General features: G+C 57.0%; 113 protein-coding genes, 1 tRNA gene and 1 pseudogene (1 of these 115 running past the window's edge). 73 read left to right on the plus strand and 42 right to left on the minus strand.

The features are described from left to right. The 4 genes from MHN28_RS04725 to MHN28_RS04740 form a co-directional block, all read left to right on the plus strand. Positions 1-594 carry the 3' portion of a PepSY domain-containing protein gene (locus MHN28_RS04725; protein ID WP_239336524.1) on the plus strand. Its footprint begins 51 nt before the window's first position, so only the last 594 of its 645 coding nucleotides appear in the window; its start codon lies beyond the left edge, outside the window; the stop codon is at positions 592-594. 38 nt (positions 595-632) lie between these two features. Next, a complete protein-coding gene (locus tag MHN28_RS04730) occupies positions 633-1,292 on the plus strand; it encodes a response regulator transcription factor (RefSeq protein WP_239336526.1) in 660 nt (219 codons plus the stop codon). Then, entirely contained in the window at positions 1,292-2,620 is a 1,329-nt protein-coding gene (locus MHN28_RS04735) for a HAMP domain-containing sensor histidine kinase (RefSeq protein WP_239336528.1), read from the plus strand. The genes MHN28_RS04730 and MHN28_RS04735 overlap by 1 nt, the downstream gene beginning before the upstream one ends. A 566-nt stretch (positions 2,621-3,186) precedes the next feature. Then, entirely contained in the window at positions 3,187-4,221 is a 1,035-nt protein-coding gene (locus MHN28_RS04740) for an IS110 family transposase (protein ID WP_239336531.1), read from the plus strand. 399 nt (positions 4,222-4,620) lie between these two features. Here the strand turns inward: MHN28_RS04740 and MHN28_RS04745 are convergent, their stop codons facing one another. Continuing rightward, on the minus strand, positions 4,621-5,649 hold the full coding sequence (locus MHN28_RS04745; RefSeq protein ID WP_239336532.1) for a LacI family DNA-binding transcriptional regulator: 1,029 nt from the start codon (positions 5,647-5,649) through the stop codon (positions 4,621-4,623). Between the two features lie 105 nt (positions 5,650-5,754). On the opposite strand from MHN28_RS04745, the gene MHN28_RS04750 reads away from it, so the two are divergent. The 4 genes from MHN28_RS04750 (at position 5,755) to MHN28_RS04765 (ending at position 11,736) form a co-directional block, all read left to right on the plus strand. Beyond that, complete coding sequence (locus MHN28_RS04750) at positions 5,755-8,082, plus strand: DUF1989 domain-containing protein (protein WP_239336533.1); 2,328 nt, start codon at positions 5,755-5,757, stop codon at positions 8,080-8,082. Between the two features lie 36 nt (positions 8,083-8,118). Beyond that, positions 8,119-9,090 carry a glycine betaine ABC transporter substrate-binding protein gene (locus MHN28_RS04755; RefSeq protein ID WP_239336534.1) on the plus strand — a complete coding sequence of 324 codons (972 nt, stop codon included), beginning with the start codon at positions 8,119-8,121 and terminating at the stop codon, positions 9,088-9,090. Between the two features lie 68 nt (positions 9,091-9,158). After that, positions 9,159-10,208, plus strand: a complete 1,050-nt coding sequence (locus tag MHN28_RS04760) for a glycine betaine/L-proline ABC transporter ATP-binding protein (protein ID WP_239336536.1) — start codon at positions 9,159-9,161, stop codon at positions 10,206-10,208. A 10-nt stretch (positions 10,209-10,218) separates the two neighbouring features. Beyond that, complete coding sequence (locus tag MHN28_RS04765) at positions 10,219-11,736, plus strand: proline/glycine betaine ABC transporter permease (protein ID WP_239336544.1); 1,518 nt, start codon at positions 10,219-10,221, stop codon at positions 11,734-11,736. Positions 11,737-11,862: 126 nt separating this feature from the next. Here MHN28_RS04765 and MHN28_RS04770 read toward each other — a convergent pair whose 3' ends face one another. The 4 genes from MHN28_RS04770 to MHN28_RS04780 are packed head-to-tail and all read right to left on the minus strand — an operon-like array spanning position 11,863 to position 14,007. Beyond that, on the minus strand, positions 11,863-13,059 hold the full coding sequence (locus MHN28_RS04770) for a site-specific DNA-methyltransferase (RefSeq protein WP_239336545.1): 1,197 nt from the start codon (positions 13,057-13,059) through the stop codon (positions 11,863-11,865). An 18-nt stretch (positions 13,060-13,077) separates the two neighbouring features. Beyond that, entirely contained in the window at positions 13,078-13,206 is a 129-nt protein-coding gene (locus tag MHN28_RS24795) for a hypothetical protein (protein WP_255732044.1), read from the minus strand. A gap of 40 nt (positions 13,207-13,246) precedes the next feature. Further along, positions 13,247-13,588 carry a hypothetical protein gene (locus MHN28_RS04775; protein WP_239336546.1) on the minus strand — a complete coding sequence of 114 codons (342 nt, stop codon included), beginning with the start codon at positions 13,586-13,588 and terminating at the stop codon, positions 13,247-13,249. Beyond that, complete coding sequence (locus MHN28_RS04780) at positions 13,585-14,007, minus strand: helix-turn-helix domain-containing protein (RefSeq protein WP_239336547.1); 423 nt, start codon at positions 14,005-14,007, stop codon at positions 13,585-13,587. Before MHN28_RS04780 ends, MHN28_RS04775 begins: the two co-directional genes overlap by 4 nt. A gap of 121 nt (positions 14,008-14,128) precedes the next feature. On the opposite strand from MHN28_RS04780, the gene MHN28_RS04785 reads away from it, so the two are divergent. Both MHN28_RS04785 and MHN28_RS04790 read left to right on the plus strand, forming a co-directional pair. After that, positions 14,129-14,341, plus strand: a complete 213-nt coding sequence (locus MHN28_RS04785) for an excisionase family DNA-binding protein (RefSeq protein ID WP_239336550.1) — start codon at positions 14,129-14,131, stop codon at positions 14,339-14,341. 212 nt (positions 14,342-14,553) lie between these two features. Continuing rightward, positions 14,554-15,618 carry a tyrosine-type recombinase/integrase gene (locus MHN28_RS04790; RefSeq protein ID WP_239336553.1) on the plus strand — a complete coding sequence of 355 codons (1,065 nt, stop codon included), beginning with the start codon at positions 14,554-14,556 and terminating at the stop codon, positions 15,616-15,618. 30 nt (positions 15,619-15,648) lie between these two features. On the opposite strand, the gene MHN28_RS04795 is transcribed toward MHN28_RS04790, so the two are convergent. Continuing rightward, positions 15,649-15,722, minus strand: a tRNA-Cys gene (locus MHN28_RS04795). A 227-nt stretch (positions 15,723-15,949) separates the two neighbouring features. On the opposite strand from MHN28_RS04795, the gene MHN28_RS04800 reads away from it, so the two are divergent. From MHN28_RS04800 to MHN28_RS04810, 3 genes are all read left to right on the plus strand, one after another. Continuing rightward, positions 15,950-16,603 carry a protein-L-isoaspartate O-methyltransferase gene (locus MHN28_RS04800; protein ID WP_239336556.1) on the plus strand — a complete coding sequence of 218 codons (654 nt, stop codon included), beginning with the start codon at positions 15,950-15,952 and terminating at the stop codon, positions 16,601-16,603. 95 nt (positions 16,604-16,698) lie between these two features. After that, positions 16,699-18,117, plus strand: coding sequence for a TolC family outer membrane protein (locus MHN28_RS04805; protein WP_239336559.1), 1,419 nt, complete (start codon positions 16,699-16,701; stop codon positions 18,115-18,117). 74 nt (positions 18,118-18,191) lie between these two features. Beyond that, a complete protein-coding gene (locus MHN28_RS04810; protein WP_239336561.1) occupies positions 18,192-18,959 on the plus strand; it encodes a hypothetical protein in 768 nt (255 codons plus the stop codon). 3 nt (positions 18,960-18,962) lie between these two features. On the opposite strand, the gene MHN28_RS04815 is transcribed toward MHN28_RS04810, so the two are convergent. After that, entirely contained in the window at positions 18,963-20,420 is a 1,458-nt protein-coding gene (locus MHN28_RS04815) for a cobyric acid synthase (RefSeq protein ID WP_239336564.1), read from the minus strand. Between the two features lie 60 nt (positions 20,421-20,480). Between MHN28_RS04815 and MHN28_RS04820 the strand changes: the two genes are divergently transcribed. Continuing rightward, positions 20,481-21,050, plus strand: coding sequence for a cobalamin biosynthesis protein CobQ (locus MHN28_RS04820; RefSeq protein ID WP_239336566.1), 570 nt, complete (start codon positions 20,481-20,483; stop codon positions 21,048-21,050). A 68-nt stretch (positions 21,051-21,118) separates the two neighbouring features. Here MHN28_RS04820 and MHN28_RS04825 read toward each other — a convergent pair whose 3' ends face one another. Beyond that, a complete protein-coding gene (locus MHN28_RS04825) occupies positions 21,119-21,439 on the minus strand; it encodes a DUF6280 family protein (protein ID WP_008757056.1) in 321 nt (106 codons plus the stop codon). Positions 21,440-21,657: 218 nt separating this feature from the next. Here MHN28_RS04825 and efp point away from each other — a divergent pair, with 218 nt between their 5' ends. Then, positions 21,658-22,221 (plus strand): elongation factor P, encoded by a 564-nt coding sequence (gene efp / locus MHN28_RS04830; RefSeq protein WP_239336569.1) that lies wholly within the window; start codon positions 21,658-21,660, stop codon positions 22,219-22,221. A gap of 59 nt (positions 22,222-22,280) precedes the next feature. On the opposite strand, the gene MHN28_RS04835 is transcribed toward efp, so the two are convergent. After that, the gene (locus MHN28_RS04835) at positions 22,281-23,225 is read right to left on the minus strand and encodes an ABC transporter transmembrane domain-containing protein (protein ID WP_239336572.1); all 945 of its coding nucleotides are present in this window, start codon (positions 23,223-23,225) and stop codon (positions 22,281-22,283) included. A gap of 106 nt (positions 23,226-23,331) precedes the next feature. Then, a complete protein-coding gene (locus MHN28_RS04840) occupies positions 23,332-24,069 on the minus strand; it encodes a folate-binding protein YgfZ (RefSeq protein WP_239336575.1) in 738 nt (245 codons plus the stop codon). A 74-nt stretch (positions 24,070-24,143) separates the two neighbouring features. Here MHN28_RS04840 and MHN28_RS04845 point away from each other — a divergent pair, with 74 nt between their 5' ends. Beyond that, on the plus strand, positions 24,144-24,818 hold the full coding sequence (locus MHN28_RS04845) for a TIGR04283 family arsenosugar biosynthesis glycosyltransferase (RefSeq protein ID WP_239336577.1): 675 nt from the start codon (positions 24,144-24,146) through the stop codon (positions 24,816-24,818). A 10-nt stretch (positions 24,819-24,828) separates the two neighbouring features. Here MHN28_RS04845 and MHN28_RS04850 read toward each other — a convergent pair. Beyond that, positions 24,829-25,581: pseudogene (locus MHN28_RS04850) on the minus strand (hypothetical protein); the annotation flags it as partial. Positions 25,582-25,658: 77 nt separating this feature from the next. Beyond that, entirely contained in the window at positions 25,659-26,528 is an 870-nt protein-coding gene (locus tag MHN28_RS04855) for a MurR/RpiR family transcriptional regulator (RefSeq protein ID WP_370645654.1), read from the minus strand. 133 nt (positions 26,529-26,661) lie between these two features. Between MHN28_RS04855 and MHN28_RS04860 the strand changes: the two genes are divergently transcribed. From MHN28_RS04860 to MHN28_RS04905, 10 genes are all read left to right on the plus strand, one after another. Continuing rightward, entirely contained in the window at positions 26,662-27,438 is a 777-nt protein-coding gene (locus tag MHN28_RS04860) for an N-formylglutamate amidohydrolase (RefSeq protein ID WP_239336583.1), read from the plus strand. Further along, entirely contained in the window at positions 27,435-28,019 is a 585-nt protein-coding gene (locus tag MHN28_RS04865; protein ID WP_239336586.1) for a TRAP transporter small permease subunit, read from the plus strand. The genes MHN28_RS04860 and MHN28_RS04865 overlap by 4 nt, the downstream gene beginning before the upstream one ends. Beyond that, positions 28,016-29,335, plus strand: a complete 1,320-nt coding sequence (locus MHN28_RS04870) for a TRAP transporter large permease subunit (protein WP_239336597.1) — start codon at positions 28,016-28,018, stop codon at positions 29,333-29,335. The genes MHN28_RS04865 and MHN28_RS04870 overlap by 4 nt, the downstream gene beginning before the upstream one ends. Positions 29,336-29,386: 51 nt before the next feature. After that, positions 29,387-30,421: a TRAP transporter substrate-binding protein gene (locus MHN28_RS04875; RefSeq protein ID WP_170417601.1), complete on the plus strand. Its 1,035-nt coding sequence runs from the start codon at positions 29,387-29,389 to the stop codon at positions 30,419-30,421. 146 nt (positions 30,422-30,567) lie between these two features. Continuing rightward, a complete protein-coding gene (locus MHN28_RS04880; RefSeq protein ID WP_239336600.1) occupies positions 30,568-32,253 on the plus strand; it encodes a Na/Pi cotransporter family protein in 1,686 nt (561 codons plus the stop codon). A 50-nt stretch (positions 32,254-32,303) separates the two neighbouring features. Continuing rightward, complete coding sequence (locus MHN28_RS04885; RefSeq protein ID WP_239336603.1) at positions 32,304-33,665, plus strand: glutamine synthetase family protein; 1,362 nt, start codon at positions 32,304-32,306, stop codon at positions 33,663-33,665. Positions 33,666-33,760: 95 nt separating this feature from the next. Next, positions 33,761-35,143, plus strand: coding sequence for an aldehyde dehydrogenase family protein (locus tag MHN28_RS04890; RefSeq protein WP_239336606.1), 1,383 nt, complete (start codon positions 33,761-33,763; stop codon positions 35,141-35,143). 68 nt (positions 35,144-35,211) lie between these two features. Next, positions 35,212-36,357 carry an iron-containing alcohol dehydrogenase gene (locus MHN28_RS04895; protein ID WP_239336609.1) on the plus strand — a complete coding sequence of 382 codons (1,146 nt, stop codon included), beginning with the start codon at positions 35,212-35,214 and terminating at the stop codon, positions 36,355-36,357. A 74-nt stretch (positions 36,358-36,431) separates the two neighbouring features. Beyond that, a complete protein-coding gene (locus MHN28_RS04900) occupies positions 36,432-37,271 on the plus strand; it encodes a DMT family transporter (protein ID WP_239336611.1) in 840 nt (279 codons plus the stop codon). A 68-nt stretch (positions 37,272-37,339) separates the two neighbouring features. Then, positions 37,340-38,110, plus strand: coding sequence for an alpha/beta hydrolase (locus MHN28_RS04905; protein ID WP_239336615.1), 771 nt, complete (start codon positions 37,340-37,342; stop codon positions 38,108-38,110). Positions 38,111-38,128: 18 nt separating this feature from the next. On the opposite strand, the gene MHN28_RS04910 is transcribed toward MHN28_RS04905, so the two are convergent. Beyond that, entirely contained in the window at positions 38,129-38,410 is a 282-nt protein-coding gene (locus MHN28_RS04910) for a hypothetical protein (RefSeq protein ID WP_239336618.1), read from the minus strand. A 406-nt stretch (positions 38,411-38,816) separates the two neighbouring features. On the opposite strand from MHN28_RS04910, the gene MHN28_RS04915 reads away from it, so the two are divergent. After that, on the plus strand, positions 38,817-39,677 hold the full coding sequence (locus MHN28_RS04915) for a M15 family metallopeptidase (RefSeq protein WP_239336621.1): 861 nt from the start codon (positions 38,817-38,819) through the stop codon (positions 39,675-39,677). Between the two features lie 12 nt (positions 39,678-39,689). On the opposite strand, the gene parE is transcribed toward MHN28_RS04915, so the two are convergent. Then, positions 39,690-41,648, minus strand: a complete 1,959-nt coding sequence (parE, locus tag MHN28_RS04920) for a DNA topoisomerase IV subunit B (RefSeq protein WP_239336624.1) — start codon at positions 41,646-41,648, stop codon at positions 39,690-39,692. Between the two features lie 122 nt (positions 41,649-41,770). After that, on the minus strand, positions 41,771-42,637 hold the full coding sequence (locus tag MHN28_RS04925) for a 5'-methylthioadenosine/S-adenosylhomocysteine nucleosidase (RefSeq protein ID WP_239336648.1): 867 nt from the start codon (positions 42,635-42,637) through the stop codon (positions 41,771-41,773). Between the two features lie 167 nt (positions 42,638-42,804). Between MHN28_RS04925 and MHN28_RS04930 the strand changes: the two genes are divergently transcribed. Further along, positions 42,805-43,413: a carboxymuconolactone decarboxylase family protein gene (locus tag MHN28_RS04930; protein WP_239336650.1), complete on the plus strand. Its 609-nt coding sequence runs from the start codon at positions 42,805-42,807 to the stop codon at positions 43,411-43,413. 5 nt (positions 43,414-43,418) lie between these two features. Here the strand turns inward: MHN28_RS04930 and MHN28_RS04935 are convergent, their stop codons facing one another. Further along, positions 43,419-44,294: an alpha/beta fold hydrolase gene (locus MHN28_RS04935; RefSeq protein WP_239336658.1), complete on the minus strand. Its 876-nt coding sequence runs from the start codon at positions 44,292-44,294 to the stop codon at positions 43,419-43,421. Positions 44,295-44,420: 126 nt separating this feature from the next. Here MHN28_RS04935 and ppk2 point away from each other — a divergent pair, with 126 nt between their 5' ends. Both ppk2 and MHN28_RS04945 read left to right on the plus strand, forming a co-directional pair. Beyond that, complete coding sequence (ppk2, locus tag MHN28_RS04940) at positions 44,421-45,344, plus strand: polyphosphate kinase 2 (RefSeq protein WP_239336661.1); 924 nt, start codon at positions 44,421-44,423, stop codon at positions 45,342-45,344. 112 nt (positions 45,345-45,456) lie between these two features. Next, positions 45,457-46,821: an MATE family efflux transporter gene (locus MHN28_RS04945; protein ID WP_239336852.1), complete on the plus strand. Its 1,365-nt coding sequence runs from the start codon at positions 45,457-45,459 to the stop codon at positions 46,819-46,821. Positions 46,822-46,832: 11 nt separating this feature from the next. On the opposite strand, the gene MHN28_RS04950 is transcribed toward MHN28_RS04945, so the two are convergent. Together MHN28_RS04950 and MHN28_RS04955 are read right to left on the minus strand one after the other, a co-directional pair. Further along, positions 46,833-47,234 (minus strand): hypothetical protein, encoded by a 402-nt coding sequence (locus MHN28_RS04950; protein ID WP_239336664.1) that lies wholly within the window; start codon positions 47,232-47,234, stop codon positions 46,833-46,835. A gap of 12 nt (positions 47,235-47,246) precedes the next feature. Further along, positions 47,247-48,449, minus strand: a complete 1,203-nt coding sequence (locus MHN28_RS04955) for a pyridoxal phosphate-dependent aminotransferase (protein ID WP_239336666.1) — start codon at positions 48,447-48,449, stop codon at positions 47,247-47,249. Between the two features lie 91 nt (positions 48,450-48,540). On the opposite strand from MHN28_RS04955, the gene MHN28_RS04960 reads away from it, so the two are divergent. The 3 genes from MHN28_RS04960 to MHN28_RS04970 all read left to right on the plus strand — a co-directional run bounded on the left by MHN28_RS04960 (position 48,541) and on the right by MHN28_RS04970 (position 49,763). Further along, positions 48,541-48,933: a helix-turn-helix domain-containing protein gene (locus MHN28_RS04960; protein WP_239336668.1), complete on the plus strand. Its 393-nt coding sequence runs from the start codon at positions 48,541-48,543 to the stop codon at positions 48,931-48,933. Further along, positions 48,930-49,187, plus strand: coding sequence for a succinate dehydrogenase assembly factor 2 (locus tag MHN28_RS04965; protein ID WP_239336670.1), 258 nt, complete (start codon positions 48,930-48,932; stop codon positions 49,185-49,187). Before MHN28_RS04960 ends, MHN28_RS04965 begins: the two co-directional genes overlap by 4 nt. 78 nt (positions 49,188-49,265) lie before the next feature. After that, entirely contained in the window at positions 49,266-49,763 is a 498-nt protein-coding gene (locus MHN28_RS04970; RefSeq protein ID WP_239336674.1) for a MarR family winged helix-turn-helix transcriptional regulator, read from the plus strand. Positions 49,764-49,775: 12 nt separating this feature from the next. On the opposite strand, the gene MHN28_RS04975 is transcribed toward MHN28_RS04970, so the two are convergent. From MHN28_RS04975 to MHN28_RS04985, 3 genes are read right to left on the minus strand one after another with little or no spacing between them, the layout of a single operon-like run. Next, entirely contained in the window at positions 49,776-50,483 is a 708-nt protein-coding gene (locus tag MHN28_RS04975) for a DUF1194 domain-containing protein (protein ID WP_239336677.1), read from the minus strand. Next, positions 50,480-51,184 carry a DUF1194 domain-containing protein gene (locus MHN28_RS04980; protein ID WP_239336680.1) on the minus strand — a complete coding sequence of 235 codons (705 nt, stop codon included), beginning with the start codon at positions 51,182-51,184 and terminating at the stop codon, positions 50,480-50,482. Before MHN28_RS04980 ends, MHN28_RS04975 begins: the two co-directional genes overlap by 4 nt. Beyond that, entirely contained in the window at positions 51,181-51,609 is a 429-nt protein-coding gene (locus MHN28_RS04985) for a VOC family protein (RefSeq protein ID WP_239336682.1), read from the minus strand. The genes MHN28_RS04980 and MHN28_RS04985 overlap by 4 nt, the downstream gene beginning before the upstream one ends. Before the next feature lie 175 nt (positions 51,610-51,784). On the opposite strand from MHN28_RS04985, the gene thyX reads away from it, so the two are divergent. Together thyX and MHN28_RS04995 are read left to right on the plus strand one after the other, a co-directional pair. Next, positions 51,785-52,696 (plus strand): FAD-dependent thymidylate synthase, encoded by a 912-nt coding sequence (gene thyX / locus MHN28_RS04990; protein ID WP_239336684.1) that lies wholly within the window; start codon positions 51,785-51,787, stop codon positions 52,694-52,696. A 59-nt stretch (positions 52,697-52,755) separates the two neighbouring features. Then, on the plus strand, positions 52,756-53,067 hold the full coding sequence (locus MHN28_RS04995; RefSeq protein ID WP_239336686.1) for a hypothetical protein: 312 nt from the start codon (positions 52,756-52,758) through the stop codon (positions 53,065-53,067). Positions 53,068-53,147: 80 nt separating this feature from the next. Here MHN28_RS04995 and MHN28_RS05000 read toward each other — a convergent pair whose 3' ends face one another. Next, complete coding sequence (locus MHN28_RS05000) at positions 53,148-53,354, minus strand: cold-shock protein (protein WP_138839651.1); 207 nt, start codon at positions 53,352-53,354, stop codon at positions 53,148-53,150. 216 nt (positions 53,355-53,570) lie between these two features. Here MHN28_RS05000 and MHN28_RS05005 point away from each other — a divergent pair, with 216 nt between their 5' ends. Beyond that, positions 53,571-53,888: an ArsC/Spx/MgsR family protein gene (locus tag MHN28_RS05005; RefSeq protein WP_239336854.1), complete on the plus strand. Its 318-nt coding sequence runs from the start codon at positions 53,571-53,573 to the stop codon at positions 53,886-53,888. A gap of 39 nt (positions 53,889-53,927) precedes the next feature. Next, on the plus strand, positions 53,928-54,296 hold the full coding sequence (locus MHN28_RS05010; protein WP_239336688.1) for a hypothetical protein: 369 nt from the start codon (positions 53,928-53,930) through the stop codon (positions 54,294-54,296). Between the two features lies 1 nt (position 54,297). Here the strand turns inward: MHN28_RS05010 and MHN28_RS05015 are convergent, their stop codons facing one another. The 5 genes from MHN28_RS05015 to thrS form a co-directional block, all read right to left on the minus strand. Then, complete coding sequence (locus MHN28_RS05015) at positions 54,298-54,816, minus strand: DoxX family protein (protein WP_239336690.1); 519 nt, start codon at positions 54,814-54,816, stop codon at positions 54,298-54,300. Beyond that, positions 54,813-55,574, minus strand: a complete 762-nt coding sequence (locus MHN28_RS05020; RefSeq protein ID WP_239336693.1) for a DNA-binding domain-containing protein — start codon at positions 55,572-55,574, stop codon at positions 54,813-54,815. Before MHN28_RS05020 ends, MHN28_RS05015 begins: the two co-directional genes overlap by 4 nt. Next, positions 55,571-56,428, minus strand: coding sequence for a DUF692 family multinuclear iron-containing protein (locus MHN28_RS05025; RefSeq protein WP_239336695.1), 858 nt, complete (start codon positions 56,426-56,428; stop codon positions 55,571-55,573). The genes MHN28_RS05020 and MHN28_RS05025 overlap by 4 nt, the downstream gene beginning before the upstream one ends. Before the next feature lie 70 nt (positions 56,429-56,498). Further along, positions 56,499-56,786, minus strand: coding sequence for a DUF2282 domain-containing protein (locus MHN28_RS05030; RefSeq protein ID WP_239336697.1), 288 nt, complete (start codon positions 56,784-56,786; stop codon positions 56,499-56,501). A 222-nt stretch (positions 56,787-57,008) separates the two neighbouring features. Further along, positions 57,009-58,967: a threonine--tRNA ligase gene (gene thrS / locus MHN28_RS05035; RefSeq protein WP_239336699.1), complete on the minus strand. Its 1,959-nt coding sequence runs from the start codon at positions 58,965-58,967 to the stop codon at positions 57,009-57,011. Positions 58,968-59,161: 194 nt separating this feature from the next. On the opposite strand from thrS, the gene MHN28_RS05040 reads away from it, so the two are divergent. From MHN28_RS05040 to MHN28_RS05060, 5 genes are all read left to right on the plus strand, one after another. After that, entirely contained in the window at positions 59,162-59,911 is a 750-nt protein-coding gene (locus MHN28_RS05040) for an alpha/beta fold hydrolase (RefSeq protein ID WP_239336855.1), read from the plus strand. After that, positions 59,908-60,903 carry a carboxylesterase gene (locus tag MHN28_RS05045; protein ID WP_255732058.1) on the plus strand — a complete coding sequence of 332 codons (996 nt, stop codon included), beginning with the start codon at positions 59,908-59,910 and terminating at the stop codon, positions 60,901-60,903. The genes MHN28_RS05040 and MHN28_RS05045 overlap by 4 nt, the downstream gene beginning before the upstream one ends. Beyond that, positions 60,903-61,331 carry a VOC family protein gene (locus tag MHN28_RS05050; protein ID WP_239336857.1) on the plus strand — a complete coding sequence of 143 codons (429 nt, stop codon included), beginning with the start codon at positions 60,903-60,905 and terminating at the stop codon, positions 61,329-61,331. Before MHN28_RS05045 ends, MHN28_RS05050 begins: the two co-directional genes overlap by 1 nt. Before the next feature lie 17 nt (positions 61,332-61,348). After that, positions 61,349-61,963, plus strand: a complete 615-nt coding sequence (locus MHN28_RS05055) for a hypothetical protein (protein ID WP_239336858.1) — start codon at positions 61,349-61,351, stop codon at positions 61,961-61,963. Positions 61,964-62,047: 84 nt separating this feature from the next. Further along, entirely contained in the window at positions 62,048-62,764 is a 717-nt protein-coding gene (locus tag MHN28_RS05060; RefSeq protein WP_239336702.1) for an alpha/beta fold hydrolase, read from the plus strand. Here the strand turns inward: MHN28_RS05060 and MHN28_RS05065 are convergent. Both MHN28_RS05065 and phaZ read right to left on the minus strand, forming a co-directional pair. Further along, positions 62,755-63,339, minus strand: coding sequence for a DUF6151 family protein (locus tag MHN28_RS05065; RefSeq protein ID WP_239336705.1), 585 nt, complete (start codon positions 63,337-63,339; stop codon positions 62,755-62,757). The genes MHN28_RS05060 and MHN28_RS05065 overlap by 10 nt on opposite strands. Before the next feature lie 5 nt (positions 63,340-63,344). Further along, a complete protein-coding gene (gene phaZ, locus MHN28_RS05070) occupies positions 63,345-64,616 on the minus strand; it encodes a polyhydroxyalkanoate depolymerase (RefSeq protein WP_239336708.1) in 1,272 nt (423 codons plus the stop codon). A 110-nt stretch (positions 64,617-64,726) separates the two neighbouring features. Between phaZ and MHN28_RS05075 the strand changes: the two genes are divergently transcribed. The 4 genes from MHN28_RS05075 (at position 64,727) to MHN28_RS05090 (ending at position 68,566) form a co-directional block, all read left to right on the plus strand. Next, entirely contained in the window at positions 64,727-66,529 is a 1,803-nt protein-coding gene (locus MHN28_RS05075; protein ID WP_239336711.1) for an alpha/beta hydrolase, read from the plus strand. Positions 66,530-66,660: 131 nt separating this feature from the next. After that, positions 66,661-67,107, plus strand: coding sequence for a phasin family protein (locus tag MHN28_RS05080; RefSeq protein ID WP_239336714.1), 447 nt, complete (start codon positions 66,661-66,663; stop codon positions 67,105-67,107). A gap of 135 nt (positions 67,108-67,242) precedes the next feature. Further along, positions 67,243-67,797 (plus strand): polyhydroxyalkanoate synthesis repressor PhaR, encoded by a 555-nt coding sequence (phaR, locus tag MHN28_RS05085; RefSeq protein WP_239336717.1) that lies wholly within the window; start codon positions 67,243-67,245, stop codon positions 67,795-67,797. A 10-nt stretch (positions 67,798-67,807) separates the two neighbouring features. Then, positions 67,808-68,566 (plus strand): serine protease, encoded by a 759-nt coding sequence (locus MHN28_RS05090; protein WP_239336719.1) that lies wholly within the window; start codon positions 67,808-67,810, stop codon positions 68,564-68,566. Between the two features lie 3 nt (positions 68,567-68,569). Here the strand turns inward: MHN28_RS05090 and MHN28_RS05095 are convergent, their stop codons facing one another. From MHN28_RS05095 to MHN28_RS05125, 7 genes are all read right to left on the minus strand, one after another. Then, the gene (locus tag MHN28_RS05095) at positions 68,570-69,784 is read right to left on the minus strand and encodes a DegT/DnrJ/EryC1/StrS aminotransferase family protein (RefSeq protein WP_239336721.1); all 1,215 of its coding nucleotides are present in this window, start codon (positions 69,782-69,784) and stop codon (positions 68,570-68,572) included. Between the two features lie 114 nt (positions 69,785-69,898). After that, positions 69,899-71,203, minus strand: coding sequence for an FAD-binding oxidoreductase (locus MHN28_RS05100; protein ID WP_239336724.1), 1,305 nt, complete (start codon positions 71,201-71,203; stop codon positions 69,899-69,901). 8 nt (positions 71,204-71,211) lie between these two features. Next, the gene (locus MHN28_RS05105; protein ID WP_239336726.1) at positions 71,212-72,570 is read right to left on the minus strand and encodes a glutamine synthetase family protein; all 1,359 of its coding nucleotides are present in this window, start codon (positions 72,568-72,570) and stop codon (positions 71,212-71,214) included. Continuing rightward, positions 72,570-73,250, minus strand: a complete 681-nt coding sequence (locus MHN28_RS05110; protein ID WP_239336728.1) for a type 1 glutamine amidotransferase — start codon at positions 73,248-73,250, stop codon at positions 72,570-72,572. Before MHN28_RS05110 ends, MHN28_RS05105 begins: the two co-directional genes overlap by 1 nt. 59 nt (positions 73,251-73,309) lie before the next feature. After that, the gene (locus tag MHN28_RS05115) at positions 73,310-74,629 is read right to left on the minus strand and encodes a glutamine synthetase family protein (protein ID WP_239336730.1); all 1,320 of its coding nucleotides are present in this window, start codon (positions 74,627-74,629) and stop codon (positions 73,310-73,312) included. A 130-nt stretch (positions 74,630-74,759) separates the two neighbouring features. After that, positions 74,760-76,946, minus strand: a complete 2,187-nt coding sequence (locus MHN28_RS05120) for a xanthine dehydrogenase family protein molybdopterin-binding subunit (RefSeq protein WP_239336732.1) — start codon at positions 76,944-76,946, stop codon at positions 74,760-74,762. A gap of 3 nt (positions 76,947-76,949) precedes the next feature. Continuing rightward, the gene (locus tag MHN28_RS05125; protein WP_239336734.1) at positions 76,950-77,414 is read right to left on the minus strand and encodes a (2Fe-2S)-binding protein; all 465 of its coding nucleotides are present in this window, start codon (positions 77,412-77,414) and stop codon (positions 76,950-76,952) included. A 139-nt stretch (positions 77,415-77,553) separates the two neighbouring features. Here MHN28_RS05125 and MHN28_RS05130 point away from each other — a divergent pair, with 139 nt between their 5' ends. Further along, positions 77,554-78,156, plus strand: coding sequence for a TetR/AcrR family transcriptional regulator (locus tag MHN28_RS05130; RefSeq protein ID WP_239336737.1), 603 nt, complete (start codon positions 77,554-77,556; stop codon positions 78,154-78,156). 53 nt (positions 78,157-78,209) lie between these two features. Here MHN28_RS05130 and MHN28_RS05135 read toward each other — a convergent pair whose 3' ends face one another. Genes MHN28_RS05135 through MHN28_RS05150 form a run of 4 tightly spaced genes read right to left on the minus strand, consistent with a single transcriptional unit; the run spans position 78,210 to position 82,008 of the window. After that, positions 78,210-78,998, minus strand: a complete 789-nt coding sequence (locus MHN28_RS05135; RefSeq protein WP_239336740.1) for a heme ABC transporter ATP-binding protein — start codon at positions 78,996-78,998, stop codon at positions 78,210-78,212. 3 nt (positions 78,999-79,001) lie between these two features. Then, positions 79,002-80,078, minus strand: coding sequence for an iron ABC transporter permease (locus MHN28_RS05140; RefSeq protein WP_239336743.1), 1,077 nt, complete (start codon positions 80,076-80,078; stop codon positions 79,002-79,004). Further along, on the minus strand, positions 80,075-80,953 hold the full coding sequence (locus MHN28_RS05145; RefSeq protein WP_239336747.1) for a hemin ABC transporter substrate-binding protein: 879 nt from the start codon (positions 80,951-80,953) through the stop codon (positions 80,075-80,077). Before MHN28_RS05145 ends, MHN28_RS05140 begins: the two co-directional genes overlap by 4 nt. Further along, complete coding sequence (locus tag MHN28_RS05150) at positions 80,953-82,008, minus strand: hemin-degrading factor (RefSeq protein WP_239336859.1); 1,056 nt, start codon at positions 82,006-82,008, stop codon at positions 80,953-80,955. Before MHN28_RS05150 ends, MHN28_RS05145 begins: the two co-directional genes overlap by 1 nt. A gap of 233 nt (positions 82,009-82,241) precedes the next feature. On the opposite strand from MHN28_RS05150, the gene MHN28_RS05155 reads away from it, so the two are divergent. From MHN28_RS05155 to MHN28_RS05180, 6 genes are read left to right on the plus strand one after another with little or no spacing between them, the layout of a single operon-like run. Then, positions 82,242-84,272, plus strand: a complete 2,031-nt coding sequence (locus MHN28_RS05155) for a TonB-dependent receptor domain-containing protein (protein WP_239336750.1) — start codon at positions 82,242-82,244, stop codon at positions 84,270-84,272. Between the two features lie 50 nt (positions 84,273-84,322). Next, positions 84,323-84,739, plus strand: a complete 417-nt coding sequence (locus MHN28_RS05160; RefSeq protein WP_239336753.1) for a hypothetical protein — start codon at positions 84,323-84,325, stop codon at positions 84,737-84,739. 4 nt (positions 84,740-84,743) lie between these two features. Beyond that, complete coding sequence (locus tag MHN28_RS05165) at positions 84,744-85,412, plus strand: MotA/TolQ/ExbB proton channel family protein (RefSeq protein ID WP_239336756.1); 669 nt, start codon at positions 84,744-84,746, stop codon at positions 85,410-85,412. After that, positions 85,402-85,773, plus strand: a complete 372-nt coding sequence (locus MHN28_RS05170; RefSeq protein ID WP_239336758.1) for a biopolymer transporter ExbD — start codon at positions 85,402-85,404, stop codon at positions 85,771-85,773. The genes MHN28_RS05165 and MHN28_RS05170 overlap by 11 nt, the downstream gene beginning before the upstream one ends. Beyond that, positions 85,770-86,165 carry a biopolymer transporter ExbD gene (locus MHN28_RS05175; RefSeq protein ID WP_239336761.1) on the plus strand — a complete coding sequence of 132 codons (396 nt, stop codon included), beginning with the start codon at positions 85,770-85,772 and terminating at the stop codon, positions 86,163-86,165. The genes MHN28_RS05170 and MHN28_RS05175 overlap by 4 nt, the downstream gene beginning before the upstream one ends. Beyond that, complete coding sequence (locus MHN28_RS05180) at positions 86,162-86,986, plus strand: TonB family protein (RefSeq protein ID WP_239336763.1); 825 nt, start codon at positions 86,162-86,164, stop codon at positions 86,984-86,986. The genes MHN28_RS05175 and MHN28_RS05180 overlap by 4 nt, the downstream gene beginning before the upstream one ends. Positions 86,987-87,101: 115 nt before the next feature. Here MHN28_RS05180 and MHN28_RS05185 read toward each other — a convergent pair whose 3' ends face one another. Then, the gene (locus MHN28_RS05185) at positions 87,102-87,782 is read right to left on the minus strand and encodes a GntR family transcriptional regulator (RefSeq protein ID WP_239336765.1); all 681 of its coding nucleotides are present in this window, start codon (positions 87,780-87,782) and stop codon (positions 87,102-87,104) included. Between the two features lie 351 nt (positions 87,783-88,133). Between MHN28_RS05185 and MHN28_RS05190 the strand changes: the two genes are divergently transcribed. The 19 genes from MHN28_RS05190 to MHN28_RS05280 all read left to right on the plus strand — a co-directional run bounded on the left by MHN28_RS05190 (position 88,134) and on the right by MHN28_RS05280 (position 110,846). Beyond that, positions 88,134-89,093: a TAXI family TRAP transporter solute-binding subunit gene (locus MHN28_RS05190; RefSeq protein WP_239336860.1), complete on the plus strand. Its 960-nt coding sequence runs from the start codon at positions 88,134-88,136 to the stop codon at positions 89,091-89,093. 72 nt (positions 89,094-89,165) lie between these two features. Next, complete coding sequence (locus MHN28_RS05195) at positions 89,166-90,107, plus strand: D-amino acid aminotransferase (RefSeq protein ID WP_239336767.1); 942 nt, start codon at positions 89,166-89,168, stop codon at positions 90,105-90,107. Between the two features lie 4 nt (positions 90,108-90,111). Beyond that, on the plus strand, positions 90,112-90,969 hold the full coding sequence (gene proC / locus MHN28_RS05200; protein WP_239336770.1) for a pyrroline-5-carboxylate reductase: 858 nt from the start codon (positions 90,112-90,114) through the stop codon (positions 90,967-90,969). Positions 90,970-92,159: 1,190 nt separating this feature from the next. Beyond that, entirely contained in the window at positions 92,160-93,176 is a 1,017-nt protein-coding gene (locus MHN28_RS05205; protein WP_239336772.1) for a substrate-binding domain-containing protein, read from the plus strand. 105 nt (positions 93,177-93,281) lie between these two features. Continuing rightward, positions 93,282-94,796 (plus strand): sugar ABC transporter ATP-binding protein, encoded by a 1,515-nt coding sequence (locus MHN28_RS05210; protein WP_239336774.1) that lies wholly within the window; start codon positions 93,282-93,284, stop codon positions 94,794-94,796. Positions 94,797-94,810: 14 nt separating this feature from the next. Further along, a complete protein-coding gene (locus MHN28_RS05215; RefSeq protein ID WP_239336777.1) occupies positions 94,811-95,806 on the plus strand; it encodes an ABC transporter permease in 996 nt (331 codons plus the stop codon). Continuing rightward, complete coding sequence (locus tag MHN28_RS05220; RefSeq protein ID WP_239336780.1) at positions 95,806-96,786, plus strand: sugar-binding transcriptional regulator; 981 nt, start codon at positions 95,806-95,808, stop codon at positions 96,784-96,786. The genes MHN28_RS05215 and MHN28_RS05220 overlap by 1 nt, the downstream gene beginning before the upstream one ends. Then, positions 96,776-97,771 carry an aldo/keto reductase gene (locus MHN28_RS05225; protein WP_239336783.1) on the plus strand — a complete coding sequence of 332 codons (996 nt, stop codon included), beginning with the start codon at positions 96,776-96,778 and terminating at the stop codon, positions 97,769-97,771. The genes MHN28_RS05220 and MHN28_RS05225 overlap by 11 nt, the downstream gene beginning before the upstream one ends. Before the next feature lie 31 nt (positions 97,772-97,802). Further along, entirely contained in the window at positions 97,803-99,524 is a 1,722-nt protein-coding gene (locus MHN28_RS05230; protein ID WP_239336785.1) for a glycerol-3-phosphate dehydrogenase/oxidase, read from the plus strand. Further along, a complete protein-coding gene (locus MHN28_RS05235) occupies positions 99,515-100,357 on the plus strand; it encodes a class I fructose-bisphosphate aldolase (protein WP_239336787.1) in 843 nt (280 codons plus the stop codon). Before MHN28_RS05230 ends, MHN28_RS05235 begins: the two co-directional genes overlap by 10 nt. Continuing rightward, positions 100,311-101,861 (plus strand): FGGY-family carbohydrate kinase, encoded by a 1,551-nt coding sequence (locus tag MHN28_RS05240; RefSeq protein ID WP_239336789.1) that lies wholly within the window; start codon positions 100,311-100,313, stop codon positions 101,859-101,861. Before MHN28_RS05235 ends, MHN28_RS05240 begins: the two co-directional genes overlap by 47 nt. Positions 101,862-101,866: 5 nt before the next feature. Then, positions 101,867-102,877, plus strand: a complete 1,011-nt coding sequence (locus tag MHN28_RS05245) for a zinc-binding alcohol dehydrogenase family protein (protein WP_239336791.1) — start codon at positions 101,867-101,869, stop codon at positions 102,875-102,877. A gap of 19 nt (positions 102,878-102,896) precedes the next feature. Continuing rightward, the gene (locus tag MHN28_RS05250) at positions 102,897-104,510 is read left to right on the plus strand and encodes a GMC family oxidoreductase (protein ID WP_239336793.1); all 1,614 of its coding nucleotides are present in this window, start codon (positions 102,897-102,899) and stop codon (positions 104,508-104,510) included. Positions 104,511-104,513: 3 nt separating this feature from the next. Then, positions 104,514-104,798: a putative quinol monooxygenase gene (locus MHN28_RS05255; RefSeq protein ID WP_239336795.1), complete on the plus strand. Its 285-nt coding sequence runs from the start codon at positions 104,514-104,516 to the stop codon at positions 104,796-104,798. Positions 104,799-105,154: 356 nt separating this feature from the next. Then, positions 105,155-106,171 (plus strand): substrate-binding domain-containing protein, encoded by a 1,017-nt coding sequence (locus MHN28_RS05260; RefSeq protein ID WP_239336797.1) that lies wholly within the window; start codon positions 105,155-105,157, stop codon positions 106,169-106,171. Positions 106,172-106,316: 145 nt separating this feature from the next. Further along, positions 106,317-107,837, plus strand: a complete 1,521-nt coding sequence (locus MHN28_RS05265; protein ID WP_239336799.1) for a sugar ABC transporter ATP-binding protein — start codon at positions 106,317-106,319, stop codon at positions 107,835-107,837. After that, positions 107,834-108,865, plus strand: coding sequence for an ABC transporter permease (locus tag MHN28_RS05270; RefSeq protein WP_239336801.1), 1,032 nt, complete (start codon positions 107,834-107,836; stop codon positions 108,863-108,865). The genes MHN28_RS05265 and MHN28_RS05270 overlap by 4 nt, the downstream gene beginning before the upstream one ends. After that, positions 108,862-109,884 carry an ABC transporter permease gene (locus MHN28_RS05275; protein ID WP_239336804.1) on the plus strand — a complete coding sequence of 341 codons (1,023 nt, stop codon included), beginning with the start codon at positions 108,862-108,864 and terminating at the stop codon, positions 109,882-109,884. The genes MHN28_RS05270 and MHN28_RS05275 overlap by 4 nt, the downstream gene beginning before the upstream one ends. Next, a complete protein-coding gene (locus MHN28_RS05280; protein ID WP_239336807.1) occupies positions 109,881-110,846 on the plus strand; it encodes a sugar-binding transcriptional regulator in 966 nt (321 codons plus the stop codon). The genes MHN28_RS05275 and MHN28_RS05280 overlap by 4 nt, the downstream gene beginning before the upstream one ends. Before the next feature lie 679 nt (positions 110,847-111,525). Here MHN28_RS05280 and MHN28_RS05285 read toward each other — a convergent pair. Further along, positions 111,526-111,969, minus strand: coding sequence for a hypothetical protein (locus MHN28_RS05285; protein WP_239336809.1), 444 nt, complete (start codon positions 111,967-111,969; stop codon positions 111,526-111,528). A 218-nt stretch (positions 111,970-112,187) separates the two neighbouring features. On the opposite strand from MHN28_RS05285, the gene MHN28_RS24960 reads away from it, so the two are divergent. Beyond that, positions 112,188-112,475, plus strand: coding sequence for a type I restriction enzyme endonuclease domain-containing protein (locus tag MHN28_RS24960; protein ID WP_370645655.1), 288 nt, complete (start codon positions 112,188-112,190; stop codon positions 112,473-112,475). Positions 112,476-112,542: the final 67 nt, after the last annotated feature.

Below are 112,542 nucleotides of genomic sequence, written 5' to 3' on the forward strand. Positions count from 1 at the left end.
TTTGGCGAAGCGACCGCCCAGACACGTGAGCTCAAGCAAGGTGAGCTGCGCAAGGCGACCCTGACTGGCGGCGCGATCCGATTGAAACGGGTGATCAAAGGGGTCGAGAAAGCCTATGGTGGCACTCCGGTCGATGCGCGGGCGTTTCAGGCTGATCAAATTTACTATCGCATTCTTGTCAAAAAGCCTGATGGAAAAATTGTCAGTGTCATTGTGAATGCCCAGACCGGTACAGTCGTTTCCAATCGATCCAGTGTTGGGCGCCAAATATCGAAAGCAGCCCGTTCGAACCCCGCCAGCGCCAGCAACAGCCGCAACACCAACAGCAACCGTGGTGCTTCTGCGAGCCGTGGAAACAACGGCAACAGCGGTGGCAATGCTGGTGGAAACGGCAACGGTGGCGGCAACGGCAACGGCGGCGGTAATGGCAACGGCAACGGCGGCGGTAATGGCAACGGCGGCGGCAATGGCAATGGAGGTGGAAATGGTGGTGGAAACGGCGGTGGTGATAGCGGTGGTAATGGTGGCGGAAACAGCGGTGGTAACGGTGGCGGCAATTCTGGCGGGAACGGCAAAGGCAACGGCAAAAAATAGGGCTTAAACCAAAGCTGTTGTGACTGTAGTTTTTGAATATGAGAGTACTTCTGGCCGAAGATGAGCCGCAGCTATGCGAGCAGATCAAGAAACTACTAAGTGCAGAGGGCCGCGTGGTGGACGTGGCTAGCAATGGAACTGACGCCCTGCACTTGGGCGCGACCGAACCTTACGACATGATCATCCTCGACATCGGGCTACCAGAACGCGACGGTATATCAGTCCTGCGTGAATGGCGAAGCGCGGGCGTCAAGACACCTGTGTTGATCCTGACGGCCCGCGATGGGTGGAGCGAGCGTGTGGATGGCCTTGATGCAGGCGCCGATGACTACATGACCAAGCCGTTTCACATGCCCGAGTTGGCGGCACGTGTGCGCGCAATCCTGCGCAGACAAAGCGGTCAGTTGAACCCGGTTATCGAGATGGGGGACGTCACTCTTGATACGCGAAACGGGCGTGTCAGTGTAGGCGGTATTCCTGTTGATCTGACCGCGCAAGAAATCGCAGTTCTGACATACCTTGCCCACAACATGGGACGCATGGTGTCTCGCACCGAGTTGTCGGAACACATCTACGAATACGACGGTGACCGGGACTCGAACACCATTGCTGTTTTCATAACCCGGCTGCGTAAAAAACTGGGCTCTGACCTCATCACTACGGTCAGAGGGCGCGGCTATATGATCGATACAGCCTGATGCTATCGCTGCGCCAACGCGCATTGCTTGGCGGCCTCGCGACCGGTGCGCTTTCTGTCGGTGTCGGAACGCTGGTTGTGTTTTCCTACATCAATACACGCGTTCTGGAGCAGTTCGACGAGACGCTGCGCGACCGGCATACGCAGCTCATTGTTGGCCTGAGTGCGACTACGGATGACCCAGAAGCATTGCGTGACCTGATGTTCGACCCGGCCTATGGCACGCCGTACTCAGGCAGATACTGGCAGGTAACAGATAGCGGCGGCGCTGCATTTACATCTGCCTCACTTTTTGACGAAACAATTTCCGAGCCTGCGCGCGTGAGGGAAGAGGCAGTCGTCTGGAACACATCCGGTCCGGACAATGAGGCCGTTCGCGGTGTCTATCAGAAAATCACGTTCGAAGACGGGACCGAGTGGGGCGTGACGGTCGCTGAAAGCAGATTTGAACTGATCAGCGAACGCCGGGCCGCCCAAAACAACTTGCTTCCGGTTTTTGGGTTGGTCGGCTTAATCGGAGTTGCTGGCTCGCTGTTATTGATGTCTGCAATCATCGGCCCCCTCAGGAAACTGCGGGCAGATGTGGCGCATCGTTGGGACAAGGATGACGATCTGAAGCCGGAAGACTATCCGGAAGAGGTTTCGCCGCTTGTTGAGGATCTCAATCAATTGCTGCACAGAAATCGCGAGATTGTATCTGGTTCTCGACGGCAAGCGGCGGATCTGGCGCACGCGCTCAAAACGCCGACAGCAATACTTCGAAACGAACTCGCAACCTTGTTGGATAAAGGGGCAGACACCGAACCTGCTGACGAGGCGCTGAACAGGATTGACGCTCAGTTGAAGCGGTCTCTGGCGCGCATGCGGGCGTCAAACACCGCTGAACTTACGCACTCACGAACTGATCTCACAATTTCCGTCAACAGGCTGTCCAGATTGTTTTCGATCATGGCAGAGCGCGAAGGAAAATCTCTGACGACAGATTGCGAGGGTGGCCTAAGGGTCCGAATGGACACCCAGGATATTGAAGAAGTGATTGGAAACCTCCTCGACAACGCCCTCAAGTGGTGTCGAACAACAGCACACATCGCCGCAAAGCGTGTTGAGGGCGGCATTGAGATTTGCATTGAGGATGACGGGTCGGGAATTCCGGAAGATGCGCGTGAAGAGCTGCTTCGATCTGGAGGTCGGCTGGACACCTCTGTCAGCGGCACGGGATTGGGTTTGGCCATTTCTGTTGATCTGCTGAACGCTTATGGCAGCAAGCTGAAACTCGGGACATCAGCGAACCTTGGAGGCTTGGCCTGTCATTTGCTGTTGTCAGCATAAATTTGACCGCATCTGGTTAAGAAACGGTCATTGAGCGCAAGTATTGAAGGGCGGCGTTTTTTACGCGTCGTGATGCTCAGATGTTGTGGCGCCGAAGATACATTTTGAATTCTGGCGAGGTTAGCACGGATGAACGACTGCTTCGGTGAAATTCTCTGCGCCGCCGAAAAGACCCCGCCGCACGTGCAAGTGATTGCTGCATGAGCTATGGCGGTGTCAGAAATAGGCGGGTCTGTCCGCGTCTCACCAGTTGATGCGGCAGGCAGCGAATGGTGCTGTTTTCTTGAACCGGCCACTCATGGTCGACGCGGCGAAGGTGTCGGGCGAGCCCGACTCGGTCATTGTTATTTCGTGCTGCACGCGCACGCAACGGATAATTCGCTGCATTGGCATCCACGCCGACGCTACCACGCCGCGGAAAAACCGGCCATTCATTTCCGGCGCAGCGATCACGGAGGCTCGAATTCACAAGTCGCGGTACAAAGCATGAGTAATCGGGCTGGCCTGATGGATGGGTTGGGTTCTCGATAGAGTTGCAGTGATTGCTGCAATCTTAGGAGAACGAGATGGATTACTTTGCTGGTTTGGATGTTTCACTTCGGTCTGTTGCCGTTTGTGTGATTGATGCAAATGGCCGGACGGCTTTTCAGCGTTTGGTTACGTGTGAGATCGAAGACATCAGCGGATGTCTTGCAGACTTCACGGCTTGTGATCTTCGGATCGGGTTCGAAGCTGGCGCGATGAGCCAGCATCTGTTCTTCGGCCTGCAGGCGAATGGTTTCGACGTTGTCGGCATGGAAGCGCGGCAAGTGAATGCCGCACTTTCGGCCATGGGCAACAAGACCGACAAGACAGATGCACGGGGGATCGCCAACATACTTCGTTCTGGCTGGTTCAACCCTGTCCATGTGAAGAGCCGAGAGGCACATGCCATCCGTGCGCTACTGAGCAGTCGAAAGGCAGTTCAGCAAAAGTGCATTGATCTGGCAAATGAGATGCGCGGGTTGTTCCGGATCTTTGGGTTGCGCCTGCCATCTCGTATCGATCAGGCGTCTTTTGATGAGAGGGTGCGTTCCATCATCGAAGCGGACCCAAACCTGTCTCATGCCTTATTGCCGCTGTTGGACGCTCGCGCGGCGCTCTTTGCCACATACCGGGAGCTTGATCGACGCCTCAAGCAAGCGGCCAGCCGTGATGAGACCTGTCTGCGCTTCATGGCAATCCCCGGAGTCGGGCCGATTGCAGCCCTGACTTTCAAGGCGGCAGTGGATGGCCCCAAACGCTTCACCAGTTCAAGGACCGTCGCCGCGCACTTTGGTCTGACACCGAGGCGCTACCAGTCAGGGGAGATGGACAACCCTGGCCGTATCTCGAAAGCAGGCGACGCCGATGTTCGATCCGCGCTCTACGCAGCGGCGAACGCGATGATGATGCGATCCGTCGCCAGCTCTGAAATCAAGAGCTGGGGTCTTCGGGTGATGCGCCGAAAAGGCCGCCGCAAAGCGGTCGTTGCCGTTGCCCGAAAGCTTGCTGTCGTTATGCACCGCGTGTGGGCAGACAATACCGAGTTCCGTCAGAGACCGTTGGAGGGCGCCGTATGAAACTGAACCTTCGAGCATCAATGACGGGATCGTCCCTCACCGGACGAGGCCTGCGGATGACGCCGAAAATGGCTGCTGCGCCATCCAAAGCGCGAGACTAAGCTGGGCGCTCCGCGACCGATCCGGCACATGCATGCAGCGGTCCAATCGAACCGCACCAAAAATGACTGCGAAGAGAAGCTTGACCCGGATGAGAGACCCGATCCCAAAGGACGGAAACAAAACGATGAAATGAACTTGACCCAAACGCCCGATTAGAGAAGCTGCCTTTCGCGTTATCCGCCGCAGTGTCCGCAGCCAGACCATTCTAGCCGTTCGCCCGTACGCCAACTAGCCTCTGTCGCTCTATCAAAGAGAGCGGAATGCCCTCCTTCGCCGCATCAGGTTCAATGGTCAGATTTACTCATTGAGAACTGCGTTTCGAATAGTTGAGCTTCTTTCGATCAGCTTAGCTTCAAGTCTTTCCGGTTGCGGTCTTTCTTGCGCAGAAATCCAGCGTGCCAACGCGATGGCTGCCCTTTCACCCATTCGGGAAACAGGGAGATGAACCGTTGTTAAAGACGGTACGGCAACGGCAGAGCTCGGCAGATCGTCCAAGCCCATCAACGAAACGTCCTCCGGAATACTTACTCCTTTGGACTGAAGGCCAAACAAAACTCCTAGAGCGACAACGTCCGAAAGGCATAGGATAGCGTCCGGTTTGCTTGAATTGCTTTCAATTCGCGCGGCGGCATCGGCGCCCCCGCGAAGACTGATCTCTGTCTCGAAGGTCGTTAGCTCACCTTCCCAACTTAATGAGTGCAGCCCGGATAGTCGGGCCTGTGTCCGATCATTATTGTGAATGGGGCCGTGCACCACGGCAATCCGCCGATGCCCGAGTTCAATAAGGTGCCGCAAAGCCAATTTCGCCGCGGCTTCATTGTCGTAACCGATCGTCGGCAACGGATTGGAATTGTCAAAGTAGGACGTGATAATCGTCGGCATCATTGTGCGTTCGATCAGTTCGTAAAACTCAGGACTGTGGGAGGCGCCGGTGATAATTAGCCCTTCTGCTCCTATGTCCACCAAACCTTTTGCTTTCGCGGCCTCGATATCAGGATCAGAGTCCGTTGTAGCCACGACCAGTGACAACCCATCGTCGGATAGCTTTCTCTCGAGTGCCGCAAGAAACCGGGCGAAAATCGCATTGTCCAAAGTAGGAATCAACGCGCCGACGAACCGGGTGCGACCAGAATTGATTGCCCTCGCGGCAGCGCTTGGAACGAATCGAAGTTCAGCAATTGCCTTTTGAACTTTTTCCAGAGTGTCCTTTTTGACCACTCCCGGTTCATTCAGCACCCGAGATACCGTTGCGACTGATACGCCCGCAGCTTTTGCGACATCCCTGAGATTTGAGCGTTTTTTCGGCGCTTGGGCTTTTTGTGTCACCTGATCTTGTGTCCGTATTCTGGGTTCCTCAGGAAAGAGTTGACATATGTAACTAGTTTCATCAACCTTTGTAACTAGTTTCATAACCGAGAATCTAACAACACCATGTATGGTTCGTCAGTCCTGCACGAGTTCACGAATTCCGGGTTTAACAGCCCGGGGCGCAGATTTCCGGGCTTCCCAAAAGTCTCTGGTACACGATCTCATATTCTGGCCCCGCGCGAAGCAAGCCGTGTGACAATGAACTCGGGCGACCTGCTTTCTATGGATGGGGTCACGCCAGCGTTGCCTCTGGAGCTTGTGGCTTTTTCGGATGCAGGGACCTGCAACCTTGCAAGCTTAGGGCTAAAGGCGAATGGGACAGTCAATCAGGCTGAGTTTAGTAACGATCAATTCAAAGGCTGGATCAGTTCGCAAGGCGGGGATCCTGGGCTACCGGTTTCAAGCTATGAATTGGTGACCGAGGCGGATCCCGTGATTTTTCGCGCGACCCAACCAGTGACGGTATGGTTGATAAGGCCGGCATCGATTGACGGCTTGATCGAAGGAAATGGTGCAGGTTGTGTTACGATCCTGCATAAACATGCAGCTGCGGATGAACCTCTATTACCACCGTTATTGGGGGATGCTCGGGACGAGTTTACAATTCCGCGTGGTACCGGGTTCGGCTATGAACTGAAAGCTGGCGAGTTTGTTCAAATCATAGATGTCGAAGGGCAGCAGTGTTCGGATTTTATGGCCCTTCGTTCCGATGGGTTAGATCGCGGAAACGAATGGATGATCGACTCGACCGCCACCCGGTCGATGGTACGTCGAGCCTATCCGGGCCCCGGACTCCTGGACAAGTTTTATGATCGGGAGATGCGCCCGCTCCTGAACGTGGTGCAGGATACATGTGGACGTCACGACACGTTCGGCCTGGCCTGCACTGCCAGAGGTTATGAAGAGCGCGGCTTTCCCGGTCATGTGAACTGTTCCGACAACATGTCGAACGTGCTGGCGCCTTATGGTGTTGCGCGTCGATCGGCCTGGCCTGCTATCAATTTCTTCTGGAATACGTGGATCGACCCGGCGACGCACCATATCCTGACCGAGGAATCCTATTCCCGCCCTGGTGACTATGTCGCCATGCGCGCAATGGAAGATCTGGTATGCGTCTCGACCGCATGCCCGGACGACATAGATCCAATAAATGGCTGGAATCCGACGGATATTCACGTGCGCATCTATCGCCCGGAAACGCCTATCCGGCGTGCTGTTGCCTACCGTGAAAAGGAAGATGCTCCCATGTCAATTAGTCAGGAGTCCGCATTTCATGACCGTCTCGCCCCCTTGACCCAACATTTCGCTCCGGCCCGCGATCTGTGGGCGCCAGTCAGCTTCCCTGCCCACGGCACGTTGGGTGAATACTGGGCATGCCGCGAGGCGGTGACGGTACAGGACATGAGCGGGTTGCGCAAATACGACATCGTCGGGCCGGATGCCGAAAAACTTCTACAGCAGGCAACGACACGAAACGTGGCTAAACTGCCGGTCTGGCGCGGGTCTTACACCATCATGTGTGACGAAAGTGGGTCGGTCATCGACGATGGTACACTGTTCAGGCTTGCGCCCGAGATCTTTCGCTGGTGCTGCGGATCCGAGGAAAGCGGTCGTACGTTGCAGGCACTGGCGACAGAACTGGACATGCAGGTTCGGGTGCACGCACTGCGGAACGCGATGCCGAACCTTGCCATTCAGGGGCCGAAATCGCGCGAGTTGCTACGCAAGATTGCCTTTACGCAGCCTCATGTGCCGTCTCTGGATAATCTCAAGTGGTTCGGTGTCACGATCGCTCGCCTGCATGGCCGGGAAGGGGCTCCTTTCATGTTGTCACGCTCGGGCTACACCGGCGAGTTAGGCTATGAAATATTCTGCTCCAATTCCGACGCGGTGGCGATTTGGGACGCGGTGATGGAAGCGGGTGAGGAGTTCGGGATCACACCTATGGGCTCTGCTGCGCTGGATATTGTCCGGATCGAGGCCGGGTTGGCCGCAGCAAATGCAGAGTTTGCGCCGGATGTCGATGCGTTCGAGGCCGGTCTGGGGTTCGCTGTTGATATGAACAAGACCAGTTTCACAGGCAAAGGCGCGCTTGAGCGAAACGCGCGAGACCCGCGCCGCGTGCTCAAAGGGTTGTTGATCGGGTGCGATGACGTGCCTGCCCATGGCACTCCGGTATTTGCCGGCGAGCGGCAGGTGGGCGTGGTCACTTCGGCCACCCGCTCACCAATGCTGGAACAGGCGGTCGCCATGGCGCGGCTGTCGGTCGAACACGCCGAGAACGGCACCCATCTGGAAATTGGGCAACTCGACGGGCGGATGAAACGCCTGGGGGCAACCGTCTCGGACATTCCATTCATAGACCCGCAGCGCAAGCGGGCGCGCGCCTGACGGCGCAGGCAACACCACGTAACGGGAGAGAAAGATATGAAGAAACTGGCAACATTGACCGCAACGTTCGCGTTGGCCGTGGGGGCCACAACGGTGATGGCACAGGAGAAGGTTATGGTAGGCGAGCCCAGTTGGCCCGGTGCCAAGATTATGAGCCGTGTGATCGGTCAGGTCATCGAAACCCGCCTCGGTGGCGAGGTAGGCTATGCGCCGGGTGCCAACGCCGTGATTTTTGCCGCGATGGACGGTGGGCGTGGTGACATTGATGTGCATCCGGATGTCTGGCTGCCAAACCAGTCCTCGTTCACCGATGAGTATGTCGATCAGAAGGGCACCGTGGCGCTTTCGTCCGGCAGTTACGAGGGCCGCGCGGGGATTTGTGTTCCGAACTACATGGTCGAAGATCACAACATCAAATCGATTTACGATCTGGCCACTCCGATAGCGCAGGAACTGTTCGACTCCGATGGCGATGGCATGGGCGAAGTTTGGGTCGGTGCATCTGGCTGGGCTTCGACCAACACCTTCAAGGTGCGGGTGCGTGATTATGGTATTGAGACCTTCCTGACGCCCACCACCGAGGACGAGACGGTTTTCTATTCGCGTCTCAAGGATCAGATTGATCAGCAAAAAGGTGCCGCGTTTTATTGTTATGCGCCGCATTACGTGCACGCGTTGTATGACGTGACCATTCTGGAAGAACCCGAACACGACGCCGCAACCTACAAGATGGTGCAACCGGATCAGGATGCGGATTGGTACAACAATTCGCATGTTAGCACCGGCGAGCCTGTCAAAACCGTGACTGTTGCGCATTCCAAGTCACTGGAACAGCGCAATCCGGCTGCTGCGTCTTTCCTGAGCAACATCAATATGAATGCCGATCAGCTCAGCGCTCTGACTTATGAAGTCGTCGTCAAAGGTCGCGAGACGGATGAGGTCGTGGCCGAATGGATCGCCGCCAATGACGAGACGGTCGACGGCTGGCTTGGTTTGAAGACCAACTGATACCAAAGCGCCCCCGGCCCGATCTTGCCGGGGGCGCAATCTGCAAGCTCAACCAAAGTGGGGCCAGTATGACGGCGGATATCGCAATTGATGCACGTGGCGTTTGGAAGGTGTTCGGGGCACGAGCGCAAGACGCATTGAAAGCCATTCACAGCGAAGGGCTGAGCAAGGCCGAAGTGCTGGACCGGTTCAATTGCGTTGTTGGTGTTGCCGACGCCAGCTTTGAGATTGAACGCGGTGAATTGTTCTGTGTCATGGGCCTGTCCGGCTCGGGCAAATCGACACTGGTCCGCCATGTGAACCGCCTGTTGGAACCAACTGACGGCCACATCTATCTGGACGGCGATGATGTCATGGGCCTCAACGACGACGGTTTGCGCGATCTGCGCAATCGTCGCGTTGCCATGGTTTTCCAAAACTTCGGCCTGCTGCCTCACCGAACCGTGCGCGACAACGTCGCCATGCCCCTGGAAATCCGGGGCACCGGCAAGGCGCGTCGGTGGGAAGAGGCCGACCGGGTTCTGGAACTGGTAGAACTGAACGGCTGGGAAGACAAATACGCGCATGAGCTGTCCGGGGGTATGCAGCAGCGTGTCGGTCTTGCCCGGGCCATCGCCGCGGACCCGGAGATCCTGCTGATGGACGAGCCGTTCTCGGCCCTTGATCCGCTGATCCGCAAGCAATTGCAGGATCAGTTCATGGAGTTGAGCCACAAGCTCAACAAAACAACAATGTTCATTACCCATGATCTTGATGAGGCCATTCGTATCGGCCATCGCATCGCGATCATGAAAGACGGTCGCATCGTGCAGATTGGCACTCCGGAGGAAATCATCCTGAACCCCGCCGATGACTATGTCGCAGACTTCGTTGCCGGAATTTCCAAGCTCAACATGATCTTCGCCCATGCGGTGATGAAGCCGGTGGATGAGTTCGAGGCACATCACGGTGAAATCCCGGATGACGCAAAAGAGGCGCATCCCAATATGGACCTGTCCGACCTGATGAACCTCTGCGTCGATGGGCATGGCGTGGTCGCGGTCACGCAAGACGGCAAGACCGTGGGTGTGATCAACCGCGCGGGACTCATCCGCGCCATTCAGGACAGCCAGGCATAAGGGAACGGTTATGAAACACGTTGACGCACAACAGGTCAAACCTGAAACCGCCGACCGTTTGGAAGGCCTGATCGGGGAATTCGTAGGTCAGAGTCAAGCTTATTATCAGAAAGCTTTTGCCTACATGATGCAGGCTCCGGGGTACCGGTTCACACTGAACAAGGCTGCAGCAATCCTCGGACCAATCTGGTTCGGTGCACGCGGGCTCTGGTCCTGGTTTCTGGGATTTTTGGTCCTCGAGACACTGGCATACATACAGATCGGTTTAGGGCTTTTCGGCGATCTGGGGCGTGAATTCCGTGAACGAGCCGCCCAGATTGAGCAAACGCTGGACCTACGCCGTCAGCAGATAGAAGCAGCGGAACAGTCCGGAGCGGCTTCCCTCGATTCACTGAAACGAGCGGCAGAGTCGCTGGAGGGCGCTTTGGCCGGGGCGCAGGAAGCTGCCCGAAGCGCGGACTCTACAGGCATCACGTATTTGGCAGTGGGAATAGTCCTGTTGCTGGCGGTGAAGTTTCTTTCGGCATCGTTGGCCAACTGGACTCTGGAAGGTCAGTTCGCACGTTGGCGGTCGGATACCAGCGTGGCGCATGGTTGGTCTGTTATACGGATGATCGTCGCCTCCGTTCTGACCGTGGTGGTCGTCGTACTTTCCGCAATCAAGTTTGCGCAACCTGACGCGCTGGCCGTTCTGAAGACCTTTCCGACCAATCGGGACTGGCGATTGAACGTCGGCGACGGAGTGCAGGCCGTTTTTGAATGGACCAAGACTGCGGGACGCGGGTTCTTTGACGGATTAACCTACGGAATGCGTACCCTGTTGGACTGGATCGAAGTGGTGTTGGTCGATACCCCCTGGCCCGTGGTTGCGCTGGTGATCATCATGCTGGCCTTTCTGTCCGCTGGCCCACGCGTGGCGATTTTCACCGGTGCGGCGCTGGCCTATCTGGGCCTGCTGGATTTCTGGGAAAAGGCGATGACCACCATCGCCTTGCTTGGGGCCGCCGCGCTGATCTCGATCACGTTGGGTATTCCGCTTGGTATTTACTGCGCGCGCCGTCCGCGTGCATTTGCCATCGTGCGACCAATTCTGGACTTCATGCAGTCGATGCCGTCATTCGTGTATCTAATTCCGGTGGTCGCTTTCATTGGGTCCGGCAAACCTGCCGGTGTGGTGGCGACTATGATCTTCGGCAGCCCACCGGTGATCCGCTTTACGGTACTGGGTCTTCAGCAGGTGCCTGAGACGGTGCGTGAGGCCGCAATGGCCTTTGGCGCAACGCCGCGCTACCTGCTTTGGCGTGTCGATCTTCCACTGGCACACAAGACTATTATGGCTGGAGTAAACCAGACCATTCTGATGTCTCTGGCCATGGTTGTTGTAGCGTCATTGATCGGTGCCAAAGGATTGGGTGAAGACGTCCTGGAAGCGCTGCAATACGCGGCGGCAGGGCAAGGTATCCTGGCTGGCCTCGCGATCCTTTTCTGCGCACTTATCTTGGACCGTATCGTAGCGGGAAAGAAGTGAACTTGGATGCACGGTAACATTGGTTAGGTCGGCCTGCGATCTGTAATCTGATGGTTCAGCGTTTACGGAAGGCGGCCGCGCCGGCCATTCAACCAAAGATTTTGTGTTTCCACAGCCCAATTGTCCTTAAAGGGAAAATGCTGAAGTTGTGGTCCAATGTCGGCTTAGACATGCTGAAACGCGGCGGCGGTTGAAATAGAAAGGCCGTCTTTGGGCTGTTCTCAACTCTGACGACAGGACGCTCACCACAGCCTTGCAAAGGTCACTATCCGACTGGATCGAGCCATCCTCGCCGAAGACAGGCGGACCGAGACGATAGAAGCGGAAGCCGCCACCGCCTTCCCAATTCTGCGCCTTGGTAATCCCGCCCTGTTCGCCGTCCGTGACCTTTTGCAGACGCGGCGCACAATGGGTGACGGCATGTTCGCCCATCTCGATCCCGATGTACTGACGACCCATCTTATGTGCCACGGCAGCCGTAGTGCCAGAGCCGAGGAAGCTATCGAGCACGAGGTCGCCGGGGTTGGTCGCGATGTTCAAAACGCGCTCCAAAAGTCTTTCGGGTTTAGGTGTATCGAAAGCATTGGTGGCCCCAAAAAGAGCATTGATCTCTTTTTTGGCTTCTTGATTGTGACCTACATCTTTGTTGGTCCACCAACTCCATGACTTCACGCCGTTGGCTTCTGAAAGATAGTTTTTGATCCTTGGCCGAGCCTTCCCGTTCTTGCCGAACCACATGCGGCCTTCAGCAAAGAAACGTTTGAAATTGTCCTCAATGTTGCCCCAACAACGCCCTTCTGGCGGGGTGTACTCAGCTCCGCCTGGAGTGACGATCGTATACATTTGGTTGGGCCGATATCCTTGCGCTGTAAAATCAGTTGAAACCCATGGGCCTTTGGGGTCGTCGTCGGGGTTTTTGTAAGCTTTCGCCTGATCTTCGTTTAAATTGAGCTCGTTGAATTTTGCTCGCGCAGTCTGAGAGCCGTAGACAAGAATGTGATCATGAGCGTCTCCCATGTGGATTCGACCATCTGGTGAAGTGCGCTTTTGCCAAAGCGCGTTCACAATGAAGTTCTTTCTCCCGAAAACTTCATCAAGCATGACCTTCATGTAGTGGGCTTCATCGTCATCAATGCTTACCCAGATCGAGCCATCCTCGGCGAGCAACTCCCGCAGCAGTTCCAGCCGGGGCCACATCATGGCCAGCCACTGCGAATGCTCCAGATTGTCGTCGTAATGCTCGAACGCTGACCCAGTATTGTAGGGTGGATCGATATAGATGCATTTCACTTGTCCGGCATAGTAGGGTAGCAGCGCCTTCAACGCCTCAAGGTTGTCGCCCTAGATCAGCATATTGCCCGCATCCTGGTCGCCATAGCCCAGTTCAGGCACTTCCTCTAACAGGCGGTAAGGCACCTTCTCCGCGGCTCTTACATCGTCATCTCTGGTCAACCAGAGTAGGGTGGGCATCTGCTCTTTTCTTTCTTATTGGGCGCAAATTGCGCCGGTCTCAAATCTCGTTAACGTGCAATCGGCTTAGGCGATGCATTTCACGCAGGACGTAAAACATCATGGGGTACCAAAGGAGGAAGGCCGTGGTGCCAGCCAGTCGCCAAGTGTCGGAAAAGGTTGCAACGGTCAGCGCGATGATCGCTATCCCACAAGAGGCAAGGCCGAGCTGGAACGGTCCGCGTAGCGCGCCTTTCCAATGCTCCTGCACCTTCCGTGCTTGAACGCTTAAAGGTTTCTCGCACCACACCGACTGACGTTCCTCGATCGACAGGAGCGGATCCATGAGCTGGTCGATTTCTTCGTCGGAGAGCCCCGGTGGGATTTGGAGCGCGCTTTTCATTGTGCCACCTCCAGCCAATTGTCGATTTCAGAGACGGCGACCTCTGGCACATCTTCGCTTTGCTTCGCAGCCATGACGCGCTCGACGCAAATCCGACAGGCTATCAGCCATCTTTTATCAAATTCGATGGAAAGGCCCCGTTCCTCAGCGCGATTGTCAACTGCTTGAAGTATGTGCTTCATCTCATCGAGAAGGGATGTTGTGCGGTTCGTAAGGCCCTCGTCACCCTCATGGAGCCATGCTGGGTGAGTGCCGTACTTCTCAAGGATCGCGGAAAACACATCAGATGGGATGGCCCGGTGCCCTCGGATGTACTTGAAATATGAGTTGCGGCTTATACCCAAAGTTTCTGCAAACGCTTCTTGTGAAAGACCGCTTTTGTTTCTGACCACTTCGATGCGTTCGCCGATGCTGCTCATACTCTTTGTTTACTTAGTTTACACATTGTATCGTATGGGATACAAATAACTCAGATGTTTAGATTCGTGTTGATTGTACTCGGATACATCATGTGAGCCAACAGTTGCAGGGAGTGCCCAAATGGAGACAGCGCGCAACCAAGAGTACGAAAGCCCAGCCGAGGTTGCTCTTCGCTTAGGTTGGCCGCTGGCCCGTGTGCGTCGGTTGATCCGAAGCAAAGAGGTCAGGCACATCAAAGTCGGTGGGCTTTATCTGTTACCGGCTGGTGCGATGGAGGAATACCTCAACGCGAACACGGTCGAACCGCTGCGGGACACGCCGGAAAAGCGCTGAGGGTAAAGTATGGCACGGTATGTTCCACTCGCGGCTAAGGAAAGTACGGCAGCTCAACTACTCGACATGTCCGTTCCTGAATTCAGAGCTGGTGTTGAATCGGGTCATTTGCCAGATGCCAGAATTATCGCTGGAGAGAAGCGGTGGGACACCAAGCTCTTGGAGTTGATTGTATCTGGTGAGCTCGTTGACGGACACGAGGAGATTTCTTGGTGAGCCGAAAGAAGTACCTTTGGCAACACCCAAGTGGCCGTTGGTATGTTCGCAAAGGCGGGCAGTACTACCGAATTCACGCGGATGCAGGCACACAAGCGTTCGACGACGAGTATTGGGAAATACTGCGCGGCAAACGCCATGTGTCGAAGCGGTCTTGGTCAGTACTGATCGAAGAATTTCGAAAGACGGACAAATGGGCAGGCTACGAGCAGCGTTACCGAGAGGACTTGGAGAAGTCCTTCATTTATCTGGATGAGAAAATTGGCAAGCGAGACGTTGCAAGGCTCTCGGCAGCCGACATCTATAATGCGATGGACAAGAATGCCCACCGAGTCAATTTCGCGAACTACATTCCTGTAGCGGTAACATTGCTGGCGAAACTAGCGAGGCGAAAAGGTTGGCTTCACGAAAACCCAGCTGCAGGAATCGAACGCTTGCGAGTTCCTGACGACAGGAAAAAACCACACATTCCGTGGACAGATGTGGCCGTGGAGACTTGGCGAAACAACGCAAGTGAATTGCCAATGCTCATTTTTGAGCTCGGGGTGGGTACTGTCCAACGACCAAGAGACTTAAACGGTTTCACTTGGTTACACTATAAAGACAAGAACCTCGATTTGACCCAGAATAAAACGGGAGTGGAACTTCAACTTCCCTGTACACCAAATCTTATAGCTCAACTTGATGCTTTGAAAGCTGCACTTGGCGAAAAAGCTAAGCCAGATCGTCCAATATTGGCCAATGAAGACGGTTCACCCATGAGTTATCACAAGATCGCTCGCATTATGCGCGCTGAGCGCAAGCGCCTCGGCGTTTTGGCGCATGATTTACATGCCATGCGCTATCGCGGTGTTATGGAACTGGCTTGGGCAGGCTGCGATGACGACGAGATCATGAGCTACAGCGGTCACAAAACTAAGAAAATGGTGATCAAATATGCTGGTTTTGCGCGTCAGATCATGCGCGCTAAAACCGCTGCAGAGAAAAGAATGCTGTGGGAGCAGCTATTGAACGAAACGAGCACAAAGCAAGAAACTGATACTAGAGGTGATACCCCATGACAGCAGAAATTCATAACCCATTGATTTTATTGGAGGCGAGTACCGGAATCGAACCGGTGTACACGGATTTGCAATCCGCTGCGTCACCACTCCGCCAACTCGCCTTTTCAAGTAAAATCAAATACTTGCCGTGGTGTGACAGGCGTTTTAGCAGCTTTCTGCAGGGGCGTCCAGAGGGGCAGGCGCAAATTTCGGGCTCAGGCGTCAACTTCGTCTTGGGTTGCGACGTTATAGCTTGCGATAATTGGAGAGTTTCGGTGTCGGAGCCGTTGCCGGTGTTCCAAGGATGTGGCAAAACTCGGTCACCCAAGGGAACAGAACGAGCGATCCAATGACAGATTTCGCAGCCCGGCGCCGGACGATGGTTGATACGCAGGTACGCCCCTCTGATGTTACGAAATTCCCCATCATAGATGCGATGCTGACCGTCAAGCGCGAGAATTTCGTGCCGGATGCGCAGCGCGAGGCGGCTTATGTCGAGGGGTTGATCGACCTGGGGGAGGGGCGCTGTATGCTGGAGCCTCGGACACTGGCCAAGATGTTGGATATTCTGAACATCTCCAACGACGAAGCGGTTTTGGATATCGCCCCCGCGATGGGGTACTCGACCGCCGTTGCCGCGCGAATGGCGCAGCTTGTCGTTGCCGTCGAGGAAGATGAAAACCTGGCCGCCGAATCTCAATCGATTCTGCTGGAAGCCGACGCCGACAACGCGATTGTCCACGTCGGTCCGTTTGAACAAGGTGCGCCCGAGCATGGCCCGTATGATGTCATCATGATTCAAGGTGGGGTTGAACAGGTGCCGGACACATTGCTCGCGCAACTCAAGGATCATGGTCGCATTGCGTGCCTTTTTGTCGAAGGAGAGCTGGGCACGGTTCGAATTGGGCACAAATCTGGTGATCGTGTGACCTGGCGGGACGCGTTCAACGCCAATGCGCCGATTTTACAGGCATTTTCAACGAACCGTGTATTTTCGCTATAGTTTGACGGCAGATTGTTCTGCCGCCTTGATTAGTTGAACACAAACGCGCAAACTGTGGTCAGGACAGCGTAATTTTGATTTGAGAGGATTTCGTTATGAGTTCTATGGCGGGAGGCAAGCTGGTCAAGGCGCTGGCGGTGACGGCTGGAGTCGCACTCAGCATGATACCAGGGCGAGCGGTCTGGGCTGATAACATAACGGACGCATTTATCGGCGCGTACAACACCAGCGGGTTGCTGGAACAGAACCGCGCGTTGCTGCGTGCGGCGGACGAAGACGTCGCGATCGCGTTGTCGGCGCTTCGACCGATCATCAACTGGACGGTGCGCGTCAGCAGTGACTATACGCGACGGAACATCGACAATGTCGTGACCAGAACCGAACCAAACAACTTTTTTACCGGACTGACGCTCGCCCAACTGCTCTACGATGGCGGTGCTGCTGTACTGGGCAAGCAATCGGCGCAGGAAACTGTTCTGTCCACACGGCAGACCCTTCTGGATATCGAACAGCAGGTCTTGTTCCGGGGAGCAAACGCTTATCTGGAGGTTCTTCTGCAGGAAGAAACGGTTCAGATTCGACTGAACAACGTCGATGTTTCGGCCGAGGAACTGCGCGCGTCGCAGGACCGGTTTGATGTTGGCGAAGTGACACGAACAGACGTTGCGCTGTCGCAAGCGCAGCTTGCAAGCTCGCAAGCCGATCTGGCGGTGGCGCGCGGTAATCTGGATACGGCGCAGGCAGAGTATGTGAACGCCGTTGGCAAATCGCCCGGACGGACCGCCGGTCAGCCGAGCCTGCCGAACCTGCCAAGCTCGGAAGGGCAGGCCGTCAGCCTGGCGCAGCGTAATCACCCGGCCATTCTTTCGGCACAGCACCAGGTGCGTGCCTTCGACCTGATCGTTGCGCAGCAGCGCGCCAACCTTGGTCCGAACGTCAGCCTGAACGCTCGGGGCGGAATCACTGAAAGCTATGACAACGACGACAGCATCGAAGACGCACAGGTTTCTCTGGATTTCACCCAGCCGATTTATGCCGGTGGCCGTCTGGCCGCAAACGTGCGCCGGGCAATGGCGACACGGGATGCATCGCGCGCAAACCTGCTGAACGTGCAGAAAGACATCACTCAGGGTGTTACCGAAGCCTATGCGCGCTTTCAGGCCGCAACAGCAAGTCTGCGGGCGTCGACCGAGCGGGTCCGCGCATCGCAGGTTGCGTTTGACGGTATCCGCGAAGAGGCAACCCTGGGCGCACGGACCACTCTGGACGTTCTGAACGCTCAGCAGGACCTTCTGGACGCGCAATTGGCCGAGGTCGCATCGCGGATTGAACGGTCGCGGGCAGCTTATCAGTTGCTGCAAGCGCAGGGTCTGCTGACCGCCGAGCGTCTTGGGCTGGCAGTGCAGATTTATGATCCGACGCTGTATTACAATCTTGTCAAGCGCGCACCGGCTCAGGTCAGCAAGCAAAGCAAGGACCTTGATCGCGTCCTCAAAGCATTGCGCCGCGACTAAGGGCCAATACTGCCTGTTGTTACGCCCGTTATGTTTGGCTACACTCAATCCTGAGGATAGAGCGGTAGAGAACCATGACGGATAAAGTCGCAAACAGCGGAGTAGAGGACGTGCTGTCCTCGATCAAACGGCTGGTTGGTGAAAAAGGTCAAAAAGCCTTGGATACGATGCCATCGTCAATCGCCCGCAAGCCCGGGCGATTGGTGCTTACAGATGCATTGCGGGTTGGCGGGACGTCCAGTGTTCAGGACGGTCCAGAAAACGAGCCTGAGGCCAAAGAGGGCTACACTGCCGACGCGTCGGTCAAGCCAATGCTCCTGCGTGCTTGTGATATCGTCGCTCGTGAGGACTCTGCCGACAATGTGCCCCTGAAGCCCGAACAACCTAAAGACGCCACGAACAGCCTGAGTGCGAAGATCGAAGCCCTGGAGGCAGCGATTGCCCGGACTGAAGATCAATGGGAGCCGGACGGCGATAGCGAGGATGCCTACTCCGGGACGCCTACAAGGTCGCTGGATTGGAGCAAAAAGGAAGATACTTCCAAACCTGACACTTTGGAAACAAGTGATGCAGCGTCTGAGACTGAGGTTGATAAGGAAAAATCGTCGCCCGACGTGATGGCGACGTTTATCCGGGATCCGGATGTGTTTTCGCTGACCAGCGCCGAGATTAAGCAAGAAGCGGAGTCGCCAAAAATCGATGAAGAGGCGCTGCGCAAACTCATCGCACAGGTGGTGCGCGAAGAGTTGCAGGGCGTGCTGGGCGAACGCATTACGCGGAATGTGCGCAAGATGGTACGGCGCGAGATCTACAAGGCGCTGGCTGAGCAGGAGTTGGAGTAACTCTCAGGCCCTTCGAGGCGTCTCGGCAAGCGCCAGCAGGCGGTCCAGATCCATGTTCTTTTCCAAGTGGTCTGCCAGCGCGTCCAGCGTGTCTTCGACACCGTCGTCATAAGCCAGGTCCGACACGACACCCAACTGTGACAGGTAACTGGCCCGAAACGCGTCCGAGGTGAATATACCGTGCAGGTAACTGCCGCGAATGCGACCAGATGCATTCGCCGCACCTTCAGGCCGCCCATCGACTTCCAGCCAGGCGCGGGCGCAATCGAGGCCTTCGGTCCGACCCATGTGGATTTCGTAGCCCGACACCGGCTCTCCACCCTCAAGGGCGCGGGCCGAGGTCAGAGTCACCTGTTTCTTCCCGGCCATAATGGTTTCAACATCCAGCAGGCCCAGTCCTTCAACAGTGCCCGGTCGTCCATCGACCCCATCGGGGTCCGCGATGGTCCTTCCCAACATCTGATAGCCGCCACACAGGCCCAACACATGGCCGCCCCGGCGGACATGCGCATACAGATCCACGTCCCAGCCTTGCGCGCGGAAGTATGCCAGATCTCCGATCGTGGACTTGCTGCCGGGCAGCAGAACCAAATCAGCGTCGCCGGGCAGGGCGCGGCCTGCCGGAACAATCTCAACCGTTACTCCCGGCTCGGTCGATAGCGGATCAAGATCGTCGAAATTGGCCATGCGTTCCAGTTGCGGCACTACGACCTTGCATGCACCGCCGCTGTGCGAGCGGATATCCATCATATCCTCGGCGGGCAGCTTCCACGCGTCGTTAAACCATGGCACGACGCCCAGACAGGGCCAGTTTGTGCGCGCGGCGATGTCGTCGCGCCCTTCGTCGAACAGGGAAACATCGCCTTTGAACCGATTGACGGCAAAGCCCCGGATCAACTCAAGATCACTCGTATCCAGAACCGCCTGAGTGCCCACGATCTGCGCAATCACGCCGCCCCTGTGAATGTCACCAACCAGAACAACAGGCACACCTGCAGCGCACGCGAATCCCATATTGGCGATGTCGCCCTTGCGCAGGTTGGTTTCCGCCGGGCTGCCCGCTCCTTCGATCAGGACCAAGTCAGCATCGCGGCAGAGTCGGTCAAAGCTTTCAAGCGCCGCACCCAACAGTTTAGATTTATCCTTGCGGTAATCGCCTGCTTTCATCGTGCCCGCCCGCTGGCCCTGTACGATGATCTGAGCGCCAGTGTCGGTTTCGGGCTTCAGCAGGATCGGATTCATGTCCGTATGTGTTGCACGCCGCGCCGCACGCGCCTGCAACGCCTGCGCGCGCCCAATCTCACCGCCATTTTCGGTGACGGCCGCATTGTTCGACATGTTCTGTGGTTTGAACGGTGCAACCCGCAAACCGCGCCGTGTATAAGCCCGGGCCAGACCGGCCACGAGAACCGATTTCCCGACATTGCTGCCGGTGCCCTGAATCATGATGGACCGAACCATGGCCTGTCTCCTATGTTGACGCGCAGATGACCTGATTTGCAGGCAAAGGAAAAGCCCAAGTTGAACACGCCAGCGCATCTTTTGATCGGGGCCGCTGCTTTTGCCCGCCCAGCCCATGGGCGAATCCTGTGGGCGGCGCTATTGGGATCGTTGCTGCCTGACCTTTCGCTTTACGTGATGGCGGGCACTTCGCTGTTCGTGCTTGGCATCCCCGAAAGAGTTGTTTTCAACCAGCTCTATTTTTCCCAAGGCTGGCAGACAGTGTTTGCGATCGACAATTCCTTTGTTCTCTGGGGGGTGGCGCTGTGTGTCGGGATTTGGCGAGGGTGGACCGTATTGACCGTCGGAGCGTCAGCCGGGTTTTTACATCTTTCGATGGATTTCCTGTTACACGCAGGGGACGGGCGGCCTCAGTTCTGGCCGCTCATCGACTGGGTGTTTCATAGCCCGGTCAGCTATTGGGACAGCAGCCACCACGCTTTATGGGTCGCGCCGCTATCCATGGCAGTTTGCGTTGCGTGCTATGTTGTCCTGTGGCGTCGCGGGATGTCTGTGTCGGCGAAAATGTCCTTCGCCGCACTGCTCGCTGCCGAGTTCTGGGTCGCGCGGCAGTGGCTTTTGTTCTTCTGAAACCTGACAAAAAGAAAAGCGCGCTCCCTTTTCAGGAGCGCGCTTTTTCCATCAGAAGTCGCCCTGGATCAGGCGGCTTCGGCTTGCTGTGCGGCGTTGCGACGTTCGCTTTCCTCGCGCGACAGCGCGACCGAGGTGCGAACACCACGTCCAACGAACTCCATCAGCCCGCCAACAACCCGCTCATTCGGGTCGATACCCGCGCAGGACAGTACCTCGCGACCATCACGAGAGCGCGCCCAGCGGGCGATCTGCTCCGGGCCATTGCCATATTTCTTGTCATCGGCAATAGCGTCATCCAGTGCAGCCAGTACAACGGCCGCGAAAAGTTTCCGAGCACGATTGCCTTGCTCATTGTTAAAGGCAGTGCCGTCAACGAAATCTCTCATCTCGTCTTCCTTGTTGTTCTTGCTCTTGCATTTTCGGCGTGACGGTTCTTATGACCGATTAAGTGCGATTCGGATACACTTAAAATGCATAGTTGCGTTGCGTCATTTGCATAGCTTGCTGCAAGTGCAGCACTAGGTCTCGTTGTCTTGTCAGGTGTGTTCCCGCCAGATATAGGGACGGGAACTGACGCATCAACCGTTTGTGAAGGATTTAAGTCATGCCCAAGATAAATGGGAACGAAATTCGCCCCGGAAATGTGCTTGAGCATAACGACGGGCTGTGGGCCGCAGTCAAGGTCGACCACGTAAAGCCCGGTAAAGGCGGCGCTTTTGCGCAAGTCGAACTGCGTAATCTTCGCAATGGGTCGAAGTTGAACGAGCGGTTTCGCTCGGCGGACAAAGTAGAACGTGTGCGTCTTGAGCAGAAAGATCAGCAGTTCCTGTACGAATCCGACGGCATGCTGGTGTTCATGGATTCCGAGACCTACGAGCAGATCGAACTGCCCGCAGAACTGCTGGGCGAACGCCGCCCGTTTCTGCAGGACGGCATGACAATTGTTGTCGAATTTTATGAAAGCGAGGCGCTGAACGCCACGCTGCCGCAGAAAGTGACGTGCAAAATCGTTGAAACCGAGCCGGTGGTCAAAGGTCAAACCGCAGCGAATTCGTTCAAACCGGCGATTCTGGACAATGGCGTCAAGGTCATGGTGCCACCGTTTATCGGTCAGGATGAAATGATCATCGTGAACACGGAAACTATGGAATACTCCGAACGCGCGTAAAGCGGCGCTTTCAGGGACAAGAGAAACCGCGTGGACCTGTACCGCGCGGTTTTTTGTTTTCAGCTTCTTTTTTCGATTTGCCGATAGCGTTCCGGGTGCGGGCCAAAAAGTTCGAGCATGAGTTCGTACTTGATGCGGTTTGCGCTGACCTGCCGGTAGAACGCGATCAGGAATGCCGTGGGGCCCTGAATTCGACCAAGCCCGCTTGTGGCGGCAACAACTGTCCCGACATCCGTTTTCCCGTTCAGCACCAGATAACCGCCCAGCATCAGGACGCCGACGGTTCCCGCCCCGTTGATGACGCTGAGAAGAAACTTGGCGGACAGCTTCCACAGGAACATCCTGCGCCGGGTCTCAAAAATATCGTCGAACAAGGCATCGACTTCTTTCGAGACCGCGTCGATGTCTTCAACCGTCAGCTTGTCGGTTGCGCCCCTAAGGATACGGACGCGTTCGGCAACAAAGACGTTCACCTTACGCTGCGAGATCAGCACGATGATGATTTGGGGGACGATCATCGAAAAGGCGATCATGCCCAGACCCGGTTGAGTTGAAGAGATATAGCCGATCACGCTGATCAGGGTTCCGATCTGGACCACTGGATCTGAAAATGCGCCGCCTGCGAATTTGCCCAGCTCTTCCGCTTCGGCCGAAATAGCGGTGCTCATCGTGCCTTTGCGAACGTCCTCGCCAGCCGCCTTTATATCTGACGCGCGCACCAACAATCGCTGTCGGATCAGTCGGATCACGTCCTCGCCCAGCGTTCCGGCGCGATATCCCAGAAGCCATTTCAAGGCGAGGCTGAGCAGAATGACGGATATCATTCCTGTGCCCAAATAGATCAACTTGTCCGTGCTGACATTGTCGGCGGTGAGGTGGTTGATGATATCGCGCTGAAATTCCAGCGGAACGGCCGCCAGACCCGCGATAGCAATCGACAAAACGATGAGAATGATCTGCCGGCCAGCGCTGGCGCGCCAGATCGCTCTGTATAGCTGGAACATAGGTGAATCCGGATTTCTGAGTTCAAGCCAGTGTGACAGCGCGCCGGGCTATATTCAAACCTGACGGCAGACACCGGTGGGACCGCCGTGCCGGTTCGGCAACATGTTAAGGATCTAACCGCAAGGTGGCACCATCGGCCTGCATCTCATCCCCGACGCGGTCCAGGCGCAGATAAGCGATCGCGTGGCCATTGGACTGGGTGAACAAGGTTCCGGCCGGTTTTCCGTTCAACGTAATAGCGGTTCCAACGGCGGCAGACCCGGTGATGCTGACACTGCGCAGGCCCTTGCGCAGCTCCGTCTTGTGCTTCATCCGAGCGGTGACCTCTTGCCCGACATAGCAGCCCTTTTTGAAGTCCACGCCGTTCAGCGCCTCGAACCCGGATTCCAGGATGTAACTGTCGGGGGTCAGTTCGATGCCCGTTTCAGGAATGCAGTGGCGCACGCGAATTGCATCCCAATCGGTGCCATCATCGCTTTCTGACTCAGTTGTGTAAGCCCGCCACCCCATTTCAGGGTGGCGCGGGTCGGGCAGGGCGCCTTCGGGAACTGGGCCGCTGCCTCGCTGCAGGTTCAGGCCGCTATCCTCGATGCGCACATCTGCGCGCAATTTGTACATGCCTAACCGTTTGGCCAACCCGTCTGCCAGATCCTCAGCCACGTCCAGCAGAACCGTTTCGCCATCGCGTTTGAGAAAGAAATCCGCCAGATACTTGCCCTGAGGGGTCAGCAAGGCCGCATAGACCAGCCCGTCTTTCAAGCCGTCGATATTATTGGTGACCAGACCCTGCAAAAAGCTGTCTGTGTCCGAGCCGCTGAGGCGCAGAATACGGCGATTGGGCATCTGAGTTGTCCTCGTCTTTTCCTCGGGCCTCGTGATATAGGAGTTTCCGCTGCCATGACCAGAGGGTTTCCGCCGTGCCTGCGCCGATTAGCATCGTAATCCCGACCCTGAATTCGGGTGAAACGCTTCCCGCGACCCTTGGCGCCTTGATGGAGGGGCTGCACGCCGGGCTGATCCGTGAATTGATCGTCACCGATGGCGGGTCCACGGATCAAACGCTGGAAATCGCTGATGAGGCAGGGGCTGAGATCGTAACAGGGCCCGCCTCGCGCGGCGGGCAGTTGCGCCGAGGGTGCGCTGCGGCCAAGGGTGAATGGCTGCTTGTTCTGCATGCCGACACCATTCTGCAGGAAGGGTGGAGCAAGGTCGTTGGCGACCACCTTAGATCCGGCGATCCGGCAACGTTTCGGCTGGCGTTTCGGTCCTCCGGCTTCGCGCCCACATGGGTCGCCGGTTGGGCCAACCTGCGCAGCCGTCTGTTTGGTCTGCCGTATGGAGATCAGGGTCTGCTGATCCCCCGCGCTATGTACCAGAAGGTCGGAGGGTACCGCGACCAACCTCTGATGGAGGACGTGGCACTGGCCCGCAGTTTGTCGGGTATCAAATTGCTGCCCTGTCGGGCCTTTACGAGTGCGGATCGGTATGAGCGGGCGGGCTGGATGCGTCGCGGGGCGCGGAATCTGTGGACGCTGACCCGGTATTATCTGGGGGTAGATCCCGAGCGGCTGGCGCAGGACTATCGGCGCTGAGCGAAGCGTGCAGCTCGACAATGGATTTCCCCAATCGGAAGGGTGCCGCAAAACTGACCAGACAGAGGGCGACGATCTGCAACACCAGAATATGCGCGTTGGCCTGCAGGTATTCCCATTCGTCCTTCAATTTGCCGACTTGTTCGACCAGATCGTCATAACTTTGGGCCAGGATCAGGTAATCTCCGGCAATCGCGGGCACCTTGCGGCGCATGTTGTCGATAGCGGCCTGAGTCATGTCATCCAGCGTGGTGAAGACAAGGAACTGGTCGATGTTGAACGCATCAGCCTTGGCGGCCATTGCGCGCATTTCATCCTGTTCGTCTTTTGCCTGACGGCCAAACAGAAAATGCAGCCCCTGCAGCGGAGCAACCTCGTTTGTGACGGCGATAAATAATGGCAGGTCCGCATTGCTGGCGGTAGAGGCGGACAGGAATTCGACCTTGTCGCACAGCACCGCAGTATCGGGGTCAAAAGCCGGATCGCAGAACCGGAGCCGAAATCGTGCCGCATCGCGGTCAAAGGCAAGCGTCGCGGCATAAGCGACGTCGATCTGCCGATCCAATCGTGAACTGTCCGAGGTGTAAAGCCCCGCCAGAACTGCCACTAGCGCACCCACGCCGCCCAGCACGACCCAGACCAGATCGGCAAGTTTCCATGCGCGATGCCCTGCGGGTTTACGGAACAGAAAGGCGGTGCCAATCGCCCCCAGCAGAAAGAAGAGGATCAGCAGAGGCAGCTGGTTGTCGGTCACGAAACTCATGACATCAAAGTGACGGCGCGCCATGCGACTGGCAACACTCCTCACGTTCAGTTGTTCCGTTTGGCTGGAAAAAGGTGTTATGAGCCCGAGCTTTGCCCGAACTTTCGGAACAGCTTGGTGCGGTCAAACGCCTGTTCAAGCTCGTCTGTACGTTCCTTGACCGAATCCCAAAGTCTTTCCTGCACTTCGGCAATGACGCATTCCATCAGGACCAGAATGGACGCCATCGAATCCCAGGCCGACGGCACAGCGATACGCGCGGCAAAGGTGTGTTTGGCCAGCCTGTGAATGGGCGAGCGCCATTGATCCGTGAACAACACGATCTCGGCTTCGCGTTCATGGCACAGTTGGCCGATCAACAAGGATGAGTTCTCGTAACGGCGGACGTCCAGCGCGACCAGCACATCATCTTTGCGCACATCCAGCAGGTCATGGGTCCATGACGCCGCAACGGGCAGTAGACGTACATCGGGACGGATCATCTGCAGGTGCAGATACAGGTACTGCGCCAGCGTGCCGGTGATGCGGCCGCCGGTAATGAAGATGCGCCGGTCGGGATCACATAACAGGTTGCAGAAACTGTCGAATTCGTCCGGGTCGACCTCATCAATGGTGCGTTTTTGATTGGCCAGTGTCTGCTGAGAATACCGGTTCAGAATGTGTTCTTCGGGCAGGTCATTCTGCCAGAGATCGCGTTTCGCGACCGGTCCCGAGATCATCTCTTTCACCTCGCCCCGTAAGGCGGCCTGAAACTGCGGATAGCCGTCAAATCCGGTTTTTTGCAGCATGCGCGCGACGGTCGTTGTTGAAACCGACGCGGCGCTGGCCAGTTCGGTGATGCTGCCAAGGCCCGCCATTGGGTAGTCGTCCAGCAGAACGCTGACCAACTGTCGTTCGGAGGGGGTCATTTTTTCTTTATGAGCCAGCAGCCTGTCCGTCACCCGCACTCAGCGTTCCTCCTGCATACGTTCGACCCTAGTGTGAATAATTTTTCAGCAGGATCAAGTGTGGTGGATTTTGTACAGGAAAATTATTGACAGGTTAAGGTCGTATGTGGAAATTTTTCCACACGCATCTTTAATGGAATCGCAGGGCGGTATTTTGGACTTCGGAACAGTTGTTCACACGGACATGGCGGATGGTCCTTTTTCAGTGGTGTTGGTTTGCGAACACGCGTCCAACCGCATTCCTGAATATTTGGGTGATATGGGTTTGTCTGCCGATGCCTTGCAGAGCCACATCGCTTGGGACCCGGGGGCCTTGGCTATTGCAAAGCTGATGGCCGAGCGCATGCAGGCACCATTGGTGCATGGTGGTGTATCGCGGCTGGTCTACGACTGTAATCGCCCACCCGAAGCTGCTGGGGCAATGCCCGTGCGCAGTGAGGACTATCAGATTCCGGCCAATGCCGACATGTCCGATCAAGAGCGCAAAAGCAGGATCGAAGGCATCTATAAGCCTTTTATCGCGGCATTGGCCGGTCTGATCGCCGACAACCGGACCGCGCTTGAGCTTATGGTGACGATCCACAGTTTCACTCCGGTCTACCATGGCCAAAGGCGCGAGGTTGAACTGGGCGTTCTGCACGGCGTGGATGACCGGTTTGCGCAGGCAATGATGGTGTCGACGCCTGATGATCCGCCCTTTGTGATCCGTTTGAACGAGCCGTATTCGGCCGCCGATGGGGTTGCGCACACGCTGGATGCCCAGGCTCTGCCGCATGGCTTGCTGAACGTCATGATCGAAATCCGGAACGACCTGATCCAAACGCCCGAGCAGCAAGAAGCGATGGCTGACTGCCTAGTGCCGTGGATCGTGCAGACCCTTGCGGAGTTGAAGAAAGGGGGAGCGGCGTGATCAAAGCGATGGTGTCATATGTGCGGATCGTTGATGCGATAAATTACCGGATCGGGCGTGTCATGATGTGGGGCCTGTTCGTGATGATGGGCATCCTGCTTTGGTCCTCGATCTCGAAGACGTTCTTCCTGCCATCGCTTTGGACGCTGGAAATGGCGCAGTTCGCGATGGTGACCTATTACATCATGGGTGGCCCTTATTCGATCCAGATGGGTTCGAACGTGCGGATGGACCTGTTCTACCACAACTGGAGCCCGCACCGGAAAGCCTGGTTCGATGCGATCACCGTTCTGCTGCTGATCTTCTACCTGGGTGTCTTGTTCTATGGCGGGCTTGGTTCCACGGCCTACAGCCTTGGCTACTGGGGCGATGAACCGGTTTTCTACTTTTTCGGTCTGCTAACCGGCAGTGAGGAAATCGGGCGGCTTGAACGCTCATCAACCGCGTGGCGCCCCTACATCTGGCCGATCAAAACCATCATGGTGTTCGGCTTCTTCCTGATGCTGCTGCAGGCGATATCGGAATTTTTCAAAGACATAGCCCGGATCAACGGGCAGGAAATCGGGGTCTCACGGGCATGAGCCAGGAATATATCGCCATCTTCATGTTCGCGCTGATGATGCTGATGCTGTTTACAGGTCAGCGCGTTTTTGGAGCGATTGGTGCAGTTGCAACAATCGCGGCACTGGCGCTGTGGGGCACAGGCGGGCAGGACATTACATTCTCGGCCGCGATGAAGCTGATGAAATGGTATCCGCTGCTGACGCTGCCGATGTTCATTTTCATGGGCTATGTGCTCAGCGAGAGCCGGCTGGCCGATGACCTTTATCGGATGTTCCACGTCTGGATGGGGCCGGTGAATGGTGGTCTGGCCATCGGCACGATCGGGTTGATGGTTTTGGTCTCTGCCATGAACGGCCTTAGCGTCGCGGGCATGGCCATCGGTGCAACCATCGCGCTGCCCGAGCTTTTGCGGCGCGGCTACGACAAGACGATGGTGACAGGGGTCATTCAGGCCGGGTCCAGTCTTGGTATTCTGGTGCCCCCATCGGTGGTTCTGGTTCTATACGCGATGATCGCGCGTCAGCCTGTCGGGCAGCTGTGGTTAGCGGGTATCGTTCCGGGTTTGCTGATGGCCGGGATGTTCATCCTGTACATCTGGATCCGCTGCCGCATTCAGCCAGAGCTCGGCCCTGCGATGCAAGACGCACATGAAGTGCCACGGGCCGAGAAAATCCGGCTGCTCGGGGCAGGGGCACTGCCGCTGATCATCTTCGCGGCGATGATGGTGCCATTTGTGAATGGCTGGACCTCACTGGTCGAAAGCTCGGCCATCGGCGCGCTGACCGCATTGGCCGTGTCCGTCATCAAACGTCGCATGACCTGGAAGATTTTCGAGGACTGCACCAAGCAGACGCTTGCCATTTCCTGCATGTTCATGTGGATCATTCTGGCCGCTCTGGGCTTTGGTGCGGTGTTTGATGGTCTGGGCGCGGTGAAAGCCATCGACAATCTGTTCACCGAACAACTTGGTCTGTCGCCGTGGATGATCCTGATTCTGATGCAGCTCAGCTTTATCGTCATGGGGACGTTCCTGGACGACACGGCCATGCTGGTGATTGTTGCGCCGCTCTATGTGCCGCTCGTCGGAGCGCTGGGCTTTGACCTGATCTGGTACGGGGTGCTTTACACCGTCACCACTCAGATCGCCTATATGACGCCGCCCTTCGGCTATAACCTTTTCCTGATGCGCGCGATGGCACCGCCCGAGATCGGGTTGAAGGACATCTATACCTCGATCTTCCCCTTTGTCGGGGTGATGGTCCTGGCCCTCACAATCATCATGATTTTCCCGGAAATCGCGCTTTGGCTGCCCGGATATGTTTATGGAAACTAATAAGAATGCCCGGCAAACGGGCACAGAAACTTTAACGGAGAGGAAATTGACATGACGACAAGACGTAAGTTTCTGAAAACAGCCGGTGTTGGCGTTGCAGCCGCACCGCTGGCGACGCCCGCGCTGGCGCAGAACACAATCACATGGCGGATGCAGACCTATGCCGGTCCCGCTCTGGCCGAGCACGTGATTGATCCGGCCATCAAGATGTTCAACCAGATTGCTGGTGATCGGATGCAGATCGAACTGTTCTACGCCGATCAGTTGGTTCCTACGGGCGAACTGTTCCGTGCGATGCAGAAGGGTACAATCGACGCGGTGCAGTCGGACGATGACTCGATGGCGTCGCCGACCGAAGTCACCGTGTTCGGCGGATACTTCCCCTTTGCGTCGCGCTATTCGCTCGACGTGCCGGTATTGTTCAACCAGTGGGGCCTGAACGAAATCTGGGACGAGGAATACTCCAAGGTCGGCGTCAAGCACATCAGCGCCGGTGCATGGGACCCGTGCCACTTTGCGACCAAGGACCCGATCAACTCGCTTGCAGACATGAAAGGCAAGCGCATTTTCACCTTCCCAACGGCGGGCCGGTTCCTGTCGCAGTTCGGCGTCGTGCCAGTGACCCTGCCATGGGAAGACATCGAAGTCGCGGTTCAGACCGGCGAGCTGGACGGCATCGCATGGTCGGGCATCACCGAAGACTACACAGTTGGCTGGGCCGACGTGACCAACTATTTCCTGACCAATAACGTGTCGGGCGCATGGGCGGGTCATTTCTTTGCCAATATGGACCGTTGGAACGAACTGCCCGAAGATCTGCAGACCTTGTTCAAGGTGTGCTGTGATCAGTCGCACTATTATCGCCAGTGGTGGTACTGGGGTGGCGAAGCCAACCTGCGTGTCAACGGCACCAAGATGCAGCTGACCTCCATCCCGGACGAAGAATGGGCAACCGTCGAGGAAGCCGCAGTGAAGTTCTGGGACGAAATCGCCGCGGAATCCGAGACTAAGGCGAAAGTTGTCGACATCTTCAAGCGCTACAACGCCGAAATGCTCAAGGCCGGTCGGCCTTATCGTTACGGCTGATAAGCGAAATCCCGACGCGAGGGGCACTCCTTGCGTCGGGATTAGACATCAGGAAGCAACATCATTTATGTTCACATCTGTTCCAGAAATAGAACGAATAAGCCGGATGCACACATGGGCGCATCGGTTGATAGAGGTGTGAAGATATGGCTATCGCGAGCTTTTTGATTGAGATTTTTGCGGCAACCATGTTGCTGCTGTTTGCCGTGCGTTTGGTGCGTACCGGTATTGAACGGCGCTTTGGTGCTCTGTTCCAGTCGATCCTGACGCGCCACTCCAACAGCTTCGTCGCGGGCGGGGCGGGGATGGTCCTGGCCACGATCCTGCAAAGTTCAGCTGCTGTGACGGTCTTGCTGACCGGCTTCGCCGCAGCGGGGATGGTGACGTTTGGGATGGCTCTGGCGGGTGTGCTGGGCGCCGATCTGGGCGCCGCACTCGTCATTCAGGTTCTGTCCTACGATCTGGGCTGGCTTCAGCCCGCATTGTTGGCGTTGGGCGGTTGGCTGTACCTCAAATCCGAAAGGTCGAATGTTCGGCTTATGGGACGGATCGTTCTGGGCGTCGCCTTCATTCTGATCTCGCTCCAATTCCTGCGCGAAGCGGTTGAGCCGATCCGTGAAAGCGCGTTTCTGCCTGCGATTGCAGGATATCTTGAAGCCGACTATTTCAGCGCCTTTATCGTCGGTGCGGTACTGGCTTTTGTCATGCACAGCTCGGTTGCGACGATCCTGATGTGCGTTGCCCTGGTTCAGATCGGCGCGATCCCGTTCGCCGCGGGATTGTCTCTGGTTTTGGGGGCAAACCTCGGTTCGGCCTTTATCCCGATCTGGCTGACGCGAGATATGACCGTCACAGCCCGACGTATTCCGCTGGCCAACTTGCTTCTGCGGGGCACCGCAGCCCTGGTGATGCTGATTGTCGTCAACGTCGCCGGTTTGCACGACGCGCTATTGGTGACAAGCGCAGCGCAGTCGCTGATCTTCGCGCATATCGGGTTTAATCTTGCAGTTTTCCTGGTAGCGACGGGATTTGTGAACCAGTTGGAACAGCCTATGGCCCTTCTGCTGGCAGAACCCAAAGTCGAGAAGAATGCGTTGGATCAGTTCTCTGATGCGCTTACGCCGCTGGGGGATCCCGGCGGTTCGAGGGCCAGCGTTGCCATGTCGTCCGTGCGCCACGAGCTGTTGCAGATGATCACGCAGGTCGAACGTATGTTCCGCCCAGTGCTGGATATCTACGAGCAGGATGACAGTGACGCGATTTCAGCGCTTTGGCAGCAGGACGAGCGGGTCAATACGCAATTGACCGAAATCCGCCGCTTTGTCGCGCGTATGCCCCGGCAGAACATGAGCAAAGCGCAGATAAAAACCGCGCGGGGACTGGTGGAATACGCCATCCGACTTGAGGCAGCGGGCGATGTCGTCTCAAACCGGATGACACGTACGGCGCAGATCAAGCACACGGAGCGTACCGAGTTTTCGGCGCAAGGTTGGAAAGAGCTGACGGATCTGCATTCGGCAATTCTGGAAAGCTTCTCTTTGGCGCGGCATGTGCTTTTGGTTGACGACATGGATTGTGCCCGTCGGCTGGTGCTGGACAAGGCCGAGGTCAAACGGATGTCGCGCGATAGCCGCAAGGCGCACCTGAAACGGCTGGAGCGCGGACAGACCGAGAGTTTTCAGTCCAGCGACCTGCATTTGGAAACCCTGCGGTCCATGCGCGATCTGCACGGGCACATCGCCGCCATCGCCTATCCGATCCTCTACAAAAGCGGTCAGGTTCTGGAGACGCGCCTGGTTATGGAAATGGACAAGGAAGCTGCCGATGACTGATGGCAGACAATCGAAATCGAGGTCTCTCTGAGTGACAAAGGATACTAAAGATGGGCAATGATGCGATTTTGGCCGATCTGAAAGCCAAATTCGAAGCAGGCGAGGTCGACACGGTTCTGGTCTGTATGGTGGACATGCAGGGCCGCCTGATGGGCAAACGTTTCCACGCCGGACACTTCGTGGCAGGCGCGTGGGAAGAGACGCATTGCTGCAACTATCTGCTGGCCACGGATCTTGAGATGGCCACACCGGACGGTTACTCCGCGACCAGTTGGGAGCGCGGTTATGGCGACTATGTCATGAAGCCCGACCTCAGCACCCTGCGCCCGGTGCCCTGGCTGGAGGGCACGGCGATGGTGATGTGCGATGTGCTGGATCATCACACGCATGAGGAGGTGCCGCACGCGCCGCGCTCGATCCTGAAAAAACAGGTCAATCGTCTCAAGGCCATGGGTTATGACGCGATGTGTGCCACCGAACTGGAGTTCTTCCTGTTCGAAAAGAGCTTTGACCAGATTCGTAAGGAAGGCTTCCGGAATCTGGAGCCGATCTCGGGCTATAACGAAGACTATCACATCCTCCAAACCACCAAGGAAGAGCATGTGATGCGCCCGATCCGCAACCATCTGTGGAATGCGGGGATACCGGTTGAGAACTCAAAGGGTGAGGCCGAGACCGGGCAGGAAGAGCTGAACATCAAATACGCGCCTGCCATGGACACGGCCGAGTATCACTCGATCGCCAAAAACGCGGTGAAAGAGATCGCGTGGCAGCACGGTCATGCGGCGACGTTTCTGCCGAAATGGCATCACGACAAGGTCGGCAGTTCGAGCCACGTGCACCAGTCGCTTTGGGCCGATGGCAAGCCTGCCTTCTATGATGCGGCGGATGAACTGGGCATGTCCGCGCTGATGAAAAGCTACATGGCAGGTCTGCTGAAATACGCAGGCGATTACACCTATTTCATGGCGCCCTACATCAACAGCTACAAACGGTTCATGAAGGGAACCTTTGCGCCCACGCGGATCATCTGGTCGGTCGACAACCGCACTGCCGGTTTCCGTCTGTGCGGGGATGGGACCAAGGCGGTTCGGGTTGAATGCCGGATACCGGGCTCGGACATGAACCCCTATCTGGCGATGGCCGGAATGCTGGCGGCCGGGATAGCAGGCATAGAAGAAAGTTTGGAGCTGCAGCCGCCGACTACGGGCGACGTGTATCAGGGCGAAACTGGCATGATCCCGGGCAACCTGCGCGCCGCGCGGGATGCGTTGCATGGATCGGCCATGTTGCGTGCAGCCATGGGTGATGAGGTTGTTGATCACTACACTCGCGCGGCTGAGGTCGAGATCGAAGAGTTCGAGCGTGTGGTGACCGATTGGGAAGTTGCGCGCGGATTCGAGCGTGCGTGAGACCGGGTTAGGCTGGGGGCTCTGCCCCCAGACCCCCGAGGTATTTTGGGCCAGATGAAGCAGGGGATCCTGTTTCTTTCGGAAATGGAGTGAATATGGGGCAGATGTTGCAATGTGTCTCGCCGATCGACGGATCGGTTTATGCGGAACGTGAGGTGCTGTCGCGTGGGGCTGCGTTTGAAGCCGCAGCTCGCGCAAGGGCCGCACAGGCCGAATGGGCTGCGCGTCCTCTGCAGGAGCGGATCGATCTTGTGATGGCGGGCGTGGCGGCCGTTGGCGCGATGAATGATGAGATCGTGCCCGAGCTGGCGCACATGATGGGCCGCCCGGTGCGTTACGGCGGAGAGTTTGGCGGCTTTAACGAGCGCGCCAGCCATATGGCAGAAATTGCCGAGGCGTCTCTGGCCGAAATCGCGGTCGGTGAGGATGAGACTTTTAAGCGTTACATTAAGCGCATCCCGCACGGCGTGGTTTTTGTGGTGGCGCCATGGAACTACCCTTACATGACGGCGATCAACACAGTGGCCCCGGCATTGATCGCGGGGAACACTGTGATCCTGAAACATGCCACACAGACGCTGCTGGTGGGTGAGCGTATGGCGCAGGCGTTTCATTCGGCGGGTGTGCCCGAGGATGTGTTCCAGAATGTGTTCCTGAGCCATGACGTGACCAATGACCTGATCGCGGGAAATGCGTTTGATTTCGTGAATTTCACCGGCTCGGTCGGTGGCGGTCAGGCGATGGAGCGTGCGGCGGCGGGTACGTTTACCGGTGTTGGCACCGAGCTGGGAGGTAAAGATCCCGGTTATGTCATGGATGACGCTGATCTGGATGCAGCCGTTGATACTCTGATCGACGGGGCAATGTTCAACTCGGGTCAGTGCTGTTGCGGGATCGAGCGGATTTACGTCCATGAAAGCCTATACGATGATTTCGTTGCCAAGGCGGTTGAGGTCGTAAAGGGTTACAAGCTGGGCAATCCGCTGGACACTGAGACGACAATTGGTCCGATGGCCAATGTCCGGTTTGCCGATGAGGTGCGCGCGCAGATTGCCGAGGCTGTCGAAGCCGGGGCAGTAGCCCATATCGACACCTTCCCTGAGGATGATGGTGGCGCTTACCTGACGCCGCAGATTCTGACCAACGTCTCTCATGACATGCGCGTGATGCGGGATGAGAGCTTTGGACCGGTGGTTGGCATCATGAAAGTGTCGTCAGATGAAGAAGCCATCGCTCTGATGAATGATAGTGAGTTCGGCCTGACCGCTAGCCTGTGGACCCGCGATTTGGACCGCGCGGCACGTGTGGGCGACGCCATCGAGACCGGCACCGTGTTCATGAACCGCGCGGACTATCTGGACCCCGGCCTCTGCTGGGCAGGCTGCAAGAACACTGGGCGCGGCGGCGGTTTGTCCGTCATCGGCTATCACAACCTGACACGTCCCAAATCCTACCACCTGAAAAAGGTTACAGGCTAAGGGCACCGGCCTGCTCTGGACAGCCCCCCTCGCCAGAGCAGGCCTCAAATCACAAAGGAAAACCTGACATGTCACTCGTTGGAAACTGGTCGTACCCGACCGCGATCAAATTCGGGGCAGGGCGCATCAAGGAACTGCCCGAAGCCTGCGCGGCTGCGGGCATGAAAAAGCCTCTGCTGGTCACTGACAAAGGGTTGGCCGACCTGCCGATCACAACGCAGACGTTGGACATAATGGAGGCCGCCGGTCTGGGCCGTGGACTGTTCAGCGATGTGGACCCGAACCCGAATGAAAAGAACCTGGAAGCCGGCGTGGAAGCCTACCGCGCGGGTGGCCATGACGGGGTGATCGCCTTTGGCGGTGGCTCGGGGCTGGATTTGGGCAAGATGGTCGCCTTCATGGCGGGGCAGACGCGTCCCGTCTGGGATTTTGAGGATATCGGCGACTGGTGGACCCGCGCAAATGCAGACGCCATTGCGCCGATCATCGCGGTGCCTACGACCGCGGGAACGGGTTCCGAGGTTGGCCGCGCCAGCGTCATCACCAATTCCGAGACGCACGCCAAGAAGATCATCTTTCACCCCAAGGTTCTGCCATCGGTGGTGATCTGTGACCCCGAGCTGACCGTCGGCATGCCCAAGTTCATCACCGCCGGTACCGGGCTGGATGCCTTCGCACACTGCGTCGAGGCGTTCTCCAGCCCGCACTACCACCCGATGAGCCAGGGCATTGCGCTGGAAGGCATGCGGCTGGTTAAGGAATATCTGCCGCGCGCCTACGCGGATGGTAGTGATATCGAAGCCCGCGCTCAGATGATGAGCGCCGCTGCGATGGGTGCAACCGCCTTCCAGAAAGGGCTGGGTGCAATCCACGCAATGAGCCACCCGGTTGGTGCTGTGTTCAACACGCATCACGGTACAACGAATGCCGTCTGTATGCCTGCGGTTCTGGAGTTCAATGCCCCGGCCATTGCAGACCGTTTCCAGTCGGCGGCTGCCTATCTGGGCATAGACGGTGGTTTCGACGGGGTCCGTGCTTTTGTGCAGTCATTCAATGACTCGCTGGGGATCCCGGTCAAACTGTCCGAACTCGGCGTGACCGAGGATGCGATCCCGGAACTGGTGCAGGGGGCGATCATTGACCCGTCCTGCGGCGGCAACCCGATCAAGCTCACTGAGGATAATCTGACCGACTTGTTCAAAGCCGCGTTGTGATCGGTTCACCGCTGTGCAAGTAACGTAACCGGCCCGTTTCTCGGGCTGGTTTTCTCTGTGCGAAAGGTTGGGACGTGACCCCGTTTGTCATAGCCATCATTTTGACGGCCGCGCTGTTGCACGCAGTGTGGAACGCGATTGTCAAAACCGCAGTCGATCGGACCACGACACTGGGGCTGGTCGCGCTGGGTCATGTCATCCCCGCGACAGCGATGATCTTGCTATTGCCGCTGCCCAGTGCCGAGAGCTTTCCGTACATCCTGATCTCAACCGTCGTTCATTTCGGATACTACTACATGCTGGGCAAAGCCTATCAGCATGGAGACCTGAGCGTCGTTTACCCGATAGCGCGTGGTATCGTGCCCGCGCTGGTCTCGCTATGGGCGATGTTGCTGGTGGGCGAGGTGCTGCCTTTGCAGGCTTGGGGTGGGATCGCGCTGATCGCGCTCGGTATCCAGCTCAGCAGTTGGAAGGCCTTGCGGTCCGGCGTCGGGCGCTGGGCCCTGGGGTTTGCGGTGGGCACTGGCTTTTGCATATCGGTTTATTCGGTCGTGGACGGTATAGGCGTGCGGCTGTCCGGCAACACGCTCAGCTACTGGGCCTGGGGCGCATTCCTGCACCTGTTCATCGCCGGGTTCGTCGGCATCAAAAAGCGCGACACCCTGGCCAGCCTTCCCGCCAAGACGTGGATGATCGGCATTTTGGGCGGGCTGGTGTCGATGACAGCCTATGGCCTTGTGCTTTATGCCAAAAACTTCGCCCCGCTGGGCGCGGTTTCGGCGCTGCGCGAGACTTCGGTCATTTTCGCCGCACTGATCGGGTTCGTTTTCCTGAAGGAAGGCAACTGGATGCGTCGGCTGGGGGCTGCTGTTCTGATGGCGTTTGGTGTCGCACTGATCGGCATGGCTGTCTGATCCGGACGGCCTTGCCGCTTGCGGCCTTCGTCTCGCATAGTGGGTGCGAGTGACGAGGGAGCGTTTTGATGACCAAAGAGATTGTTCTGATCCATGGGGCCTTTGCCGGTCCGTGGTGCATGCAAGACTACGCCGACTTCTTCCGCGCGCGCGGCTGGACGGTTCACACCCCCGCGCTGCGCTATCATGGCGGAGATCCCAAGGCCGAGCCCGATCCGGGGCTGACCGACACCAGCGTCCTGGATTACGCGGATGACATCGCGGCTTTTGTGCAGGGTTTGGGCAGCAAACCTGTGCTGCTGGGCCACGCCATTGCAGGCGTTGTGGCGCAGCAGGTGGCCTCACGCGGGCTGGCCAGCGCCATTGTCCTGATCAACCCCAACGCGCCGTGGGGGACGCTGCCCGAAACCGATGACGAACGCGCCATCCCGCGCGCGCTGATGGAGAGTGGGGCCTTCTGGAAACAGCCCATGCGGGTCGAGTTCGACCTGATGACCCCCTTCGCGCTGAACAAAATGCCCGAGGCGCAGCAGCATGAGGTCTTCGACCAACTGGGCGCAGAAAGCGGGCGTGTGATGTTCGAGATGTTCTTTTGGATGTTCGACGACCACCACGCGATGAAAGTGGATATCGACAAAGTCGACTGCCCGGTCTTGATCGTCTCAGGGACCGAGGATCGTGCGGTAAACCCCGATACCTGCCGTGCCTTGGCCAAGCTGTACGGAGACCGCGCGACCTTCATGCCGGTCAAAGACCACGCGCATTTCCTGTTCATGGAGCCGGGCTGGGAACAACCCGCTGGACAGATCGCGGACTGGCTGGACGAGAAGTTGGGCTAATTCGCCCATCCACTCAGTTCAGCGATTGACATGAATACCGCTCTCCGGTTTCCACTTCATGACGCCATCGCCGCCTTTGATACAACGCAACAGATGTTCTTCGCGCGTGCTGGACGTTTCGGTCACGGTGTTGTCGCCATGGAGCACAACAAAGGCGTCCACCGAATACGCCAAGCCGTTGTAGTAGCAGAACCGTAACTCTGCCCCGACCGGAATAGGCGATGCGCCGATCAGTGACTGCTGCGCGCTCGCCTGGCTGGCCAGCAAGGCAAAAGCCAGCCCGAGGGTTATTGATTTCATGTCGTCCTCCCGTTCGAAATTTATGTTCGTTCAAATTGGGTCTTGGACGCTCGGAACTTTGAGCGTCGGTCTTGGATGACGGATTGAGCGCAAGTGTGAACGGGATCAACGGGTTAGGCAAGGGGGGTGTTTGGGGGCGCTTGTGGGGGCGCCCCGAGCTATCCGTCTTATGCTTGCTGAAAAGTATTAAGAAAGCGCCTGATCAGTCCCTTGTGTGGATGCATCCTGCCTGTACCATGCAGGCGCAAATCTCGGGATGATTGTTAGTATAATTGGAAGGATGCATACGCCGTCATTCCAGAGCTCAATTAGTACTGACTGAGCGAATTCGGCTAATTTAGTTAATAAATTCCCGGTTTTTGTGTTAAATTCGGCCATATTTTTTGGAATTTTGTAGGAGAAAGTTATGTTTGTACTTTCCAGAAGTGGAAAAAATGTCCCGGCTGAAGTTCAACGCTGGCAGTATTTTCTGAGAAAACAAGGTTTTTCGCAGGTCGGTCCCATAGACGCTTCTTTTGGGGGTAATACTGAACTAGGGACAAAAATGTTTCAGGTTTCTATCGGTTTAAAACCCAACGGTAAAGCAGACAAGAAGACAATTTCGGCTGCAGAAGGATACGGCTATCGAGTTTTGAATAAGGACTATTACAAAGAAAGAGAAAGTTTGAGCTGGCCACCCAAGCCAAGTAGCTTGAAATCTCCATCCAATAAATGGAGAAATAAACTCTTTGATTGTTTTGAGTTTATTCAGAGGCCATTGAACATGCGCCCTGACAAAGAATCAATCGTAATCAAAGGAAACTGCTCTGATAGCGTTAATGACTGGGAAGACGAGTACATAATTAACTTGTCTGATGATAGGTTTCAGTTTGTCGACGGGTATAGGGGGTATATTCGTTGTCACAGATTTGCTGCATCTGCATTGACCGCGCTACTTGATAAATGGGAGGAAGAAAGCCTGTTGCATTTGGTACTTAACTACGCAGGATGCTTTGTTCCGAGGTACAAAAGAAATCAAGCGCCTAGCGGAACCAGCGGACACTCGAAGCGTAGAAGCAGGGACGTAGATGAGCTAAGCAACCATTCTTTCGGGTCGGCGATAGATATTAGTACAACGTGGAATTGGATAGGTGAAACCCCTGCGCGTTGTGGACGAAAAGGGTCTATACGTGAGCTTGTCGATTCAGCAAACAATATTGGGTTCTACTGGGGGGGGCACTACAATGGAACAAAGGATGGCATGCACTTTGAATTAACAAAGTTATAGTTTTAGAAGCTCTCAAACATCCAACTCCTCCACGAACCGCGCGTTCTCCTGAATGTACTGGAACCGCAGTTCGGGTTTCTTGCCCATCAGGCGCTCGACCAGATCGCCGGTCTCACCGGGTTCGTCCTCGTCGATGGTGACCCGGATCAATTTTCGGGAATTGGGGTCCATCGTAGTCTCTTTCAGGTCCTTGGCGTCCATTTCGCCCAGACCTTTGAAGCGCGAGACGTCGATCTTGCCTTTTCCGCCCAGACCCTTCTCAAGCCACTCGTCGCGTTCGGCTTCGTCAAGGCAATAGACGCGTTTCGCCCCTTGCGTCAGGCGGTACAAAGGCGGGCAGGCGAGGTACAGGTGGCCCGCGTCAATCATCGGGCGCATCTGGGTGAAGAAGAACGTCATCAGCAGCGAGGCGATATGCGCCCCGTCCACATCCGCGTCGGTCATGATGATGATCTTGTCATAGCGCAGGTCGTCGACGTTGAACTTGGTGCCAAGGCCCACACCCAGCGCCTGCGTCAGGTCGTTGATCTCGGCATTGGTGCCCAGCTTGGAACTGGCTGCGCCCAGCACGTTCAGGATCTTGCCGCGCAGGGGCAGCAGAGCCTGTGTCTTGCGGTCACGGCCCATTTTGGCGGACCCACCCGCAGAATCGCCCTCAACGATGAATAATTCCGTGCCGTCGCGTGTTGAACTAGAACAGTCCACCAGCTTGCCGGGGAGACGAAGTTTCTTAGTGGCGGACTTGCGTTGTGTTTCCTTCTCGGCCCGTCGGCGCAGACGCTCCTCAGCCCGCAGGATGAGGAAGTCCAGAATGGCGCCGGCGGATTTCGTGTCCGCGGCCAGCCAGTTATCGAAATGGTCGCGGACCGAATTTTCCACCAGTCGCTGAGCCTCGACCGTAGCAAGGCGATCCTTGGTCTGGCCCACGAATTCCGGCTCGCTGATGAAGCACGACACCAGCGCGCAGCCACCGGTGATCAGGTCATCACGCGTAATCTGACCGGCCTTCTTGTTGTTGATCAGTTCCCCATAGGCCTTGATCCCCTTGAGGACTGCGGCCCAGAACCCGGCCACATGGGTCCCACCTTCAGGCGTGGGGACGGTGTTACAGTAGGATTGGATGAATCCGTCGCGCGAAGGCGTCCAGTTGATCGCCCATTCGACCTTGCCGGGGGTGCCAAACTTTTCGTTGAAGTCCACGGTGCCGGCAAAGGGTTGCTCGGCATAGGTTGAGGAGCCGTTCATCGTCTCCTTCAGGTAGTCCGACAGGCCGCCGGGGAAGTGAAAGCTGGCCTCGGTTGGGGTCTCGCCGTCATCGATGGCGGATTTCCAACGGATTTCGACGCCCGAGAACAGATAGGCTTTGGAGCGGATGGATTTGAACAGTCGCGCGGGTTTGAACCGGTGATGGCCAAAGATTTCTTCGTCTGCGTGGAAGGTGACGGTGGTGCCGCGCCGGTTGGGCGCTGCGCCAACCTTTTCCACGGGGCCCAGAGGAATACCGCGTGAAAATCGCTGTTCGAACAGCTGCTTTTCGCGGGCCACCTGCACGACCATCGAATCTGACAGGGCGTTCACCACGGACGCACCCACGCCGTGCAGACCGCCCGAGGTCTGGTACGCTTTGCCCGAGAACTTACCACCCGCGTGCAAAGTGCACAGGATCACTTCAAGCGCTGATTTGTCGGGGAACTTTGGGTGCGGATCGATCGGAATGCCGCGCCCGTTGTCGCGCACGGTCAGGGCGTAGTCTGAGTGCAGTTCCACCTCGATCCGGTTGGCGTGGCCAGCGACCGCTTCGTCCATCGAGTTGTCGAGGATTTCGGCGACCATATGGTGCAAAGCGCGCTCATCGGTGCCGCCGATATACATACCGGGGCGTTTGCGGACCGGTTCCAGACCCTCAAGCACCTCAATGGAAGAGGCGTCATATGTAGCGGTGGCGCTGGGTGTCAACAGATCGTCGGGCATGGGTGCTGCTCTTGTTTTTCGGTTTGGTCCCATTATGGCAGGTGATGTGTCCGGGGGAAAGAGGGGCGCGAGGTGTTGTGGGTAAATGGGGTGATCGAAGGGGAGGCCGAAAATTTGGGTGTTCAATCAAGCTCTTTCAGGAATGCTACGACCATGTCCGCAAGGTTCCCTCCGGCCAGGTTCATGAAGATTTCGAACTGATTTGCGCCGGATTCAGCACCAGCCAGGTCAGACAGGGCTCGAAACGCCAGGAATGGCACGCTGTTCACGTCCGCAACCTGCGCTATAGCCGCCGTTTCCATGTCCATCACTCGGGCATTGAAGGTGGTATGCGCCCATTCACGAAATTTCGCGTTGTCGACAAAAGCTGTCCCTGAAACACCGCCGCCGCCGACGTAGATTTGCGGGACGCCTGTGAGTTGTCGACCATCCGCCGCGGTCGAAGAAAGTTCCAGTTTGCTGGCGGCTGCTTTCGCTGCGGCCAGGTAGGTTTCGTCGGCGGGAAACCAGAACCTGCTGGTTCCATGACCGGCGAGCTCTTCGAACACCCCCAGGTTTATGGTGTGCATCATTCCGAAATTCGCGAAGTCTGATGACAGAAAGGGCGGCAGGTCGTAGCCGGTGTCGGTTTCGCGCGCGAATGCCATTTCCATGTACTGTCCCCATTGAACCGGAACAGCGATATCTCCGATGGACAGGTCAGGATCGGCGCCACCTGCAACACCGGACACGACAATCCCCTTGATTGCAAAGTGATCGAGGGCAAGCTGGGTTGTCATGGCAGCATTCACCATAGACACCCCCGACGAAAACACGACCACCGGTTGCCCGGCCAACGTCCCAAGCACAAAGTCGGTTTTTGCGCGCTTAACAATCTCTGCGCCTTGGATTCTGCTGCGCAGGATTTCGATCTCGGGCTCGAAGGCTGAAATGAGGGCTACTCTGGGCGTCGCGTCGATAGGGGAACTCGGGGACGTGGGCTGGGTCATGATATTCCTTCGCTCCGGCGGTGATTTCTGAAACAAATTTGGCACCGGTAGTGTGTGCCGACAAGTGTGTTGCAAGTTCACGCGACATCTCTGGCGGTTCTGTCTCGCGGATTGTTAAACGTATGATTAAGGTGCCGGGACTTATCGCGAAAATGGCAGGAGGTTTCATGAGTTGGATAAAGACGGTTCCGTTCGAGCAGGCGACAGGCAAGCTTAGGAAGCTTTATGAACGGGTGACTGGGCCCGGCAATAACGTCGACAACATCATGATGGTCCATTCACTGCGGCCACATTCGATGGAAGGCCACATGGCGCTGTACAAGAACGTTCTGCACCATACTGCCAACACGATCCCCAAATGGTTCCTCGAGGTTTTGGGTGTCTGGGTCAGCGCGTTGAACAGATGCGGCTATTGCGTCGAGCATCATTACAGCGGGCTGCAACGGCTGTTGGGCGACCCGGACCGAAGCAAAGCCATTCGCGCAGCTATCGAGGCCAACTCGCCGGAATTGGCTCCGCTGGATGCAGCCCAGATCGCGGCGATGCGTTATGCGCGCAAGTTGACCGAGGCACCTGCAGATATGACCGAAAATGACGTTCTTGCCCTGCGTGAGGCCGGTTGGGACGATGGCGAGATACTCGAGATCAATCAGGTCTGCGCCTATTTTTCATATGCGAACCGAACCGTTCTGGGGCTGGGATGTTCCACGGACGGGGACATTCTGGGCCTGTCGCCGAACAATTCGGAAGATCCTTCGGACTGGGGCCACAGGTAGGAAGGTCAGCGTGCTATCCACTCGATGATCGCCGTTGCCACCGCTTCGGGTCGTTGGTGATGCAGCCAATGATCCGCGTTCGGAATGTCGATGCGCGAAAGCTGTGGTGCAAACTCTTCCAGCCCTTCGGTCGCCTCTGGCAACAACGCCTTGTCTTCGCGCCCCCACAACAGCAGGTGGGGGCAGCGAACGATCAACCGCTCCTTCGGCAAGTCTGGTAAATCTGTGCGCGGCACACCGGGTTTGGCCACCACCAGCGGGGACGCGCGATACCAGTTCAACATGGCCTCCAGCCGACCGGGCCGCGCCCATTCGGTGCGATATTCCTGCATTTGCGTGTCCGACAACCAGTCAGTGCCCATGCCAAAGCGAAAGAACTGTTCGAGCTTGGCGAAATTGTCCGCTGACAGACGTTCTGCGGCGTCCGGTGCACGCAGGGCATTGATGTATTGGGACGCCTCGGACTGCGCACCCCCTGCGGCCATCGCCCTTTGGAACGGCACTGGATGAACACCGTTCGCGATGATCAACCGGCTCACCAGATCTGGACGGAACATGGCCAGCCCATAGGCCACCGACGCACCCCAGTCGTGGCCCAACACGCAGACCGGATGACCCAGCCCTTCGATCAGCGCCGCCATGTCCGAGACCAGTTGCGATAAGGCGTAGTGGCTGACGCCGTCAGGAGCCCAGCTTTGCCCGTACCCGCGTTGATCCGGGGCGATGCAAAAGAAGTCGGAGGACAGATGAGGGGCCAGGTCCCGCCAGGCCCCACCGTATTCCGGAAATCCGTGCAACATCAGCAGCGGAGGGTGCGCGGCATCTCCCCAGTTGCGCAGGAAAAAACTTTGACCATTAAGCTCGATAAACCTGAAATCCATAACCTGAAACCTGTGTTGACCACGCAAGATGCGCCGGAAAAGGTGTGGCAGTTTGATACCAATCAAGGCGCGATTTTCCAACGTTTGTTAGACGTCCCTTCGGACAGTGAAACAAGGAGAGCCTGAATGGAAACAGCGACGCAGATCAAAAATGAGCAACCGCTTGTAAGTGTTGCGGTGACGCCCAAAACAAAGCCGGCCGAACCCAGCCCCGAGAAGATCCGTCAGGCCTTTGAAAGCGGCAGGTATCCTTACGGCCGCAAGATGGCGCGCAAAACATATGAGATGGAGAAGGCGCAGCTTCAGGCCGAGCTGCTGAAGGTACAGCTTTGGGCGCAAGACACCGGCCAGCGGTTTGTCTTGCTGTTCGAAGGTCGCGACGCAGCGGGCAAGGGCGGCACGATCAAACGGTTCATGGAGCACCTGAACCCCCGGCAAGCGCGTGTCGTCGCGCTTAACAAGCCGACCTGGGAAGAGAAGGGCCAGTGGTATTATCAGCGTTACGTTCAGGAACTGCCCACTGTCGGCGAAATGGTGTTCTATGACCGGTCCTGGTACAACCGCGCCGGGGTTGAACGGGTAATGGGGTTCTGCTCGCCCAACGAATACCTCGAGTTCATGCGTCAAACGCCCGAGCTGGAGCGGATGCTGGTGCGCTCGGGCATCCAGCTGTACAAATACTGGTTCTCGGTCACCCAAGCCGAACAGCAACGACGCTTCAAAAGCCGCGAGACCGATCCCCTGAAGCAGTGGAAGCTGTCGCCTATCGACAAGGCCAGCCTGGATAAGTGGGATGACTATACCGAGGCCAAAGAGGCGATGTTCTTCTATACCGACACAGCCGACGCCCCATGGACCATCGTGAAGTCGAACGACAAGAAGCGCGCCCGCCTGAACTGCATGCGCCACTTCCTGTCCACGTTGGACTATCCGGACAAGAACCATGACGTGATCGGTAACCCCGATCCACTGATCGTCGGACAGGCGCATCACGTGATCCAACGGTCCGAGCACATTCTGGGCAATTCACTGCATCCGGAAACGGTGTGACATCTGTCCGCTGGGCGTCGGGTCGGGTTTCTGAACCGGGGCGCTAGTATCAGTGTGAAATTTCGTCGTTCGCCTCTTGTCCCGGCCTCTGGCCGGGCATATGGCTGATGCGATGAACAAGGTGATGACATATGGTGGCCACTTCAAGGCCATTGCCGTGCTGGGCCTGCCGCTGATCGGCGGGCATCTGGCCCAATTCGCAATCGGGTTGACGGATACCGTCATGCTGGGCTGGTACGGCGTCGAAGCACTGGCTGCTGTGACGCTGGCCAGCAGCTATTTCTTTGTGCTGTTCCTCTTTGGAGCCGGCTTCGGACTGGCCGTCATGCCCATGGTGGCAACCGCTGCGGCCGAAGAGGACGAAACGAGTATTCGCCGTTCGACCCGCATGGGGCTATGGTTGTCGTTAATCTACGCAGCGGTGATGATGCCGATGCTGTGGTGGTCTTACCCCATTCTCATCGCGCTGAAACAGGACCCGCAGGTTGCTGAAACCGCGTCCCAATACCTCCGCGTCGCGGGGTGGGGGCTGTTTCCTGCGCTTTTGGTCATGGTCCTGAAATCCTATTTGGCCGCGTTGGAGCGGACACAGATTGTTTTGTGGATCACCGTCGCGGCCGCAATGGTCAATGCTGTCACCAACTATGCGCTGATCTTCGGCAACTGGGGCGCACCTGAACTGGGCGTGATGGGGGCCGCTATCGCCTCGGTCGTCACTCAGATCGTGTCTTTGGTCTTTGTGGTTTTCTATGCGGTTCGCGTGTTGCCCGAGCACAGCCTGTTCCAACGGTTTTGGCGCCCCGACTGGGAGATGTTTCTGAGTGTTTTGCGCCTTGGCGTGCCGATTGGCCTGACAACGCTGTCCGAGGTCAGCCTGTTCGCGATGTCTGCGATTATGATGGGCTGGCTGGGGCAAGTACCGTTGGCCGCACACGGGATTGCGCTGAACCTGGCATCCGCAACATTCATGGTTCATCTGGGGCTGTCGAACGCGGCCACGATCCGCGCCGGGAACGCGCTGGGCCGCAAGGATCGGCCGCATCTTGAAAGGGGCGCGATCGCGGTGACGGGGATGTCGCTGGCGATCTCGGTCCTGACAGTCACCCTTTTCCTGACCTGCGCTGAACCGTTGATTTCGTTGTTCATGGAGCCAGACGATCCGCAGCGTTCGGAAATTCTGGCTATCGGTACCGGCCTGTTGGCTATGGCGGCTTTGTTCCAACTGGTGGACGGCGCTCAGGTGATCGCGCTGGGACTGTTGCGCGGCTTGCAGGACGCGAAAATTCCTATGGTCATGGCTGCGCTCAGCTATTGGGGCGTGGGGATCACGTCCTCGTACTATTTCGGCTTCGTGCAAGGTATGGACGGAATCGGCGTCTGGCTTGGCCTCGTTCTGGGCCTGGCATGCGCTGCCGTAATGCTTATGGCACGCTTCTGGATGCGTTCAGTACGTGCGGTTGGGGTACCCGCCGAATAAACTGCGGCGGGTTAGTCTTTGCCGAACCGGTCTGCCTTTTTGCGTACCAGAACGGTACGCAGATCGTGCATCGCCAGCAGCAATCTGTCGGTCACATCCTCAAGCTGCTCATCCGTTGCCTTGGATTGCGCCCATTGCGTGGTCAGGTTCAGGTAATCGACTGCGCGGTGAATGTCGTCGATATCGCGCTGGGCTAAAAGCGCTTTGCGTTCCTCCATCCAGCGCGCGATTTCGGCCTTATCGGCCTCGGACAACGTGCGCTGACCCTGAGGTTTCACCTCGCCATTGCGAATGTTGATGACCGCTATCTGATCCATCTCGATCCGGCGCTGGCGGTTCTCGGTGTCGATCTTGAATACTGCTGCGCCGTTTTCGCGAACGCGGAAATAGTATTCGGGCAGCTCTGTGGTCATCGGGTTCTCCGGTCAGCGCAGAGAAGCGCAAAAGCGTTGGATGCGGGTGCAGGCTTCGGTCAATGCCTCATCCGAGGTCGCGTAGCTGACGCGGAAGTTTGGCGAAAGTCCAAAGGCCGCGCCGAACACGACGGCCACGTCTGCCTCTTCGAGCAGCGCAGTGGCAAAGGCTTCGTCCGAGTCGATGATGGTGCCCCCTGGCGTGGTCTTGCCGATCAACCCTGCAATGGAGGGATAGACGTAAAACGCACCCTCTGGGGTCGGACAGGTGATACCGTCGATCTCACTCAGCATCCGGACAACCAGATCGCGGCGCCGTTTGAACGTCTCATTGTTCGGGGCCAGAAAGGCTTGGGTTCCGTTCAGCGCTTCGACTGCCGCCCACTGGCTGACCGAGCAGGGATTCGAGGTCGACTGCGACTGAATTTTGCGCATCGCAGCAATGACTTCGACCGGACCGGCGGCATAGCCAATGCGCCAGCCCGTCATGGCATAAGCCTTGGAGACGCCGTTGCAGGTCAGCGTCCGGTCATAGAGGGCGGGCTCAACCTCGGCCGGGGTGCAGAACTCGAACCCATCATAGGCCAGGTGCTCATACATATCGTCGGACATGATCCAAACGTTCGGATGGCGCATCAGAACGTCGGTCAGCGCCTTCAGTTCCGCCCGGCTGTATCCAGCACCGGTCGGGTTCGACGGTGAATTGAAGATGAACCACTTGGTTTTCGGGGTGATCGCGGCCTCAAGCTGTTCGGAAGTCAATTTGAAGCTGTTGTCCAGCGCCGTTTCGACAACGACCGGGGTGCCGCCAGCCAACAAAACCATGTCCGGGTAGCTGACCCAATAAGGGGCGGGGATGATCACCTCATCCCCCTCGTTCATCGTTGCCATCAGAGCGTTGTACAGTGTCTGCTTGCCACCGGTGCCGACCGAGATCTGAGCCGATGTGTAATCGAGCCCATGGTCACGTTTCATTTTGGCGCACGCAGCCTGTTTGAGTTCGGGGATGCCGTCCGGCGCAGTGTATTTCGTCTTGCCAGCGGCAATGGCCGCAACGGCCGCGTCCTTGATGTTCTGCGGCGTGTCAAAATCCGGCTCTCCCGCGCTCAGCCCGATGACATCGCGACCGGCTGCCTTCAGCTCGGCCGCTTTCGCTGTCATTGCGATGGTGGGCGATGGCTTCACGCGTGACAGTGTCGCAGAAAGGAAACTCATGGGCGGCCTCGATTTGTATGTTCAGCCTGACTGTCATAGGGTGCGCTCGAATGACGATCAAGCGATATGAATTTAGGAATTGGAGAACCCGATGAACGACGAGAACGACTGGTATGGACCGGACTCAGCGACATTCGGGGACAGGCTGGCAGGCGCACGTGAGGCCGCCGGCATGACGCAGACGCAGATGGCCCGCCGTCTTGGCGTCAAAAAGGCAACAATCGCAGCCTGGGAAAATGACCTGTCCGAACCGCGCGCGAACCGCCTGTCGATGATGGCGGGCATGGTCAACGTGTCGATCATGTGGCTGCTGACCGGCGAAGGCGAAGGCATGGATGCCCCGGTCGAGGCTGACGAGGGTACACCCGAACTGGCGGATATCGTGGCCGAGCTACGCTCAATCCGGGGTGAGATGCGCGCCAGCGCCGAACGCGCCGCGAAGCTGGAGAAAAGGCTGCGACTGATGGTGGAGCAAGCCCGGTGACCGAACCTCGTGACATTCGCATCAAGCGTCTGAAATTGCGGTCCATGCGCCGCGGGATCAAGGAAATGGACCTGATCCTGTCTGCCTATGCCGAACGGAACCTGACGGCGATGGATCCGTCTGGTTTGGATACCTATGACGCGCTGCTGCACGAAAACGATCAGGATTTGTACCAATGGGTGACGGGGCAGGTTCTGCCACCTGAAGGTTACGCCGATCTGATATCCGACATTGCGCAGACCTTTCAAAAATAAAAGAAAAACCTGCTTAACCGATTTTTCGGGAATTCGATTCATTCTGCCTGAAACAGCGCGACTGAATCGGAGGGTCGGATGAGTATGGAAATGCAGGTCTCCGCGCCGGGAACCAAGGGGTTCATGACCAGCTATCTTGAGGCACTTGCCTTGGTTGAGCGGTTGCACCGTCTGCTTTTGGACGTCATCAAGGATGAGTTCGAGCGTGTCGGCGTATTGGAAATCAACGCCGTTCAAGCCTTGCTTTTGTTCAATATCGGCGACCACGAAGTCACCGCCGGTGAACTGAAAAGCCGCGGCTACTATCAGGGCAGCAACGTGAGCTACAACCTGAAAAAGCTGGTGGAAATGGGTTATATGCATCACCAGAGATGCGAAATCGACCGCCGCTCGGTCCGGGTTCGGCTGACGCCTCGCGGGCGCGAAATACGCGACATTGTTTCCGAACTGTTTTCGCGCCACGCCGAAGGTTTGCAAAACCGCGGTGTTTTGGGGTTGGAAGGTATCGACGACATCACAACATCACTGCGGTGGGTCGAACGTTACTGGACCGACCAGATCCGTTACATCTACTGATCAGCGACGGGCCTATTGGGCGTCCGAAAGAGTCAACCCTTTCAGTTCGCGGACCAGTTTTCGGGTCATGGCATCCTCGTAGGCTTCAAAGCCCAGGGCGACTTCGACAAACGCCCCGGGCCCGAGAATAACCCAGGCGTTGTAGTAGGCCGACAGTTCGCCCACCTGAACGTATCGCTTGTCTCCATGAGTGGGGTCGTCGGCCCCGATCACCAGCCCGTTTATCGTGATGCCGGACGTCTGCAGCATGCGTTTTGCTTCGCGCGGATGGGGGCCAAGATTGTGCTTGCCATCCCCGGACAGGTCCAGCGTCCGTTTCCAGCATCCCTGTTTTTGCGATAGCAACTCGGCTCCAAAAAGCATGGCAGAGCCGACCGCAGTGCCCCGAGGGGCGCTGCTGCGTTTCACGTTGTTCAAAAGGGTGCTAATCCGCGCCAGATCTTGCGTGGTGCGGATTTCAGTCCAGTGCAACAACATGCGTTGATGGTGGGGCTCGCTCCATTCAAAGATAGCCAACTGAACTGGCGCGCCAATGTCGGACAGGATCAGCCGGACGACCTCAGGTCGTTGCAATGCGGTGGCAAGCCCATCCACCTGTAACCGGTATTCCCGACTGTCGACAGAGCCGGAAACATCCAGCCCCAATGCCAGCGCCTGTCTGCACTCCGAAGCGGCGGAATTGGCCAAGATGATGAGAAGGAATGACAAAACACGGATCATTGGCGCGCAGTGTCCCGTAACGCGCCGATCTGAAGCCCCGACAATTCGCGTTCCAGTTTGCGACGCATAGCGCGTTCGAAATCTTCGAACCCTTGCGCGACTTCAAGAAAAGCACCCGGGCCATGCAGCACATTGTTTTCGAAGAACGGGATAAGGAAAAGTTCGCCTTCAAAGTCTGCAGCATTGATGACCAGCCCATTGACTACCGTGTTTTCAAACGGAAAGTGCCGGTACGCTGAGTCCGGCCCATATCCGTCATTGTTGGAGCCATCCCCGGACAAATCGATGGTTTGAAACAGGCAAGGTGGTGCCTGCTGCATCAAAGTTGCACCGAATGCCAAAGCATGACCCATCGCTGTGGCCGAGCCGCTGTCCGAGCGAACGGATTGTTGCACGGTGGATGCCGCCACCAACAAGTCAGCCTCTGACGTGATCATCGTCCAATCAAGAATGACACGCTGTGTCGTGCGGCCACTCCATTCATACACGGCCAACGCAACCGTCATGGGAGAGGAGAAAAAGGCCTCGACCACCTCAGGCGCGACCAATGCGGCTGCCAGCCCTTGCCGTTGCAGCATATCCTCGGTCTCATCGACTGAAGTTGAGATATCCATGGCCAAGGCCAGAGCAAGACGGCAGGCCTCGGCCCGAATAGGGCTGGCCGTAACGGCCAGACCCAGTGTTATCAACCAGCGGATCACCAGTGGCCGGTGCTTTCCATGCTGGCCCAGGGCTCAGCCGGTTCCAGCGCTTCGCCGTTTTGCAGCAACTCGACCGAGATATTGTCCGGCGAGCGGACAAACGCCATACGACCGTCACGAGGCGGGCGATTGATGACCACCCCATTGTCCTGCAAGTGCTGGCATACTTCGTAGATGTTATCGACCCCATAGGCGAGATGGCCGAAATGCCGGCTGTCGCTGGGCAAGGCATCATCTCCATCCCAGTTGTGGGTCAGTTCAATCGGTCGGTCCTCTTGACCTGGAGGGGCCATGAATATCAGCGAAAACCGTCCGGATTCGCTGTCGTACCGGCGGGTTTCCTTCAATCCCAGCAATTCATAAAACGCCATCGACTTCTCCAGATCCTTCACGCGGATCATGGTGTGAAGATATGTCAGCCCCATTGTGGCTTCCTTTCTATTCAGGTGATGCGCAGCAGCTTAGCGCGCGAGCATTGAGTGTCGAGGGGCAGTTCGGACACAATTTGGATTTTGGACAATTGCGCGCACATATCGCGGTTCCGGTAACCGAACTGGCGAGATATAGTGGTGGGCGACTCATTGCTGGAAAGGAAATTTCATGCCGCTCTCCTCTGACCAACTGGCCGAGATCGAAGCGCAACGGGCGCAATCGCATCCAACACGCCGCGTTGTGGCTGAGGGGATGGAAAACCATTTGTACACGGCGCATCAGGTGCTGGACCACGGTTTTGTACGCGTGATCGACTATATGGGGGATGACGCGGCGATCTGTCAGGCGGCGCGTGTGTCTTACGGTAAGGGCACTAAGTCGGTTCAGAATGATGAAGGGCTAATCCGTTACCTCATGCGTCACTGGCACTCGACCCCGTTTGAGATGTGCGAGATCAAGCTGCACGTCAAACTGCCGGTCTTTGTGGCGCGTCAGTGGATTCGTCACCGGACAGCAAATGTGAACGAGTATTCAGCGAGGTACTCGATCCTTGATCGCGAGTTCTACATTCCGGCGCCTGATCATGTTGCCGCCCAGTCTGAGGTGAACAATCAGGGTCGCGGCGACGCCTTGCAAGGCGAAGAGGCGGCGCGCGTTCTAGAGATGCTCAAGGCCGACAGCGCGCGGTGCTATGACAATTACGAAGCGATGATCAGCCAGGATGGTCAGCAGGGGTTGGCGCGCGAACTTGCGCGGATGAACCTGCCAGCCAACATCTATACTCAGTGGTACTGGAAGGTGGATTTGCACAACCTGTTCCACTTCTTGCGCCTGCGAGCCGATCCGCATGCCCAATACGAAATCCGTGTCTATGCAGACACCATGTGCAAGATCGTCGCCGATTGGGTGCCGTTCGCGTACAAAGCGTTCGAAGATTACCGGTTGGGCGCGGTCAATCTGTCGGCCCAGATGGTGGACAGCCTGCGTCGGATGCTGGCGGGTGAAACCGTGACACAGGAAAACTCTGGCATGACGGCGCGCGAGTGGCGCGAATTCGAGGCGGTCATCCGCGAGGGTTGATGTGCCTTAGGCATATCGTTTGTCTATACACGGTGTCATGAAGCTGTTACCTTCGCTTCATGACACCGGTCTCTTACATCAGTGGCGCATGTCTGGTGCTGGCAATCTCGGCCCAGTTGGGACAAGCCAAATCACCAATTGCCGAAGTGATTTGCGAACCGACCTCCAGAATGCATGACAAGCTTGAACGTCAGTTCGGATCGCAACGTGCAGCGACAGGGCTGCGCGGGCCAGAGCAACTGATGGAGGTCTGGACCAGCGACTCGGGCGATTGGACAATGGTGGTGACGTATTCCAGCGGAACGTCCTGCATCGTGGCGATGGGGCAAGATTGGTACACTCATGCCGATAAGAAGCCGGCGCGAGGATAAGGTTTCCAACCTTTAGAAATGGACAACGGCCGGAAATTGGCCGTTGGCCTGCTTTTAGTGCCCGCAGATGACGGGGTGTATTATAGCGGCTTCAAATCAGATGCCATTTGGCGGCCGTCGCGTCCGTCTTGCAACTCGTACGAGACTTTCTGATTGTCAGCGAGCCCGGTCAGACCGGATCGTTCTACGGCCGAGATATGAACAAAAACGTCCTTGCCACCTTCGTCGGGGGCAATAAACCCGTAGCCTTTAGTGGTATTAAACCATTTCACGGTGCCAGTTGGCATTTCCCGTGTCTCCTTCTACTTACACGTTGTCCCACAAAATTGGTGGGGGTAGTGGTTGACGCGACCACAACGCATCACCGCTTCGCCCACACGACGCGGCCCGAATTGTGTGTTTCGTCTTTTTCAACATTGCACGGTGAAGTAAAAAATCAAGAATTACCGAGTGAAGCGGGCAAAAATGCTAAAAATTCATACAAATACAGGAACAGCCTAAACATGCGTCTTTACGGCCTGAAAAACTGCGATACGTGCCGCAAGGCATTGAAAACACTCCCAGAAGTAGAGTTCATAGATGTCCGGGCGCAAGGCGTGCCTGAATCTTTGCTGACGCAGGCGTTAATCACCTTCGGCGAAGCTTTGCTCAACACCCGGTCGACAACATGGCGCGGATTGGATGCGGAACAGCGCAGTCGGCCTCCTTTGGAATTGCTTCGGGATCACCCGACATTGATGAAACGTCCCCTGATCGAAAACGACGGTGCGTTGCTGTTGGGCTGGACGGCAGAGACCAAGGCAAGCCTTGGCGTTGCCTGATCAGGTGCTTATGTGTCTGACGTGAAAATGAGGGTTTAAATGCGCAACGCATCCATGATTTTGGGCATCATTGCCGGGTTGATCGGAATGATCGTCGGCTTCTTCGGATATGGCTATATCGAATTCATAGACTACTACGGCGAGATCGAAGGCTTTGCCGAACAGGTAGACAATGCTCAGTTCATCCAGGGGGCGTCCATTATAGCGCCTCTGCTGGCGATCGCCGGGGGCGCAATGGCGCATGCTCGGGCTCTGATCGGTGGGGTATTGCTGCTGATCTCGGCCGTCGGGATGTACTTTGCGTTTGGTTTCAACGTGTTCACAATGTTCCCTGTGGCTTTTGCCGCAGTGGCGGGCATCCTTGGGCTGGCCGCGGGTAAACCGGACGAGCCCAAGGCACATTTCTAAATCACTTGATGCGCAGGATCCTGTCGAGCGAGAGCGGACCCGCGCCATTGATCACGATCACCAGCAGCAGGAATGTCCACATTACGCGCTGATCTACAAGTGTGATGGCGTTGTCGAACAAACTGCCCAACTTTACGCCATGGCCGGTGACGTCGGTTGCTGTCTGCACCCAGATGAAGCCGATCATCCCCACAGCGGCCAGACGCGTGAACAGACCTGCCAGCAGCAGCGCAGGCAGGACGAATTCGGCAATGGTGCCGAAGAAAATTACAATGCGCTGGAACAAGGTCATTTGTGTGACGTCATACAAAACCGCTTCGGCAGCTTTCGGAAAAATCTGACCAAATGCGCCCGCCGACGGCGAAAAAATCGAACCGTCGATTTTTGTCATTGCCGAATTCCAAAAGTAAAACAGCAGGACCGCGATAAAAACTACGCGCGCCAATGTTGGCGTCAACCAGCCAGAGGTCACTTCCAGCCTTCCCAGGGTGTTGTTGTGCAATGAGATCAGGGCAGTCATGTTGCCAGCCTTTCGATAGTCACAGAGGTTATTGCGCCGCCTTGCAATAGCAGCGCCAGAGTGGCCCCAAGGTCAAATTCGGGGAATTCAGCAGAGGTTTTTTCAAACGCTTCGCCAATGGTTTGTCCGGCTTGCACACGCGCGATCCATGCCGCGCCGCCTGTTGGCAGCAGTTGTGGTGTAGGGTCGTACTCGGGCCGGGTGATCAGAACATCCTCGGCTCCGGGGGAGGGTTTCGGGGCATCCTCCTCCGAATTGAAGCGCCAGATCGAGAGCAACGGCCATTCAGAGTTCAAAACCTGCATTGCAGGTGCAAACTCCAGTTGCGCCTGAACGATTTCTTCCGGTGGGATGGAAAGAGCATCAGCTGGGGCTGCCTCACCGTCAGCCGCATGGTACGAACGACGTAATGCCAGTTCCAACCTGGCGACATCCGGTAGATAGCCAATGTGCGAGAGCTGATCCATTCCAGCAAGGAAATCGGGAAATTCGTCGCCGTAGAACATCATCAGCGGGGAGGAGGGCGGATGCTTACGCAGGAAAATCCCCGCTAGCCCGTCCATGTTCTGAGGACCCAACAGGCGCGTGATAACAGGAAAGGCCTGATGCATGGCCTCGGTCAGCGAAACTGCGACGTTGTTGCGATACACGCTGAACCGTCTTCCCGCCGGTTGTTCTGCAGCATCCAGCAGACCGTCCGGAACACCCGCCGACGGATCCAGCAGCGCATCATGGAAAATTGTTTGCGAAACGCTCATGCCGGAATGCGGTCCAGAGCCGCTTGCGCGCGGTCCGCTTCAGCCCGCAAAATTGGCCAGTCTGGTACATCCGTATCCCACTCGATCAGAACGGGTTTGGGGCCAGAGCGCTCCAGCACATAGTCCAGCAAGGTCCACACAGGATCGACCACTTCGCGACCATGGCTGTCGATCAAAAGGGGGCGACCGTGGTCGTCCTCGTCTTCGTCATGGCCGCCAAGGTGTATTTCTCTGACTTTTTCAAGTGGGTAGGCGTCGATGTAACCTTGTGGCGAGAAGTCCAGATTGGTGGCTGACACAAAAACGTTGTTTACATCCAGCAGCAGACCGCAGCCTGTGCGGCGCGCGATTTCGCGCAGGAAGTCGGGCTCGGACCATGTGCTTTCTTCGAAAGCCAGATAGCTGGATGGGTTTTCCAGCAGCATCTGCCGTCCCACGGTTTCCTGAACCTCGTCGATATGCGCGCAAACTCGGGCGAGCGTGTCGTCGGTGTAGGGCAGGGGCAGAAGGTCGTTCAGAAAATGGCTGTCATGGGTCGACCACGCCAGATGCTCGGAAAAGCTGGCCGGGTTCAGCCATTCTACCAAGTGCTTCAGGCGTGCAAGATGATCGGAATCCAGAGGGCCCTCTCCACCGATAGAGAGGCCGACGCCATGGACCGAGATCGGAAACTGCTGAGAAAGATGGCGCAGCTGCGCAAGCGGCCTGCCGCCATCGCCCATGTAGTTTTCAGCATGAATTTCAAGCCATGCGACCGGTTGGGCGTGGTCCAGAATCTGTTCGAAGTGCTGAGGTTTATACCCGACACCCGGCGCGGCGGGCAGTCTGTTCGATCGAAGTGAACTATCCAGCATGTGCAAATCCTCCGGTCACGAAAAGAGGCGGGCGATAATGCCCGCCCCTTCGGTTCTCAGATGCTTGGCCTTATGCCGGCAGATCGCGTTCCAGCGGCTCCAGCGAACCTTTGCGGTTGTCCGGCAGTTCGATATCGGCGCAGGTGCCTGCGTCGACCAGTGTCCAGGCGTTGCCCTGATAATCAACGGTCGAAGTGCCCGCGCAGGTGGTGCCGGGACCAGCGGCGCAGTCGTTCTGACCGGCCAGCGAAACGCCATAGCATTTCTCTTTGGCTTGGGCGGAGGCAGTGGTTGCAACACCCGAAACGGCTGCGGCGACTGCGCTTGCGATAACCAGGGTTTTTGCGGTGTTCGACATCTCGGTAATCCCTTTTGATGACTGCGTATGTCTTCTTGTGACAATGACAAAGGTAGTAGCTTAATCGGGGCAGGTGAATTCACGAGCCCGTGTCTCACAACCCCGTCAAAGAGCGTAATGCCCTCTTGAAGGTTAACAAATTGTTTTTGAAATGAAAAATGGAAATTGTTTCAATCCGGCCCCGAATTTGAGGCCGGATTTCGGGCGATTTGCCGCCGAATGTTACAGAAGGTCAGGCGGGGTCGCGGCCTGAGCCAGTTCCTTTGTTACAGCCTCAAGCGATTGAACCTGCGTCTGTTTTTCTCCGAGGCGGCGTACAGTTACGGAGCGCTCGTCAACTTCGCGGTGACCGACGGCCAAAATGATTGGCACCTTGCCGACCGAGTGCTCGCGGACTTTGTAGTTGATCTTCTCGTTGCGGATATCCGCCTCGGCGCGGACGCCTGCAGCTTTGAGGGTGTCTACCACTTCCAGCACATAATCATCCGCCTCGGACGTGATCGAGGCGACAACCACCTGACGCGGGGCCAGCCAGAACGGCAGCTTACCGGCGTGTTCTTCAATCAGAATGCCGATGAAGCGTTCGAACGAGCCAAGCGTTGCCCGGTGCAACATGAACGGACGGTGCTTGGCACCATCGGCGCCGATAAAGCTGGCGTCCAGACGCTCGGGCAGGTTGGGGTCAACCTGCAGGGTACCGCACTGCCAGTCCCGCCCGATTGCGTCGGTCAGGGTAAACTCCAGCTTTGGACCGTAGAATGCGCCTTCACCTTCAAGAGTCTCGTAGTCATACCCAGCAGCTTTACAGGCATCCCCCAGAGCTTTTTCGACCAGATCCCAGCTATCGTCCGACCCGATGCGTTTTTCCGGGCGGGTGGAAAGCTTGATGGTCCAGTTGTGGAAACCCAGATCTGCATAGACCTTGGACAGGAACGCAATGAACTTGGCGGTCTCGGATTCGATCTGATCCTCTGCACAGAAGATGTGGCCATCGTCCTGGGTAAAGCCACGCACCCGCATGATCCCATGCAGGGCCCCCGAAGGTTCATAGCGGTTGCAAGAGCCGAATTCCGCCATGCGCAGGGGCAGGTCGCGATAAGACTTCAAGCCCTGATTGAACACCTGCACGTGGCAGGGACAGTTCATTGGCTTCAGCGCGTTGATCGCTTTTTCGCGGGCGTGTTCCTCGTCGACTTCAACGATGAACATGTTTTCCTGGTACTTGTCCCAGTGGCCCGAGGCTTCCCACAATTTGCGGTCGACGACCTGAGGGGTGTTGACCTCAACATAGCCGTCACGCTCCTGCATCCGGCGCATATAGTCTTGCAGCGTGGTGTAGATTCTCCAGCCGTTCGGATGCCAGAAGATTTGGCCGGGGGCCTCTTCCTGCATGTGGAACAGGTTCATCTCGCGGCCCAGCTTGCGGTGGTCGCGTTTGGCGGCCTCTTCAAGCATATGCAGGTGCGCTTTCAGCTTTTCTTTGCCGGTGAAAGCCACGCCGTAGATCCGCTGCAACATCGCGCGCGAACTGTCGCCACGCCAATAGGCGCCAGCAATGCTCATCAGCTTGAAGGCGTCACCCGGCAGTTGGCCGGTGTGCTGCAGGTGTGGGCCACGGCACAAATCCTGCCAGTGGCCGTGCCAGTACATGCGCAGCGGCTCATCACCCGGAATGGATTCGATCAGCTCGACCTTGTAGGGCTCGTTATTGGCCTTGTAGAATTCGATCGCGCGCTCGCGGTCCCAGACCTCGGTGGTGACGGGGTCCCGCTTGTTGATGATCTCTTTCATCTTTTTCTCGATGAGGCCGAGATCTTCGGGCGTGAACGGCTCTTCCCGGTCGAAGTCGTAATACCAGCCGTTGTCGATCACGGGGCCGATGGTGACCTTGGTTGCGGGCCAGATTTCCTGAACCGCTCGTGCCATCACGTGCGCCAGATCGTGGCGGATCAGCTCGTTGGCCTGTTCCTCATCCTTCATGGTGTGAATGGCGATGTCGGCATCCGCATCGATGGGCCATTGCAGGTCCCAGTGCTTGCCGTTCACCGTGGCCGAGATGGCTTTTTTAGCCAATGAAGTCGAGATATCGGCAGCCACTTGCGCGGGCGTTACGCCTGCGTCGTAGGATCGTGCATTGCCATCGGGAAAAGTAAGGGAGACTGACTGTGAGTCCAGGGCCATATCGGCTCTCCTCGTCGGTTTGGCGCCCACTGAACGCCCGGTTGCGGGTTATGGTGTTCGCCCCATGTGGCAGTTGCAGCATGACCTGTCAAGCACTCAACGGCGCCATGTTTGACGCAGCGGGAGGTTGGAAAACGGTAATTGCAGCCACGGGGCAGCCGTGCATGATGACCATCAAAGAGAAAGAGGGCGACATGGCAGCGACGGATTTTCTGAACACGGCGCAGGGGCGACGACTGGCGTATCACAAAAGCGAAGGGGCAGGGCCGACCATCGTGTTTCTGGGCGGGCTCAAATCCGACATGGAAGGCACCAAGGCGGTGCATCTTGAGGCCTGGGCCAGGGCGCGCGGTCAGTCGTTTTTGCGGTTTGATTACTCCGGTCACGGCGAAAGCTCGGGTCAGTTCGAGGACGGCTGCATCGGCGATTGGCATGAGGACACTGTGGCGGCCGTGACCGAGCTGACGGTTGGGCCGCTGGTCGTTGTCGGATCGTCGATGGGCGGCTGGCAGGCGCTTTTGCTGGCAAAGGCGATGCCTGAACGGATCGTGGGTATGGCAACGATCGCTGCCGCGCCGGATTTCACTGAGGATGGATATTGGGCGTCGTTCTCTGACACACAAAAACAGGTGTTGGAGACTGAGGGCTATGTCGAATTGCCTTCGGACTACATGGAGCCGTACATCATCACGAAGCGCATGATCGAGGATGGCAGGCAGCAACTGGTCCTGCGCGATGCGTTGGATCTGCCGTTTCCGGTCCGCTTCCTGCAAGGCACGGCGGACACTGCGGTTTCCACCGAGACAGCGGTTCGTTTGCTGGAGCATGCTACAGGGCCAGATATGCGTCTGTTCCTGGTCAAAGATGCGGATCACCGGTTTTCCGACGGGCCTTGCCTTGAGATAATCGAAAATGCCGTGCTGGAAGTGATGGGCCAGCAATGATCCGGCGTTTTGGCAGGGGACTTGGGCGCCTGTTGCTGGCGCTGGTTGCCTTAGGTGCGCTTATCTACTGGTTTGGTCCGCGTGAGGATGTGAACCTGAACCCGTCCTTTGAGCCGCGCAAATTCGGCGAGGGCGTGCAGGTCTATTTCGAAAGCACCGAGGCCGCCCATAACGACATCGTCCCGGGTGTCGAGAAACGAGTGATCTGGCAGGACGGGTTCAAAGAGCAACGAACGCCGGTTTCTATTCTGTACGTCCATGGGTTTTCCGCCTCGTCCGAGGAAATACGGCCGGTCCCCGATATGGTCGCCGGCGCGCTTGGGGCCAATCTGGTCTACACCCGACTGCAGGGTCACGGCCGGAGCGGGGAGGCGATGGCCGAAGGCACCGCCTCGGGTTGGATGCAGGACATGGCCGAAGGGTTGGCGTCCGCGCGCGCGGTCGGGGATCAGGTCGTCGTGATAACGACCTCAACCGGTGGAACGCTGGCCGCGGCGGCGGCGTTGGATGACGGGCTAATGGAAAACGTGGCGGGTCTGGTCTTTGTCTCTCCGAATTTCGGTGTGAACTCGCCGGGCGCGTGGATACCCGGCCTTCCGTGGGCGCGGACTTGGCTGCCGATGATCATGGGTGACGAGCGTGACGTTTCCGGGCCGGACCCGGAAAAGAACAAGTATTGGTCGTCGGTCTATCCATGGGAGGCCGTTGTTCCGATGACCGTTTTGGTCGAAACCGTCTATGCGCTGGATTTTTCACAGGCTAACGTACCGGCACTGTTTTGGTTTTCTGATGACGATCAGGTTGTGCGTCCGGACCTGACCCATAAAGTGGCAGAGGCTTGGGGCGGCCCGGCACAAGTGCGGACTGTGACGATGGGGCCGGGCGATGATCCGTCGTCCCACGTTATCGCGGGGCGTCTGATGTCGCCGGGACAGACCGATGACGCCGTTGCGGGTATTCTGGGCTGGTTGAAAGAGCAGGGGATTGAATGATGGAACAGCGTGTCAGCTTGATAACAGTCGGGGTCGAAGACCCGGAGGCTGCCGCCACATTTTATGAAAAGATCGGCTGGAGGCGTGTGGACAGCCCGGACGGTGTGATTGCTTTTGATCTGATCGGACAGACCCTTGGCCTGTACCCTTTGCCCGCGCTGGCCGATGAGATTGGCGTCGATGTCGGAACGTTGGGCCGTGGGGCGCTGACCCTCAGCTACAACTGCCGGTCAAAAGAAGAGGTTGCACAGGTGTTGAGCAAGGTCGAGGAGGCCGGTGCCGAAGTGCTGAAACCGGCGTCTGATGTGTTCTGGGGCGGACACCACGGCTATTTTCGTGCACCCGAAGGAACGATCTGGGAGGTCGCTTTCAACCCGTTCTCGCCGCTTGCACCCGATGGCGCGTTCCGCTGGAACGGGTACGGATAATGCGCAAGCCGGGCAGCATGTGGAGCCTTGAAACGCTTGGCCGCGTGCGCCTGTCCCGGCACTTCTTCATGCGGGATTTCCTGTATTCCGAAATCGGGAATTTCCATGAAAAACAAAATCTTCCCGAATGTCCCGACCTTGCCATCGAGACCGGTCAAGCATTTTGCCAGACCCTGCTGGACCCTTTAGAGGAAACCTTTGGTCGGATAGCCGTTCGGTCCGGCTATCGCTCTCGTTCGTTGAACCGGTTCGGGAATGAAAACAGGCTGAATTGCGCGCGAAACGATAATCCGCTGGAGTGCCATATCTGGGACTGGGGCACCGGCGATGACCGGGTTGCGGGCGCGTCCATCGTTGTTCCCTGGTTTGCAGACCGTTATGCAGAAGGGCGGGATTGGCGCGACCTTGCGTGGTGGATGCACGACCATCTGGATTATTCCGAAATCTGGTTTTTTCCCAAATTGTGCGCGTTTAATCTGGTCTGGCGTCCTAACCCTCAGAAGCGTATCGACAGCTATATCGCCCCGCGTGGATGCCTGTTGCGTGCCGGGGCCGAACCGAGAGAAGATCTGCAAACCCGACAGACGCGCTACGCGGACTTCCCTGCATTCCGGGGCATTGCTTACCCGTGAAGTTTGACTTGCCCGCGCCGGAAAAACCTCTCATCCTGAGAAAAAACGAAGCCGCCCGTGAGGTTGAGACGAAGGAGGCCGCGCTTGATCGAGCCGCTGGTTCTACTGCCCGGATTGATGTGCGATGCAAGGGTTTTTAGCCCTCAGATCGTCCACTTGTCTCGTCAGCGCGCCGTCACTGTTGCTCCGGTTTCATTAGGGGAGAGGATCGAAGAGATCGCCTCGGGCCTATTGGATCAGTTGCCACACCGATTTGCACTGGCCGGGCTGAGCATGGGGGGCGTGGTCGCACTGGAACTTGTCCGCCGCGCGCCTGACCGCATTTCGCGCCTTTGCCTGATGGCCACGGATGCGCAGGCGGATACCCCTCAGATCGCGGCAGCCAGAGAAGAGCATATGGTCGGCGCGAAGGCCGGGAGGCTTGAAGACGTTATGCGCAAGATCTTGGGGTCCGACACCTTGGCCCCTGGGCCAAAACGCGTTCCCATTCTGAATGAAGTAATTGCCATGGCGTCAGATCAGGGGGCGGACGTGTTCCAACGCCAGATGAGGGCTTTGCAGAGGCGCCCGGATCAGCAAGGGGCGCTGCGAATGATCAAGGTGCCTACGCTGGTTATTTGTGGGGCGCATGACTCGGTGATCCCTGTGCGCAAACATGCCTTCATGGCGGATCTAATACCGGATGCGAAACTCAAGGTTATTGACGATGCCGGGCATTTGCCAACGCTTGAAACCCCTCAGATCGTCAATGAGTTGCTGGAGAATTGGTTAAGCACACCCGCGCGGGCTTCTTACGGGTAGAGGGCCGCGCGTTCGGCCTTGCTGAGGATCACTGGTTTGGCAACGGGTTCAGCGGTTCCCGGATCGAAGAAGGGCGTGTTTTTCCAGCTGCCCGACAAGCGCGATTTCGCGACGCGTGTCAGTAAACCGTAGATGGCCGATCCAATTTTTTCGTGAGATTGCTTCCCATTCCCCTTGGGTACAAATCCGCGAGTTGTGATCGGCCCCAGCCCACTGGGGTCGGGAATGCGTTTCACGATAAAGCCGACAAATGGAAATTTCGGTGTTCGCGTCGTGGTGCCCAGCGGAGCATTGCAACACCCGGCATACCAACGCAGCATTCCATTGGGGCTGAGTTGCATCAGAGCAAGATGCTCGGCACCGCTGTCGAAAATGATATCTTCCGGAAGCGTCTGCAGGATTTCAATGGGCTCAGGAGCCGGATCGGGTTGTCCAAAGTACAATTGAGCGGCGCGGCAATCGTGGCAATAGCACGCGGTATGCGTACCATGTTTCACACCCGCCGCTGTGATCCGTCCGCGTAAGGAACCACATGAGCAGGAAAACGGGGTTTCTGTCGCCGTTTTCCTGCTCATTGATCTCAGGCTACTTTGTTCTTATTCGCCGCGCGGCGCTGTGGTTCGCGCGCGTTGGCGTTCATGAAGTCAATCACAAGAGGCCGGATATTGTCGCGCCAGCTGCGGCCCGCGAAGATACCGTAATGGCCAGCACCCGGTTCGACATGGCTTGCCTTTTTGGCGTCCGGCAATCCGGTGCACAGGTCAAGCGCGGCAATACACTGACCAGGTGCCGAGATGTCGTCATTTGCACCTTCGACCGTTTTGACCGCTACATCGGTGATTTTGCCGATATCTACCTTGTGACCTGCAACAATGAACTCATTGCGGGCGATCTCGCGGTTTTTGAAGACGCGTTCGACGGTCGACAGGTAGAATTCAGCGGTCATATCCATGACAGCCAGATATTCGTCATAGAATCTGTTGTGTGCATCGTGGTCCGAGGATTCGCCCCGCATCACGCGCTGAATCTGGTCCGAAAACGCCTTGGAGTGGCGGTCTGCATTCATCGACATAAAGGATGCCAGTTGCAGCAAGCCGGGATACACCATGCGACCGACGCCTTTGTATTTGAAGCCGACGCGCTGGATCATGGTTTCTTCCAACTGCCCCATGGTAACGCGGGCACCGAAATCGGTCACGTCCGTCGGGGTGGCATCGGGATCCACCGGGCCTCCGATCAGGGTCAGCGTGCTGGGCTGCGCTTTGGGGTCCACCTCGGCCAGATAGGCAGTCGCGGCCAAAGTCAGAGGTACGGGCTGGCAAACGGCGACAACATGTGTTTCGGGGCCGAGCTCTTTCATAAAATCGACAAGGTACAGCGTGTAATCCTCGACATCGAACTTGCCTTCGGAAACGGGAATATCACGCGCATTATGCCAGTCGGTAACATACACTTCGCAATTGACCAGAAGGCTTTTGACGGTCGAGCGCAACAAAGTCGCATAATGCCCGGACATTGGTGCGACCAACAGCACCTTACGGGGTTGTTCTTCGCGGCCATTGACGCGAATATGGATCAGGTCGCCAAATGGGCGCTCCATTACGGGAACAATATCAACAAGGTGGTCTTTGCCATCCTCACATGTAAACGTACGAATACCCCAGTCCGGCTTTGCGATCATGCGCTGAAAAGTGCGCTCGGTCACTTCGCCCCATGCCGCCATCATACTGAAAGCAGGGTTGGGTATCATGGAAAACAGAGGGTAAGACGCCATGGCGCTGGCCGTTGCCCCCATCCATTGGTTCGTGTTGCGCATGGTTTCCATAAGATCGTAGGTCATCATGTAGCGCATATAGGGGGCCTCCTGGCTGCCGGTGTGAGTGTCGGACCATTCGTCGCTTTGCTCCCCAGGCCCACGACGATTATTCTGCATAGCAGCGAGGTTAGGGTGGAATTGTTAAAATGACAACAAGTGAAAACCAGACACCGGATATGTCCCCGGAACACCTTGAACGACTTAAGGAAAATATGGACAAAGTCGAAGAGCTGTCAAAGCGGCTGGTCGAAGTTATGGCCGGAAAGAAAGGGCATAACCCGGCCTTAGACGGTCCGAATCAAGAACTTTATGCAAAAGCAGCATCGGCCTATTGGGCGGAAGCCATGCAAAACCCCGCCAAGCTGCTTGAGCAGCAGATCGAGTTCTGGGGAAAGTCCGTTCTGAACTTTGCAGAAGCTCAGCAGGCGCTGACCAAAGGCGAATCCGATGACGACAACTCCGGGCCTGTGGATAAGCGGTTTTCGAACCCATTATGGGAGACCAACCCCTATTTCCGGTTTATCCGCCAGCAGTACCAGACCAATGCCGAGGCGATCTCGCAAGCCGTGGCATCGGTTGAAGATCTCGACACCACAGATAAACAACGTCTGAAGTTCTTCTCGCAGCAGATCATAGACATGATGTCACCTACGAATTTTCTGGCGACAAATCCAGACGCGCTGGAAAAGGCGGTCGAGACGGAAGGGCAGTCGCTGATCAAGGGGCTGGAAAACCTTGTAGCGGATCTGGAGGCCAATGACGGCGAGATGGTCGTCAAGCTGGCAGACGACAGCGCATTCGAGGTCGGCGGCAATATCGCGACGACTCCGGGTGATGTGGTGTACCGAAACCGTCTGATGGAGCTGATCCAGTATAGTCCTGCGACCGAAACGGTTCACGAAACGCCGCTGATTCTGTTCCCGCCGTGGATCAACAAGTTTTACATTCTGGACCTCAAGGCGAAAAACAGCCTGATCAAATGGGTGACGGAACAAGGGTATACTCTGTTTGTCGTCAGTTGGGTGAATGCAAATGAAGCCCACGCCGATATCGGGATGGAAGATTACATCCAAGAAGGGCTCCTGACCGCAATTGAAGAGGTCAAATCCATCTGCAAGGTCAAGCAGGTCAACGCGGTCGGCTATTGCATCGCGGGAACGACGTTAAGCCTGACCCTGTCGCTGCTGAAACAGCGCGGCGACAAATCCATCAAGTCGGCGACGTTTTTCACGGCTCTAACCGATTTCGGAGATCAAGGAGAGTTCACGCCTTTCCTGCAGAACGATTTTGTGGACGGCATCGAAGATCAGATCTCGAAGGACGGCGTGCTGAAAGCTTGGGTCATCGGACGCACCATGTCGTTTCTTCGGTCCAAGGACCTTATCTATGGGCCGGCGATCCGCAGCTATATGATGGGCGAGACGCCTCCGGCGTTCGACCTATTGTTCTGGAACGGGGACGGGGCCAACTTGCCCGGGCGCATGGCCGTCCAATACCTGCGCGGGCTGTGTCAAAGAAATGACTTCGTCACAGATGGGTTTGAGCTGTTGGGGCACAAGTTGCATATCCGGGATGTCGATGTGCCTTTGATGGCGATCACCTGCGAAACGGATCACATCGCGGCGTGGAAGGCATGTTATCGCGGCGTGCAACAGATGGGGTCGCGCTCCAAGACATTCATCGTGTCGGAATCCGGGCACATCGCCGGGATTGTGAACCCGCCCAGCAAAAAGAAATACGGCCACTATACGAACTCCGATCTGAAAGTGGATGCCGACACCTGGCTTAAAGAGGCCGAGTTCCACGACGGCTCCTGGTGGCCAAGGTGGGAAGCCTGGCTCAAGAAGCGTTCCGGCAAACAAGTACCCGCGCGTGAGACCGGCGATTCGAGCCATCCGTCGCTGTCACCGGCACCCGGAACCTATGTGTTGGCCAAAGCAACCAATTGATTTTCATGCCGATTTGAAATTTTTTCTGCACCGCAGCAAGAAAAAACTTGCAATGCTGCGGTGCGGCAATCATATTGTCCTCAAGCTGATGAAAACCGGGGTGGGCTCGGTTCAGCAAAAGGATTTGGACAATGGCAAAGACTCAAGACTTTACCGCGACCCTGAAAGACATGATGGGCGCGTTTCCTGTTGACACCACCGCTCTGGAAGGTGCCTTCAAGTCGACCGCGACCCTGAACGAAAAACTGTCGGGCGTTGCTCTGGAAGCTGCTGAAAAGTCGGCTGAAATCTCGAACAAATGGACCAAGGATACCCTGGCCAAGCTGACCGAGATGTCGAAAGCAAAGGCAGAGCCTGCTGACTACGCAAAAGCCGCAACCGACTTCGCAAGCGCGTCGGCTGAAGTTGCTGCTGAAAACATGGCTGCTTTCGCTGAAATCGCGAAAAAAGTTCAGTCCGAAACCGTTGAGCTGCTGATGGCGGCCGGCAAAGACGCTGCAGAAGATGCAACCGCAGCCGTCAAAAAAGCCACCAACGACGTGACTGCAGCTGCCAAGAAAGCAACTGCTGCCAAGTAAGAAAATGCCGCGAGGCGCACCCACTCCTCCCATTTGGTGCAATCGCGTTGGGCAGGTCGTTCGACCTGCCCTTTCTTTTTGTTCTGCGCTCGCATAGTCTTTGCTGCAACGCATCATCCTTGGGGAGGGTAAACGGTGACAGAGCAAGAAAAACCACTGTTGATAAAACGTTATGCGAGCCGTCGGCTGTATAACACTGAGACTAGCGATTACGTCACGCTTGAAGACATCGCGTCGTTCATTCGGGACGGGCGCGAGGTGCAGATCATTGACCTGAAAACCGGCGATGACCTGACGCGGCAATACCTGCTGCAAATCATCGCCGAACATGAAAGTCGCGGTGAAAACGTGCTGCCGGTCAACGTGCTGAACGATCTGGTACGCAGCTACATGCTGCCGGGCGGGGGTGTGATGCCGCAATTCCTGCAGAGCTCGTTCGAGATGCTGCGCGAAAGTCAGAACAAGATGGTGGAAAACATGAACGCCATGAACCCGATGTCGCAGATGCCGGGGTTCGATGCGCTGCAGGCCCAGCAGCAAGCGTTCCTGAAAGCCATGACAGGCGGTCTGTCCAGCGGGTGGTCCGGACCGGACAAGGAAGACGACGCCAAGTCCGAACCGAAGGAAGATCTGGACGACATCAAAAAGCAGCTGGCGGAATTGCAGCAAAAGCTGTCCAAGCTGAACTGATTGCAAGCGGATGCGCTGCTTGTTCCTGAGTGCCGCTATACTCAGTGGAACATTCGCGTGGGCGCAGGGAGACTTTTCCGAGGTCTGGTCACCAATCTGCACAATTGGAACGACTGCGGAAGAAGGGTGCAAAGACATTCGGGCGCGCGAGATTCTGGACGCAACGGAGCCCGCCTGGCGCGCAATCGGACGCGTCAACTTCGCAAGCAGGGATCAACGGTCGCATTGCACCGGTGTTCTGGTCGCAGACGATTTGGTTCTGACTGCGGCCCATTGCCTTTACAATTCGTCGCGAAAAACCTGGATACCAGCCTCCAGTATTCGGTTCGCTGGGGGATATCAGCGCGGAGAAGCGGCCGCATTTTCAGTGGTAAAGTCATACCGGCTGCATCCTGACCAGGCCGCTGATTCAGGCTTCAATGATCGCGCTGAACTGGATTGGGCAGTGCTTGAACTGGCTGAACCTATTGGTCAATCACTGGGGCACTTTGGAATCGGAAATTCGGACGCGCAAGCCGGGACTGTCGCCGGATATGCGGGCCTGCGTCCTCACGTCCTGAGCCGCACGAACAACTGCCCGCTGCGTCGCTTGGCGGATGGATTGTTGCTCGCGATTTGCCCTGTGATGATGGGCGATTCCGGAGCGCCCTTGCTGGTGGATACGCCATCAGGGCCCAAGGTCGCCGGTATCCTCTCGCGCGTTGCCGCAACCCCTCAGGGGATTGCGGCGCTGTTTGTGTCAAGCGAGCGCTTTGCTGTGTTCGAGTAAAGCTCAGGTGCCGTAAACCGGGACAGGACCGGTTACTTCGCCTACAGCTGCCAGCAGAATGTCAGCGATCACATCCAGCTCTTCGCGCGTCAGGCGAACCGGAAGCCGCACATCGCAGGCTTTCATCAGCATCGCGCGGGTCTGTGGCAGTTCGACCTGCTCGGGCAGGAACTGCCAGTTCCAGAAAGCGCGGGCGTTATCCTCGCTCAGGCCAAAGACCTGAACCTTGACGCCGCGCGCTTCAGTTGCTGCGGCAAAGGCGCGGATATCATCGTCACTCATGTCCACAAGGTTGAACTGGATGGAATCCGGTGCCCGGCGCTCGGGCAGCAGAGGGGCAGGGACGTGGATAAAAGACGATGTGTTCAGGCGCTCGGCGACATAGTCGTGGTTGGTCAGGCCGTCCCGTACGCGGCGTGCAAGTTCCGGGATCTGCGGGCGGATCACGGCGGCGCTGAGGTTACTCATCCGCAGGTTATAAAGCGGCAACTGGTTCTGCCAGCGTGCAAACGCCTGTTCCAACTCGGGCGAGTTGTCGCCGTGTGGCCCTTTGTGCTTTTTCCAGTTGTGCTCGTATGCGCCGGACATGATGACGGCACGTGCCACCAAATCGGCGTCGTCGGTGATCAGGATCCCACCTTCACCCGCATTGATCATCTTGTAGGACTGGAACGAGAAGCAGCCGATCTTGCCGATCGTACCGATATTGCGCCTGTGCCATGTCGTTCCCAACGAGTGTGCCGCATCTTCGATCACAGGGATGTCACGTGCGTCGCATAGGGCCATGATGGCGTCCATATCCGAAGTGTGGCCGCGCATGTGGCTGATGATGACCGCCTGAACGCCGTCCAGCTTGGCCTCGAAATCAGCCATGTCGATGCGATAGTTCTCACCCACTTCGCACAGAACCGGAATGCAGTCCGCGTGCACGATCGAGGACGGCACGGCCGCAAAGGTGAAACCGGGGATCAGAACGCGTGCGTCACGTGGCAGTTCCAGAGCTTTGAGTGACAGGAACAATGCGGCCGAGCAGGACGACACTGCCAGCGCGTATTTGCTGCCCAGCAACTCGGCAAATTCGGCTTCGAGCAAGGCAACCGGTGCATCCTGCGGCGCGGTATAGCGAAACAGATCGCCTGACTGCATCAGGGCGTCGATGGCTTCTCGTGCTGCTGGGGGAATGGGTTCGGCGTCATGAACGTTTGGCGGAAGCGTCATATTTGATTTTCCCAAATTCTATCTTTGGGAAAGATAAAGCTAAACGAGGGGCGTTCCAACCCCTCTTTCGCCAACATGGCGAAATTTCACCAATCTGTCGCAATACTGATGACGTTAAAGGCCCAGACGATCCCGCAGCGCGAACCAGGTCATCGCCAGCACCAGCAGCGGGCTGCGCAAGGCAGGACCGCCGGGGAAGGGAAGGGCGGGCACGCGGGCCATCGTGTCGAATCCTTCGGCTTGCCCCTGAATGGCCAGCGCCATCAGTTGTCCGGCATGAGTGGCCGTGCCCACACCGTGACCGGAATAACCTGATGCCGACAGGATATTGGGCGCGACCCGAGCCAGATAGGGCATACGGCGCATAGTGATGGCCAGCGTGCCGCCCCAGGCGTAATCGATCTTAACATCCCGCAAATGAGGGAAAATCTCGGTCATTGGCTTACGCACCTTCGCTGCAATGTCGCTGGGGAAGCGGTAGCCATAGCTCTCGCCACCACCAAACAGCAGGCGGCCATCGGCGCTGAGGCGGAAGTAATTCACCACGAATTTGGTGTCGGCGACGGCGACGTCGAGGGTCAGAACCTTCGCGGTCTCAGCCCCCAAAGGTTCAGTGGCTGCGATGAAGTTGTTGATCGGCATGACCCTGGCCGCCACCTTGCGGTTCAGATCCCCGAGATATCCATTGCAGGCCAGAATGACATGGTCAGCCGTCACCGTTCCTTGCGCGGTTTTGACGACCGCCGGGTTGGTTTCTTCGACACCCAGCGCCTCGGTTCCTTCATAGACCCGCACACCAGCTTTCACCGCCGCCTGTGCTAATCCAAGCGCAAAGTTCAACGGGTGCAGATGTGCCGCGCCCGTATCCAGATAACCGCCGCGATAGGCGGGCGATGGGCACAGAGCATGGCCTACGCCTTCGTCCAGAACCTCCATCTGGTCATAGCCATAGCGGTCGGACAGATGCGCCGCGTGTTCATGAAGCTCTTGCTGCTCGCCCTTGCTGAGGCCCAGGACCGCCACGCCCGGTTTAAGGTCGCAGTCGATCTGATGCTTGGCGATCAATGATTTGACTAGATCTTTTGCGTCTTCAGCCAAATCCCAGAGCTTCGCCGCGTCGTCATCGCCGACCAGACGTTCAAGATCTTCCTGATCCATGCGCTGCGCGCTGCCCAGTTGTCCGCCATTACGTCCCGACGCCCCAAAACCTACGCGATGCGCTTCGAGCAGGACAACATCCAACCCGGCTTCGGCCAGATGCAAAGCGGCCGACAGCCCGGTGTATCCGCCGCCTACGACGCAAACGTCCGCCTTGATATCGCCGGACAGCGCCGGAAAATCATCCATCTGATTGGCGGTCGCAGCGTACCAACTGGCCGGATACTCCGACTTGCGGTCATTGGAATAGAGCAGGTTCATTGCGCGCCTCAGACGTTCAGCAGCAGATGCTCACGCTCCCACGGAGAGATGACCTGCAGGAATTCCTCGTACTCGGCCCGTTTGACGATGCCATAGACGCGGGCAAACTCAGGTCCCAGCACCTCGTGAAGAGCGGTGGCCTCGTCAAACAGGTCCAGCGCGTTGCCCATAACCTGCGGTATATCGCCTTCGCCTTCGTAGGCGTCACCGTAGAATTGGCGGCGCGGGCGTTCCTGCTGGGTCAGGCCCAGATAACCGCAGGCCAGCGACAGCGCGATGCCCAGATACGGGTTACAGTCCATGCCGGCGATGCGGTTCTCAACCCGGCGGGCCTCGGGGCCGGACAGAGGCACGCGAATGCCCGTCGTGCGGTTGTCACGCGCCCATTCCAGATTGATCGGAGCGGCATGGTCCTTCACGTAGCGACGATATGAGTTCACGTACGGCGCCATCACGGCCAGACCCGCGGGCAAGTGATTCTGCAGGCCGGCGATGAAGTTGTAGAATGCGTCCGTTTCACCGCCCTGTGGACCCGAGAAGATGTTCTGGCCTGTTTCCATGTCGATGATCGAGTGATGGATGTGCATGGCCGAACCGGGCTCATCCTCGATCGGTTTTGCCATGAAAGTGGCAAAGCAGTTGTGCCGCAGCGCGGCCTCGCGGATCAGACGTTTGAAGTAAAACACTTCGTCGGCCAGCTTGACCGGGTCGCCGTGACGGAGGTTGATCTCTAACTGACCCGCGCCGCCTTCCTGCGTGATGCCGTCGATCTCGAAGCCCTGATGTTCAGCGAAATCGTAAATGTCGTCGATCACCGGGCCGAATTCGTCCACCGCCGTCATCGAATAGGCCTGACGCGCCGCAGCGGGGCGACCCGAACGGCCCATCATCGGTTTGATCCCATGCGCCGGGTCGACGTTCGGGGCGACCAGAAAGAACTCCATTTCGGGGGCGACGATCGGTTTCCAACCTTTGTCGTGATACAGCTGCACCACGCGCTTCAACACGTTGCGCGGGCTGAAAGGGATCGGCTCGCCATCGCGGTCATAGGCGTCGTGGATCACCTGCAGCGTCCAGTCCCCGGTCCAGGGCGCGGCGGACGTTGTCGAGAAATCGGGCTTCAAAATCATGTCCCGTTCGATGAAACCGTCATCGCCCGCAGCCTCACCCCAGTCACCTGTGATGGTCTGGTAAAAGATGCTGTCGGGCAGGTGGAAGTAATCCTGTCGGGCGAATTTCGATGCCGGAACGGCCTTGCCTCGGGCAATGCCGGGCAGGTCCGAAATGATGCACTCGACCTCATCAAGTCTCTGGCCGTCGATATAGTCCCGTGCCGCTTGCGGTAGCTGATCTTTCCAGTCGGCCATCAGGCCCTCTCTTTCTTTAGAAACTCCGCTATGTGTTTTCCGATCAGCGGATTGTCATTTCGGGTCGGCAGGCGATTTGCGGCGGCTTCCAAAAGGGTATCCGGGACAACGCCTTTGCCGCGGGTTTCCATCAGGCCCTGAATGAAGGCGTCGCCGTATTCCGGGTGGGCCTGCACCGTCCAAACGTTGTCGCCATAGCTCACCATGGCATTGCGGCAGAAGTCGTTGGTGCCTGTCACGCGTGCGCCTTCGGGCAACTCGACCACCTGGTCCTGATGCCAAGCGTTCAAGGTTACCGTTCCGCCTTCAAAGTCATAGTCGGTTCGTCCTACGGACCATCCGCCTTTGAACTTTTCGACTTTGCCGCCCAAAGCTTGCGCGATGATCTGGTGGCCAAAGCACACACCAATGAGGGGGCGACCGCTTTGCTGAATGGCGCGGATCAGGTCCTCGAGCTGCGGTATCCACGCGTGATCCTCATAGGCTCCATGGCGCGAGCCGGTGATGATCCAGCCATCAGCCTGAAGTTCGTCCTTGGGGAACTGGCCGTCGACAACAGCGAAGGTTTCGTAAGTAAAGCCATTCCCGTCCAGCAGCGCGGCAAACATCGCGTCATATTCGCTGAATTGGCCCTGCAGTTCGTCCGGTGGATGGCCGGTCAGAAGGATACCGATTTTCATGGGTCACCAAATTTGATCAAATTTATTCTAGCCTACCGAATCCGGGCGGGCAAGGGGGCTCATACGGCTTCGATGTAACTCAGCCAATGGTTCTCGGGTGGACGATCGGCGAACCGCCTGATTTCCTGCCGCTTGGTCATCGCGAAGTAGCGGACCAACTCGGCAGGAAAAATGCGTGCGACGCTTGGGTCTGTCTCGAACGCTGCGATGGCCTGAGGCCAATCGCTGGCAAGCTGGGGCAGCCCGTCGATGTCATAGGCATTGCCAGAAATCGGGGCGGGCGGTTCGGTCTTGTCTTCGATGCCGTTCAGTGCCGCACCCAGAACGGCGGCCAGCATCAGATAGGGGTTGATATCGCCACCAGCGACCCGATTTTCGATCCGACGAGCGGCCGGGGCGCCGCCGGGAATGCGCAGGGCCGCGGTGCGGTTTTCATACGCCCAGCTTGCGCCAGTGGGGGCGTGCGCACCGGGAACTAGGCGAGTGTATGAGTTGCCATGCGGTGCAAAGATCAACGTGCAGCCCGGCATTGCGTCCAGGCATCCGGCAACTGCCCACCGCAACAGATCGGTGCCCTCAGGACCACCATTGTCAAAGACGTTACGGCCCTGTTGATCCACGACCGAGAAGTGCACATGCATCCCATTGCCCGCGTCATCCGCATAGGGCTTGGCCATAAACGTCGCCGTAAACCCATGTTTGCGCGCCAGACCGCGCGCCAAAGCCTTGAAAAGCCACGTATCGTCCGCGCAACGCATCGCTTCCTGATGGTTCAGGTTGATTTCGAACTGGCCGATGCCGGCTTCTGATATGGCGGTTTGGGCGGGAATGCCCATCGCAGCGCAACCATCGTACAGGTCGGTGAAAAAGGCATCAAAGGCGTCCAGTTCGGCCATGGACAGAACGGCCTCGTCCTCTAACCGCCGTTGGGTGTCGGGATTTACCGGCGGCTGCGGATGGGCACCCGAAGCATCGAGCAATGTGAACTCCAGCTCGGTGGCCGCAATGACGGACCAGCCGCGCTGGGCATAGCGTTCGAGGATCGAGGCAAGCGCATGCCTTGGGTCGCCGGGAAAGGGCGCGCCGTCGTCGTCATGCAAGCTCATCGGGACCAAGGCGGTCTCGGTTGCAAGCCAGGGCACAGGAACCGGACCGCGGTCTGTTGGCAACAACACGCCATCTGCATCGCCGGATTCGAACACAAGCGGGCTGCCGTCGATATCGGCCCCCCACAGGTCGACGTTCAGCGCGGAAAAGGGCATGCGCACTGCGCCTTTATCCAGTTTGCTGGCATAAGAGGGCGGCACACGCTTTCCGCGCATCTGACCGTTAAGATCACATGCAGCGACGCGAAAACTGTGCAGGGCGCTCAGGTCCATCGTAGTCTCCATTACTCTGGTTACCCGAGATGTAATCGAGACGCGCTCTGTTGTCACGAAATTTGATCAAATTGTTTTGTAGTAAGAGAAACCCCGCGCCGACCAATCAGGTGAGGCGCGGGGCAGGTGCTCAGACGAAGCTTACGCCGTTTTCTGCCATGGGCAGTTCCGCAACGTGAACGCCGGACAGGGCGTTGATCGCGTTTGCCAGAGCAGGGGCCGAGGGCGGCGTACCAGGCTCGCCCACACCAGTCGGAGCTTCGGCAGACGGGACGATGTGCACGTCGATGGCGGCGATATCGCCAATCCGCAGCGGCTCATAGTCCGGGAAGTTGAACTGGTCTACGGAACCACTGGTCAGGGTGATCTGGTCACGCATCACGTGACCGATGCCATAGCCGATGCCACCTTCCATCTGGGCACGCACGACGTCCGGATTAACAGCAATTCCGCAATCCACGGCACAGGTGACCTTTTCGATCTTTATGCCGTCTTCAGGATTGCCCGAAACTTCGACTACTTGTGCCGCGTAAGACCCAAATGACTTATGCACAGCGATGCCCTGTGCCCGACCGGCCGGAGCATTGCCCCAACCTGCCTTCTCTGCCGCCAGCTTCAGGACTCCGGCCTTGCGGGCCTGATCCGGATCGCTCGTATCGGTGAGATAGGCCAGTCGGAACTCCACCGGATCACGACCAGCAGCCTTTGCGGCCAGATCCATCATCACTTCCATCGCATAGGCCGTGTGGGTGTGTCCAACCGATCGCCACCACAGAACCGAGGTTGCTTTGGGTGTATCGGTCAGGCCGACGGCCATACCGGGGATAGCGTAGGGGCTGTCACCGATCCCCTCGACCGAGCTGTGATCGATTCCGTCTTGAACCGAGAAGGCTTCGAACGGTGTTCCTTTCATGATCGACTGCCCCGCAACCTGATGCTGCCAACCGACGATGTTTCCTTCGGCATCCAGTCCGACACGTGCTTTGTGGCCAAAGGCCGGGCGGTAATAGCCGCTGCGGATGTCATCCTCACGCGTCCAGACCAGCTTGACCGGGCGCGAGCGGTCGGTGACCACAAAGGCCAGCGCAGCCTCGACCTGATAATCCGCGTCAGGGGTTGCGCGGCGCCCGAACGAACCGCCCGCCAGCATCGTCTTGATCTGGATTTTCTCGGGCGGCAGCTGGAAGATCTGCTGATAGGCCATATGCGGGCCAGTCGGCATTTGCGCACCGTCATGCAGAACAATGGTGCCGTCCGCAGTCTGTTCGATAGTGCAGTTCAGTGGTTCCATTGGGGCATGTGCCAGCAGTGGGAAGTAGAAGGTCTTTTCGATGACCTTGTCCGCTCCATCGATGGCCGCTGACACCGCCGCCACGTCTGCCTTGTTCACGTTGTAGGTAGGCTCGGCATCCAGAGCGGCCATGATCTCGGCCTTGATCTGGTCCGAGTCGCGGGTTTCGGCAGCTGACATGTCCCACTCGACTTCAAGCACATCACGCGCCTGAATCGCGGCCCAGGTGCTTTCGGCATAAACCGCGACCCCTGCCTGATTGGGCAGCACGGCGGCGCTGATATAGCCTTTGACCTCTTTCGACGCGCTGTCGTCAAAGCCATTGGCGATTCCGCCCTTCGATTCAGGTCGCTTGATCATGGCGATCATCTGGTTGGGCAGGTGAACGTCCATGGCGTACATAGCCTGTCCGTTGCCCTTGATGGCCGAGTCTTTGCGGCGGACCGCTTCGTTGCCGATCAGACGAAATTCTGACGGGTCTTTCAGACGCGGCTCGGCGGGGGCCTCCAGTTGAGACGCGGCGGCCACGAATTCGGCGATCGGAGCCGTCTTGTCGCCCGCTTTGATGATGCCTTCTTCGATGGTGATGCCGGATGCGTCGACTCCCCAGCTTTGCGCGGCTGCGTTGATCAGCATTTCGCGCGCGGCGGCGCCAGCCTGACGGTATTGCATCCACGAGTTCGCCATCGCGGTCGACCCGCCAGTGCCCTGGAAGGGGCCGAACAACAGGTTGTTGTAGACCTGCGGGTTGGACGGGGCGAATTCGTACTCGATCTGGTCCATGGTCAGGCCGATTTCTTCGGCGATCAGCGTCGGCAGGCCGGTTGCAGGGCCTTGGCCCTTTTCAAAGTGTTTGACGATTGCTGTCACGGTCCCGTCGGCCTCAATCTTCACGAATGGATTGAACTGAGTGGTCTCGGACGAAGCAGCCGCCAGCGCGCCATCAGGGCGCGCGCCAACCAGCAGGACAGCACTGGCAGCAGCGGCACCTTTCAGAAATCCACGGCGGGAGGTGTTTATGGTCATGGATCAGGCCTCCAGAATTTCAGATGCGCGCTGGATACCGGCGCGGATACGTTGGTAAGTGGCGCAACGGCAGGCGTTGCCGGCCATGTAGTCGTCAATCTCTTCGACGCTGGGCTTAGGGTTCTCAGACAAAAGTCCGACCGCCGACATCACCTGACCCGACTGGCAATAGCCGCACTGGACCACATCCAGCTCGACCCAGGCCTGCTGTATGGCTGCGCCGATTTTGTCGTCTCCAACCGCCTCGATTGTGGTGATTTCGGCGTCTTCGACGTCTTCGATATAAGTCTGGCACGAGCGCACGGGCTCGCCATTCAGGTGCACGGTGCACGCGCCACAGGATGCGACGCCGCAGCCGAATTTGGTTCCAGTCAGCTTGAGTTCATCCCGGATCACCCAGAGCAGGGGCGTGCCGGGTTCGGCGTCCACCGCGTGGGTTTCGCCGTTCAGTTTCAAAGTCAAAGCCATGAGGGGACTCTCCGTGTTGGGCTGGTTACCTGAGTCGGTAAACTGGCGGGTTTACACTAGGCGAGAAATTCATGCGTGTAAACTGGTGAGTTTACGTAGTGTTTGACCTTGATCTGTCAATGGGTCTATAGCTTTGGATATGAACGAATGCACAGCGCCGAATGCGTCCAAACATGCCCAGATCATTGAGGCGGCCGTGGCGGAATTCCAGGAAAAGGGGTTCGCCGCCGCCAGTATGGACCGCATTTCAGCGCAGGCCGAAGTGTCCAAGCGGACGCTGTACAAATACTTTGAAAGCAAGGAAAACCTGTTTCGTTCCATCGTGATCGAATTGGCGAACCGCTTTGCCGGAGTGCTGGACATTCGGTACGAAAAGGGTCGTGATATTCGCGAGCAACTGACCGAACTGGCATGGGCCGAAGGGCGCATTCTGATGCTGCCCGAAGTGATGGCGATGGCGCGCATGGTGATCAGCGAAACCCTGCGCAACCCGGTTCTTGCGGCGGCGGCGCAGGGCAAGCTGGATAAAACGGCGATCTTTGTGCAGATGTTGAAAGATGCCGCTGCGGACGATCAGCTACGAATAGACGATCCGGAAAGCGCGGGGCAGGAGTTCATCGGTCTGATCAAGGCCAAAGCGTTCTGGCCCATGATCTTCACCGGCAGCGTCCTGAGTGAGGATGATATGACAGCCACTATCGAAAATAGCGTCGACATGATCCTCAGCCGCTACGGCGTTTAGTTGCAGGCGGTGCGAGGCGAGCTTAGCTATGCGCCCGCCCCAACCAACTTTGTTCAAACCGTGAGGTCGTGCTTCATGGCCTGCGGCAGGATGAAAGGCACCTGACCCTTGGGCAGCGTGTTGATTGGCAGGTCGATGCCATAGACCTGCTCCATCGTTTTGTCGTTCAGGATAGCCGTTGGTGTGCCCGAACCCCAAACATTGCCTTCCGACAGGACATAGACGTAGTCGGCAAATAGCGCGGTCAGGTTCAGATCGTGCATGACCACCACTACGCCGCCACCCTGCGCCGCGAAGTTTCTTGCAACGCCGAGCACGGTGAACTGATGCGCGATGTCGAGGCTTGCAACGGGTTCGTCCAGCAATAGCCATTTCGGCTTGTCGTGGTACTTCGCGGCCCAGACCTGAGTCAGAACGCGGGCAAGCTGAACCCGTTGCTGTTCGCCGCCAGAGAGGTTCTGATAGGACCGATGCTCAAACCCGGCAAGATCGACATGGGCCAATGCCTTCGATGGCAGGGTGTCATCCCCGGCAGCCAATCCATTTGCCAGCCCCAGCCTGACGATCTCCAGCACAGAGAAGGGGAAGGCGACGGTCGACGATTGTGGCAGCACGCCTCGCATTGCGGCCAATTGCCAAGGTTTCAGTTCGGAAATGTCGCGCCCGTTCAGCGCTACTTTGCCAGAAGATTCAATTTCGCCCGATAACGCCTTGAGTAAGGTCGACTTTCCTGAGCCGTTGGGTCCGATGATCGCCGTGACTTTTCCGGGCTCTGCATCAAAATCCACACCGTGCAGAATTTCTTTGCGGCCCAGACTGACGCGTATGTTCTCGCCTTTCATCACTTACATTCCCATTGTTCCGTGACGCCGCAGCAGAATCCACAGGAAGACCGGTGCGCCAAGAATTGCGGTTACGATGCCGATCGGCAATTCTGCCGGGGCAACGATCAGTCGGCTGATCATATCGGCGCCCAGCAACAGGCTTGCCCCCAACAAGGCAGAGTTTAAAAGCAGGCGATGATGGTCCGGCCCTGTTGCCAAACGCAACAGGTGAGGTACGACGATGCCGATGAAGCCAATTCCGCCAGACACCGCGACGGCCGCACCGGTTGCTCCGGCGACGGCCAGAATGGCGATGTTCTTGCTGCGCTGGACCGGAATGCCCATGTGGTGCGCCACGGCTTCGCCCATTGCCATACCGTTCAGGGCGCGGGCGAGGAACTGTGCCACTAAGACCGAGATCAGGATAATCGGTGCAGCCGATGCGGCCTTGGTCCACGTTGCTCCGGCCAATGAGCCCATGCCCCAGAAAGTCAGGTCGCGCAGTTGCTGGTCATCGGCGATGTAGACCAGAACACCTGATACCGCGCCTGACAGTGCCCCCAATGCGATGCCGGCCAGCAGCATGGTCGCCACAGATGTCTGCCCTCGCCGTGTGGAGACGCGATAGAGCAGAAGGACGGACGCCCATCCGCCCAGAAATGCAGCGATGGCGATCAGCCCATTGCCTGTCCACGCCAGTATAGACGCGGGCAGGTATGAGCCCAGGATGATCGCGGAAATCGCTCCAAGACCAGCACCAGCGCTGACACCGACGATCCCGGGGTCAGCCAGCGGGTTGCGGAAAAGCCCTTGCATAACGACACCGGACACCGCCAGCGCGGCACCTACAAGAACTCCCATGGCCAACCGGGGCAGGCGGATGTCCCAAAGGACGATCCGGTCGAGGTCTGAGATATCACGCCCAGCGATCAGGTCAGCCAAAGCTGCGCTGAGTGACGCATTCGATGCGCCGACCGAGACGCTGACCACGCTGGTGACGATAAGAAGAACGAAGAGGGCCAATGTGACCCGACGCGCCGTCACCCGACGGTCGCGTGGGGCCACATTCAGCCCATCGTGATCCATTGCCAGAGTCATGAGCCACTTATTCTCTGCAGTTCCGCTGACAAATCAGCAATCGCGTCGGCTGTGCGAGGGCCGAAGCCAAGAAGATACGCCCCTTGCATGCGGATCAGTCGCTTGTTCCGGCCCGCCGGTGTCAGTTGAAATGCAGGCAAGGCAAACAGTTCCTCGTTTCCAGTGATGTGATTGCCTCGACGATCCATCATCAGGATCACGTCTGGTGCGGTCGAGGCGATCGCTTCGGGTGTCATCGGTTTGAAGCCCGACACGCTGCCTGCTGCGTTCACGCCACCCGCCAACCGAATGATGCTGTCCGCCTGCGTGTCCGCCCCACCAACCAGAATCCGATTGTCTTGCGCTGACAGGACGAACAAGACCCGCGCCGATCCATTCAGCGCTGCATCAGCAGCGTTGGAATGTGCACCATCAATACGTGCGCCGGTCTGGACGGCCAGTTCTTCCGCTGCTTCTTCCACGCCAAGCGCTGTCCCGACCGCCCGGATCTTTTCGACGACACCGTCACGTGTGTAGTTTTCGCTGATCGAGACGTACTCCACACCTGCCTCTTTGAGCACTTCAACAGCTTCAGGCGGCCCGGCGCCTTCCAGTGCCACGATCAAATCCGGTCGAACCGACAGGACACCTTCGGGTGATAGGGCGCGCATGTAGCCGACGTCGGGCAACTCAAGCACCTCAGTCGGATAGGTCGACGTCTGATCGCGGCCGACAAGCCGATCCTGCTGGCCCAGTGCGTACACGATTTCGGTCACGGAACTACCGATTGCGATGATGCGATTGGGCTCGGCCTCATCTGCCGACATGGCCTGAGTACCGAAAACGCCAGCCGCGAGAACGGCAAAAGTTGAAGTAACTCTGGTAACGGTATTCATTATGCTACCTCGGCTTCTTTTTTGGATTGCAGCTTTGCCACCAATTCGTCCCAGGCCGGGCGGTGATCCTTCTCACCCGAGCGACGGCCAAAGACCTGCAGGATAAGGCCACCTTCGGAATCGAAGGCCTCGACCGAAACAGCGGGTCCACGTTGTGTGGGTTTGGAGACCGCCCATACTTCGGCGATGTGGTCCGTGCGCAGATGCAGGTTGAAACGCGGGTCAAGCACATTGAACCACGGGCCAATCTGTTTAAGCGACTCAACCGGGCCGCCGTGAATTTCGATGCAACCCCGGTTGCCGACGAAAACCATGACCTCAAGCCCCTGATCACGCACCTGTTCGAACATCTGGGAAACCGTATCGGTCGAAAGCTCACGAACGAACGGTTCGCCCGCGACGCGGTAAGCCCCCAAGCGGTTCATCTTCAGCTTTGAGGTCAGGCGCAGAAACTGGTGCGTGTCCGTCATCTTGGCCCATTCCGAGCGCAGGATGTCAACTTTGTCCGCGTTCACCTTGGCAGCTTCGGTCGGCTTGCGCGGCTCAACGGTCAACGTCTGTGATTGGTCTTCCGAAGCCAGCGAACTGACGAGTTCGTTCCAGTGGTTCAGGTCGGATCCGTCGCGCAGAAAGATCTTGTGGACCGCATCCCCGGCTGCATCAAAGATCTGAACAGATCGTTTGGTTCCGTTCTGTGTTTCACGCTCGATGGCAAAAGCATGGGCCCACTGGCTGGGGAACATGCGCAAGTCGATGTCTTCGGTCAGCACCATCGAAGCATGGGCGCCAGAATGGTAGTTGTCGTACTGCCCGACTTTTTCGATGATGCAGGACAGATTGCGCGTCAGCGCCATGACTTCGCCCAGCCCGTTCAGCTTTGGAAAGATGTCGTCAAGGTTCGCCGACAGCCTTGTCACGTCGATCCCCGTGTGCGCGGCGACAAGTTGCCCTTCGGTAATACCCAGCGATTCCGCCAAATCGCGGTCACGTTTTCCGGTGTTTTCAGCATAGGCTGCACGAATTTGATCCGGGGCCAGAAGCACCTGTTCCGTCATGGTTTTTCCATCTTCGAGTGTCATGAGTGTCAGGCTGGCATGGTCATCGGTGAGCGCGGCGACCTGCTGGCGGATGTCGTGCGAACGACTAAGAATTTATGTTGACTGTTTTAGTCAACTTTATTAACGAGCACAAGTCGCCAAACCGGCGATTCCGAAAATCAAAAAAAGACTGACCACAGCCAGCACGGAGCAAGCATTTCCGGTCCTCTTAAAGTTTCGAAGGGACAGAAATGCGTTCGCGGATTCAAAAGATGGGGTTGCTGGGCACGGTGTCATGCCTCAGCATGATCGCGGCTGGCGCTTCAGCGCAGGAACAAGATGACGGCTTTCTCGGTACACTCGAACTGGGTGAAAGCAAGCGGGAAATCCAGACGGATACCGCCGTACCGGTAACGAATATCGATCAGGAAGAAGTCAATGATCGTCAGGCCAACACGGTTGCTGAACTGATCGATACGGTGCCCGGTGTGACTTTGGTCAACGGCTCGACACCGCAAGGTTCGGGGATCAACATCCGTGGCTTTGGTGCCAACAGCACCTTCGGCACCGACCAGAAAGTGCTGATCCTTGTCGATGGGGCGACAACCGGCGCGGAAGAATTGTATCGGATCGGCAACCAGTTGTTCACCGACCCGCAGCTATACAAGAGCGTTTCGGTTATCCGCGGTACCGTGGGATCGTTCGAATACGGCTCGGGTGTTGTAGGCGGCGTGGTTCAGTTGGAAACCAAGGACGCGTCGGACTTCACTGGTGGCGAGCCCGGCTTCCGGTTCCGGCAAACGCTGGAAGGGTATTCCAACGGAAGCGGATTTGCGTCCTCGTCGATCCTGGCCTGGCAGCCCAACCGTCAGACCGAGTTCCTGTTCAACTACTCATATCGTGATCAGGATGATCAAAAGGACGGAAACGGCGACACCATTGGTAACAGTGCCTTCACACTGCCGTCGCTTCTGGCAAAGGGTAAGTACAGCTTTGGCGATGACCTCGAGCATTCGATCACTGCGTCCTACAACCAGTCCACCTCGGAAGAGCGCGATGTGCCTTATGACTCATTCGGCACGACATCGGATTCATTCGGTAACGTAGACCGCGATATCGAAACAAAAATCGGGATTTTGCGGTATCAATATCGTCCTGCAGGCAACGACCTGATCGATCTGGACGTGAACCTCAGCTACTCGGAACAGAAGATCGACAGCTCTTATGTGCCGGGATCATCAAGCCTGGAACGTTCGCCCTTCTTCCGCAGTATTCGTGGGTTGGCTGACGCAACTCACAACTACGAAACAACGAAGCTGACGATCAAGAACACGTCCTATTTCCAGACCGGAATTGCATCGCACGATCTGCGCGCCGGGATCGAGTTCATCAATCGCGAACGTCTGGACGCGCCTTCGGCCCCTGGTGGAACAGATCGCCGGATCGCCTTGTTTGCCGTTGATGATATCCAAATCGCCGAGCAACTGACGATCACGCCGGCAATTCGTTATGAAACGCAAGACATCGAAGGCGATAGCGACGCGCCAGCACCGCGCAACGAGAGCTATGACAACAACGCGTTGATGGGCGGCCTGTCTGCACGGTACGAATTCGCCAGCGGTTTTGCCGTTTTCGGCAGCGGCGCATACACGGAAAACCTGCCAATCATCGACGATCTGGGCACCCCCGCATACATGACGCAGCCTGAAAAGTCGCGCACATGGGAAGCAGGCTTCTCTTACAACCGTGGAGATGTCTTTACCGATGGCGACGTCGTTCGCGCCAAGGTCAATTTCTACAGAACAGACCTCTGGGACATCACGTCGTACGTATCCGGCAGCCCTTCGCGTCCGTTGAGTGAAGTTGAAACCAAAGGTGTGGAAATCGAGGCGTCCTACGCGAACGCTGCCGGCTACTATGTCGATTTCAACGCTAATATCGTCAAAGGCACTGAAACCAGCGCGCTTGGTGTGGACTCGCCGTGGCGCAATGAGCCGACCGACTCGGCCCGTGTGACTGTCGGCAAGCGCTTTGGCGAAACGCTGGACGTCAGCTGGGAGCTGTTCGGCGCCAAGTCCGGCACCGATTCCAGCGGCGATCCGGTTGCAGGCTACGGCGTGAACACGCTGCGCGCGACATACCTGCCGCAAGAGGGTGCGTTCCAGGGCTTCGAAGTCCGCGCCGGCATCGAGAATATCTTTGACAAGAACTATCTGCCAAACCTTTCGACCCGCAACTCTCCGGGCCGGAACTTCAAGCTGACCTTGGCGAAAACGTTCTGATCCACACGAAAGGACCAGTCATGCAAACAAGAACCAAAAGAAATGCTCGAGTGGTCCTGCTGACCCTGCTCCCAATATTGGGGGCAGGGTTTGTCAGTGCAGAGGAAACCAGTCAGTCCGGTGGTATATCCATCGAGCTGAGCTCGGCAGAGGCGAGGGGGCAAAACTGTCTGCTGAGTTTTGTCGCCGAAAACTCTTACGACTCTGACATCGACGGTGCCGTGTACGAAGCCGTACTTTTCGGGACTGAAGGGAAGGTGGCCCTGCTGACGTTACTGGATTTCGCAGAATTACCCGCAGGGCGCCTCCGAGTGCGTCAGTTCCAATTCAACGACATGGCCTGCAACGAGATCAGCCGAATTCTGATCAACGGAGTGCAGGAGTGTGAAACCCAAGGCGACATGGCGGATGCCTGCCTGACCGGGCTTGAACTCAAAAGCCGTCTTGAAACCGAGGTGATTGGATAAACTCATGAATGCGATACTTCAAAAGTTGATGGATATTCTGGCGCTGGGCGGGCCGGTTGTGGCCATCCTGATCCTGACGTCCATCGCGACACTCTCGTTGGTTTTGTACAAACTCTGGCAATTCCGAGCCGCCGGGGTCGGCCGCCATATCGAGCTTTCGCGTGCGATTCAGGCGTGGGATCGTCAGGATCACGCGGACACCCGGGCGCATCTCAACAAAAGCCGCAGCTATCTGGCACCGGTTATCGCGATGGCATTGTCTGGTGAGGACCGCACTTTGTCCGAACGAGTCGATGCCGAGGCCGAAGCACGTTTCGCGCAACTCGAGCAGGGGTTCAATGTGTTGGACATGGTGGCGCAGCTTGCCCCACTCTTGGGCCTCTTCGGTACTGTTCTGGGTATGATTGAGGCGTTTCAGACCCTTCAGGGCGCGGGCAATTCCGTTGATCCGTCGTTGTTGGCGGGCGGCATCTGGGTGGCCTTGCTGACCACGGCAGCCGGGCTTGCCGTTGCAATGCCGACATCAATGGTCCTGACGTGGTTCGAAGCACGAATGAGCCGCGAACGCACCTTTGCCAACCGCGCATTGCGGACGGTCTTTGCACCGGGGCATGCGGATGATGAAGTCGTGGCTGCAGGGCCCGCGCAAACAGCCTTTGCCCATGGCGCTTGACGTTCGCAAGAAACGGCGCAGACGCCTGTCGATGACGTCCCTGATCGACGTCATCTTTTTGCTGCTGCTGTTCTTCATGCTGACGTCGACTTTCTCGAAGTTTGGCGAGATCGAGTTCACCGCCGCTGCTGCCGGAGGACCGGAAACGGATCGGGCCATCCGGTTTGTCAAACTCGAGGCTAATCGAATTCTCGTCGATGGAACGCTTGTGTCCTTCGAAGACGTTGCCGCGCGGCTCACTGATAGCAAACCCCAGACAGCGCTGATCAGCCTCAGCCAGGACGCAACCTCTCAGCAGTTGATAGATCTACTTTCAGTCCTGAAGGGTATAGATCAGTTGCGCGCGCAGGTGATCGGATGAATCAGCTGAAACCTAAGGCAAAACAAGGCCGAGAGCCGACGATCGCCCTGATCAATGTCGTTTTCCTGATGCTCATCTTCTACATGATCGCGGGCACCCTTGCGCCGCCGCTCAGCAAATCGGTGAAGCTAGTCGAAACCAGCGATCTGGAGGGGCGCGAGCCGCCGGATGCCTTGGTCATCCGCAGCGATGGCACGCTGGAATACCGTAGTGCGGAACTCACGGGCGTCGAAGCGTATGTCGAACGCGCGTCCATCGATTTGCCGCTGGATGACGTTCGCGTTGTGCCTGACCGGGCCTTGCCTGCGGTCAAGTTGAAAGAAGTCAGCGATACGCTACGAAGCTTGGGCGCGAAGAAGGTCTATGTAGTCACCGAGAGGGGTTTGCAATGATACCCCGATCACGCGGCGTCGCCATAACCGCTTTGACATTGGCCGCAGCAACGCACGTCCTCGCACTGCATGATTTTTCCGCTGGCGAGACTGTGAATATAGAAGGGGGCGGTTCGGGCGAGGTTGCCGCCTTGGGGGATTCGTTCAAGGACTATGTCACCGGGGCTACTGCCTCTGCACCATCAGCCGCGCACCAACTACCCGTGACGCCCACACAACAGCAACCTACTGTCACTCCGACATCCCAGGCCGAGGCGATCGTTCCCCAGACGATCAGCCCCACAGCCCCAAACAGCGCGACAGCGGTCGCGGTGACAAGCCCTCAAAAACCGGTGGAGCCTGAGGCGGCAACAGCACCAGAGCCACAGCCCAAGAGAGCCGCAGTTTCGCAGCCTGAGGACGTAACACCACCGGAACCGGCTCAGCAAAAGGTCAATCAGATCGCATCAAAGAAGGGAAATTCCGAAAAGTCGGCCAAAAAGGGCAGCGCGTCCGGAAATACGAGCAAGGGTGCTGCGACGGCGAAAGAAACCAAATCCAAATCGGCGGGGCAGGGTAACGCCCAGGCCAGTAACTACGCAGGGCATGTGAAGCGGAAAATCACGCGTGCGAGGCGAAAAAGTGTCAACGTCCGGGGCGCGGCTCTGGTGAGCTTTCGGATCGGTGACAACGGTGGCCTGTTGAGTGTCAGCATCACGCGCAGCTCGGGGTCTAAACGACTGGATCAAGTGGCCCTTGCCCAGGTGCGCGCCGCCGCCCCGTTCCAGCCACCACCAGCTGCGGCAAGGCGCGACTACACAATCGAGATAGTCGGGAAGTAATGGGGCTACCTTTCAATCCGGGGAGCAGTGCCATTCCGCGATACTGATCTTTCAGATGTGGTTGGAAGGCCTGCGCTGGTTTCCGGGCCAGATCCCAGTGAATTGTTGAACCGACTTAAGAAACGTTTCTTTCATTCAGAAACTTCATTGTGTTTTCCAACCCTTGCCGCATGTGACCTTCAAGGTGAGCAAGCATGTCGTCCAAGCTGTCCCCATTGGCGAGCTCAATGTACTTGTCATGGGATTCCCGAAGTGGGCCGCCCCGCCCATGTGCCTTCTGATGCATAGCAAAGTAGAACTGCAGGTTGGGTTTCAGGCGTTCCCAGCTTTGCAATAGAAGGGTGTGTCCCGAAAGCTCGTAGCACCATGAATGAAGGTGCATTTCCGCCATGATCGCGCCGTAGGGATCGTTGTTCGAGATGCATTCGCAAAGCCTGTTGTTGCGCATTTTCAGGTCGGCGAGGCTGACCAAGTCGCGCTTGTCCCAACAGAATTGGAAAGCCATCTTCTCGAGCCCGGTTCGGAACGAATAGATTTCGTCCAGATCAACCGGGTCCAGTGTGCGAAGGAAGGATCCCCGGAAGGGGATGTAAACAAGAAGCCCAATCTCGCTCAGTTGGACCATCGCCTCGCGCAGAGTTGCCCGGCTGACATCCAGCTGTGCGGCGACTTGGGTCTCAAGCAGTTTTGCGCCTGGTTCCAGATCTCCGGTCAAAATCAGCTTCTGGAGTCGCTCCAGTGTCCTGTCTTTCAATGTGTCGCCGGATTTCTCCGTCGAGGGTACTTGTCGTGTCATGTCGATCCCGTTGATGGAACACCCAATGGGCGGAAGGCGAGATTACTTCGTGAGGCCAAGATAGCCAGAAAAATGACTGGGGCTGAACATTCAATTTCATTCATATCGTTTGCTGCAGCGGACTAGTTCAAGGTAGTTCGCCAACGGATAATTGTCGACAATAATAAGTATTGTCGACAATTTAAACTGCCTGCCGTATTGTCCTCACAGGTGGGGATTCGAAAAGCTCCGAACCTTGGCTGCGATTGCCCACTCCATCGGCAAGAAATGATCACCTGGTCTGGAACCGGGGTGACGCAACAGGTGAAAAGGGAGTTATTCATGTTGTCGACAGGCATCCTTAAACGGAAAATGCATACTGGTCTTGCAGCTCTTGGCGCAGCTGCACTGATAGCCGGCACATCTGCAAAAGCGGAAGAATTTTTGACAATCGGCACCGGCGGTGTGACAGGTATTTACTATGCTGTTGGCGGCGGTATCTGCCGCCTGGTCAACCAAAAGCGCAAGGAACACGGCATTCGATGCTCGGTCGAGAGCACGGGCGGATCGGTTTACAACCTGCGTACCATGCGCGAGGGCGAGCTTGAGATGGGTATTGTCCAGTCGGACTGGCAGTTCCACGCTCTGAACGGGACCAGCTTATTCGAAGAGGATGGCCCGGACGGTGAACTCCGCAGTCTGTTTTCGCTGCACCCGGATACAGTCATCATCGCCGCGCGCAAGGATACAGGTATTCAGTCTCTGGACGACCTCGGTGGTCGGACTATCAACTTGGGCAACCCCGGCTCTGGAACGCGTGGGACGGCTGAAGTTCTCGTGGATGCCATGGGCTGGGACATGGATCATTTCGGGCTGGTGACCGAGCTTAAATCCGCAGAACAGTCTTCGGCCCTGTGCGATAACACAATCGAGGCCTTCCTGATGGTCGCAGGAAACCCGGTGGCTAACGTGCTGGAGGCTGCCACAACCTGTGACATCAACATCATTCCTGTTGAGGGTGAGGCTGTACAGACGTTGGTGGAAAGCAAACCCTACTATGGCAACGTGACAATTCCGGGCGGTCTGTATCGCGGTGTGGATGGCGACGTTCCATCCTTTGGTCTTCCGTCCACCTTTGTGACATCCTCGAAAGTGCCAGATGAAACCGTCTACGTTATGGTCAAGGCGGTCTTTGACAACTTTGACGCCTTCAAGTCGTTCCACCCCGCCTTCGCCAACCTCAAGAAAGAGGAAATGGTGGTGAACGGATTGTCCGCTCCGATGCATCCGGGCGCCGAGCGCTATTTCCGCGAAGTCGGGTTGATAAACTAAGCACACTATTGAGGCGGCGGATGCCGCCGCCTCTGCACCCTTTCAACGCAACGCCCACCTATGAGTTTTAACATGAGCGAGCAAAGCCTGAGCCATTCCACTCATGACGCGCAGGAAGACGCGCGCAATCGAGACATCAAGATATTTCTCAACGGTAAGATCGTGCCGCGTAGCGAAGCAATGGTGTCCGTCTACGACTCAGGCTTCATGCTTGGGGATGGAATGTGGGAAGGGCTGCGGCTTTACAACGGCACATGGGCATTCTTCGATGAACACATGGACCGGTTTTTTAATAGCTGCAAGGCTGTCTCTATTGACGTTGGCATGACCAAGGACGAGGTGCTGCAGGCGCTGAACGACACTGCCAAGGCCAACGGAATGACAACTGATGCCCATTGCCGGTTCATGGTGACCCGCGGTCCAAAGGACAAACCGTTTCAGCATCCGGGGCTGTCACGTTCCGGGCCAACAGTGGTTGCTGTTGTGGAACACTCGAAACCCGCGGACAGCCTGATGAGCCAGGGCATCCGATTGGCCACCGTGCCGCAGGTCCGTGGTCTACCGATGAGCCAGGACGCCAAGTACAACAGTCACTCAAAGCTGAACTGCGTTATCGCGTGCCTGCAGGCGGAACAGGCAGGTGCAGACGAAGCCCTGATGCTGGACCCACATGGATTTGTGAACACGACGAATGCGTGCAACTTCTTCATCGTGCGTCGGGGCGAGGTTTGGACCTCCACTGGCGACTACTGCATGAACGGAGTGACGCGCCAAAAGGTCATAGACCTGTGCCGTGCCAACGACATCCCGGTATTCGAAAAGAACTACTCGCTATATGAAGCCTACGGGGCCGACGAGGCCTTTCTGACCGGCACGTTCGGCGCACAGACACCCGTCGCGTCGATAGATGGGAAGAAGATCGGAGAATATGAAGGTGCCGGTCCGATGACCCGTCGCCTGCGCGAGCTGTACAAAGAACTTGTGCAACGAAGCACCCTGAGGGTCGCGAGCTGACTGCATGTCACAGATCGCGGATTCAGAAGGTCGGAGCCGTTTGGATGTAGGCCACGGTGGTCTCTTACTTCTGGGTTGCGGCAAGATGGGCACCGCCTTGTTGAACGGATGGCTCAATGCCGGGTTGGACCCCAAAAAGATCATTGTTCTGGACCCGCGCCCATCTGAGTGGCTGCGGGGCCTTGCGCGACGCGGCCTGCGCCTGAACCAACAGCCAGAAGTTCCTCCTTCTGTTGCGGTGATCGCTACGAAGCCTCAGGTCATGGCTTCTGCTTTGTCGGACCTGATTTCGCTTGGGTCCGGGCAAACTCTTTTCGTATCGGTCGCCGCCGGGACTCTGATTTCGACCTATGAGGAATTGCTGGGTTCGCAGACGCCAGTTGTGCGCACAATGCCAAACACGCCCGCATCTGTTGGTTCAGGTATTACCGCTCTCGTCGGCAACGCTTGTACGACCGTCAGGGATTTGGATCTTGCAACAAAATTGATGCAGGCAGTTGGAGAGACCGTGGTCCTTGATGATGAGGACATGCTTCACGCTGTAACCGCGATTTCCGGGAGCGGCCCGGCCTATGTTTTTGCGATGACAGAGGCATTGACAGAGGCAGGGAGAGAATTGGGTTTGGCGCACGACGTTGCGGCAAAACTGGCTTCCGCAATGATCTCGGGGAGCGGCGATTTGATGCGATCCAGCCCACTGTCACCGGCGGATCTTCGGAAACAAGTGACATCACCAAACGGGACAACCCAAGCAGGTCTGAAGGAGCTTATGTCCCGTGGAAACGGTGTGCTTGACCTCATTCAAAAGACGACGCGGGCCGCGCACAGGCGCAGTGTCGAGCTGTCCCAAAACCCTGACTAGAATTGAAGTCCCAGTCAGGGCAGTGAAGCTCAGCTTGCCATTGGTGTTGTTGCGTTTTGTTATAATTCCCATTGGAGTTCCTTTTAGTCACGGGCTTTCGATGTCCGGGACGTGAGTTGGTTTGATTTTTCGGAAATTGTTTGGGTTAGGTTTGAACTCCAAAAAGAAGGCGATCGGGCCAAGCCGACGGAGAAGGGTGGCGCCTTGGCAATGCCTGGTCTGGTGCGCTGGAATTCGGGCGGGGAAAAGTGCTACACGGCCATTGTGGTGCTACGTTGTGTAGCACCGCGATCAAAATGGGGCTAAATCGAGCCGAAACGAGGAAACGATGAGTATGGTGGATCCGAAAAACCACGAAAAATCAGGGTTTTCCGACGTGCGGCGCTCTGCGCGGCTCTCCGTTGCCCCCATGATGGATTTGTGTCACTGATCGTATCTATTTGATTTTATGTTGTTTTTCATCGGCGATATTCTCGTGTAGCACATAAGTAGCAACAGTCCCTGCCTGATCGTGAAGCTGTACTTCATGTGTTTGGTGATGCAACATTTTCAGTGTTTCGACAACGAACGTGCCGAGGCGATGCAGCGTGCCTCGACGTGTCGTGTCGTTGACCGACCTTGAGGTATTCTTCTGCGGCATTGTGCCAAACTTTCAAGCGGGTTCTTTGCGGGGCAGGGTGTTTCTTCGGGGTTCACAAGGAGATCCAGAAGAAACACCTGCGGGCGCAATTGTTGGCCAAATTTGACCGTTGGCTTTCACGTTACTCCGCAATTGGGATTGGTACTCAACCTGCCAGCGGCTTCGCCCTTGTGCCGTTCCATACAAGGGAGAGGAGTGGAAAGTTGTCGTTACCGTAGGCGCGAGCGACGGTGGATACCCCACATCAAGCGGATATTCTTTTGCTCGCCTCTCGTTCGCTTCTGATCAGGCTGCCGCATGTATTACGTCGTTGAATACGAAATGAGTTAACCCAAGTAACGCATTTCCTGACAAACGGTGTCCTCCTTGAAAAGAAGAAAGTGAAATAAAATTCACTATTAGAAAAAAATACCAAAAATGTTGACGACTCTTTGGCGACGACCTTAAAAGGGGTTGTGCAAAAAAATTCGCATCAAGAAATTTCTTGCAACCGGCGCGCTGGAGGAGCAACGCGGCGCAGTAGCAAGAGCATTCCGCTGGGAGGAAATTCATGAACCTTAAAAAAGCAAACAGGATCCTTGCGTCCGCTGCATTGGTGGTTGCTGGAGTCTCGGCTACATCAGCGCAGGCCGATGGCATAATGTGCGAGCCGGGCGAGACTTATATTATGAACGTCATGGTCTCGGGCCACCCATATTGGGTCCCGGTCTATCAGGGCTTTAAACAGGCCGCTGAAGCCTTCGGCTGCGAAACTGTGTTTTCGGGCACGCCCGACTATGACATCACCAAGCAGATCGCTTCGTTTGAGCAGGATCTGGTGAAATCCCCTGCTGGTGTTCTGCTGCACCCCATGCAGTCCGACCCATTCATTGAGCCGATCGACCGCGCAATTGGCAACGGCACTGAGATCGTGACCTTTGCTGCCGACAGCCCAAATTCCAAGCGCACCGGTTATATTACCTCGGACAACCATGCCGAGGCTAAGTTTGCGGCGGAAGAGATCGTCAAGCAGGTGGGTGACAGCGCCGAATATGCGGTGCTGGAAAACCCGGGCCAGTCGAACCATGACCTGCGTGTGACTGCTCTGATCGCGTATATGGAAGATAATTATCCGGAAATGAAACTGGTCGGGCGTCAGGCCACGAACCAGGACAGCAACGCCGCTTACCGCGCGACAGCCTCGATCATTCAGGCCAACCCGAATGTGGCGGCAATCTGGATTCCTGAAGCAGGTTCCGCCGAAGGCGCTGTGGCGGCCAAGCTCGAAGCCAATTCGAACATCCTGATCATGCACGCGGATGTGACGCCCACCACGCTGGAACATATCCGGGCAGGCAACATTCATATGTCACTGAACCCAAATCAGGGCGTACAAGGTTTTATGGGTTTCATGGCGGTGCACCTGGCCAACCGGGCGGACATTTTCGATCCATTCAACGACTGGAAGACCAGCGGTTTCAACCCGGTTCAAATCCCGTTCATGGATAACGGCTTTGCAGTCATCACCAAGAACAATGCCGACAGCTTTGACCTGAACGTCTATATGGAAGGCCGCGATCCGGCCTGATCGAGAAACTCCCCAAGGAACTGCCCGCGCGCTCTCTCTGTTTCAGTGTGGGTGGTTCCAGTCTTCAACTTAAGCAACCGAAAAGACCCCCGAAAAGGTGGTGCCATGCAAGACGACGTGATCCTCCGGATATCGAATCTAAGCAAATCCTTTGGTCCGGTCAAAGCGTTGCGCGGGATCGACTTTGAACTCCGCAAGGGTGAAATCCACGCGATTGCAGGGGAAAATGGCGCAGGAAAATCCACCCTGATGAACGTGATCGACGGGATTTTGCAACCTGAAAGTGGCCAGATCGTTCTGGACGGCAAACCGGTCAAAATCTCGTCACCTACGATGGCGCAGCAATTGGGCATTGGCTTTGTTCATCAGGAAATCGCTTTGTGCCCGGATGTGTCGGTGGCCGAGAATATCTTCATGGCCAAGACAAATACCAGCCGGTCCTGGCTTATGGATTATAACAAACTGGAACGCGACGCGGTCGATGTGTTTCGGCAACTCAGTGATATCGACCCATCAATTCTGGTAAAGAACCTTTCGATTTCAAACCAACAACTGGTCGAAATTGCCAAGGCCCTAACGCTGGATTGCCGCATTCTGATCCTCGATGAACCCACAGCCGCACTCACGGAAACCGAGGCTCAGACCCTGTTCGGGATCATGCGCAAGCTGGCGGATCAGGGGATTTCGATCATTTATATCTCGCACCGAATGGTCGAGATCTTCGACAACTGCGACCGTGTCTCGGTATTCCGGGACGGCCAGCACATCGTCACGCAGAACGTTGCCGAAATTCAGCCCAGTGACGTGGTGAATGCGATGGTCGGGCGGGTAATCGACAACCTTTACCCAGAGAAGCAAGTCGCGTCATCGGACGGAGTGATCCTTAAGGTTAGCAACCTGACTGAGGCAACGCGCTTCCGGGATGTCTCGTTCAATCTAAAAAAAGGTGAAATTCTGGGGATTGCCGGCCTGATCGGCGCTGGCCGCAGCGAGATAGTCAAGGGCATTTGCCAGCTTGAAGGCGATGTCACCGGTGACGTCTGGCTGAACGGTGAAAAACTGAACCTGCGCAACTATCGGGACAGTATCGCCAAGGGCATGGTCTACCTGTCCGAGGACCGCAAGGGGGATGGTGTGTTCCTCGATTTGCCGATTGCCGCCAACGTTTCGGCCTTGAAACTGGAGCAGGTAGCTAACGGAGTTGGTCTGATCCAATCCGCGATGGAAGACACGCAGGCCGCGACGTTAGGGCGCAAGCTGAACCTGAAATGCGGGTCTCTGAGCGATCCGGTGTCGTCCCTGTCGGGGGGTAATCAGCAGAAGGTGGCGCTGGCGAAGATGCTTTCGGTCAACCCGCGCCTGATCTTTCTGGACGAACCAACCCGCGGAGTCGACGTGGGCGCGAAATCAGAGATCCACCGTATCTTGCGCGATCAGGCGAATGAAGGGGTCGGGATCGTTGTGATTTCCTCGGAACTGCCTGAATTGATTGGTGTCTGCGACCGGGTGCTCGTGGTGCGCGAAGGGCGCATCAGTGGGCAGGTCACTGGCGATGAGATGACAGAAGAAAACATCATGCATCTGGCCTCGGTCATGGACGCGCAGGCGTCTGTCGCATGAGCGGAGAGACGAAAATGGACAACACCGTGAATCTGGCCCAAGCGGGCGCAACTGACAGCACGCCGTTTCTGATGCGCCTGTTCCGAATGCGCGAAACTGGGCTGATTGTCATCATCCTGGCGCTGTTCTTGATCATGTCTTTCGCATCGCCTTATTTTCTGACCTGGGCCAACATGCGCGCGATGTCGATGGCCTTTGCAGTCGACGGCCTGCTGGTGATCGGGATGACGATCCTGCTGATTTCCGGCGGTATCGACCTGTCGGTCGGATCGGTCACGGCACTGGCAATGGTAATCGCGGGATGGTTGTTTCTAAGCGGCATTGATCCGTGGGTCGCATCTGCCATGGCAATTGCGCTGTGCACGGCCATTGGAGCCTTTATGGGGTTCTTTGTTACCCGCGTGGGTCTGCATCATTTCATCGTGTCACTGGCGATCATGGTGATTGCGCGGGGGGCCTGTCTGCTGTTCACCGGTGGCCGTCCGCTGGGCCTCTATACTCTGCCGCCCGAGTTCAAATTCATTGGGCAGGGCTCGATTGGGCCGATCCCGATCGTGATCATCATCTTTCTGGTCTTCGTGATCGCTTTTGATTTCATGCTGCGGCGCACAACCATGTTCCGCAAGGTGTTCTATACCGGCTCGAACGAAAAGGCTGCGGCATATTCGGGCATTCGAACCAAGAAGGTGATCTTTCTGACAACTACGCTGTGTTCGACCTTGTGCGGCATCGCTGGCATCATCTACATGGCACGGTTCGGCTCGGCACAACCTACATTCGGGCTGGGGCTGGAACTGACGATCATCGCCGCTGCCGTCATAGGCGGGGCCAGTCTGAACGGCGGTTCGGGTTCCATTCTCGGCGCGATCCTCGGTGTGATCCTTCTATCACTTGTATCCAGCTCATTGGCGCTTCTGGATGTGTCGGTCTACTGGCAGGACATCATTCGCGGCTCGATCCTGTTGGTGGCAGTGACCATCGACCACTACCTGAACAAAAGGCGCGGGTGATGGTGGATAAAAGGAACGACTTTGAACTGATCCGGCAGATTCACACCGTACTGGTCCTGCATTATCTGGAAGGGCAAAAGCAGGCCGATATCGCGCGAGCACTGAATTTGTCGAACTCGAAGGTCAACCGCCTGATCACTCAGGGCCGCAAGATGGGGATGGTTAAGATCGACATCGAAAGCCCGTTTGACACATTAATGGATATCGAGCGTGATCTTACCCGATCGACAAGTCTGACTGAGGCCATCGTGACTCCGTCGGTCGCGGGCAGTCCTGAGACGACGTTGCAACAAGTCGGGCGCGCCGCAGCAAATCACTTGCTCGAAACTCTGCGGGACGGAGACGTCATCGCGATTACGGGGGGTAAGGCCATAAGCGCAGCGGTCGAGGCGCTGGAGGCTGAACGCGTCTTCGATGTCACGGTGGTGCCGCTGACCGGTGGTATTCAAGGCAAGTATTACACAGATGTGAATCATCTGGCGACGCAAATGGCAGAGCGGCTTGGTGGCAAACCAATGCTTTTGCACGCGCCGCTCTTCGCGGAGAGCCGCGACCAGCGCGATATGCTGAAACAGGTTTCATCCATCCGAGAGGTTTTGGATATAGCCCGTCGCGCCAATGTCGCGCTGGTGGGGATTGGTTCTATCGAACCTGAAGGCTCCAGCTATTACGATCTTCATCCAGTACCCGAGGCCGACCGCAAGATGCTGGTTGGCATGGGCGTGATCGGAGAGTTTCTGGCTCACCTGATCCATATCGATGGGTCTGTGTCTAACTATGCCCTGAATTCGCGGCTGGTCTCGGTCGCGCCAACCGATCTGGCCCAATGCACAAGGGTGATCGGTGTCAGTGCCGGGGCGCAAAAGGTATTGCCGATCAAGGCTGTGCTGAATGGAAAGTTTCTCAATTCGCTGATCCTGGACGAAGATACAGCGACCTCAGTCATACAGGAAATGGAAGGAACACGAGATGTCGCATGAGATGCTGACACGGGAAATCGGAACGTCTGGGATCGAAGCTTCGGCCATCGGGCTGGGCACATGGGCCATTGGTGGCTGGATGTGGGGTGGCACGGATGAGGCCAAGTCCATTGCGGCAATTCAGGCGTCGGTCGATGCCGGCGTGACGTTGATCGACACTGCCCCGGCCTATGGGCAGGGCGTCGCCGAGGACATCGTGGGGAAGGCCTTGAAGGGGCGGCGTGACAAGGTTGTGCTGGCCACCAAATGTGGTTTGGTCTGGCATACCCAAAAGGGCAATCACTTCTTCGACTATGACGGCAAGCCGGTGCATCGCTATCTGGGCAAGGATGCGATCATCCATGAAGTCGAGCAAAGCCTGACCCGCCTGGGTACCGATTACATCGACCACTACATCACCCATTGGCAGGACCCGACCACCCCTGTCGCTGAGACGATGGAGGCTCTGGAGGCCCTGAAACAGCAGGGCAAGATCCGTTCGATCGGGGCCAGCAATACATCGGTGGATGACGTGAAAGCCTATGTCGCGGCCGGTCAGCTCGACGCCATCCAGGAAGAATACTCGATGGTCAAGCGCGATATCGAGAGCATTCTGCTGCCAGTGTGTCGCGAGAATGGCGTGTCTGTGCTCAGCTATTCCTCGCTGGCGCTGGGGCTGCTCAGCGGCAAGATCGGGCCGGATCGTGTGTTCACCGGAGATGATCAGCGCAAGGACAACCCGCGTTTTTCGATGGCAAACCGCCAGAAAGTGGCGGACCTGATGGCGACTATCGCACCGATTGCTGACGCGCACCGTGCGACCTTGGCGCAAACCGTGATCGCTTGGACCGTGCAGCAGCCCGGTATCACCTTTTCGCTGTGTGGTGCCCGGGATGCGACGCAGGCGGTCGAGAACGCCAAGGCAGGGCAGCTACGCCTGACCGACACCGAGATTGCCGAGATTAACACGCAGGCTCTCGCGCATCTGAGCGATCTTGACACCTAAGCCTCAACGCATCGCTACAAACAGGACCACCATGTCAGAACAAAGACAACAAAACCTGTCAAGATTGCGCGAAAATCCTGCGTTCGACGTGGTGGTGATCGGTGGAGGCGTGAACGGTATTGGAGTCTATCGCGAACTTGCCCTGCAGGGGCTGCGGGTACTGCTGGTCGAACGCAACGATTTCGCCTCGGGGTGCAGCGCGGCCCCTTCTCGGATGATCCATGGCGGTCTGCGCTATCTTGAAAACGGTGAGTTCGACCTGGTTCGAGAGTCTTTGCAAGAACGCGATGCGTTGCTGCTGAACGCGCCACATATGGTGCGGCCTTTGCCCACGGTCATTCCGATCACGTCGGTTTTTTCGGGCATGCTAAATGCGGCGGCGAGTTTTGTTGGATGGCAGGGTAAACCTTCCAGCCGCGGCGCAGCGCCGATCAAACTGGGCCTGTCACTCTATGACTGGGTCACGCGCAAGCGGCGTATTCTGCCGCGGCATCATTTCAACAGCGCGAACCGGACTCGCAAGGATTGGCCCGCGCTGACACCCAAGGCCACGCGGTCGGCAGTGTACTACGATGCACAGATAAACCATCCGGAACGGCTATGCGTTGAGATGATCAAAGACATGCAAACCGCGGCTCCGGATTGCATCGCTCTTAACTACTCGGAAATGACGAGGGACGGTGAAGCCTATACCGTCACCGATCGGCGCAGCGACGAGACCATGCGGGTTGAGCCCAGAGTGATAGTGAACGCAACTGGTGCGTGGCTCGATGAAACCGCACAGACCCTTGGGGGGTCCGCGAACGAACAAATGGTCTCAGGTACCAAGGGTTCGCACCTGATCATCAACAACGCCACACTGTTGCAGGCGCTTGGCGGGCACATGGTCTATTTTGAAAACACCGATGGGCGAGTCTGCATCGTGTTCCCGTATCAAGGCAAGGTTTTGGCCGGATCGACAGACATCCGTGTTGACAAAGCCGCGCGCGTTAAGTGCGAACCAGAGGAGTTCGACTATATCCTCGGTTCGCTTAGGCTGGTGTTCCCGAAAGTTGAGATTACCCCGGAACAGGTGGTGTTCAGCTATAGCGGTATCCGACCGTTGCCCCGCAGTGATCAGGATTTCACCGGTCGGATTTCGCGCGGTCACTACACGCGGCGGTTGGAAGGGGAAGTCCCACAGTTCTGCATGATCGGTGGCAAGTGGACCACCTTTCGTGCCTTTGGAGAGCAAACCGGAGATGAGGTTCTTGCCGAGCTGGGAAAAACGCGTCGGGCTTCAACCCTTGGGCTGGCCATTGGCGGTGGTGCGCAGTTCCCCGATGATCCGACCACCTTGCAAAACCGGTTGACGGATGAATTCCATGTCACGCCTGACCGGGCGCAGCATCTCATCGGGCACTATGGCAGCCAGTCTTACGACGTAGCACTGTTCTGCCAGTCGGCGCAGGACGTATCTCTGGCAGACGACTGCCCCTATACCGAAGCCGAAATCGTCTGGTTGCTGCGCACTGAATTTGTGGAATCCCTGACCGACATCGTACTGCGTCGCACCGCGCTGGCGATCACAGGACAGATTTCCGCGGCTTTGTTAGAGCGACTGGGCGGCATCATAGCTGATGAACGCGGACTCACCCCACAAGAGATCAACGATCAGACCCAAACTCTGATCCATGAATTGTCCGAGTTTTATGGCGTCACCGCCGAGACTCTGACCGCACGAAACAAGGAACGGAGAACAGAATGCGTGTAAGCACCAAAGCCCGAATGAACCGGATGTTTACCAACGGGGGATGTCTTGACGTGGCGATCGACCACGGGGTCTGCAACGAGCCCAGCTTTCTGGTTGGGCTCGAAGATATGGCCGGTGTCATGGACACACTGATCGGGGCCAAACCGGACGCGATCCAATGCGCCTATGGGCAGGCAGACCTGCTGCAATCGCGACCGGAAAAGGACAAGCCCGCGCTTGTAATGCGGATCGACATGGGCAACCCCTACAACGATCAGCGCCACCGGGTGATGTGGTCGATGCTGCAGAACGCCGACGCGCCGATTATTGGCGCGCTGGAAATGGACGCTGCCGCCGTGGTGGTAAACCTGTTTATGCTGCCCGACGAGCCTGAGTTGTTCCGCCAATGTGTCGAAAACATCAGCCGGGTGCGTGCGGCCTGTCACAAATACGGGATGCCGCTTATGATTGAGCCTCTGGTTATGCTGCCCAACGATGTTCGCGGCGGCTACCAGGTGGATGGCAACGCCGAGAAGATCGTGACGCTGGTGCGTCTGGCTTCGGAGATGGGGGCTGACATCATCAAGGCTGACCCCACCGAAAACCCCGAGGACTTTCACCGCGTGATCGAAGCCGCGCGCGTACCGGTACTGGTGCGCGGTGGCGGCAAGGAAGACCTTCAGAACGTGCTGATGAAATCGGCAGCCCTGATGGCGCAGGGTGCGCAGGGGATGGTCTACGGTCGAAATATTTACCAGCATGACAACCCCAAGGCAGTTGTGGCCGCGCTGATGGCGATGATCCACAATGGCGCCAGCGGTGAAGAAGCGTGGGATATCTACAACCGTGTTTGAAAACGGGTACATACTGGGGCTGGATGCAGGGAACACGGTTATCAAGGCCGTGCTCTTCGATCTGCAGGGGCAGCCCGTTGCGATGAAGGCGCAGGACGGGCAATCCTCGACCCCGCAGCCGGGCCATGTGGAACGCGACCTGAATGAGCTTTGGGCTAATGCCCGGCAGGTGATAGCGGGCTGTATCGACGAGGCCGGTATCGACGCTGCGGAAATAATAGGTGTCGGATGCGCGGGCCATGGCAACGGGCTGTACCTTCTGGACAAAGCAGGCGAACCGCTGATCGGCATCCAGTCTTTGGACACGCGCGCCGCAGGAATGGCCGAAGAAATTTCCAACGCCAAGGGGGATGCACTGCACAGTTTGTGCCTGCAAAAGCCCTGGCCGTCTCAGACGCCCGTCCTTTTGGCTTGGATCAAACGCCACCGGCCCGAAATTTATGCCAACACCGGTACGGCGATGCTGTGCAAGGACTTTATCACCTGCAAGCTGACCGGAGAGCGTGTCACCGATATCTCGGATATGTCGGGCTGTGGCCTCATCCGAATGCCGGACTGCGCCTATGATGACGATCTTTTGGCGCTTTATGGTCTGAGCGACGCAAAAGGAATGCTGCCCCGGCTGATCGATCCGGCAGAGGTTGCCGGAACCGTCAGCGCGGAAGCCGCGGCTGCAACAGGTCTGGCCGTGGGTACACCGGTAATCGGGGGCTATTTCGACGTGGTTTCCAGCGCCATGGGCTCAGGTGTCGTGTGCGCGGGTGAGGCTTCGATCATCGCCGGGACGTGGAGCATCAATCAGGTGTTTTCCGACGCGCCTGCTGTCAACGATGGCCTGTTCATGGTGTCGGGTTTCGGGCCGAAGCGTTTCGTGAATATCGAGGCCAGCGCCACATCGGCGGCCAATCTGGAATGGTATGTACGCGAATTCGTTGAACGCGGTGCACACCACGATGATCCGTTCGGATATTGCAACGCCAAAGTGGCCGAGGTTGCGCCCGCCGCTGATGATCCGTTCTTTCACCCTTACCTCTATGGCTCGGGGCAAGGGGCCGCGTTCCGGGGTGGGTTCTACGGCGTCGCCGGTTGGCATAGCGAAGGCCATATGCTGCGCGCCCTGTTCGAAGGCGTTTTGTTCGAGCACCGGCGCCATATCGAGGTTCTGAAGTCCGCGGGCGTCAGATTTGATCGGGCAGTTTTGTCCGGTGGAGGGTCGCGCAGCCCGGTCTGGCCGCAGATGTTCGCTGATTGCCTGGGCGTACCGATCTTTGTGGCTGAGGCGCAGGAAACCGGCGCTTTGGGTGCGGCCATTGGCGTATCGGTGGCGACTGACGTCTATGGTTCTTATGAAGAGGCGATTGGCCGGATGACCCGTCGCAAATCCGAGTTCCTGCCAAACGTGGCCATGCAATCGCACTACAACACCCGATATGCACAATACCTCGCGCTGATCGAAGCGATGCGCGGATTTTGGGACAGCGCTCAGACCTCCACCGAAAGGTAGTAAAAATGAAAGCCGTGGGATTTCTGAAGTCTCTGCCGATTGACGAGTTGGACAGCCTGATGGATGTCGATCTGCCCGAACCCGCTCTGTTGCCCACCGACCTTCTGGTCGAAATCGAGGCGATCTCGGTTAACCCTGCGGATGCCAAACGCCGCATCCGGACGGCCGCCGAACAGGATCACACCGAGCCGTTCATTCTGGGGTATGACGCGGTGGGTATCGTCCGCAACATGGGCGCCGAGGTTACCGGTTTTTCCATAGGCGACCGGGTCTGGTACGCGGGCGATGCCAATCGTCCGGGATCGTATGCCGAGTTGCAGGCGGTTGATCATCGCATCGCATCGGTGGCCCCATCATCGGTCAGTCCCGCAGCTGCCGCTTCACTTCCCTTGGTGTCACTGACGGCGTGGGAGATGCTGTTCGACCGGCTACAAGTCCCAACAAACGAAACGCCTTCAAGCCTGTTGGTCATTGGAGGAGCCGGAGGGGTCGGATCGATTACCCTTCAACTGGCTCGCAAGCTGACTGGGCTGCACTTAATCGCGACCGCCTCGCGGCTGGAAACGGTCGAGTGGTGCCGGAACATGGGCGCGCATCAGACGGTCAATCACCACAACCTGATCGCCGGAGTTCGGTCGGCTGGGCTCGAAACCGTAGACTATATCACCCAATACGCCGACACCGCGCAGCACTGGGATGCAATGTGCGAGCTCATAGCTCCGCAAGGTCGGATCGGCACTATTGTCGAAACAACTGAAAAACTGGACATCTCGGCCCTGCAAGGCAAATCCGCTGCGCTGATGTGGGAGCTGATGTTCACGCGCTCGCTGTATGGCACGGCAGATCTGGCACGCCAGGGGCAGATTCTGTCGCGTGTCGCTCGTCTGGTTGATGACGGTGCCATCCGAACAACTGAACAAAAGATGCTTCACGGCTTGTCGGCGACAACGCTGAAAGAGGCACATGCGATCATTGAAACAGGCCGGATGATCGGCAAACTTGTAGTTGCGTACTAATCGGAAAGACCAGTAAGCCATGACAGACGCCCGACAACTCGATGGAGACTACGACTATATCATCGTTGGCGCTGGTACGGCTGGATGCGTACTGGCCAATCGCCTGACCGAAGACCCTAAAACAAGAGTGTTGCTGCTCGAAGCGGGCGGGTCGGACAATTACCACTGGGTGCATATTCCGGTGGGATATCTCTATTGCATCGGCAATCCGCGCACTGACTGGATGATGAAAACCGCACCTGAACCGGGGCTTAATGGGCGCTCTCTGGTCTATCCGCGTGGTAAAGTGCTGGGGGGATGCAGTTCGGTCAACGGCATGATCTATATGCGCGGACAGGCGGCGGATTACGATCACTGGCGTCAGTTGGGCAATACTGGATGGGGCTGGGATGACGTGTTGCCCTTTTTCCTGAAATCCGAAGATCACCATGCCGGGCGTAACGATATGCACGGGCACGGTGGTGAGTGGAAGGTATCGAAACAGCGGCTGGAATGGGACATCCTGAAGGCAGTTCAGGATGGGGCCAAAGAATTCGGCATCCAACCCCGCGCTGATTTCAACGATGGCAGCAACGAAGGTACCGGCTTTTTTGAAGTCAATCAGCGCAATGGTTTGCGCTGGAACACGGCCAAAGGCTTTCTGCGCCCGGCCATGAAGCGCCCCAACTTGCGCGTGCTGATCCATGCTGAAACCGAGACCCTGCTGTTTGATGGTAAGCAGGTGACCGGGGTGCGTTATCAACACAAGGGCACACGATACGAAGCTCATGCCACTGCAGAAGTTCTGTTGGCGGCGGGCGCGATTAACTCGCCCAAAATCCTGGAACTGTCAGGCGTGGGTCGGAGTGATATTCTGGGTGAACACGGTATTGCACTGCATCACGAAAGCCCTGGCGTCGGAGAAAACCTTCAAGACCACCTGCAAATCCGGACGGTCTTCAAGGTCCAAAATGCAAAGACCCTTAACACGATGGCGAATTCACTGGTCGGGAAAGCGAAGATTGCATTGCAATACGGGCTTACTCAATCGGGCCCTATGTCGATGGCTCCCAGCCAATTCGGGATGTTCACAAAATCCAACCCCGATTTGGCTACGCCCGACCTGGAGTACCACGTGCAGCCGCTGTCTACCGACAAGTTGGGTGACCCGCTTCACCCGTTCCCTGCGATTACAGTCTCAGTCTGCAACCTGCGGCCTGAAAGTGTGGGCAACTGCCATATTCAGGCGGCGGATACAAAAACTCATCCGGACATTCGCCTGAACTACCTGTCGACCGAAAATGACAAACACGTCGCCGCGAAATCTGTGCGGCAGGCGCGGGCGATTATGACGGCGAGCGCTTTGAAACCCTATCGACCGGAAGAAATCCTGCCCGGGCCAGCGATTGAGACAGAAGAAGACCTTGTGAAGGGTGTAGGAGATATCGCCACGACGATCTTCCACCCTGTCGGCACATGCAAGATGGGTTCCGATGCCTCTTCCGTGGTGGGCGCGGACCTTAAGGTGCATGGCCTGATGGGGTTAAGGGTGGTGGACGCGTCGATCATGCCGAAAATCGTTTCGGGGAATACAGCCTCACCTGTTGTGATGATCGCGGAAAAAGCGGCGGATATGATCCGCAAAGGAGCCTAAGACATGAGTGAAATCGTGATCATCGCTCAGGTCGTGCCGGAAAGCGGTCAGTCAGATTTGTTGCGCAACGCGATCGAGGAACTGGCCTCTGCCAGTCGTGAAGAGGCAGGAAACAAAGGATACGATGTGTTCGTTTCACCCGACCAAACGACCGAATTTTTGATCCATGAGATTTGGGTTGATGCTGAGGCGATTACTAATCACGGGCGCATGCCGCACATGGCCAGGTTCAAGGAAATCGTAAAGGGAAAGGCCCGAGTTTCCGTTCAAAAGCTGGCGAAAATATAAGAGCTTCGGGATTCGTATTTCATTTTTCTGCCGAGTTTCGACGATATTTTCTTCCTCTGTCATGGCTATGGTCACCGCGAAGTCGTTTGTCCGCCATTGGCATGCGTTTTTCTGGGGAATTTAAGATTTAAAAACAGTTAGTTATGCGGATTTTAGATTATTCTTGGGCGCCAAGATTCTTTGCTGAATGACCCTCAAAAAAGTTGACTAATCGGACTAAAATGATAATAATACCAAATACTGCAAGAAATTTCAGTCCCGGTTCCTGAGGAGGGGCGCTGACTGGGATCGCGGCCCCGGTGTGTATCACTTCGGATCGGCCGTACTCTGGAGAAACCAAAAGGGAAGAGAGGAAAATGCAGCGGAGGAATGTACTCAAGGCGGGCCTGCTGGCGACGACACTGACATTTGTTGGTGGGGCTGGGGCTTTTGCTGATGACGGCAAACGGATCGCGTTCTTTGTATCTGACTTGTCGAACGTGTTTCACCAGTCTCAGGCAGCAGAAGCCGAACGCTATGCCAAGGAAAAATATGGTGCTGAGGTGGTGGTTTTTGACGGTCAGGCAGATTCTGCCGTGATGACGCAGAATGTCGATCAGGTCGTGGCGGGCGGTTTCGATGCCGCCACATTGCACATTTGGGATGCCGAAGCAGCAACGCCGGGCGTTGAAGACGCGCTGGCCGATGAAATCGTCATGACCTCGTTCTTCAGTCCAATCACCGATACAGGCATCCCAACCGCGCGCAGCGATGAGGCGGCTGTTTCTTTCGAGATGGGCGCACAGATGGCGAAAGCTTGGAAAGAGGCACATCCCGATAAACCAATTGTCATGGTACAACTCGGCTGGCCAAACCACACTGAAGTGAACTCGGGCCGGACTGCACCTTTTGCTGAAGGTGTGTTGTCGGTTGACCCCGATGCCGAAAATCTGGGCGCGCTGGATTCCAGCAAAGGCCAGGAAGCAGCCAAGCAGATTATCGTCGACCTGCTGACACAGCGACCTGAGGTGAACTTGATCTACTCCGAAGCATCCAACCTGACCGTGGGCACCATGGCCGGACTGGCACAGTTGGGTCGCGGTAAGTTCGACAATGGCAAGCCGCTGACAGAGATCGTAGCGAGCGTGGATTTTGACTCGGTCGAGTTCGAGCAGGTCTACGACCCGAACTCCAGCCTCAAGGCCTCGATGGGACTGCCGCCGGTTGAGACTGCGCAGGGTCGAATCGACCTGATCATGGATGTTCTGGACGGCAAGGTCGAACGGACCTCGGATACGGCTGAAGAGTTCTTCTACAAGGCCTACACCGTCTCCTACTGGTCCATGCCTAAGGAAGAGGCAGAGCAGTGGCTGAAAGATCAGTTCGGCGGTTAACACGCTGAACGACCCAGTCACCAGTACGGGACTTGCATATAGGTCCCGTACTGGTGGCAACACATCCAAACTCGGATAAGCTTGATCCAAGGGCGCGACCAGTTTGCGCGCATTGGAGGCTTGCGGACTAAAAAAGGGGATGATCGTGCAGACTGCCTTTGCCGAAAAAGCACAGGAAAAAGCACTGTCAGTCAGGGAGTTGACCAAGGACTATCCCGGTGTGCGTGCCGTGGACACGGTGTCGTTCGATATTGATCGTAACACGGTGCATTGTCTGGTCGGAGAGAACGGGGCCGGTAAGTCGACTATTGTGAAGATGTTGACCGGAGCGTTGACCCCCACCAGCGGTTCGATGGCCATTCTGGGCCGGGATTATGAGCCGGGCAGTACCCAGGATGCTCGTGAAAGCGGTGTTGGTACTCTGTTTCAGGAACTGCATGTGGTCGACCAGTTGACCGTTCTGGAAAACCTGACATTGGGGATGGAGGCCAGCAGGTTCGGCTTTCTTGTAAAGTCCGATCTTGAGAATCGAGTAGTCAAAACCCTCGCCGCCATTGAGCCGACGATTGATCCGAAAGCGCGTGTGTCGTCGCTAAGCGTGGCGCAGAAACAGATTGTCGAAATCGCTCGTGCCGCGTCCTCTGGCGCCAGTATCATCATCATGGACGAACCAACCGCCGCTTTGTCGGAACGCGAAGTGGAGCGCTTGTTCGGAGTCATTCGCCGTCTGCGGGATTCAGATGTGACGGTCATCTATATCTCGCACAAGCTGGATGAGATTTTTGAGCTGGGCGACAATGTCACCGTCATGCGCGACGGTAAGCACATCGCCACAAAACCTCTGGCCGAAGTGAACGGTCGACCCGAGTTGATCGAGATGATGGTAGGCCGTGCGATCACCCATGACTACGAACCGCGCGGCGAAATAGCGGGTAATCCGGTGCTGAACGTTAAAGGTTTGTCCAATCACCTGCTTAAAGACGTGTCTTTTCACGTGAATGAAGGCGAGATTGTCGGTTTCTACGGTCTGGTTGGCGCTGGCAAGACTGAGGTTGCACGCGCGATCTACGGGGCCGACAAGGCTGACGGGCAGATTGACTTCAAGGGCCGCAAACGCGCAGCCTCGCCTAAAGAAGCCATTGCGGCAGGGATTGCGCTGGTCCCCGAGGAGCGGCGTACGCAGGGCTTATTCACGGAACTCACGATCCGGCGCAACATTCCGATCATGAACATCCGCAAACTGGCCAGCTTCGGTATATTTCAGGATGAACGCGAAAAGGAGGTAGCCCGAGAATATGTGGGTATGCTGGGGATCGCAACAAACTCAATTGAGAAATACGCGGAGAAGCTCTCTGGCGGAAACCAGCAGAAGGTCGTCCTGTCGAAATGCCTGTTCGCGGATGCGGATATGCTGCTGCTGGACGAACCTACGCGCGGGGTCGATGTGGGTGCGAAATCGGAAATCTACGATCTGATCCGCGATCTCGCCAATAACGGCCGGGCGATTTGCATCTTCTCGTCGGAACTCGAAGAGGTGCTGGGCATCTGCGACCGGGTTTTTCTGATGTACGACGGCCAGGTTCAGGCCACGATTAAGAACGGAGCAGAGGTCGACATTCCGCATATCCTGAATGTTGTAACTGGCGGGGGCAGCGAAAACACATGACCGATCAGGCAGTCGAAGGCCGCAGGCTGGCCGCGCGGGATAACAGGCTGAGTGATGAGATGTTCATCACATCTCTGGTGGCCGGGGCCGCCGTGGCGTTGTTCCTGTTGGCGTCTATTCTGGTGCCGAATTTCTTTCAGTTTCAAAACGTTGTGAATCTGGTGACGAATAACTGGGCGGTGATCTCTCTGGGAATTGGCGTCACGTTCCTGCTGGTCTCAGGCAATTTCGATCTGTCAGTCGGTGGTGTCGTTGCACTGTCCGGTGTTTTGGCGGTGTGGTTCGCGCAGGCCGCAGATGGGGCGAATGCGCTGTCTTCGGGTTGGGGAATGCCGACATGGCTTGCGATGTTCTGTGCTTTGATCGGAGCGATGTTGATTGGAACGGTCAACGCGGTCTTTGTCGTCGCGCTGCGTGTGCCATCCATCATCGTCACGCTGGGCACGATGATGCTGGCGCGTGGGATTGCGCAGGTGATCACGCAAGGATCGCAACGCAACACCAATCTGCCCTCGGATTTCGGGATGTTGGGGAATATGGCCATGTTCGGCAGTTCGATCAAAATGCCAGTGGTGCTCATGGCGATCCTGATTCTTACGGCGGTATTCGTCGAGCGTAAGACGGTGTTCGGGCGTTTGACCTATCTCATTGGCGCGAATCCGGTGGCCTCGCGCCTGTCTGGGGTCGATAACGCGCGGCATGTGATCAAGCTGTATCTATTCAGTGCGGTGATGGCCGGTGTTGTTGGTATTCTCCTGGCATCAGAGTTCAAATCCGGCTTCTCCAACCGTGGAACGTTGATGGAGTTCGACGCTCTGGTCATCTCATTGCTGGGTGGTGTCGCGATTGCCGGAGGTTTTGGATCGGTCATCGGAATGTTCTTCGGAGCAATCATTTTGGCGACCGTGACCTCAGCGGCCACGGGGCTGGTGCTTTCACCGGACTGGCAATTCACTTTGAAAGCTCTCGCTGTGTTCATCGCGATCATGGCACAGTCATGGGCTCTGGCCCGGAGGCACACGGGATGATCGATCTGACCCAAAATCCCAGTTCCGGCGACCGAGTAAAGCGGTTCCTCAAAGACTACTATATCTATTTGGTACTGATCCTTGTCGTAGTGGTGCTCAGCACCGCCAATCTGGACAAGTTCCCTCTGTTCGAGCGCGGCAACTTCCTGAGTGAGCGCAATATAATAAATATCTTGCGCATCTCGGCACCGATCCTGACGCTGGCCGGAGCGTTCACCCTACTGATGATCTCTGGCTATATCGATCTGTCGGTGGGGAGTGCTATGAGCCTCAGTGCAGTGGTCTACGCCATGCTTGCCATAAACGGTGTGCCCTTTTTGCCGGCCTTTGCCCTGACGGTACTGTTGGGTGTTCTGTTGGGTGCGATCAACGGGTTCCTGGTGATTCGACTGAGGATCACTCCGGTCATCGCCACACTGATCACTCTGAGCCTCTATAAGGGCGTTGCGCTGCTTCTGGTCGAAGATGGCGTTTCGGCAATCAAATCCGGCGGCGGGCTGAAGATGCCGAGCTGGTTCAATGATTATGGTCGGGATGGCGTCTTACTGGGACTGCCTTGGGCCTTTTGGGTGGCCATTCTGGTAACCATTGCGATGATCGTCACGCAGGATCGGATGAAACTGGGCAAATACGCGGCTGCAACCGGCGGTAACCCGACTGCCGCTAAGCTTTCGGGCATCAACACCGCGCGCACAGTGATCACACTTTACATTCTGGTCGGCATCTGCGCCGCATTGGCTGGGATTGCACGGTCAAGCTTTATGTCGCTGGGCGACCCCTTGTCAGGCGATGGCATGGAATTAACCGCTATACTCGTGGTTCTGTTGGGTGGTACAGCCTTCAGCGGCGGCGAGGGGCGTGTTCTGAAATCCTTTATCGGGGCATTGATCATCATGTCACTTACCGTCGGAATGTTGACACTGGTGCCTGCATATTTCCAAACTCTGGTCGTGGGCACCGCGTTGCTTCTGGCGGCGGCGTCGAACCATTTGGTAAGCAGAAAGGACAGCGAGAGTTGAACGCAAGCGGACCCGATCCAGAAACCCTGCGCCAGATTGCCCGTGTCCTGACACTGCATTTTCAGGAAGGTCAACTGCAAGCCGAGATCGCAAAAAGCCTCAAGCTGTCCACTGCCAAGGTGAACCGGCTGATCAAACAAGGTCGTGAGATGGGAATGGTTGAGTTTCGCATCCACAGCCCATTCCAACGGTTGTTTGATCTGGAAAACCAGCTGAAGCAACGATGGTCCGGTGCCGATTTTCTGGTAGTCGACACTGTCACCGATAATGCCGGTACCACACTGGATCTTGTCGGCAAAGCCGCGGCCCAGCATCTTCAAAGCACCCTGGAAGACGATGACGTCATCGCCATCTCAGGTGGCAAGGCTCTGAGCGCAGTTGCAAATCACCTCCGACCGCGGGCTTCTACCTTAAACATCGTCATACCAATGACGGGCGGAGTTCAGGGGCAACACTACACCGATGTGAATCATATTGCGACGCGCATAGCAGACGGGCTTGGCGGTACGGCAACCCTTATCCACACTCCACTGCATGCGGATACCCAGAAAGAACGGGACATGCTCATGTCGGTCCGTGCGGTACGGGATGTGTTGGATCAGGCAGGCAACGCCGACGTCTCGCTTTTGGGGTTAGGCGCAGTAACCGGAGAGGATGCGACCTACTACAAAGCCCACCCATTGTCCGAGAGCGATCGGGTTCAGTTATACAACAGCGGCGTCAGGGCCGAATTGCTTGGCCATCTGGTCGATTCCGCAGGTGAGCTTTGCGATAGCGCGTTAAACTCGAAATTGGTCAGCCTGCCGCTTTCGGATGCCAAGTTAGTTCCAATCCGTATTGGCGTGGCAAGCGGTAAAGAAAAAGTTGAGCCGATATTAGCCGCATTAAACGGGCGACATATCAATACCTTGGTCGTTGATGATTTAACCGCACAGTCAGTATTGGACATCGCAGAAAACTGATGGCGTTTATGCTTGCGACGCTTTTTTACAGGCCCAACCAACAAGAATGATGAACCACCGTTGCGCGGATTGCCACATTCAAGAATTGGGACGCGAATTCATGCAACTTTGCGTACTGCCGACCTTGGGCCGAACAAATGCTGCGCCGCGTACCAATGTCCAGTTCGAGGATCTGGTAAATCAATAAGTTCAGCACAGCGAATGGTTGTAATGGGGGTTTCCGTCCAAACCTAATGATAAAGGTGGCTGAACTGGAGACCTCGCGGATGATGTGTTCTTAGACCCATAAAGATCCTTCGGGTCAACTCACCCAACGCAACGGGATGGGCCGTAAATTGACCTATCTGAGACGCGCTTTCGAAGCCGTCGACCTGTTTCGACGTAGATGTTTACTTCTTGCTCGCGTACAAATCGTCCAGGCGGTGGTACGGCGCGGTGTCCTGAAACTGTTTCACGAGTTCAGCGTAATTCAATCGATCCCGCCTACTTTCTATCGTGGTTCAACATGGCTTCGTCCAATGCATTTGACACCGTATCCTTCGCGAACCTGCATTCAGCAGTACCCATGGCCGCCGAACCCGCAGAGCTTGCCATGGTACGTGTGGATCAACAGTCTACTCCATCGCTCGAGTTCGAAGATTTTGGTGACCCAGTAATGCTCATGACCTGGTCGAGATCGTCAGCGAGCCCCATTGATTGATGTAAGCAATTCCATCTTCTCATGCGAAGAGGCGGGCTCATTCCCTAGCGGGACATCCTTCACGTCGCGGCCTTCCCATTTGACTTCGACGCCGATGCGTTTCAGCGCGCCCTTCACAAGAGCTTTGACCTCAGACCGAACGCTTTTTTCTGATTGAAAAACCGCGAATGACGAAACCGCGGTCAGATCTGCGGCGTAGTGCTGCTCAAAGACCACCTTCGCTTCAAACATGTCCTTGACGATATCATGCAATATACGCGGCTTCGTTGCCCGCCCCTCTACGAGCGATCTATCAAACTCAATCAACGCCAGTACTGCGGCCTCGTAGTCATCTTCTTGAGACGAATTCTGCGATGTGCTTTTCGATCGAGCGCGTGCACCTTCATCGCCGTCGCCATTTTTCAACAGATCGTTCTTTGTCATCTTTTGATCTCCAATTCGATTGCGGTCATCGTTAAAAACTTGGGACCTCGTGCCAGGGAACACCTGCCCCAATAGGCCCAAAGCTGGTCACCAATTGTCGCGCGCACTCCGACATTTGTCGTAACGCATTGAATCTGGTACACGATCAAGGAACGCTTCGACGTTACTGCGCAGCAATCCCTGTGAAATCCCAAGTGGAGCGGTCCAGCGTCAGAGGAATGAGACCTCGAGCGCCGATTGACGAATACCGGAACCTGTGGCTCCGAGCCCAACTTGCAACCGAAAGATCATGTCTCAGGGTGTCTCCCGAGGAAAGGGCATTCTATGACGCGTTGGCCAAGAACAACAGCGCCGTCGAAATCATGAGCAACGACGAACTGCGGGTCATTGCCGCCGAGCTTGTAGGTACCATCCGGAAGAATTCAGGTACGGACTGGTGGCGCCGTGAACCGCATTTCGCAGCCGATGCGCGAGAAGATCAAGGATCTGGCTCTGAAGGAAAGTGAGCTGTCTCCGCGTGAGTTGGCTGTCCGCTTCACTGACACCGAAAAGTATTTTGTGTCAGAGGCTTCG

This window comes from Ruegeria sp. Ofav3-42 (assembly GCF_022347725.1).
Classification (GTDB): domain Bacteria; phylum Pseudomonadota; class Alphaproteobacteria; order Rhodobacterales; family Rhodobacteraceae; genus Ruegeria.

Coding starts and splice junctions, on each gene's coding strand:
- MHN28_RS04730 (WP_239336526.1), top strand. CDS start 633: ATGAGAGTACTTCTGGCCGAAGATGAGCCGCAGCTATGCGAGCAGATC.
- MHN28_RS04735 (WP_239336528.1), top strand. CDS start 1,292: ATGCTATCGCTGCGCCAACGCGCATTGCTTGGCGGCCTCGCGACCGGT.
- MHN28_RS04740 (WP_239336531.1), top strand. CDS start 3,187: ATGGATTACTTTGCTGGTTTGGATGTTTCACTTCGGTCTGTTGCCGTT.
- MHN28_RS04750 (WP_239336533.1), top strand. CDS start 5,755: ATGTATGGTTCGTCAGTCCTGCACGAGTTCACGAATTCCGGGTTTAAC.
- MHN28_RS04755 (WP_239336534.1), top strand. CDS start 8,119: ATGAAGAAACTGGCAACATTGACCGCAACGTTCGCGTTGGCCGTGGGG.
- MHN28_RS04760 (WP_239336536.1), top strand. CDS start 9,159: ATGACGGCGGATATCGCAATTGATGCACGTGGCGTTTGGAAGGTGTTC.
- MHN28_RS04765 (WP_239336544.1), top strand. CDS start 10,219: ATGAAACACGTTGACGCACAACAGGTCAAACCTGAAACCGCCGACCGT.
- MHN28_RS24795 (WP_255732044.1), bottom strand. CDS start 13,206: ATGCCCACCCTACTCTGGTTGACCAGAGATGACGATGTAAGAGCCGCG.
- MHN28_RS04775 (WP_239336546.1), bottom strand. CDS start 13,588: ATGAAAAGCGCGCTCCAAATCCCACCGGGGCTCTCCGACGAAGAAATC.
- MHN28_RS04780 (WP_239336547.1), bottom strand. CDS start 14,007: ATGAGCAGCATCGGCGAACGCATCGAAGTGGTCAGAAACAAAAGCGGT.
- MHN28_RS04785 (WP_239336550.1), top strand. CDS start 14,129: ATGGAGACAGCGCGCAACCAAGAGTACGAAAGCCCAGCCGAGGTTGCT.
- MHN28_RS04800 (WP_239336556.1), top strand. CDS start 15,950: ATGACAGATTTCGCAGCCCGGCGCCGGACGATGGTTGATACGCAGGTA.
- MHN28_RS04805 (WP_239336559.1), top strand. CDS start 16,699: ATGAGTTCTATGGCGGGAGGCAAGCTGGTCAAGGCGCTGGCGGTGACG.
- MHN28_RS04810 (WP_239336561.1), top strand. CDS start 18,192: ATGACGGATAAAGTCGCAAACAGCGGAGTAGAGGACGTGCTGTCCTCG.
- MHN28_RS04815 (WP_239336564.1), bottom strand. CDS start 20,420: ATGGTTCGGTCCATCATGATTCAGGGCACCGGCAGCAATGTCGGGAAA.
- MHN28_RS04825 (WP_008757056.1), bottom strand. CDS start 21,439: ATGAGAGATTTCGTTGACGGCACTGCCTTTAACAATGAGCAAGGCAAT.
- efp (WP_239336569.1), top strand. CDS start 21,658: ATGCCCAAGATAAATGGGAACGAAATTCGCCCCGGAAATGTGCTTGAG.
- MHN28_RS04835 (WP_239336572.1), bottom strand. CDS start 23,225: ATGTTCCAGCTATACAGAGCGATCTGGCGCGCCAGCGCTGGCCGGCAG.
- MHN28_RS04840 (WP_239336575.1), bottom strand. CDS start 24,069: ATGCCCAATCGCCGTATTCTGCGCCTCAGCGGCTCGGACACAGACAGC.
- MHN28_RS04860 (WP_239336583.1), top strand. CDS start 26,662: ATGGAATCGCAGGGCGGTATTTTGGACTTCGGAACAGTTGTTCACACG.
- MHN28_RS04870 (WP_239336597.1), top strand. CDS start 28,016: ATGAGCCAGGAATATATCGCCATCTTCATGTTCGCGCTGATGATGCTG.
- MHN28_RS04875 (WP_170417601.1), top strand. CDS start 29,387: ATGACGACAAGACGTAAGTTTCTGAAAACAGCCGGTGTTGGCGTTGCA.
- MHN28_RS04880 (WP_239336600.1), top strand. CDS start 30,568: ATGGCTATCGCGAGCTTTTTGATTGAGATTTTTGCGGCAACCATGTTG.
- MHN28_RS04885 (WP_239336603.1), top strand. CDS start 32,304: ATGGGCAATGATGCGATTTTGGCCGATCTGAAAGCCAAATTCGAAGCA.
- MHN28_RS04890 (WP_239336606.1), top strand. CDS start 33,761: ATGGGGCAGATGTTGCAATGTGTCTCGCCGATCGACGGATCGGTTTAT.
- MHN28_RS04895 (WP_239336609.1), top strand. CDS start 35,212: ATGTCACTCGTTGGAAACTGGTCGTACCCGACCGCGATCAAATTCGGG.
- MHN28_RS04905 (WP_239336615.1), top strand. CDS start 37,340: ATGACCAAAGAGATTGTTCTGATCCATGGGGCCTTTGCCGGTCCGTGG.
- MHN28_RS04910 (WP_239336618.1), bottom strand. CDS start 38,410: ATGAAATCAATAACCCTCGGGCTGGCTTTTGCCTTGCTGGCCAGCCAG.
- MHN28_RS04915 (WP_239336621.1), top strand. CDS start 38,817: ATGTTTGTACTTTCCAGAAGTGGAAAAAATGTCCCGGCTGAAGTTCAA.
- parE (WP_239336624.1), bottom strand. CDS start 41,648: ATGCCCGACGATCTGTTGACACCCAGCGCCACCGCTACATATGACGCC.
- MHN28_RS04925 (WP_239336648.1), bottom strand. CDS start 42,637: ATGACCCAGCCCACGTCCCCGAGTTCCCCTATCGACGCGACGCCCAGA.
- MHN28_RS04930 (WP_239336650.1), top strand. CDS start 42,805: ATGAGTTGGATAAAGACGGTTCCGTTCGAGCAGGCGACAGGCAAGCTT.
- MHN28_RS04935 (WP_239336658.1), bottom strand. CDS start 44,294: ATGGATTTCAGGTTTATCGAGCTTAATGGTCAAAGTTTTTTCCTGCGC.
- ppk2 (WP_239336661.1), top strand. CDS start 44,421: ATGGAAACAGCGACGCAGATCAAAAATGAGCAACCGCTTGTAAGTGTT.
- MHN28_RS04945 (WP_239336852.1), top strand. CDS start 45,457: ATGAACAAGGTGATGACATATGGTGGCCACTTCAAGGCCATTGCCGTG.
- MHN28_RS04950 (WP_239336664.1), bottom strand. CDS start 47,234: ATGACCACAGAGCTGCCCGAATACTATTTCCGCGTTCGCGAAAACGGC.
- MHN28_RS04955 (WP_239336666.1), bottom strand. CDS start 48,449: ATGAGTTTCCTTTCTGCGACACTGTCACGCGTGAAGCCATCGCCCACC.
- MHN28_RS04960 (WP_239336668.1), top strand. CDS start 48,541: ATGAACGACGAGAACGACTGGTATGGACCGGACTCAGCGACATTCGGG.
- MHN28_RS04970 (WP_239336674.1), top strand. CDS start 49,266: ATGAGTATGGAAATGCAGGTCTCCGCGCCGGGAACCAAGGGGTTCATG.
- MHN28_RS04975 (WP_239336677.1), bottom strand. CDS start 50,483: ATGATCCGTGTTTTGTCATTCCTTCTCATCATCTTGGCCAATTCCGCC.
- MHN28_RS04985 (WP_239336682.1), bottom strand. CDS start 51,609: ATGGGGCTGACATATCTTCACACCATGATCCGCGTGAAGGATCTGGAG.
- thyX (WP_239336684.1), top strand. CDS start 51,785: ATGCCGCTCTCCTCTGACCAACTGGCCGAGATCGAAGCGCAACGGGCG.
- MHN28_RS04995 (WP_239336686.1), top strand. CDS start 52,756: ATGACACCGGTCTCTTACATCAGTGGCGCATGTCTGGTGCTGGCAATC.
- MHN28_RS05000 (WP_138839651.1), bottom strand. CDS start 53,354: ATGCCAACTGGCACCGTGAAATGGTTTAATACCACTAAAGGCTACGGG.
- MHN28_RS05005 (WP_239336854.1), top strand. CDS start 53,571: ATGCGTCTTTACGGCCTGAAAAACTGCGATACGTGCCGCAAGGCATTG.
- MHN28_RS05010 (WP_239336688.1), top strand. CDS start 53,928: ATGCGCAACGCATCCATGATTTTGGGCATCATTGCCGGGTTGATCGGA.
- MHN28_RS05015 (WP_239336690.1), bottom strand. CDS start 54,816: ATGACTGCCCTGATCTCATTGCACAACAACACCCTGGGAAGGCTGGAA.
- MHN28_RS05020 (WP_239336693.1), bottom strand. CDS start 55,574: ATGAGCGTTTCGCAAACAATTTTCCATGATGCGCTGCTGGATCCGTCG.
- MHN28_RS05025 (WP_239336695.1), bottom strand. CDS start 56,428: ATGCTGGATAGTTCACTTCGATCGAACAGACTGCCCGCCGCGCCGGGT.
- MHN28_RS05030 (WP_239336697.1), bottom strand. CDS start 56,786: ATGTCGAACACCGCAAAAACCCTGGTTATCGCAAGCGCAGTCGCCGCA.
- thrS (WP_239336699.1), bottom strand. CDS start 58,967: ATGGCCCTGGACTCACAGTCAGTCTCCCTTACTTTTCCCGATGGCAAT.
- MHN28_RS05040 (WP_239336855.1), top strand. CDS start 59,162: ATGGCAGCGACGGATTTTCTGAACACGGCGCAGGGGCGACGACTGGCG.
- MHN28_RS05045 (WP_255732058.1), top strand. CDS start 59,908: ATGATCCGGCGTTTTGGCAGGGGACTTGGGCGCCTGTTGCTGGCGCTG.
- MHN28_RS05050 (WP_239336857.1), top strand. CDS start 60,903: ATGGAACAGCGTGTCAGCTTGATAACAGTCGGGGTCGAAGACCCGGAG.
- MHN28_RS05055 (WP_239336858.1), top strand. CDS start 61,349: ATGTGGAGCCTTGAAACGCTTGGCCGCGTGCGCCTGTCCCGGCACTTC.
- MHN28_RS05065 (WP_239336705.1), bottom strand. CDS start 63,339: ATGAGCAGGAAAACGGCGACAGAAACCCCGTTTTCCTGCTCATGTGGT.
- phaZ (WP_239336708.1), bottom strand. CDS start 64,616: ATGCGCTACATGATGACCTACGATCTTATGGAAACCATGCGCAACACG.
- MHN28_RS05075 (WP_239336711.1), top strand. CDS start 64,727: ATGACAACAAGTGAAAACCAGACACCGGATATGTCCCCGGAACACCTT.
- MHN28_RS05080 (WP_239336714.1), top strand. CDS start 66,661: ATGGCAAAGACTCAAGACTTTACCGCGACCCTGAAAGACATGATGGGC.
- MHN28_RS05090 (WP_239336719.1), top strand. CDS start 67,808: ATGCGCTGCTTGTTCCTGAGTGCCGCTATACTCAGTGGAACATTCGCG.
- MHN28_RS05095 (WP_239336721.1), bottom strand. CDS start 69,784: ATGACGCTTCCGCCAAACGTTCATGACGCCGAACCCATTCCCCCAGCA.
- MHN28_RS05100 (WP_239336724.1), bottom strand. CDS start 71,203: ATGAACCTGCTCTATTCCAATGACCGCAAGTCGGAGTATCCGGCCAGT.
- MHN28_RS05105 (WP_239336726.1), bottom strand. CDS start 72,570: ATGGCCGACTGGAAAGATCAGCTACCGCAAGCGGCACGGGACTATATC.
- MHN28_RS05110 (WP_239336728.1), bottom strand. CDS start 73,250: ATGAAAATCGGTATCCTTCTGACCGGCCATCCACCGGACGAACTGCAG.
- MHN28_RS05115 (WP_239336730.1), bottom strand. CDS start 74,629: ATGGACCTGAGCGCCCTGCACAGTTTTCGCGTCGCTGCATGTGATCTT.
- MHN28_RS05120 (WP_239336732.1), bottom strand. CDS start 76,946: ATGACCATAAACACCTCCCGCCGTGGATTTCTGAAAGGTGCCGCTGCT.
- MHN28_RS05125 (WP_239336734.1), bottom strand. CDS start 77,414: ATGGCTTTGACTTTGAAACTGAACGGCGAAACCCACGCGGTGGACGCC.
- MHN28_RS05130 (WP_239336737.1), top strand. CDS start 77,554: ATGAACGAATGCACAGCGCCGAATGCGTCCAAACATGCCCAGATCATT.
- MHN28_RS05135 (WP_239336740.1), bottom strand. CDS start 78,998: ATGAAAGGCGAGAACATACGCGTCAGTCTGGGCCGCAAAGAAATTCTG.
- MHN28_RS05140 (WP_239336743.1), bottom strand. CDS start 80,078: ATGACTCTGGCAATGGATCACGATGGGCTGAATGTGGCCCCACGCGAC.
- MHN28_RS05145 (WP_239336747.1), bottom strand. CDS start 80,953: ATGAATACCGTTACCAGAGTTACTTCAACTTTTGCCGTTCTCGCGGCT.
- MHN28_RS05150 (WP_239336859.1), bottom strand. CDS start 82,008: ATGACGGAACAGGTGCTTCTGGCCCCGGATCAAATTCGTGCAGCCTAT.
- MHN28_RS05155 (WP_239336750.1), top strand. CDS start 82,242: ATGCGTTCGCGGATTCAAAAGATGGGGTTGCTGGGCACGGTGTCATGC.
- MHN28_RS05165 (WP_239336756.1), top strand. CDS start 84,744: ATGAATGCGATACTTCAAAAGTTGATGGATATTCTGGCGCTGGGCGGG.
- MHN28_RS05170 (WP_239336758.1), top strand. CDS start 85,402: ATGGCGCTTGACGTTCGCAAGAAACGGCGCAGACGCCTGTCGATGACG.
- MHN28_RS05175 (WP_239336761.1), top strand. CDS start 85,770: ATGAATCAGCTGAAACCTAAGGCAAAACAAGGCCGAGAGCCGACGATC.
- MHN28_RS05180 (WP_239336763.1), top strand. CDS start 86,162: ATGATACCCCGATCACGCGGCGTCGCCATAACCGCTTTGACATTGGCC.
- MHN28_RS05185 (WP_239336765.1), bottom strand. CDS start 87,782: ATGACACGACAAGTACCCTCGACGGAGAAATCCGGCGACACATTGAAA.
- MHN28_RS05190 (WP_239336860.1), top strand. CDS start 88,134: ATGCATACTGGTCTTGCAGCTCTTGGCGCAGCTGCACTGATAGCCGGC.
- MHN28_RS05195 (WP_239336767.1), top strand. CDS start 89,166: ATGAGCGAGCAAAGCCTGAGCCATTCCACTCATGACGCGCAGGAAGAC.
- proC (WP_239336770.1), top strand. CDS start 90,112: ATGTCACAGATCGCGGATTCAGAAGGTCGGAGCCGTTTGGATGTAGGC.
- MHN28_RS05205 (WP_239336772.1), top strand. CDS start 92,160: ATGAACCTTAAAAAAGCAAACAGGATCCTTGCGTCCGCTGCATTGGTG.
- MHN28_RS05210 (WP_239336774.1), top strand. CDS start 93,282: ATGCAAGACGACGTGATCCTCCGGATATCGAATCTAAGCAAATCCTTT.
- MHN28_RS05215 (WP_239336777.1), top strand. CDS start 94,811: ATGGACAACACCGTGAATCTGGCCCAAGCGGGCGCAACTGACAGCACG.
- MHN28_RS05220 (WP_239336780.1), top strand. CDS start 95,806: ATGGTGGATAAAAGGAACGACTTTGAACTGATCCGGCAGATTCACACC.
- MHN28_RS05225 (WP_239336783.1), top strand. CDS start 96,776: ATGTCGCATGAGATGCTGACACGGGAAATCGGAACGTCTGGGATCGAA.
- MHN28_RS05230 (WP_239336785.1), top strand. CDS start 97,803: ATGTCAGAACAAAGACAACAAAACCTGTCAAGATTGCGCGAAAATCCT.
- MHN28_RS05235 (WP_239336787.1), top strand. CDS start 99,515: ATGCGTGTAAGCACCAAAGCCCGAATGAACCGGATGTTTACCAACGGG.
- MHN28_RS05240 (WP_239336789.1), top strand. CDS start 100,311: ATGGCGCCAGCGGTGAAGAAGCGTGGGATATCTACAACCGTGTTTGAA.
- MHN28_RS05245 (WP_239336791.1), top strand. CDS start 101,867: ATGAAAGCCGTGGGATTTCTGAAGTCTCTGCCGATTGACGAGTTGGAC.
- MHN28_RS05250 (WP_239336793.1), top strand. CDS start 102,897: ATGACAGACGCCCGACAACTCGATGGAGACTACGACTATATCATCGTT.
- MHN28_RS05255 (WP_239336795.1), top strand. CDS start 104,514: ATGAGTGAAATCGTGATCATCGCTCAGGTCGTGCCGGAAAGCGGTCAG.
- MHN28_RS05260 (WP_239336797.1), top strand. CDS start 105,155: ATGCAGCGGAGGAATGTACTCAAGGCGGGCCTGCTGGCGACGACACTG.
- MHN28_RS05270 (WP_239336801.1), top strand. CDS start 107,834: ATGACCGATCAGGCAGTCGAAGGCCGCAGGCTGGCCGCGCGGGATAAC.
- MHN28_RS05275 (WP_239336804.1), top strand. CDS start 108,862: ATGATCGATCTGACCCAAAATCCCAGTTCCGGCGACCGAGTAAAGCGG.
- MHN28_RS05285 (WP_239336809.1), bottom strand. CDS start 111,969: ATGACAAAGAACGATCTGTTGAAAAATGGCGACGGCGATGAAGGTGCA.
- MHN28_RS24960 (WP_370645655.1), top strand. CDS start 112,188: ATGAGACCTCGAGCGCCGATTGACGAATACCGGAACCTGTGGCTCCGA.